The organism is Faunimonas pinastri, assembly GCF_900110915.1.
In the GTDB taxonomy this organism is placed as follows: domain Bacteria; phylum Pseudomonadota; class Alphaproteobacteria; order Rhizobiales; family Afifellaceae; genus Faunimonas; species Faunimonas pinastri.
Window position 1 is genome coordinate 54,968 of the sequence record NZ_FOFG01000006.1, and the last position, 111,610, is coordinate 166,577.

Genomic DNA, 111,610 nt, shown 5'->3' on the forward strand with positions numbered 1-111,610 from the left:
CCCGGCCGATATTCAGGGGATCGCAGAGGACGCGCGCGATCTCGCAGACGTCGTAGAGCCGTTGCAGCCCGAAATGCTCTTCATGGGCGCAGATCTGCAGCACGGAATCGGCGGAGGTGTAGAGGATCGGCTTGCCGGTGCGGATATGCTCCTCGCCGAGTTCCTCGATGATGCCGGTGCCGGACGCATGATGGTTGCCGAGAACGCCCGGCAGCCCCGCCTCCTCCACCAGCGGGGCGATAATGCTGTCGGGGACGGCAGGCACTGTTTCCGGGAAGTATCCCCAGGCGAATGGCACCGGCAGCCCGGCGAGTTCCCAATGGCCGGACTGCGTGTCCTTGCCTTTGGAGACTTCGCTGGCGTAGCCCCAGACGGCTTCCGGCGCTTCGATCCGGGGCACGCCGGCCGGATGCTGGCCGGTCGAGGCTTCGGCTGCGCGGCCCAGGCCGAGCCGGCTCATGTTGGGGATGCGCAGGGGGCCGGAGCGGCCGCCGGCCACATCGGCTCGACCCGCCGCGCATTCCGCCGCGATGTGGCCCACCGTGTCCGCGCCCACGTCGCCGAAGGCGTCGGCGTCGGCGGCTCCGCCGACGCCGACGGAGTCCATGACGAGGAGAAAGGCACGCGCCATCAGGCGGTCCCTTCCGTGACGCGCTCGTAGACGACGGGGTTGGCCGCGGGAGCGCCCTCGCCGGACCGGTACGCCGCCCGCAACGCCCCGGCGGCCCGTTCCGCGTCGGCTTCGCTCCGCGCATGGACCAGCCCGAGCGGACGATCCGGGCCGACCTGCTCGCCGATGCCCGCGAGATCGGTAAAGCCGACGGAATGGTCGATCGCGTCCTCCGGCCGGGTGCGGCCGCCCCCAAGCGCCACCACGGCGACGCCGACGCCCCGGGTGTCGATCGCGCTGACCGTGCCCGCCACTTCCGGCAGCACGGGCAGGATCACGGCCGCCTGCGGAAGGTGGAGTTCCGGCTCATCGAGCAGATCCGCCGGCCCGCCAAGCGCCACGACCATGCGGGCGAAGCGCTCCGCCGCCGCGCCGCTCGTCAGCGCTTCGGTGGCCTTGGCCCTGCCCTCTTCGGTATCGCCGGCCAAGCCGCCGACCACCAGCATCTCGGCGGCGAGCGCGAGGGTCACCTCCTCCAGCCTGGCGTCGCGATGCGCGCCGGTCAGGAACTCGATCGCGTTCAGCACTTCCACCGCGTTTCCGGCGGCCGAGGCCAGAGGTTCGTTCATGTCCGTCAAAAGGGCGGTCGTCTTCAGCCCAGCCCCGTTGGCCACATCGACGAGACCCTGCGCCAGCGCCCGAGCATCCTCGTGCCGCGCCATGAACGCGCCCGAGCCGGTCTTCACATCGAGCACGAGGCCCTGCAGCCCGGCGGCAAGTTTCTTGGACAGGATCGACGCGGTGATGAGGTCGATGGATTCCACCGTGCCGGTCACGTCGCGGATGCCGTAGAAGCGCTTGTCGGCCGGGGCGAGATCCGCCGTCTGGCCGATGACGGCGCAGCCCGCTTCCTTCACCACCTTGCGGAAGAGGTCGTTGTCTGGCTGGCTGCGATAGCCCGGAATGGCATCGAGCTTGTCCAGCGTGCCGCCGGTATGGCCGAGGCCGCGACCGGAGATCATCGGCACGACGCCGCCGCAGGCCGCCACGATGGGCGCCAGCATCAGGGAGACGTTGTCGCCGACGCCGCCGGTGGAATGCTTGTCGAGCACGGGGCCGTCGGCATCAGGCCAGTCCAGCACAGTGCCGGAATCGCGCATGGCCAGCGTCAGCGCCACGCGCTCGTCGCGCTCCATGCCGCGAAAGAACACGGCCATGGCGAATGCCGCGACCTGCCCCTCGCTGACCGTGCCGCGCGTCAGCCCGTCGACGAAAAAGGCGATCTCCTCGCGCGCGAGCAACCCGCCGTCACGCTTTCGACGGATGATTTCCTGCGGCAGGAACGCCGGTCCGGAACTTCCCACGATCAGCCCACCGCCTGGAATTCGTCGGGATCGAAGGCCAGCGGCAACAGCTCGGCGAGCGTCACCGTCTGCACCACCCCGTTCCCATCGCAGAGATGCACCCTGGTGGATGCCGTGCCGAATTCCTTCAGCCGCTGGCGACAGCCGCCGCAAGGCGTGATGCGGTCCATCTTCTCCGCAGTCACCGCGATCTCGACGATGCGGTTCTCCCCGCCCATGACCATGTGCCCGATGGCGGTGGTCTCGGCGCACCAGCCCTCGGGATAGCTCGCCACTTCCATGTTGGCACCGGCATAGACCGCGCCGGACGCCGTCAGGATAGCCGCGCCCACGGGAAAGTTCGAATAGGGCGCATGCGCCCGCGCCATGGCGGTGCGGGCCGCCTCGAAAAGCGTGGTCTCGGTTTCGGACATCAGCGTTCCTTTACATAAGGCATGCCGCCGGCGCGCGGCGGGATCGCCTTGCCGATAAAGCCGGCGAGCAGGATCATGGTCAGGATATAGGGCAATGCCTGGATCGCCTGCACCGGCACCGCGCCGATGCCCGGTACCACCACGCCCTGCAGCCGGATCGACAGCGCATCGAGGAAACCGAAGAGCAGGCAGGTCCAGAGCACCGGCCAGGGCTTCCACTTCGCGAAGATCAGCGCCGCCAGCGCGATGTAGCCCTGCCCGGCCGTCATGTCGCGGGTGAAGGCCGCCGACTGCGCGATTGAGAGATACGTGCCCGCGACACCGCAGAGAAGGCCGGTCAGCATCAGCGCGCGATAGCGCATCCAGGCCACCGAGATACCCGCCGTATCGACCGCGGCCGGGTTCTCGCCGACAGCGCGGAGCCGAAGCCCGAAGCGCGTGCGCTGGACCACCCACCACGTCGCCGGCACCGCCAGGAAGGCGAAGTAGACGAGGAGGTTATGCCCGGAGATGAAATGCGAATAGACGAGGCCCAGCACCGGCACATCCGCCACGGCCTGCGCGCCGGGAAAGTCGATCTCGCCGAAGCGCGCCGTCATCGGCAGTTGCGGCGTGCGGCCGCCTTCGCCGAACCAGGCCTGCCCGAAGAAGGCGGTGAGGCCGGAGGCCACGAAGTTGATCGCGACGCCGGACACGACCTGGTTGCCCCGCAGTGAAATCGACGCATAACCGTGGATCATCGCCATCACCAGCGAGGCGGCGATGCCCCCGAGAAGGCCGAGCCACGCCGAGCCGGTGAGCGCCGCGATGACGGCGGCGGAAAAGGCGGCGGCCAGCATCTTGCCTTCCAGGCCGATGTCGACGATGCCCGAGCGCTCGGAATAAAGCCCGGCCAGCGCCGCCAGGATCAGCGGCGTGGAAAGCCGCAGCGTCGCGTTGACGACGTCGAGAAAATCGGCGGCGTTCATCGGCTCGCTTCCCCCGCCTCGACCATGCGCCGGCGCTGCGGCGTGGAGATCATGTTGACCGCGCGCGTCAGGCCGGGCCGGAACATGTGCTCCAGCGCGCCGGCGAACAGGATCACCAGGCCCTGGATGACGAGGATCATCTCGCGCGAGACCTGCGGCATGTCGAAGGCCAGTTCCGCGCCGCCCTGATAGAGCATGCCGAAAAGCAGCGCGGCGAGGCAGATGCCGACGGGATGATTGCGGCCCATCAAAGCCACCGCGATGCCGACGAAGCCGGCGCCGTTGACGAAGTTCAGCTGCAGGCGCTGCTGGTCGCCGATCACGGGGTTGAGCGCCAGAAGCCCGGCCAGGGCGCCGGAGATCAGCATGGTTATGATGATGATCCGCGACGTGGAAATGCCGGCATAGACGGCGGCGGTCGGGTTCAGGCCGACGGTGCGCATCTCATAGCCGAGCTTGGTCCGCCAGATCAGGACGTAGACGAAGACGGCCGCGATGAGCGCAAGGAAGATGCAGAGATTGAGCGGCGCCGCCCCGAGATCCGCGCCGAAGAGCGAGAACAGCCCGCCGAGCTTCGGAATCGACGCACCCTCGGTAAAGGGGCGGCTCGCCGGGTCCATCGTTCCGGGCTGGATGAAATAGTTCACCAGGAGCCAGACCATCAGCGCATTGGCGAGGAAGTTGAACATGATCGTCGTAATGACGATGTGGCTGCCGCGCCTGGCCTGCAGCCATGCCGGGATAAAGGCCCATGCCGCGCCGAAGACGCAGGCCGCGACGAGCGCGATCGGAACCGTCGCGTACCACGGCAGAAAGTGATCGAGCGCCAGCGCCACGAAGGTCGCGCCGAGGCCGCCGACATAGGCCTGCCCCTCCGCGCCGATGTTGAAGAGCCCGGAATGATAGGCGACCGCGACCGCGAGGCCGGCGAAGATGAAATTGGTGGTGTAGAACAGCGTGAAGCCCACGCCCTCGCCGTATCCGAGCGCGCCGAAGACCATGATCTTCACGGCTTCCAGCGGATTGGCCCCGACCATCAGCACCGCGAGGCCGGACACCACGAAGGCGGCGACCACGTTGATCAGCGGCAGCAGCGCGTAGTCGGCCCAGGCCGGCAGCTTGTCGGGCGCCGGGCGCGCGAGAGCCTTGGGCTTCTCGGCCGTCGCAGCCGAAATGCCGTCGCCGCTCGCCTTCCGATCGGGCCCGGCGGGAATGGGTGAACTCATACGCGCTTCCTCATGAGCCGCGACCGGACGCGCCAGCCTGTCAGGCCGCAGCCTTGCTGTCCATTCCGGCCATCAGCAGGCCGATTTCCTGTTCGTCGGCGTCCGGCATCCGCTCGCCGACGATGCGGCCATCGAACATCACGAGGATCCGGTCGGACAGCGCCCGGACCTCGTCGAGCTCGACGGAGACCACGAGGATCGCCTTGCCCGCGTCACGCATGGCGATCAGCTGGCGGTGGATGAACTCGATCGCGCCGATATCGACGCCGCGCGTCGGCTGCCCCACCAGCAGCACCTGCGGATCGCGCTCCATCTCGCGGGCGAGTACGATCTTCTGCTGGTTGCCGCCGGAAAAGTTGGCGGTCTTCAGCCGGCAGTTCGGCGGGCGGATATCGTATTGCTCGATACGCTTGCGGGCATCGTCGCGCACAGCGTTCCGGCTGAGGAACGGGCCCCCGCCATAGGCGGGATCGCGGTGATAGCCGAGGATCGCGTTCTCGTTTTCCTCGAAGGCCGTGACGAGGCCCATGCGATGGCGGTCTTCCGGCACATGGGCGAGCCCGCAGCCGCGCAACTCGGCGGGCAGCAGGGCGCGGCCGGTCCCGGCCGTCTCCTGCCCGGCCACCGCGATGCGACCCGAACTCGGCGCGCGGATGCCGGCGATCACCTCCAGCAGCTCCGACTGGCCGTTGCCGGCCACGCCCGCAATGCCGACGATCTCGCCGGCGCGAATACCGAAGGACACGTCGGAAAGCCGGGTCACGCCCTGGCTGTCCCGGAAGGTCAGGTTCTCCACGCTCAGCAGTTCGCGACCGGGATGCGCCGGAGCCTTGTTGACGCGCAGCAACACGCGGCGGCCGACCATCGCCTCGGCCAGTTGCTCGGGCGTCGTCTCGCGCGTCGCCACGGTGGAAACGATCTCGCCCCGGCGCATGACGGAAACGGCGTCGGTGATGGCCATGATCTCGCGCAGCTTGTGGGTGATCAGGATCACCGTTTTGCCCTGGGCCTTGAGCTGCGCGAGGATGCGGAAAAGGTGGTCGGCTTCCGCCGGGGTCAGCACGCCAGTGGGCTCGTCGAGGATCAGCGTTTCCGCGCCGCGATAGAGCGCCTTCAGGATCTCCACGCGCTGCTGCAGGCCGACGGGAAGCTCGCCGACCACCGCGTCGGGATCGACCTCCAGCGCATATTCCCGCTCCAGCCGCTTCAGCTCGCCGCGCACCTTCGCGATGCCGCGCGTCAGGAGCGCCCCGCCCTCAACGCCCAGCATGACGTTTTCCAGCACCGTGAAAGGCTCCACCAGCATGAAGTGCTGGTGGACCATGCCGATGCCGGCGTCGATCGCGTCATCGGAGGAGCGGATATTCACCTCGCGGCCGGCGACCCGGATCATTCCGGAATCCGCCTGATAGAAACCGTAGAGGATCGACATCAGCGTCGACTTGCCCGCGCCGTTCTCGCCGACGATGCCGTGGATCGTGCCCTTTTCCACGCGAAGATTGATGTCGCGGTTGGCGTGGACCGGACCGAACCGCTTGTCGATGCCGACGAGCTCGATCGCCGGCGGGGAGGTTTCACCCTGGCCCTGACCTTGACCCGCAACCGCGCTCAAGAGCCCGCCCCGATGACGGTGACGCGGCGCTGGTCGGGTGCCGCCAGGATCAATGACCAGTAATAATGATAACGCGACCGGCTGACCTCGGCCGCGCCGATGCCGATCTCGGTCACGCCGGGATCGAGCAGGTTCTTGCGGTGACCGGGCGAATTCTTCCAGCCCAGCATCGCGGCCGCCATGGTGGGATAGCCCTCGCCGATATTCTCGTCGGCGACCTGCCAGCCGTAACCCGCTTTGGCCAGACGCTTCGGCAGCGTCTGGCCGCCGAGATTGTGGCTCATCGTGTCATGCGCGGCCATGTCCATGGCCTGGCTTCGCGCGGCGGCCGAGAGCGAGGCGCTCAGCTTCACCGGCTTCATGCCTTGGCTCGCGCGGAAAGCGTTCACCGCCGCCAGAGTGGTGCTCTCGTCCACCTGCATGGGGGAAGCGGTCTGCAGCGTGGCCGGGGCGGAGCCGCCGATGCAGCCGGCGAGCGGCAGGGCTGCTCCGAGGCCGATGACGAGGCCGATAGAGGCGAATGCGGCGCGGAACCTCCGGGAGGCGGTGCCGGCGACGGGGGACGGGGAGCGAACAGGAAACAGGGCGGGTCTCATCCGGCTCGAAGGCTTGCACGCGTGCAATTGCGCAAGAAAGACAATCTGGCAAGCCTCCCCCGCAGGCGCGGAGGAGGCATTTCGTCCGATTACATCGGGCAGGAATTGTCGGCCGTGTAGTCGTGGACCTTGATCTCGCCGGAGATGATCTTGGCCTTGGCTTCGTCGGCCTTGGACTTCATGTCGGCGGTCAGGACGTCCTTGTTGTACTGGTCGGACGTGTAGCCGACGCCGTTTTCCTTGAGGCCGAGGACCTTGGCGCCGCCCGTCCACTTGCCGTCCTTCATGTCCATGTTGGCGCTGTAGATCGCCGTATCGACATGCTTGACCATGGAGGTGAGCACGGAGCCCGGATGCAGGTCGTCCTGGTTGGAATCGACGCCGATGGAGTACTTCTTGGCGTCCGCCGCTGCCTGCATCGCGCCGAGTCCGGAGGCGCCGGCGGCGGTGTAGATCACGTCGGCACCACGGCTCAGCTGGCTCTTGGCGAGTTCGCCGCCCTTCACCGGATCGTTCCAGGCGTCGCCGGTCGTGCCGACCATGTTCTGGAAGATCTCGATCTTCGGGTTCACCGCCTTCGCGCCCTGGACGTAGCCGCAGGCGAACTTGCGGATCAGCGGAATATCCATGCCGCCGACGAAGCCGATCTTGCCGGTCTCGCTCTTCAGCGCGGCCAGCATGCCGACGAGGTAGGAGCCTTCCTCCTCGCGGAACACCAGCGAGCGGACATTCGGCGCATCGACGGTCGCGTCGACGATGCCGAACTGGATCTTGGGGAATTCCTTGGAAACCTTCTCCAGCGCCTGCGCCTGGGAGAAGCCGATGGCGATGATCGGCTGATAGCCGCGGCGGGCGAAGTTGCGCAGCGCCTGGTCGTACTGGGACGGGTTCTGGATCTCGAACTCGTGGTAGCCGATTCCGGTGTCCTTCTTGAACTGTTCCTCGCCGGCGAAGGCGGATTCGTTGAAGGACTTATCGTGCTTGCCGCCGATGTCGTAGATCACGGCCGGCGACACCTCGGCCGCATAGGCATTTCCCGCAAACAGGACCGCAGCCGCCGCGGCCAGCCATTTCACTCGCATCATCGTTCCCCATTCGTGGCCGCCGGTCTTACCCGCCCGGCAATATGAGCCCAAGACTGTCACGGTCTTTAGCCCGGCGCATCATCTTTATGCGCGAATAATTTATCACCCTTTGACGCAGCCTCGAGGTCCAATGTATCTGCAACCAACCGACCCCAGCCGCGACCGCCTCATGACCGTTGCTTCTTCTGCCGACGCCGTCTCCTTCCCCGTGCTGATCGGCGACATCGGCGGCACGAACGTGCGGTTTGCCCTGCTGGAAAGCCCCGAGGCGGCGCCGCTGGTGATGGATCATGTCCCGACGGCCGAATATCCGGATATCCAGACCGCGATCGAGACCTGCGTGGTCGGACCGACCGGCATCGTGCCGCGATCCGCCGTGATCGCGCTGGCCGGCCCCGTGCACGGCGAGGGCGTCGATCTCACCAACGCGTCCTGGAAGGTACGCCCGCGCGACATCATCGCCGCGACCGCCATCGACGACGTGATCCTGCTGAACGATTTCGAGGCGCAGGCTCTGGCCATCACCTCGCTGGATCCGGAAGACCTCGTCCAGATCGGCGGCGGCTCGCCCTTGGCGAACGGCGCCAAGGCGGTTCTCGGCCCCGGCACCGGGCTCGGCGTCGCGGGCCTGATCCATGCCGCCGACCGCTGGATTCCGATCCCCGGCGAAGGCGGCCATGTGTCCTTCGGTCCGGTGGAGCCCGACGAATTCCCGCTCTGGGAGGTGATGGAGCCCGAACATGGCCGGATTTCCGCCGAGGCCCTGCTCTGCGGGCGCGGGCTGGTCCGCCTTTATCGCGCGGTGGCGCGGGTGGACGGCGCAGCGATCACGCACGAAACACCTGCCTCCATCACCGAAGAGGCCATGGCCGGCGATCCCGTCTGCGTCCGCACCGTGCGGCTCTACTGCCGCTTTCTCGGCCGGCTGGCCGGCGACCTCGCGCTGATCTTCATGGCGCGCGGCGGCGTCTATGTCGCCGGCGGCATTCCGCCCCGCATCCTGTCATTCCTGCAGGAACCGGATTTCCGCCGGGCTTTCGAGGCCAAGGCCCCGCATGAGGCGGTCGTCGCAGAACTCCCGACCTGGGTCGTCACCGGTGCCGATCCGGCGCTGAAGGGCCTCGCCGCCTTCGCGCGAAATCCCGAGCGCTTCGGCGTCTCGCTGGACGGCCGCCGCTGGCGCTGAGCCGGACGCGCTAGCCTGCGATCGGCAGCCAGGCGTCCCGATACCAGCGCACGAAGCGCGGCACGCCCTCTTCCAGCGAGGTCTTCGGCTGAAAGCCGTGATCGCGCTGGATCCGGCCTATATCGGCGAAGGTGCGGTCCACGTCGCCCGGCTGCTTCGGCAGGTCCTGCACGATCGCCCGCTTTCCCGTCGCCTGCTCGATAAGCGCCAGAAAATGGCGAACCTCCGCCGGGCGGTTGTTGCCGATATTGTAGATGCGATGCGGCGCGCCGCCTTCGACCGCTACGGCGGGACCGTCCACGGTGGCGATGACGCCCTGCACGATATCGTCGATATAGGTGAAGTCGCGCTGCAGCGTGCCGCCGGCAAAGACCGGCACCGGCTCGCCGCGCAGGATCTTGTCGGTGAAGATCCACATCGCCATGTCCGGCCGGCCCCACGGACCGTAGACGGTGAAGAAGCGCAGGCCCGTCAGCGGGATCCGGTAGAGATGGGCGTAGGAATAGCTCATCATCTCGTTCGACCGCTTGGTCGCCGCATAGAAGGAGACGGGCTGGTCCGCCGGATCGTCCTCGCGGAAGGGAATGCGCGTCGAGCCGCCATAGACGGAGCTCGACGAGGCGTAGGTCATCGCTTCCAGCCCGTCGATGCCGCGCGCCAGTTCCAGCATGTTGAGATGGCCGACCAGATTGGCCTGCGCGTAGGCGTGCGGATTCTGCAGGGAATAGCGGACGCCCGCCTGTGCCGCGAGGTGGACGATGCGGCGGATGCCGGCACCGGTCGTGGCCTCAGTGAGCGCGGCCCGGTCGGCGATATCGACCTGTGCGAAGCGGAAGTTCCCGGCTCCCCTTCCGGCGCCGGCTTTCTCCAGCTCGGCCAGTCGAGCCCGCTTCAGGGCGACGGTGTAATAGGAATTCAGATCGTCGATGCCCAGCACGCTTTCGCCGCGCGCCAGGAGCTGCATGGCCGTGTGAAAGCCGATGAACCCGGCCGCTCCCGTCACCAAAATCGTCATCCAGCGATCCTTTCCCCTGCCCGCAACGGCAATGGCACGCCGCGCCGGGTCTGGCTAGCGTCTCTTTGCTCCGGCAAGCGCCGGCGCGTTTGCCGGGTCCTCCGGCCAGGAATGCTTGGGATAGCGCCCGCGCATGTCGGCGCGCACATCGCGCCAGCTGCCGCGCCAGAAGGCCGGCAGGTCGCGCGTCACCTGCATCGGGCGGCCGGCCGGCGACAGGAGTTCGAAGACGATAGGGACCGCGCCGGCCAGTACCGCCGGATGAACGGCAAGGCTGAAGAGGTTCTGCACCGCCATGGCAACGGTCGGCTCCCCGCCAGAGTAATCGATAGCTCCGACCCGGCCGGAAGGCGCGGTGAAACTCTCCGGCGCGAGGCGATCCAGCTCGGCCATGCGGTCCCACGGCATCAAGCCGGCCAGCGCATTGCGGAGATCGTTGGGCCCGAGCTCGGACAACCGCCGCTTGCCCGTCAGCGCCGGAACGAGCCAGTCCGCAGGACGGGCTGCCAGCGCTTCGTCGGAAAGATCCGGCCACGCCTCCCCCTGCCGGGCACGCAAAAAGGCGATGCGGCCGCGAGAGCGGCCGATCGCTTCGCCCCATGGCAGGGTGGCAATGCCGCGGGACAGCGCGACCTCCGCCAGCTTCTCCGCCACATGAGCCGGATCGGCCTTGTCGCTCGGCGTCTCCGACAGCACCAGCGCGTCCAGCCGCTCCACGCGGGTCGCCCGCACGAGATCGGCGGAGGCATCGTAGGCAAGCCGCTCCTCCCGCACGATCCTGCCCCCGAAGAGGCGGTCGATGGCGGCGCGCTCGAGCGGCGCGGCCAGGGTGATGCGACCGTCCGCGCCGCCGCCCTGCACGTCGCCCACCGCGAGGAACGGCGCGTTCGCAAGCGCGTCGCTTTCCTCCAGCCGGGCGCCGCGTCCATTGGCGAGCCGGAAGCGGCCGAGGCCGCCGCGCCGCTGTGCCACGCGCTCGGGGAAGGCCATTGCCAGCAGGGAGGCCGTATCCGCCTCGTCTGCTGCCTCGTCCCTGCGGGCGCCGGCCAGCGCGGCCCAGCGTGAAGCTGCCTGCCGGGCGTCGCGCCCGCGCGGGCTTCGATCACGCCGGAGATTGTCGAGACGGTGGCGCAGATCCGTGTCACGGCCGCCAAGGCCGGGATCGCTGACGATGGCCGCGATATCTGCCGCCGCCCTGCCCTGCCCTTCGGCCGCGCCCGCCAGCACGAGATGGGCGAGACGCGGGGCCAGCGGCAGGTCGGCCAAACGCCGTCCGTGCGCGGAAAGGCCGCCGGAGGGCGCGCGGGCGCCGAGCCGGTCCAGCGTATCCAGCGCCTCCGCGAAGGCGGCAGAGGGCGGCGGATCGAGCCAGCGCAGATCGCCCGGGTCTTCCACGCCCCAGGCGAGCAACGAGATCGCCAAAGCGGAGAGATCCGTTTCCAGGATTTCCGGGCGGTCGAAAGCCGGAAGGGCCGCCGTCTGCGGTTCGTCCCAGAGCCGGTAGCACACACCGGGCTCGGTCCTGCCGGCGCGGCCGCGCCGCTGATCGGCTGCCGCCTGCGAGACGCGCACGGTTTCAAGCCGCGACAGGCCGGAGCCCGGATCGTAGCGCGGCCGGCGGGCGAGGCCGCTGTCGACCACCAGCCGCACGCCTTCGATGGTCAACGACGTTTCCGCGATCGCCGTCGCCAGCACGACCTTGCGCCGCCCGGCCGACGCGGGGCGGATCACCGCATCCTGCGCCCGCGCATCCATTGCCCCATAAAGCGGCGCCAGCGTCACGTTGGCCGGCAGCTTCCCTTCCAGGCGTTCCACGGTGCGCAGGATCTCGCCCTGCCCGGGGAGGAAGGCCAGCACGCTGCCCGTCTCCTCGGCCAGCCCCTTGCGCACGGCGCGGGCGACGCGATCCTCGATGCGAAGCAGGGGGTCGGAGCCGAGATAATGCGTCTCGATGGGAAAGAGCCGGCCCCGGCTTTCCACCACCGGCGCGCCGCCGAGCAGAGCGGCGAAGCGCGCGCCGTCCATCGTCGCCGACATGGCGAGAAGCCGGAGATCGTCGCGGAGCCCAGCCTGCGCGTCGATGGCCAGTGCAAGCCCCAGATCCATATCGACGCCGCGCTCGTGCACCTCGTCGAAGAGCACGGCCGCGATACCCTCCAGCGCGGGATCGTCGAGGATCATGCGGACGAAGACGCCCGCCGTCACGAGTTCGATGCGGGTACGGCCGGACACAGCCGTCTCGTTGCGGACGCGGAAGCCGACCGTCTGGCCCGCCTCCTCGCCGCGCTCCTCGGCGATCCGGCGCGCCGCCGCCTTGGCCGCGATCCGCCGGGGTTCCACCACGATGATGCGGTCGTCGCCGCGCCAGCCGGCATTCAGCAGAGCCGGCGGCACACGCGTCGTCTTGCCCGCGCCGGGCGGTGCCACCAGCACGGCGGACGGCGCGTGATCGAGCACGGCCAGGAGTTCGGAAAGCGCGTCTTCGACGGAAAGCATGGGCGGCTTATACGGTCGCGGGCGTCAGGCTTCCAGATGCCGAATGGCACCGAAGCCGCGACCGCCGCCCGTCATTCGCCGATGGCGACGCCCTCGCGCCGGGGATCGGCCGCGCCGGTCAGCCCGTCCGGCCCGATGGCGATGGCGTGAAGGCCGGAATTCATGTCCTCCACCTTCACGTCGTAGCCGAGCCTTTTCAGGGCATCGCCGAGCTTCGCCGCCTGCGTGCCGGCTTCCAGCTCGAACGCGCCGGAGCGGTTCATGGCATGCGGCAGGCTCACCGCCTTCTGCAGGTCCATGCCCCAATCGAGATTTGCGACCAGCGCCTCCGCCACGAAGGGCACGATCATCGCGCCACCGGGCGAACCCAGGGCCAGCACCGGCTTGCCGTCCTTCAGCACCACGGTGGGAGCCATGGTGGAGCGCGGCCGCTTGCCGGGCTCCACGCGATTGGCCACCGGGCGGTCGCCGTCACGCGTCTTGAAGGAGAAATCCGTCAGCTCGTTGTTGAGCAGGAAACCGTCCACCATCAGCCGCGAGCCGAACTCGTTCTCGATCGTGGTCGTCATGGAAACGATGTTGCCCCACTGGTCGACGACGACGAAATGGCTGGTGGAAGGCAGTTCCAGCGCGTTCCCGTCGCCGGTGTTCATCGCGTGGTCCCATTCCGGGCTGCCTGCTTCCGCCTTGTCCAGCCGCGTGCCCGCCTTCAGAAGCGCCGCGCGTTTGGCGAGGTAGACGGGATCGAGCAGGCCCTGCGTGGGAACCGGCAGGAAATCGCTGTCGGCGACGAAGCGCTCGCGGTCGGCATAAGCGAGCCGGGTCGCGTCGCCCATGAGCTGCCAGCTCTGCGGATCGTCCGGCCCGAGCTTCGCCAGGTCGAAATGCGAGAGCAGGCCGAGGATCTGGCCGATCGCGATGCCGCCGGAGGACGGCGGACCCATGCCGCAGACGCGGTAGCCGCGATAGGGTTCGCAGACCGGCTCGCGCTCCTTGACCTGATAGGTTGCGAGATCCTGCACGGAGAGAACGCCCGGATTGCCGGGTGCATGCTGCACCGTGCGAGCGATGTCGTCGGCAATCGCGCCCTTGTAGAAGGCCTCCGCCCCGCCATCCCGGATCTTCTTCAGCGTGGCGGCATAAGCAGGGTTTGTCAGCGTCGTGCCGGCGTCGATGCCGGTGCCGTCCTTCTTCAGGAAGTAGTTGCGCGTACCGTCGAAGCGGGCGAGCCGCTGCTCGTCGCCCTTGATCTCGCCGGCCAGCCGCGGCGAGACGACGAAGCCTTTTTCGGCGAGATCGATGGCCTTGCCGAAGAGGTCCGGCCACGCCAGTCGCCCGTATCGGTTATGCAGCAGTTCGAGAAGACGCGGGGTTCCGGGTGCGCCGACCGAGCGGCCGCCGACCACGGCGTCATAGAACTGCAGGGGCGCGCCGTGCTCGTCGAGGAAGAGCTGCGGCGTGGCGGCCGCCGGCGCGGTTTCGCGCGCATCGAATGTGGTGAGGCGGCGCCGGGCGGCGTCCCAGTAAAGCAGGAAGCCGCCACCGCCGAGGCCGGAGGATTGTGGCTCGACCAGCCCCAGCACGGTCTGGATCGCCACGGTCGCGTCGGCGGCGTTGCCGCCCTTGCGCAGCACCTCCGCGCCGGCTTCGGCCGCGATCGGATTGGCGACGGCCACCATCCAGTGCGCCGCATGGACCGGCTGGCGCGCCTGCACCGCATCGACCGGCACGCTCACAGTGGAGCGCTCCGGGGAAACGAGATCGCTCGCCTGCTCGGCAAAGGCCGGGGAAGCGAGACCTAGCGAGAGAGCGAGAACGAGGAGTGCGCGCAAGAACGGAACTTTCGGCAGGCTTGAACGAGGATGCATGAAAAGGGTCAGGGACTTCCGCTCAGTCGATGGCAACGGCCGAGCCCAGGTTCTCCATCGCCCGCCGGGCCATGACGCCGACGAGGTTGGCGCGGTAGGCGGCTGTGCCGTGAATGTCGGAAAGCATGGCGGCCGGCGAGACCGTGATGCCCTTCAGCGCGCCGGCGGAGAAGTCCCGGGCCAGCGCCGCTTCCATCTCGGGCACGCGGAAGACGCCGTCATTGCCGGCTCCGGTTACCGCGACCCGGACCTCGCCGCCACGATGACGCGCGATGAAAACGCCAGCCATGGGATATCGCGACGCGGGATTGCGGAACTTGGCGTAGCCTGCCGCCTCCGGCAGGCGGAAGGAGAGGCGGGTGACGATCTCGCCCTCCTCCAGCGCCGTTTCGTAGAGCCCGCGAAAAAACGCGTCGGCCGGGATCGTGCGGCGGTCCGTGATGATCGTGCCCGAGAGCGCCAGCACCGCGGCGGGATAATCGGCGGCGGGATCGTTGTTGGCCACCGAGCCGCCGATCGTGCCGAGAGTGCGGACGGCCGCGTCGCCGATCGTCCCGGCCATGGCGGCAAGCGTCGGGATCGCCTGCCGGATCGCGCCGGACTGGCTCACCGCGTGATGCGTGGTCCCCGCGCCGATCGAGACATTCTCGGAAGTGACCTCGATGCCGCGCAATTCCGGCACGTGGCGTAGGTCGATCAGGTTTTCCGGGGCCGCGAGCCGCGTCTTCATCGCCGGAAGCAGCGTATGGCCGCCGGAGATATAGGCCGCGTCGCCGGCCTCCGCGAAAAGACGTGACGCCTCCGCGAGGCTGCTCGGGCGATGATAGGTCGTCGGATACATGGGCCGCCCCTACTCCGCCGCCTGCAGGCCGGAAAGCGAAAGCCCCGGCCGCATCTCGTCTGCGGCGGCCAGCACCGACTTGACGATGTTCTGGTAGCCCGTGCAGCGGCAGATATTACCTTCCAGCTCGTGGCGGACCGTTTTCTCGTCAAGCCGGCCCGCGTGACGATTGATCATGTCGACCGCCGTCATGATCATGCCCGGGGTGCAGAAGCCGCATTGCAGGCCGTGATGCTCGCGAAAGGCCGCCTGCACCGGATGCAGGCGGTCGCCGTCCGCCAGTCCCTCGATGGTGGTGACTGAAGCCCCGGCCGCCTGGACGGCCAGGATGGTGCAGGACTTCGCGGCATGGCCGTCCAGATGCACCACGCAGGCGCCGCACTGCGACGTGTCGCAGCCGACATGGGTGCCGGTCAGGCCAAGATGGTCGCGCAGGAACTGCACCAGCAGCGTCCGGTCCTCCACCTCGCGGGAGACCTCGCTCCCGTTCACCGTCAGCTTCACGCGTGCCATGCCTGCTCCACCGGCCGGATCTCAGAACATAACGAACCAGATCACGCCGAGAACGACAAGCACGATGAGACCCCAGACGTAGGGACCGCCCAGGAAGCCGATGGCTGCCTTGCCCTCGATCTCGTTTTCGATCTCGTTCGCGGCCTCGTCGACCCGCTCGCCACTGGCCGAGGGCTCCAGATCCTCAGGAAGGGGTTCCTCCGCCGCATCCAGCGCATCGCCGCGAAATTCGCCGTCGGGAATGGAGCGGCCCGCGAAACCGGCGACGGTGGCCGGCGGCGCGTCGCGAGCCACGGAGCGCGCCGACTGCCGGTCTTCCAGCGTTACGTCAGGGATCTCGGCCGGAATATTGGCGGGAACAGCTTCCGGGATGATGGGAACGCCCGTGCCGGCCGGCGGGATCGTCGCCCCCGGCAGGAGCTCCACGGGAATGCTTCCCGGCGTCAGCGTTCCCGCCGGGGCGGTTCCGAACGCGCCGCTGGTGCCGACGCCTCCAACAGGCTCGCCGCTCACACCCTCGGCGCCAGGCGTCGCTTCGGCCGTGAACGCGTCGTCGGCTCCCGTGACGTCGATCGAGACGCCGGCCCTGGCGGCAAGACAGCTGAAGAACTGGTCGGCCAGCTTCTTGGCGGTGGCGTCGATCAGCCGCGAGCCCAGCTGCGCCAGCTTGCCGCCCACCTGCGCGTTGGCGACATAGGTGAGCACCGTGCCGCCATCCTCTTCGGCCAGATTCACGTCGGCGTTGCCGCTGGCGAACCCGGCCACGCCGCCCTTGCCCTCGCCGGAGATGGTGTAGCTGGTGGGCGGATTGAGGCCGGACAGCGTCACCGTGCCGTTGAAGGTCGCCTTCACCGGGCCGATCTTCGTAGTGACTTTCGCGGCGAAACCGCCATCGCCGGTGCGCTCGAGGCTTTCGCAGCCCGGCAGGCAATCGCGCAGCACTTCGGGATCGTTGAGGAGGGCCCAGACGTCCTCGCGGGGTAGCGGGATCCGGTATTCGCCTCTGAGTTCCATGCCTTGCTCCTTGCCCACCTGCCGGACGGCCTTGGCCGCCAACCGGCTTATCAACTCGAATGTCTGGAAGAACAACAACGATTGGCCGGCAAAAGGTTCCTTTCGAAAGCTTCGAATGCCTCGTCTTCGCCGTTGGCGCAGGCGTCTTCAGCGGCTAAAAGGCCGCATGGCTCCGATCTCCTCCCAGAATACCGAACCGTTCGACAGCGACCTCAACACTCTTGTCCAGGCAGCGCTTGCCGGCGGCCGGGCGGCGATGGCGATCTACCAGACCGACTTCGTGGTAGAGCGAAAGGCCGACGCCTCGCCGGTGTCCATCGCCGATCGCGCGGCGGAAGAGGCCATCCTCGCCGCCCTTGCCGAAGCGTTTCCGGACATACCGGTCGTGGCGGAGGAATCCTACGCTGAGGGCCATGTGCCGGAAGTGGCGGGCCGCTTCTTTTTGGTCGACCCGCTAGACGGCACCAAGGAATTCATCGCCCGCAACGGCGAGTTCACCGTCAACATCGCCCTGATCGAGGACCGGGTGCCCGTGCTGGGCGTGGTGCTCGCCCCGGCGATCGGCCGCGCCTATGCCGGCGGTGGGACGAAGGCATTCGCCGGAAGCGTCGATGCGGGCTGCGGCGAGATCGCGGACTGGCGGCCGATCCGCGTGCGCGACTGGCCGGATGCTCCCGTCGTGGTGGCGAGCCGCTCGCATTCCAACCCGGAGACGGAAGAGATGATCGGCCGTACCGCCGCGCAAACGCGCCGCTCCATCGGCTCCTCGCTGAAATTCTGTCTGGTCGCGGAGGGCGAGGCCGACTTTTACCCCCGCATCGGCTCGGTGATGGAATGGGACACGGCGGCCGGCGACGCCGTGCTGCGCGCGGCAGGCGGCATGGTCGTGACGCGCGACGGCAAGCCGCTGCTCTACGGCAAGACCGACCGCCCCGGCGTCGAAAACTTCCGCAACCCCGATTATTTCGCGCTGGGAGACCTTTCGGTGCTCACGCGCCTGTCGCTGGCAGAGGCGGCCTGACCGATGCCGTCCGACCTCACGCCCTCCATCCTCGTCGCCGAACCGTTCGGCGGCTACCGCTTGCTCGACAGCGGCCACGGCCGCAAGCTGGAGCGCTTCGGCCCGCTGGTGCTGAACCGGCCGGAAGAGCAGGCGATCTGGTCCCCTCGCCTGTCCGACGCGGAATGGGCACGCGCCGACGCCATCTTCACCGGCGACGTGGACGAGGAGGGCGCCGGGCGCTGGAAGCGGCGCGAGGGGCTGGCGGAGGACTGGGTGAGCGCGGAGGGCGACCTGAAGTTTTCCTGCCGCTTCACCTCTTTCCGCCATGTCGGCATCTTCCCCGAGCAGGAGCCGCACTGGCGCTTCATGCGCGAGCGGATCGAGGCGGCGAGCGGCCAGCCGTCCATCCTCAACCTCTTCGGCTATACCGGCATCGCCTCGCTGGTCGCGGCCAGGGCCGGCGCGCAGGTGACCCATATCGACGCGTCCAAGAAGGCGATCGCCTGGGCGCGCGACAACCAGACGCTGGCCGGCCTCGACGACAAGCCGATCCGCTGGATCTGCGAGGATGCGATGAAATACGCCCAGCGCGAGGTCAGGCGCGGCAGCCGTTATGACGGCATCCTGCTCGATCCGCCGAAATATGGGCGCGGCCCCAAGGGCGAGATCTGGGACATCTTCCAGAGCCTGCCGGAAATCCTGACGCTTTGCCGCGATCTGGTGAAGCCCGGAGGCTTCATCATCCTGACTGCCTATGCGATCCGCGCCTCGTTTCTGGCGCTGCACCGCCTCTCGGAGGAAGTATTCGGCCCCGGCGTCGAGGCCGGCGAACTGGCGCTTCGCGACGAGAACGGCGGATTGCTGCCCACCTCCCTCTTCTGCCGCTGGACCGCGCCATGACCGACGACCGCCACGACGGCCTGCCTGACGGCCACCGACACCACCCCGACCGGCCCCGGCAGGGCAGCTTCAAGCGCGTGACCAGCCTCACCAATCCGCTGGTGAAGGACATCCGCAACCTGCAGCAGAAGAAGTTCCGCGACGAAAAGAGCCTCTTCATCGCGGAAGGGCAGAAGCTCGTCCGCGACGCCATGGACGGCGACTGGCCCATCGAGACGCTGGTCTATGGCGATGAACTCGCCGGCGACGAGGCGATCGGCCAGCTTGCCGCCCGCGCCAAGACGGCCGGCGCGACGGTGATGGAGGTTTCCGCTCTCGTGCTGGAAAAGATCGCCCGGCGCGACAATCCGCAAACGGTGATCGGCATCTTCCGTCAGCATTTCGCCCCGGCTTCCTCGGTCGGCGAGGGCGGGCTCTGGGTGGCGCTCGACCGCGTTCGCGATCCCGGCAATCTCGGCACGATCCTGCGCACGGCCGACGCGGCTGGTGTCGCCGGTGTCGCGCTGGTCGGCCATTGCTGCGATCCCTTCGCCTCCGAGACGGTGCGCGCCACGATGGGATCCATCTTCCACGTGCCCATGGCGAAGATCTCGGAAGAGGCGTTTCTGTCGCATGTGCGCCGGCGCAAGCTGCACCTCGTCGGCACGCATCTCTCCGCCAAGACCATGGATTACCGGGCGGCGCGCTACGATGCGCCCACCCTCCTCCTCATGGGCAACGAGCAGCAGGGCCTCACCGTCGATCTGGCGGACGCCTGCGACGAACTGGTGAAGATCCCGATGCGCGGGCGGGCGGATTCGCTCAATCTCGCCGTTTCCACCGGGTTAATGATCTATGAAGCCTTGCGTACGACATTGAGGTGACGCAAGCCTTCCGCCGCCCTATACACCCCGCAGCCGCCGCTATACATCAGCGCGGATCGCATCCTCCCGAGGGAAGTCATGACCGCTCCGTCCTCATTCATGTCAGACACGACCGATCCGTTGGTCACGGTTTTCGGTGGCTCGGGCTTTCTCGGCCGCTATGTCGTGCGCTCGCTCGCCAGGCGCGGCTATCGCATCCGCGTCGCCGTTCGCCGTCCCGATCTCGCCGGTTTCCTGCAGCCGCTGGGCACCGTGGGGCAGATCAGGGGCGTGCAGGCGAACCTGCGCTATCGTGAATCGGTGGAGCGGGCGGTTTCCGGCGCCGTCGCCGTCGTCAATTGCGTGGGCATCCTGTCGCCCTCCGGCCGGCAGTCCTTCGAGGCTCTGCATGCCGCCGGCGCGGGCGCCATCGCCGAGGCGAGCCGCGATGCCGGCGTGCAGAAGATGGTCCACGTTTCCGCCATCGGAGCGGACGCGCAGGGCGCCTCGGGCTACCAGCGGTCCAAGGCGGCCGGCGAGCAGAACGTCTTCTCCGCCCTGCCAGACGCGGTCGTGATGCGGCCTTCGCTGGTTTTCGGGCCGGAAGACGAGTTCTTCAATCGCTTCGCCTCCATGGCGCGGATCGCGCCGTTCCTGCCGCTGATCGGCGGCGGCGCGACGCGCTTCCAGCCGGTCTATGCGGCCGATGTCGGCGAGGCGATCGCCCGCGCGGTCGACGGTCAGGCTCGCCCCGGTGCGATCTACGAGCTGGGAGGCCCGGAAGTCCTGACGTTCCGCGAATGCATGGAGTTGATGCTGGAAGTGACGCAGCGCAAGCGGCACTTCATGAACGTCCCCTTCAGCCTGGCGGGCACGATGGCGAAGCTCGGCGGCGCACTGGGCATGGGCCCGCTGACGCCGGATCAGGTCCGCATGCTGCGCCATGACAACATCGTCTCGGCGCAAGCGGTGGCGGAAGAGCTGACGCTGCGCGGCCTCGGCGTCGAGCCCACCGCGCTGGAAGTGATCCTGCCCACCTATCTCCAGCGCTTCCGTCAGGCCGGCCAGTTCACCAAGATCGCAGCCTGACCTCGCTCAGGCCCCGATCCACACGGCTGCAAGCCCGAGAAGGCCGATCACGATGCGCCACCAGGCGAACGGAGCAAAGCCATGGCGCGACACGAAGGCGAGCAGCTTGCGCACGACGAAGAGCGCCGAGATGAACGCCGTCACGAAGCCTATGGCGATCAGTCCGACATCGTTGCCGGAAAGGTCGCCGCGATGCTTGTAGCTGTCGAGGACGAAGGCGCCGACCATCACGGGGATCGCCAGGAAGAACGAGTATTCGGCCGCCGACCGCTTGTCGCAGCCCATCAGGAGCGCGCCCGCGATCGTCGCGCCGGAGCGGGATACGCCGGGAACCAGCGCCAGGCACTGGAACACGCCGATGATGAAGGCGAGGCCCAGCGGATAGTGCATCGCGCTCTGGTAGACCTTTTCAATATTGAGACGATCGAGCAGCAGCAGCGCGACACCGCCGATGATCAGCGCCAGGCAGATCACCGTGGTTGCGTTGAACAGCACCGTCTCGATGAAATTGTGCGTCAGCATGCCGAGGATGGCCGCCGGCAGGAAGCCGATCAGGATCGACAGCACGAAACGCCGGGCCGCCGGGTTGGTCGGCAGTTGCACGACGACACGCCAGAGCCGCTCGAAGTAGACAAGCAGGATCGCCAGGATCGCCCCCAGCTGGATCAGCACGTCAAAAGCCGGTCCTCCACCCTGGAAGCCCAAGAATTGCCGCACAAGCAGGAGATGAGCTGTAGAGGAGACCGGGATGAATTCCGTCAGGCCTTCCACGAGGCCGAGGATGATTGCCTGGATGATGTCCTGTGCGTGCATGCGCGCCTCTCGCCACCCGAATCGGGCAATCTCCGCGCGCATCTACCATCTTCTATCGGCTCCGCCCTAGCGGCTTATCGGCACTCCTCCTTTCAAACCAGCATCGTCGAATGATCACGCTCGTTCACTATCCCCTGTCCGTCGCCTCCCGCTTCACCCGGTTGATCCTTGGCGAGTGCGAGATCGTTCCGGAACTCGTCGAGGAGAAGTTCTGGGAGCGGCGGGAAGAGTTCCTGATGCTGAACCCGGCGGGCACCCTTCCCGTGCTCTTCGAGAACGAGGGCGCGCCGATCTGCGGCGCCTGGGCCGTTTCGGAATATCTGGACGAAACCCACGGCTTCGCCCTCGCCGAGCGCCGGCTGCTGCCCCCCAATGCCGAGCAGCGCGGCGAGATCCGCCGGCTGACGGAATGGTTCCTGGTGAAGTTCGAGGAGGACGTCACCGGCTATATCGTGGAAGAAAAGGTCGTGAAGCGGCAGCGCGCGCGCAGCAACAACGGCAGCAGCGCGCCGGATTCGCGACTTCTCCGCGCGGCAAGACTGAACATCCGCACGCATCTGGCCTATATTGACCATATTCTGGAGCAGCGGAACTGGCTGGCCGGCGACCGGATCAGCTACGCCGATCTCGCAGCAGCCGCCGCGCTCTCCGTTGCCGATTACCTGAACGAGGTTCCATGGGAGGAAGCCGGCGAAGCGAAGGTCTGGTACATGCGCCTGAAGTCGCGTCCGACGTTCCGGCCGCTTCTGGCGGACCAGCTCTTCGGGATGCGTCCGCCGGAGCATTACGCCGACCTGGACTTCTGAGCGGGGCCGCGCCGCAAAGCGGGGCCGCTCGGCAAAAGTTGCGCCGTCTCATCGCGGACCTTGCCGCCGAGGAAGGCTTCGATGCCCTCGGCATCGCCCGCCCCGACGCAATTCCCCTCGCCCCCGACCGCCTGCGCGCGGCGCTGGCCGACGGGCACCACGGCTCGATGGGCTGGATGGACGAGACCGCCGACAGGCGCGGCTCGCCCTCGGTGCTGTGGCCAGAAGTGCGTTCGGTAATCATGCTCGGCATGAATTACGGGCCGGAGCACGATCCGCGCGAGAACCTTCTGCGGCCCGATGTCGGCAACATCTCCGTCTATGCCCGCAACCGCGACTATCACGACCTCATCAAGGGCGCGCTGAAGCGGATCGCCACGCGCTTCGCCGCCCGCGCGGGGGCGGACGTGAAGGTCTTCGTGGATACCGCCCCCGTCATGGAGAAGCCGCTCGCCGAGGCGGCCGGGCTCGGCTGGCAGGGCAAGCACACCAACCTCGTTTCGCGCGAGCTCGGCTCCTGGCTGTTCCTGGGTTCGATCTTCACGACGGCGGACCTGCCGCCCGACGACGCGGGCGACACGCGCTGCGGCTCCTGCAGCGCCTGCCTTTCGGCCTGCCCGACCGACGCTTTCCCCGCCCCCTACCGGCTCGATGCCCGGCGCTGCATCTCCTATCTCACCATCGAGCATGCCGGACCGATCGACCCGGCGCTGCGGCCGCTGATCGGCAATCGTATCTACGGCTGCGACGATTGCCTCGCCGCCTGCCCGTGGAACAAGTTCGCCGAGGCTTCACGCCAGATAAAGCTGATGGCGCGCGAGGATCTGCTTGCGCCGTCGCTGCGGGAGCTTTCCCGGCTGGACGATGCGACATTCCGCACCTTCTTCTCCGGCTCGCCGGTGAAGCGGATCGGCCGCGACCGGTTCGTCCGCAATGTGCTGATCGCGATCGGCAATTCCGGCGAGACGGGGCTCGCCGATGAGGCCGTCCGGTTGCTGGAGGATGCCGCCCCGGCCGTTCGCGCGATGGCCGTCTGGGCACTCCGACGGCTCGATCCCGCTCGTGCCGCATTTCTGCGCGAACGTCACCTCACCGATGAAGCCGAGCCCGAGGTGAGGGCGGAATGGCTGCGCGGCGACGATGAGGCTGAACAAGAGGCTGCCTAGTGGAAGACAGAGACGGAACGCGCCTTTTCCTCTTTGGCGCGGGATACTCGGCCCGCGCGGTGGCGAAGCGGATGCGGCCGGAACTCGGGGCGATCACCGGGACGACGCGCGAGACCTCTCACGCCACCGGACTTCGATCGGAAGGCATCCGGCCCCTGGTCTATGACGGAAAAGGCCGGAGCGAAGCCGTCTCGAACGCCTTGGCCGAGGCCGATCTGGTCCTCATCTCGATCGCACCGGGCGAGACGGGCGATCCCGTGCTCAACCATTTCCGCCAGGATCTCGCCGCCGCCCGTCCCCGAGCCGTCGTCTATCTCTCCACCGTCGGCGTCTATGGCGACCACGGGGGCGACTGGGTCGACGAGGCGACTCCCTGCCGTCCCGTCTCGGATCGCTCGCGCCAGCGCGTTTCGGCGGAAGCCGGCTGGGAGCTCTTCGCGCTGGAGACCGGAATTCACGTCGCGATCATCCGCCTGGCAGGCATCTATGGTCCCGGCCGCGGCCCGTTCGAAAAGGTGCGGTCCGGCAAGGCGCGGCGCATCGTCAAGCCCGACCAGCTCTTCAACCGCATCCATGCCGACGATATCGCGGCCATCACCGAGGCGGCCTTCGTCCGTGGGGCCGAGGGAATCTTCAACGCCAGCGACGACGAGCCGGCCCCGCCTCAGGACGTGATCGGACACGCGGCAGCTCTCCTCGGCGTCGAGCCACCGGAGGCCATCGCCTTCGAGGAAGCGGAGATGTCCCCGATGGCTCGCAGTTTCTACGGCGAGAACAAGCGGGTCCGAAACCAGAAGATCAAAGACGTTCTCGGCGTGGATCTCGCCTATCCGACCTATCGCGAGGGTCTCGCCGCCATCCTGCAAGAAGAGCAACCGTCCCGTAACGGGACAGAGACTTCGGACGACGCTCAGGAAATGGAAAGCACGGGCATAAATTCGATGTGATCAAGGCCGAGACGAAGGAACGATGAGGCGGCTCCGATGTTCTTCCCCCACTTGAAAGGGAGACATACGATGAAGATTATGGCTTCGACACTTGCTGCCGCCGTCCTGATGGGCGCGGCTTCTTTCGGCGTCGGCACCGCTTCGGCGCAGCCCGTGAAGGGTCAGGCGACGAGCCATGACGATCCCGGCCCGATGATCCCGCATCGCGGCTACAAGACCATGCATCACCGCAATTGCCACGTGAAGACGGTGAAGTCCTGGCATCACGGCCATCCCGTCTGGAAGAAGATGCGCGTCTGCCGCTAAGGCGTCGCGAATGACAAGGGGCGGTCTTCGGACCGCCCTTTTTTGTCTGCTGTCAGCCGGTCGTCAGCCCGCCGCGCGTCGCCACCAGCTCGGCTATCTCGGCGTAGGCCTCCCCTTCCCCGCGAAGACCATCGAAAACGCCGACGCGATCGCTCTCCGGTCGGTTCTGGCTTACCTTCCACTTGCCTTCGATCCGTTCGATGGGGATCTCCAGCCCCACGATGCCGCCGATCTGCCCCGCGACGAAGGGCTCGGGCGCATCCGACACCGCCCAGGGCTCCGGCCGCATGCCTTCCCGCGATCGCGTGAGATCGTCGACCTGCCGGCGCAGAAACTCCGCGTCCTCAAGGATCCGGGGCCTGCCCCAGGCATGCACGGTGGCGTAGTTCCAGGTCGGCACGACCTTGCCGGTCTCCTGCTTCGTCGCATACCAGGAGGGTGTGACGTATGCCTGCGGCCCCTGGAACACGACCAGACATTCCCCGACCGCCGCCAGTTCATGCCGTTGATCGTTGCCGCGCGACAGATGCGCCCGTAGCGTCCCCCGTTCGGAGCGGTCCGCGTCGACCAGGAACCGGATCGGGTTGGCCATCAGTCCGCCGGGCCCGGCGGTGACCAGCAGACCCAGCGGGTGAGCGCGGATCAGATCATGCATGACGGGCAGGCGCTCTTCGCGGAAATGCGGCGGCTGGTACATGGGTCTCGCTCGACTGACGGGCGAGACTAGCACCGCCCCCCCGAGGAAGCGGACAAAGAAAAACCCGCGGCTCGCGCCGCGGGTTCGTCAGGCAAGGACGGCCGAAGCCGTCCCGATCCCTGTGTTGCTTATTCCTGGTCGTCGCTGCGGTCGCGAAGCGCCGCGGCGAGGATGTCGCCCAGCGAAGCGCCGGAAGACGAGGAACCGTACTGCGCGACGGCTTCCTTTTCGTCGGCGATTTCCATCGCCTTGATCGAAAGCGTGACGCGACGGGTCTTCTTGTCCACGTTGGTGACGCGGGCATCGACCTTCTCGCCGACGGAGAAGCGCTCGGGGCGCTGATCGCCACGGTCGCGGGCCAGTTCGGCGCGGCGGATGAACGCGGTCATGTCGGTGTCGACAATCTTCACGTTGATGCCGCCGTCGTTCACTTCCGTGACCTCACAGCTGGCGACGGAGCCCTTGCGGATGCCGGCCACGGCCTCGGCGAAGGGATCGCCACCGACCTGCTTGATGCCGAGCGAGATACGCTCCTTGTCGACATCGACGTCGAGAACCTGCGCCTGGACGACTTCGCCCTTCTTGTAGTCCTCGATGGCGTCTTCACCCGACCGCTGCCAGTCGAGATCGGAGAGGTGGACCATGCCGTCCACGTCGCCTTCCAGGCCGAGGAACAGGCCGAATTCGGTCTTGTTCTTGACCTCGCCTTCCACGGTGGAGCCGACCGGATGCTTCTCGGCGAACTCTTCCCACGGATTCCGCATGGCCTGCTTGAGGCCAAGCGAGATGCGGCGCTTGGAAGCGTCGACCTCGAGCACGACGACCTCGACCTCCTGGGAGGTGGAGACGATCTTGCCGGGATGGACGTTCTTCTTGGTCCAGCTCATCTCGGAAACGTGGATCAGGCCCTCGATGCCCGGCTCCAGTTCCACGAACGCGCCGTAGTCGGTGATGTTGGTCACGCGGCCAGCGAACTTCGCACCGATCGGGTACTTCAGTTCGATGTTGTCCCACGGATCGGACTCGAGCTGCTTCATGCCGAGCGAGATGCGGTAGGTCTCCGGGTTGATCCGGATGATCTGAACGCGGACGGTCTCGCCGATGTTCAGGATCTCGCTGGGATGGTTGACGCGACGCCATGCCATGTCGGTGACATGCAGCAGGCCGTCGATGCCGCCGAGGTCGACGAACGCACCGTATTCGGTGATGTTCTTGACCACGCCCTCGACCACCTGGCCTTCATGCAAGCGCTGGACGAGTTCCGAACGCTGCTCGGCGAGCGTGTCTTCCAGGACGGACCGGCGGGACACGACGATGTTGCCGCGACGCTTGTCCATCTTGAGGATGCGGAAGGGCTGCGGCGTCGACATCAGCGGGCCGACGTCGCGCACGGGGCGCACATCGACCTGGCTGCGCGGCAGGAAGGCCACGGCGCCGTCCAGGTCGACCGTGAAGCCGCCCTTGACCTGGTTGAAGATCATGCCGGTGACGGTATCGTTCTTCTCGAAGCTCTCCTCGAGACGAACCCAGCTCTCCTCGCGGCGAGCCTTCTCGCGCGACAGGACGGCTTCACCGAGCGCGTTCTCGACGCGCTCCAGGTAAACCTCGACCTCGTCGCCGGGCTTCAGTTCACCATCCTTGCTGCGAACGCCGAATTCCTTCAGCGGGACGCGGCCCTCGACCTTGAGGCCGACATCGATGACCGCGAGGTCCTTCTCGATGGCGACGACCCGCCCCTTGACGACGGTGCCCTCGGCGACGTCCGTCGCGAGAAGGGACTCGTGCAGGAGGGCGGCGAAATCCTCCCGGCTCGGTTGCAGTGCGTTCATTCAAACTCCCGATTGCCCGGCCCCGAAGAACCGGACGCGCGCCGTTGCTGGTGTTGCCTTCGTTGCCGCAGCCTCCCCGTCTCGCGACAGGTCGGCGCATGAAGCCGCAAACAACGATTGTTCCGAGGGTCGAACGCCGGAAGGCCGACGCGCAGGCGCGTTCAGCGCCCGTCTATCGGCCGGTCATGGCGCGGTCGATATAGTCCTGAGCCGCACGGAACGCCGCCTCTATACTCAACTCGCTGGTATCCAGCAAGTAGGCGTCGGGCGCGGGCTTCAATGGACTGTCGGCGCGGGCCATGTCGCGCTCGTCCCGTTTCAGTATATCGGCAAGGATCGCGGCTTGTTCAACTGGCACGCCCCGGGCGCGGACCTCTTGCGTGCGGCGCCTCGCCCGCACTTCCGGGCTGGCGATGACATAGAGCTTGGCGACCGCATCCGGGCACACGACCGTGCCGATGTCCCGTCCGTCCAGCACCGCGCCGGGCTCGTCCTCGGCGAAGGCGCGCTGGCGGGAAACAAGCACCTTGCGCAGTTCCGGCATGACGGCGATGCGCGAGGCCGCTTCCCCGATCTCCGGCAGCGCCAGGTGGTCGCGATCGAAGGTGGCGAAGTCCAGGTCATGGGCGGCGCGGATCGCCGCCGCCTCGTCGCCGAGTTCGTCGCCCAGCTCCAGGAGCGCATTGGCGACGGCGCGATAGGTCAGCCCCGTGTCCAGATGGCGCAGTCCGTAATGGGTCGCCAGCAGCCGGGCGAGCGTACCCTTGCCGCTCGCCGCCGGGCCGTCGATGGCGATGACGAGAGCACCTGCCATCACGCGGCGACCGCCGAGGCTCCGAACCGGGCGCCCAGCCCGGACAGAAGGTCGACAAAACCGGGGAAGCTGGTGGCGATCATCGCGACGTCGTCCACCGTGACCGGCTTCTCCGCGGCGAGCCCCATCACCAGGAAGCTCATCGCGATGCGGTGATCCAGATGCGTGGTGACGTGTCCGCCGCCCCGCACCTTGCCCCCGGTAACCGTGAGGCTCGCCGGACCTTCGCGGCACACGACGCCGTTCGCTTCCAGCCCGCGGGCAACGGCCGCCAGCCGATCCGATTCCTTGACGCGCAGTTCCTCCAGCCCGTCCATCACCGTCTCGCCCTCGGCAAACGCGGCGGCGACGGCCAGCACGGGATATTCGTCGATCATCGAAGGCGCGCGGTTCGGCGGCACGGTGACACCCTTGAGGCGCGAGCCGCGAACACGGACGTCGCCGATGGCCTCGCCGCCGGTCAACCGCTCGTTCTCGATCGTGATATCCGCGCCCATCTCCCGCAGCGTGGTCAGCAGGCCCGTGCGGGCCGGATTGAGGAGCACGTCCGCCACGGTCACGTCCGAGCCCTCGACCAGCAGGCCGGCCACGATCAGGAACGCCGCCGAGCTCGGATCGCCGGGCACGATGATATCCTGAGCCTTGAGGTTCGGCCGTCCCTGCAGGCGGATGATTGTCTCGCCGCCCCCGCCCGCTTCGGTTTCCAGTTCGGCGCCGAAGCCGCGCAGCATGCGCTCGGTATGGTCGCGCGTGGCGACCGGCTCGATCACCGTCGTGACGCCGGGCAGGTTGATGCCGGCCAGCAGCACGGCCGACTTCACCTGCGCGGACGCCATCGGCACGCGGTAGCTGATCGGCTGCATCGACGCGGTGCCGCGCAGCGTCAGCGGCAGACGGTCGCCGCCCCGCGCGATCACCTCGGTGCCCATCTGTCGCAGCGGATCGAGCACGCGGCCCATCGGCCGGCGCGAAAGCGAGGCGTCCCCGACGAAGGTGGAGGCGAAGGCGCAGGTGCCGGCCAGCCCCATGGTCAGGCGAACGCCCGTCCCGGCATTGCCGAAATCGATCGCGCGTTCCGGCTCGGCGAAGCCGCGGGAGCCTACGCCCTGCACGGTCCAGGAGCCCCTGCCGTCGCTGTCGATCGCCGCGCCATAGGCCCGCATCGCACCGGCGGTTGCCAGGATATCGTCCGATTCCAGCAGCCCGGAGATGCGGGTGGTGCCCTCGGCCAGCGCCCCGAACATCAGCGAGCGATGCGAGATCGACTTGTCGCCAGGAATCGAGACGCGGCCCGTGAGAGGGCCGGACGGAAGCCCGGAAAGGGGCTGGGGCGAAGCGTGGGCCATGGGCAGGCGCGGGACCTTGCTGAACGATCCAAAAGGACCATTTGGTGAAACGGGGGCGGTCGTAGCATAAGCGACGGGACAGGTCACGACCGGCGGGCGGTTGAAAACCTGTTTGACACATTGCCGTGCACTGCGTACGGAAACGCCCCAAATTTTCCCTGACATTCGAGGCTGAACGTGGCGAAACCGGAACTCGGAACGAAGCGGGCCTGTCCGGCCTGCGGAACCAGGTATTACGACCTGAATCATAACCCGATCACCTGCCCGCGCTGCGGCACGATCTACGAGATCACCGCTCGCGAAAAGGCGGCGCCGGTGAAGGCCCGCAAGATCGAGCAGGACGACGAAGAGAACGAACGCGAGATTGAGACCGAAGTCGTCGAAAGGGACGACGAGGAAGAGGCCGAGGTCATCTCCCTCGACGAAGCCGAGGACGAGGGCGGCGTCACCGAGGACGAGGACGGCAACAACGACGACGAGGCCGTCACGCTGCCGGACGAGGAAGACCTGCCGGTTGACGAGGATATCGACGACGAAGCGAATTTCCTCGAGGACGAAGAGGAGGAAGGCGACGATGTCTCCGATCTTCTCGACGTCGAGAAGGATGATGAGGAAAGCTAAGAAAGCTTCATCAAAGGGGTTGCATTAATCGGGATGGCCGAATAAACAGCCGCCATCCCGCCGGGCAACACCCGATACGGCGAGGGGCCATAGCTCAGTTGGGAGAGCGCGTGAATGGCATTCACGAGGTCGGCGGTTCGATCCCGCCTGGCTCCACCACCCCTCTAAAGTCTCAGATCCTCCTGAACCCGGTTGCCGGGTTTCCCCGGAAACCGGTGGCTTCGGCCATTCGTCTCGCGGCGAATCGGAAGGTGGATGAGGCCCCATCGGGGGGAGCAGGAGATCCCGGCTTGCTAAAGCGGGCTCCAGACACTACGTTGAGCTTTATCGACTTTGGCCGGACGACTGGGCCGCTTCGCTGCACTGCGAGCGCACGTTCAGACTATCTCTCCAAACTTCGACTTCATCGAGCGGTCGGTTGAGATCAGCCGTTCAAACGTGCATATCCAAGTGTAGGACTATTCCCATGAATACGGGCACCGTGAAGTGGTACAACGAGCAAAAGGGTTACGGTTTCATCCAGCCCGATAACGGTGGCAAGGACGTGTTCGTCCACGCGACCGCTCTCGAGCGCGCTGGCCTGCGTGGCCTGGTGGAAGGCCAGAAGGTTTCCTTCGAGCTGGAAACCGATCGCCGCACCGGCAAGCAGGCAGCTGGCAACATCCAGGCCGCCTGATACCGCTCAAGACGAGAGGCGAGCCTCTTGTACCGGCCGCCGCCCGTCAGGACGGCGGCTTTGTTTTGGTCTGACGAAGGATGGTGGAATGGCAAAAGAAGAACTTCTGCAGTTTGAAGGCACCGTGGCCGAGATCCTCCCCGATGCGCGCTTTCGGGTCGAGCTCGAGAACGGCCATTCGGTGATCGCCTATACGGCAGGCAAGATGCGCAAGAACCGAATCAAGACGCTGACTGGCGACCGTGTGACCGTCGAGATGTCGCCCTACGACCTCGAAAAGGCCCGGCTGGTCTACCGCCACAAGGACGAACGCGGCCCGATGGGCGGCCCCCCGCGCCCCGGTGGCTCCCGCCCCACCTTCCGTCGCCACTGACGCATCGGCCGCACGTTTCGTGCGGCATCATCTCCGGCGCCGCGCCGCAATGATCAGCCGCCGAACCGCCATAGGTTCGCGCGGCCGCTTTTGTTTTCGGCCCTTCCACGCGGGTGGCGTCCCCCGGCTTCCCCTGCCCTCTCGGCCGATTCAGCGGCGCGAGGAAACAGGATCGCCCCTCGTTCGTTCATCCCGCTAATGAAGGAGAACGAGCGCATGGAAAAGGTCGAGACGCACAAGGGCACGGGCAAGCTGCTGACCCGCGACGGCAATTATCGGCCGGGTACCTACGAGATCCGCACCCGCGACGACGATCAGCAGGGCCATCGCGGCGCCAACGGCTTCTTCGACATCGACGCCAGCGCGCCCCATGCGATGACGGGGACGGACGAGGAATTCCGCGGCCCGGCCACGCTGGTCCTGTCCGGCGGAGAGGAAGTGGATATCCTGCTGCGCGGCCTGGACGGCACGCGCGTCGAGATCGTCGGCGTCGCGCCTCTGCCTGAAGGCAGCTGATCCACCTCGGCGGCCTGCTCACCTAGAACGGGGCGGCGCTTCCGCCCTCCCAGGAAGGGAAACCGGACATGTTTACCACCAGACTCGGCAGCACCGGCCCGCTCGTGTCGCGAATAGGGCTCGGCTGCATGGGCATGTCCGGTATGTACGGACCTGCCGATCGCGCCGAAAGCATCGCCACGATCCACGCCGCGCTGGATGGCGGGATCAACCTGCTCGACACCGGCGATTTCTACGGCATGGGCCATAACGAACTCCTGATCGGCCAGGCGTTGCGGGGACGGCCGCGCGAGGACGCCGTGATCAGCGTCAAGTTCGGCGCCCAGCGCGGCCCTGACGGCGCCTGGCTCGGCTACGACGCGCGTCCGCAGGCGGTGAAGACCGCGCTTGCCTATACGCTGAACCGCCTCGGCACCGACTACATCGACATCTACCGGCCGGCCCGGCTGGACCCGAACGTGCCGGTCGAGGAAACCGTCGGCGCCATCGCCGACATGGTGCAGGCGGGCTATGTCCGCCATATCGGTCTTTCGGAAGTCGGCGCATCGACCATCCGACGCGCGGCCGCGACGCACCCCATCGTCGACCTGCAGATCGAATATTCGCTTCTGTCGCGCGGGATCGAAGCGGAAATCCTGCCCACCTGCCGCGAACTCGACATCGACGTCACGGCCTACGGCGTTCTCTCGCGCGGGCTTCTCAGCGGGCAGTGGAGCCGCGAACGGAGCGAAAAGGCCGAACCGGGCGATTTCCGTTCCCGCAGCCCGCGCTTCAGCGGCGAGAACCTGGAGCACAATCTCACTCTGGTCGAGGCGCTTCGAACGCTTGCGGATGAGCGCGGGGCCTCGGTCGCGCAGATCGCGATCGCATGGGCGCTGTCGCGTGGCGAGGATATCGTCCCCCTCATCGGCGCGCGCCGTCGCGACCGGCTGGACGAAGCGCTGAAGGCGCTGGAGATCAGGCTCGGCGCGGAGGATCTCGCCGCGATCGAAGCGGCCATTCCCCCGGGATCGGCAGCAGGCGACCGATACGACGCGCATGCCATGGCAGCACTCGACAGCGAGCGACGCGACGCGTCGGCCTGAGGTCAGCGCGAAAAGGTCATGAGATCTGGAGAAGGTGGAGCGGGCAGCGGGAATCGAACCCGCACGATCAGCTTGGGAAGCTGACAGGCTACCACTACATCATGCCCGCGCGGCCGGGACCATCGGCTGGCCGGGCCGCTCTGTCAAGAGAGCGCGGACAGGGATTTCCACGACAAGGAAACGGCGCACCACGCGAGCCGGCATCGAGACCGGCTGGGCTCGGCCCGCCGGATCAGGGCGCCTGGAAATGCTTGGAGAGTTTCAGTCCCTGCGCCTGATAATTGGAGCCGAGCGCGGTGCCGTAGAGCCGCGACGGCGCTCCGGCCGTGGGTTCGTAGACAAGCCGTCCGATCGTCTGGCCATGCTCCAGGATGAACGGCACCTCGTGGCTGCGCACTTCCAGCACGGCACGGCTCCCCGTGCCGCCGGCCGCGTCGTGACCGAAGCCCGGATCGAAAAAGCCGGCATAATGGACGCGGAACTCGCCGACCAGCGGATCGAACGGCACCATCTCCGCCGCATGGTCCGGCGGTACGTGCACCGCTTCGGCCGAAACGAGGATGTAGAACTGGTCGGGATCCAGAACGAGTTCCGGCCGGGACCCGCGCCGGATCGGCTCCCAGAAATCGGCGACGCGATACGATCCCGGACGATCCACATCGACAAGGCCCGTGAAGCGCTTGGCGCGGTAGCCAACGAGACCCGTCTCGCCGTCACCGCCATCGAGATCGATTGAGAGCATCAGCCCGCCGGAAAAGCGCGGTTCGGCGCCCTTCACCAGCCCGACGCGGTCATGCAGGGCGATGAGCGCCGCATCGTCGAGAACGTCGTTGCCACGGCGGAAGCGGATCTGCGACAGGCGCGAACCGCGGCGCACCACGATCGGGAAAGTGCGCGGCGAGATTTCTAGGTAGAGCGGCCCGGTATAACCCGGCGGCATCTGATCGAAGGATCGGGCATTGTCGGTGATGACGCGGGTGAAGATGTCGAGCCGCCCGGTCGAACTCTTCGGGTTGGCGCTGGCCGCGATATCCGCCGGCAACGCCAGCGATTCCTGCAGCGGCACGATATAGACGCAGCCGGTTTCCAGCACCGCGCCATCGTCGAGCGGGATCTCGTGCAGCCCGAGTTGGCGGAGCTTGGTCTCGACCGAAAAGTTCGGTCCCGGCAGGAAACTGGCGCGCACGCGGTGGGCGACGGAACCCAGCCTGAGATCGAGACTGGCCGGCTGGATCTGGTTGGGCGCGGCGGGATCGGCGAGGCGGATCGCCCCCGCCTCGATCAGGCGGCCGATCTCACCATCTGGAAGAATACCCTGTCGTTCGGTCGTCATCTCTGCCCCGCGATTGCGGGCTTCGTACACGCCGAGCGGGCCTCGCGTAAACAGGCGGGCGTGGTCCAAAGGCGTTGACGGCAAAGATTCGCGGGCGTAAGCCGATTTTTATTCTCGTGGTCATTTGATGCCGGCCGGCTTGCAACCACGTTTCATCCCAATGCTAAAAGGCCGGAGGTGAGAGCCCCCGGTCTTCGCGCGTCAACCCCGCCGGCCTGTTGGAGACTCCGCCCATGGCTTCCGACCCGTCCAAGGATCGTCGCTTCCGCCCCGCCACCGAACTCGTTCACGGCGGCATTCTTCGCTCGCAGTTTTCGGAGATGTCCGAAGCGATGTTCCTGACGCAGGGCTTCGCCTATCCGAGCGCCGAGGCCGCCGAAGCCCGCTTCAACGGCGAAGACCCCGGCTTCGTCTACTCCCGCTACGCCAATCCGACCGTTTCCATGTTCGAGGAGCGGATGTGCCTCCTGGAAGGCGCGGAAGCCAGTCGCGCGGTCGCGAGCGGCATGGCCGCAGTCGCCGCGGCGCTGATATCCGACCTGAAGGCCGGCGACCACATCCTCGCCTCCCGCGCCCTGTTCGGCTCCTGCCTCTACATCATCACCGACATTCTCGGCCGCTATGGCGTTTCCTACACGCTGGTGGACGGCAAGGATCTCGACGCGTGGGCGAAGGGCGTGACGCCGGAAACCAAGGTGCTCTTCCTGGAGACGCCCTCAAACCCGACGCTCGAACTCGTGGACATCGCCGGCGTTGCCGAGATCGCCCGCAAGGCCGGTGCGCGCCTCGTCGTCGACAACGTCTTCGCCACGCCGCTCTACCAGCGGCCGCTGGAACTCGGCGCGCATACCGTCGTCTATTCCGCGACCAAGCATATCGACGGCCAGGGCCGCGTGCTGGGCGGCATCGTGCTCTCCGACGAGGAATGGGTGGAGGCGAAGCTCGCCCCCTATCTCAAGCATACCGGCCCGTCCATGAGCGCCTTCAACGCCTGGGCGCTGGTCAAGGCGCTGGAGACCATGGAGGTGCGCGTCGCGCGCCAGACCGACAACGCCGAGAAGCTGGCGGCGCTGCTCGTCGACCATCCGGCCGTCACCCGGCTTTATTATCCCGGGCACGAGAGCCATCCTCAATACGAACTGGCCAAGCGCCAGATGAAGCGCGGCAGCACGATGATCGCCTTCGAGGTGAAGAACGGCAAGGCCGGTGCCTTCGCCGTCTGCAATGCGCTGGAAGTGGCGAAGATCTCCAACAATCTCGGCGATTCCAAGAGCATCATGACGCATCCGGCGACGACGACGCATCAGCGCCTGAAGCCGGAGGAGCGCGCCATGCTCGGCATCAGCGACGGCGTGCTGCGTCTCTCCGTCGGCCTGGAAGACGTGGCCGATCTCGCCGACGATCTCCTGAACGCGCTCGATCGGGTCGCGGCGCGGCGTCAGGCGGCCGAGTAGGCGCGAAGCCGAACCGGCGACCGCGAGCTTCATGTTCGCGGTCGCTGACGGAACGACATCGAAACGGCCGCCCGACTTTCCGGCGGCTGGTCCGTCCGCCGGAAGCTCGCGCCTTCGCGCTTTCGCTCTTTGCTTCCCGCAGCCAGGGACCCGCCGCTAAGGGAAATGAAAGGTGAATGCGACAGCATGCGGCCGATGCGGATTTTCTCATGAGCCTTTCCCGTCTTCTCCGGCTGGCGTGCCTGCTCGTCCTGTGCACCGGCGCCGCCTATGGGCAGGACGCCCGTTCCCCTGCGACGACCCCTGCACCTCCGCCGCCCCTGACGACGGTCCCGGCGACGCCTTCCCCCATGGCCGCTGCCGCACAGGGCGCGGAACCCGTCATCCCCAACTTCTGGGATCCGCATGCCCGGCTGGAGCGTCCCTCCGCGCATGATCTCCACACGATCCGCTTCCTGCTGACGGACGATTTTCCGCCCTTCTCCTTTCGCGACCGGCGCGGCGTGCTGATCGGCTTCGACGTCGACCTTGTCCGCGCGGTCTGCGACGTGCTGGCCGTGCCTTGCGCGATCCAGGTCCGCCCGTTCGACACACTCGTGCAGGGGCTCGCGGACAAGCAGGGCGACGCGATCGTCGCCGGGCTCGATCCGACGGGGGGCAACGCGCAGCTGATCTCGACTTCGCCCTACCTCAAGATCCCCGCCCGCTTCGTGACGCGACGCGACCGGCCTTTCGATCCCGCCAACAAGGTCTTGCGGCGCACCGTCGCGGCGGTCTGCGGCAGCGCGCACGAGGCGTATCTGAAGGCGCTGTTCCCGAACCTGCAGCTTGCCTGCAAGCCGGACCTTGCCACGGCCCTCGCCGAATTGCGGGCAGGCCATGCCGCCGCGGTCTTCGGTAATGCCGTCAATCTCGCTTTCTGGCTGAATGGCGCGCAATCGGCCGATTGCTGCGCCTTCGCCGGCGGCCCCTATCTGGACGAGCGCTATTTCGGCGCGGGGCTCGCGATAGACCTCCGCCCGGACGACCGACGGCTGAAGGCGGCGCTCGATTACGCGCTCCGCGAAGTGCAGCGAAACGGCAGCTACGAGGAACTCTACCTCCGTTATTTCCCGATCGGGCTGTTTTGACCCGAGCGGCTGACCGCGTTGACGCGCCGGGACCACGCCACTAGTGTCCGCGCCTCCCGTCGAGCCCAGAACACGGTCCTATTCATGAACGAGACGACAGACTTCCCCGCCGAATGGGTCGAGGCCGCACGCGTGTCCAAGGCCTGGCCGTTCGAGGAGGCGCGAAAGCTCGTCACGCGCATGGAAAAGAGCGCGAAAAAGGAAGTGCTGTTCGAGACGGGCTACGGCCCTTCCGGCCTGCCGCATATCGGCACCTTCGGCGAAGTCGCTCGCACGAGCATGGTGCGCCATGCCTTCCGCGTGCTGACCGAGGAGCGCGTGCCGACGCGCCTGCTCTGCTTCTCCGACGACATGGACGGCCTGCGCAAGGTGCCGGACAACGTGCCGAACCGGGAGGAGATGGCGCGCTATATCGGCCAGCCGCTGAGCCGCGTGCCCGACCCCTTCGGCAGCCCCGAGGGTTCCTTCGGCGCGGCCAACAATGCGCGCCTCCGCGCCTTTCTCGATCGCTTTGGCTTCGATTACGAGTTCGCCAGTTCCACCGAATTCTACACGGCCGGCCGGTTCGACGCGACGCTGCTGAAGATGCTCGCCGCCTATGACGATGTCATGGCGATCATCCTGCCGACACTGGGGCCGGAGCGGCGCGAAACCTATTCCCCCTTCCTGCCGATCTGCCCGCGCACCGGCGCCGTGCTGCAGGTGCCGATGGTGGATCGCGACGTGGCGGCCGGCACGGTCACCTATGTCGATCCCGAAACCGGCGAGTCTGTTACGACCCCTGTTACCGGCGGGCACGTGAAGTGCCAGTGGAAGGCCGACTGGGCGCTGCGCTGGACGGCGCTCACCGTCGATTACGAGATGGCCGGCAAGGACCTGATCGATTCCGTCACCCTCTCGTCCAAGATCTGCCGGGCGCTCGGCGGCTCGCCGCCGGAGGGGTTCAACTACGAGCTCTTCCTCGATGAGAAGGGCCAGAAGATCTCAAAGTCCAAGGGCAACGGCCTGACGATCGAGGACTGGCTGTCCTATGCCTCGCCGGAGAGCCTGTCGCTCTTCATGTTCCAGAAGCCCCGCGCGGCCAAGAAGCTGCATTTCGACGTGATCCCGCGCGCGGTCGACGATTATCTCTCCTTTGTCGACGCCTACGGGCGGCAGGACGCGCCAAGCCGCCTGTCCAATCCGGTCTGGCACATGCATGAGGGCAAGCCGCCGAAGGTGGAACTTCCGCTCACCTTCGCCATGCTCCTGAACCTCGCCAGCGCATCGAACACGGAGAACGCGGAAACGCTGTGGGGCTTCATCCAGCGTCACTTCCCGCAAGTGGATCGCGCGAACGCGCCGGTTCTCGACCAGCTGGTCGGCTATGCCGTCCGTTACTATCGGGACTTCGTCAGCCCCTCCAAGCACTTCCGGGCGCCCGACGAGACCGAGCGCGCGGCGCTGAAAACGCTGGACGAGGCTCTGGCGGCCCTGCCCGCCAGGGCGGATGCCGATACGATCCAGAACGCCATCTACGATGTCGGCCGCGCCTTCGAACGCTTCCAGGCAAAGGACAAGCCGAGCGCCGACGGCCGCCCCGGCGTGGCGCTGACCTGGTTTTCGACGCTCTACGAACTCCTGCTCGGGCAGGAAAAGGGCCCTCGCTTCGGGTCCTTCGTCGCGATCTACGGCATCCCCGAAACGCGCACCCTGATCGCGCGCTGCCTGACCGGCGAACTTTCCGCAAACGCCGCCTGAACGCGGGCGGCGCTCATCGGTCTGCGCGCAGCAAAAAGCCCGGGACGCTTCCGCGTCCCGGGCTTTCACATATCAGACCGGTCGGTTTACTGAGCGGACACCACCTTGGGATCCAGCACCTTTACCCGGCCACCATCGCTGTAGCTGGTGAAGCCCTTCGGCGTGACGTCCCGGATCTCGCGGTTCTGCTTTCCGACGCTCACGGTATCGGAGGCCAGCACCCGCAGGCCCGAGGCGCCGCGGGAGGCGTCGTCCGTCTGGGAAGGCGTGGCACCCGCGGCGGACGCGATCGAGCCCTGGTCGAGCAAAGTATATCCGCCGCCGATAGCTGCGGATAATGCGAGGACGAAGGACAAAGTGCGAAGCATGACTTCCATTCCGAATTCTGTACCGAGCTAACGCAGTTAGACGGAACAGGTTCCCGGATCGGCACGGAATGGTTACTGACTTGCCCAGACGATGCGCGCCATCCACGCGATGTCCTTGAGATCGAGCACCCGATCCGGGTGTTCGACATTGTTGGATTGCAGTTCGATGATCCGGTCGGTGCGGCGCTTCAGGATCTTGGCCATCACCTCTCCCTCCACCGTCTTCACCACGACACGGTCGCCACGCCGGACCTGCTGGCTCGGCGAGATCAGGATCGTGTCACCGTCCCGGTAAAGCGGCAGCATGGAATCGCCGGTGATCTCCAACGCATAGGTGCCGTCCTCCGGGGCGGGCAGCGAAACCTGATCCCAGCCTTCTCCGACGGGAAAGCCGCCATCGTCGAAGAAGCCGCCCACGCCGGCCTGAGCGAGGCCGAGCAGGGGAAAGGAGCGCTTGGGAAAGGCCGCCGGATGCAGGTCCAATCCCTCCGCCGCACCGAACGGCACCGCGCCATTCCCGATCTCGTCCCGGTCGATCAGGGACAGGAACTCGCGCAGGTTGACACCCGTGGCCGACAGCACCTTGCTGATGGATTCAGTCGATGGCCAGCGCGGCCTGCCGTCCGCGCCGTGCCGTTTGGAGGGATTGAAGGCTGTCGGGTCCAGCCCCGCCTTCCGGGCAAGTCCGGACGCCGTGAGCTTTTGCACCTCGGCCAGCGCGTCAAGCGCCGCCCAGACAGACTTGTGGGTCCACACCACGGAAGCACCTGTACCCAGAGTTTTCGTCAGCGATCCTTCTTCCTTATAATTCTCGCGGATTACAACCTCGACGTGCATCAAGACGGACGACAAGGACGAATTCTCCTTGTCGACCGCTCCCGTCGGGTTCCGGAACGGTTCGCGGCTCCGCCGCATCTGGAGATCGAAGAGTTCCAGGCAGCGTTACCGAAGCCGTCAATGTATCCCGGAAGAGGATCGATGCAGCTGGAATTGGGGGATATTGCTGATCAAATACTAAGGAGGCGCGAGAAGCTGGATCTAGCAAGAGGAGGTCGCGCCCGTTGAAGATGTGGACGCCGGGAGCGGGCTTCAGTCCCGGAGTTCTTCCTCCGCATTGATGATGTCGGCTTCTTCCTTGTCGCGCAGCATGCCCTCGATCAGGCGGGTGGTGCGCGTCAGTTCCTCGATCGCCTGTTCCACTTCAAGCTTCTGCTGCTCCAGGACGGCGATCTGCCCGCTGAAGCGCTCCAGAGCGAGCTGCAATTGGGGGGTTTGCCCGTCCTTGAGATCGTAGAGTTCCAGCATGTTCTTGATCTCGTCCAGCGAAAAGCCGACCCGCTTGCCCATCAGCACGAGCTTCAGCCGCGAACGGTCGCGGCGGCTGTAGATGCGGATATTGCCTTGGCGGCGCGGGTTGAGAAGCTGCTTGTCCTCGTAGAAACGCAACGTCCTCAGCGTGACGCCGAACTCGCGCGAAAGATCTCCGATCGTGTAGTGCACAATTCATCCTGCAAGCTGGCGTGGAAACCGAGCTATCCGCAGCTTACGGGAACGTCAACTGTGACCTTTCCACCACATTAACCGGAAAGTTCAATTTGTACGGTTAACGTTGAATTAACCACAACTGGCGACTCTTCACAGGAATCCGCGAGTCTGTCACTCGCGATGAGTGCGCCGTTTTTTAATGCGCAGACCCTTCCGAAGGAAAAGTCATGCACGCCCGCACATCGTGGAAGGTCAGATCGGAGCAGGCCAGCTCTCCCGAGAACCGGGATAGCGAAGGCCGTGATCTCCGTTTCGACGACCTTCTGACGACGCGCTTCGATGCGGCGGGCCATCTGAGCGGCCCCCGCGGAGATCGCGACCGGGTTGAGCAGCGGCTCCCCGGCGGCAGCGGGGACATGAGCCCGGAAGAACTGGAACGCGCGGTTGAAAGCCTGGCCCGCAGCGTCGAGCGCGCGAGCCGCGGTCGCCAACCTGCCGGACACGACGTACCCGATGCGCGCCCGGGCGACCGCGAGCGCGCCTTTCTCGGTAATCTTGAACGGCTGGAGGCGCAGCTTCAGGCGTTGGACGAACGTGTCGCCGGCCGCAACACCGCCGACGGCGACACGCCCAATCGCCGCCTGGTGGAGAAATCCTTCGGCGAGGGTCGTTCGACCCGGGCCGAGCGCGTCGCCGCCCGCGCCATGGCGGAGGAACTCGACCCCGAACGCGCGAAACCCACCGCTCGTCCCGAAGGCCGGGCAGCCGAGCGCACCGCCCTTGCCGCTCCCCGCCCGGAGCGGGGCGGCGAAGCGCGCGACATGCTGCAGGCGCTGGCCCGCCAGGTCGAGGAGCTTTCCCGCAACAACCGCTCGTTGTCCGGCGATATCGGCCAGATCCGCAGCAGCCTGGAGCGCAACCGCGACACGACGGGCACGCGGCTCGCCACGCTGCAGGAGCGGCTGACGGAGCTCACCGACCGGCTTGCCGCGCCGCAATGGCAGGCGCCCGCGATCAGCGCCTTCGAGACGGCGCGCGACGAGATCCTGCAGCGCATCGCGCGGATCGAGGCGCAGACCGCCAAACCCGCCGCCATGCAGGAAGTGGCCGCGCGGATCGAGGAGATCCGTGGCGATCTCGCCGCCCTGCCCTCCGAGGAGGGCCTGCGCCGGATCGAGGAACACCTTTTCCATCTCGCCGACCGGATCGACGCCCTGCCGGAGCCGGAGCGGAACGACGACCAGTTCGAGCGCCTGCAGGTTCAGCTCGACACAATCGCCAACGATGTCGCGGGTCTGCGCCGGGCCCGTTCCTCGCTCGGACCCGATCTCCAGCGGGGCCTTTTCGAACTGGCGAGCCGGCTTGAGGCTGCCATACAGGCCCGCGCGCAGGTCGATCTCGCCCCTGTCGAGGCGCGGCTGCGAGTGCTGGCCGAGCGCCTCCCGGAAACCCCGCCCGCCGACATGCTGGCGCGGATCGAGAACCGCATCGCCGCGCTGGACGACGGCATCGGTCGGCAGGAAAGCCGGGTGGCCGAGCAGGTCGTACGCGCGCTGGAAGAAAAGCTCGACGCCGTCGCGCTGATGATCGCGGAGGCGGGCAGCAAGGCTTCGCGCGCCGCGCTCACCGCGATCGAGCGGAAGCTCGAAGGGCTGCGCCAGATCATTCTGGAGCAGGCCGAGCGCCCGGCCGCCCCGGCCGCCGATTTCGCCGCGCTGGAAGACCGGCTCGACCAGATCCAGCATTTCCTGAGCGAAGCCGCCCATCGCGAGCAGGGCTTCAACCAGCACCTCGCGCCGATCTCCGAGAAGCTTTCCGATCTTTCCGACCGGGTGGCCGAGCTTTCGCCGCAGGAGCACCTGCAGCCGCTCACGCACCGGCTCGGCGCGATCGAGCAGCAGCTCCACGGCATCAGTTCCGGCCATCTCAGCGACCAGTCCACGCTGGCCTCCCATCTGGAAAACCTCGTCGACCGGCTGGACCTCATGGCCGGCCGTGACGCGTTCCTGCCCGCGCGGCTCACCGCCGTTCTGGAGCGGCTGGAGACGGTGCTGGAAGGCAATGCCGGCGACGAGCGCTACGGCCGCATCGAGCACAAGCTCGACACGCTGCACCACGACCTGCAGGGCTCCGCCTCGGTGCCAGACCTGGAGCTTGGGGAACTCCGGCAGGAAATCCTGGCACTTCGGCACGAATTCCTGTCGACCCCGGCCCAGCAGCCGACGAGCGGGATCTCCGACCTCCTCCATGATCTTCTCGACCGGCTCGAGCCCGTGCCCAGCCTCCAGTCCCATCTGGAGGATCTGGAGCAACAGGTCGGCCGCATCATGCAGGCCGTCGACGCGCCGGCCGCCGACCGCAACCTGATGGAATCCATGGAGGCAAGCCTCCGTGCCATCGAGGCGCGCCTGGAACAGGGCGGCAGCGCATCCGTCTCCGAGGCGCTGCGTGAACTTCGCGGCCTCCATCCCGCCGACGACTTCTCCGGCGAACTTGCCCGCACCCTGAACGAAGATCTCGGAGCGCTCCGGCAGGCGGCCGAAATCAGCGACAGCCATACTCGAGACTCGCTGGGCGCCGTGCACGACACGCTGGAAGCGGTGGTGAAGCGCATGGCCTTCCTGGAGCGCGAGCTCCAGAACCTGCCCGAAGGGGACCGAGGCGCTGCCGAAGAAAACTTCTCGCGCGGCGCGGCGCAGGATACCGGCTGGCTCGGGGGCGACAGCCTGCGCGGCGGCTACGAGGCCGAGCGCTATCCGGAAGTGACGCTGGAGCCTGCCGACCGGGCGCTCCGCAGCAGCACCGCGCCGGAAGCGCTCACCTCCAGCCTCGACACCTCCGACGATATGCGGGGCGGGCTCTTCGGTCGGCTTTCCTCCTCGCAGCTCCTGAAGCGCGCCACGGGCGGGCGAACGGAATCCTTCTCCGCCGGCATGGAGGACGCCGATCTCGGCGACACGCCGCTGGAGCCCGGCACCGACGCGCCGATGACCTCGTCGCTGACGGATGCCCCGAGCTCCGACACGGCGGTGATGTCCGGCAAGAAGAAGGGGCATCGGAGGCTCTTCTCCGGTGGCAAGGGAGCCGCCGCGGAAGAGACGCCGACCGCCGCCGCATTCCTGCGCACCCCCGAGGACGATGCGGGAGACACCGATTTTCTCGCCGCCGCCCGTCGTGCGGCCAGGGCGGCATCCGCCGAGGCCGGCAGCGCGGAAACGGCGACCCGGCAGGCGCGTGGGACAACTGGCGCGGCCCGCATCGCCGGTCTGCTCCGCGCCCGCCGCAGCCTGTTCCTTGCCGGCGCGCTCGCGGTCGCGGTCGCTTTTGCCGCCCTCCAATATGCCCGGATGCGCTCCCATTCGCCGGAAGCCATGTCGCAGGTGACGAGCAGCGCCCCGGCTTCTCCGTCCGCAACGCCGAATGCGCTTGCCGATGCCGACCGGACGCCGCAGGCAGCAACCGCCACGGCAGACGCTACGCCGGCTCCTGCCGCGCCCGATGCCCCGACTGCGGGATCACAAGCTTCCGGATCAGAGGCTTCCGGATCCCAAGCCTTGGGATCCCAGGCAACTGGCGCACAAGGCGACGCACAGACGGCGCCCACCTCGCGCCAAGCTTCGACTGCCGCCGACACCTCGCCGGCCAAGGCTCCGGACGTCGCGACGTCGGCTTCAACGCCCCTTCCCTCCGGCGCCGTCGATGGGCCGAAAGCGGAAACCGACGCACCCGCACCTACGGCCGCGCGATCGGCCCAGGGCAAGGTCTCCGCCGCCGGCCCGAGTTCGACGCCTTCCGGTTCGACGCCTCCCGCTTCGTCGCCTTCGTCCGTGGTCGATGCCGCGCCCGATGCGCCGCTCACCACCGGCTCACTCCCCGCCGCCGGCGTGAAGGACGTGGACCTGCACGGTCTCCCCGTGACGATCGGGGCGGACAGGCTGCGCATCGCCGCTCTGGGTGGCGATCCCAAGGCCGAGTTCGAGGTCGCTGCCCGCTATGCGGAAGGCCGCGGCGTGCAGCAGGATCTGCTCGCGGCCGCGAAATGGTACCAGAGCGCCGCCGTCGCCGGACTCGCGCCCGCGCAGTACCGGCTGGGCTCGATCTATGAAAAGGGCATCGGCGTCGACAAGAACCCGCAGACGGCGCAGGTCTGGTACCAGCGCGCGGCCGACGCGGGCAATGTGAAGGCGATGCACAACCTCGCCGTTCTCTATGCCGAGGGCGTCAGCGGCCAGCCGGACCTGAAGCGGGCCGCGACCCTTTTCCATCGCGCCGCCGACCAGGGCGTCCATGACAGCCAGTTCAACATCGCGATCCTTTACGCGCGGGGCCTCGGCGTTCCCGTCGATATGATCGAGGCCTACAAGTGGTTCGCCGTCGCGGCGACATCCGGCGACAAGGAAGCCGCCAAGCGGCGGGACATGGTCGCGCAGTCGCTGAGCCCGTCGGATCTCGCAAAGGCAAAGGCTGCGGCCGAGGGCTTCCGTCCGCTGGATGCCGACACCGCCGCCAACGACGTACAGCCGCCGCAGGGCGGCTGGGGCGAGCCGCAGGCGACCGCTGCGAGCGCTACCAGCCTGCCCGGCACGGCGGATCTCGTGCAGCAGGTGCAGCAGATGCTTTCCGCCAAGGGTCTCTATTCCGGCGCGGTCGACGGCCAGACCGGCCCGCAAACGCGCAAGGCGATCAGCGATTTCCAGAAGAAGGCCGGCCTGCCGACGACCGGCGAGATCGATACCGGCCTCGTCACTGCGCTGCAGTCCAGCAAGATCTGACGCGAGCCATCAGGCCAGAGACAAGAAAAGCGGCCGGACGGCCGCTTTTTTCATATGAGAGAAAGCGGGCTGAGCGGCCCATCCGCTTTCCCGGCGATCAGGCGGTGATCCTGAGGAGCCGGCCCTTGGCGCATTCCAGCGCGCCGATCATGCCGTAGGAACCGACAAGGCCGGCATAGGCATAGGACGCCACTTTGTCCTTGTTCAGCGTCGCCGCGACGAGCCCGGTGATCTCTCCCGATTTCGCCGCTTCCAGCAAACGCTCAAGCTCGCTCACCAGCCGCTGGTCGATCTCGCTTTCCTGAGCCTGGAACTCTCCGTGCAGTGCAACGACATTGTCAGCCATGTCGGTCCTCCTGTCATGCCCAACGAGAAGAGAAGCAAGCGCCGTGCCAGAGTGGGGATCTAGTCTCGGCTCAGAGCGGCCGCGGCGATCTGGAATACGCGGCTGTCGCCGATCATGAAGGCATGCAGCGGCCGGGCCGGGAAGAGTTCGGCAAAGGCCCGGTCCAGAACGTTGAGACCGCCCGTCAGCACGCCGAAGGCGGGCAGCACCAGCCGCATGCCATCGGTCGCGAAAGCCCGCCGACGGATGGAGCGGCCATGCCGGCAAAGCCGCGCGGACGGGTGCAGGTGCCCGGCCACCTCGCCGTGGACCGGCGCGAGGGTCGGTTCGTGACGGAAAGTCAGGCTCTGGATCTCGATCTCGCGACCGACTTCGCCACCGATATCGGCGGGCAGATGCGGATCGTGGTTGCCGGTGATCCAGAGCCAGTCACGCCCGCGCTGCAGGGCGGAAAGGCGCGCACGCTCGGGCAGGCCCAGCCGCGACGTACCCTCGCCGTCATGAAAGGAATCGCCGAGGCAGACGACCCGCTTCGGCGCCCGGCGTTCCACCAGGGTCGCCAGCGCGGCCAGCGTCGCGGCGCTGTCATAGGGCGGCAGGAACACGCGGCGGCGAGCGAAGGACGAGCCCTTTTCCAGATGCAGGTCGGCGACCACCAGCGTGCGGCTCGCCTCCAGCCAAAGCGCGCCGGCGCGGTCGAGACAAGCGGAAACCCCGGCAAGCCGGACATGCGCGTCAGCCATGTCGCCGGAGGTCCTCTCCGCGATCGGCTGCGTCGTCGACAAGATCGAGGCTTGCTCCAGAAGCCGGCTCCGCTGCTCTGCCCGTCGCCTCGCGGATCAGTTCCGCTTCCACGTCGGCGAGGATTCCGTCATGCACCTGCCCCACCACGGACTCCCCGCCGATCTCCAGCATGATCGGGACGGAGAGCGGCGAGACGCGCTCCAGTCTCTGATGAATGATTCGCCCTCGGATACGCGAGAGCATTTCGCCGAGCCGCTTGATATCGAGGAGCCCGGTCGCCGCATCGGCGCGCGTCGCCTGCAAGAGGATGTGGTCCGGCTCATGTGCGCGGAGCACGTCGTAGATCAGGTCCGTGGAGACGGTCACCTGCCGTCCGGTCTTTTCCTGCCCCGGATGGCGGCGCTCGATCAGCCCGGAAATGACGGCGCAGTTCCGGAAGGTGCGCTTCAGGAGGTAGGATTCCGCCAGCCAGTGTTCCAGATCGTCGCCGAGCATGTCCTCGTCCATGAGGTCTTCCAGCGAAAGATCGCCGTCGGCGAAGGCTTCGCCCATGTCGCGCAGGCCCCAGACGGCCAACGAATAATCCGTCGCGACGAAGCCCAGCGGGCGGGCGCCCGCTCGCTCCAACCGCCGGGTGAGCAGCATGCCGAGCGTCTGGTGCGCGAGCCGTCCCTCGAAGGGGAAGAGCGTCATGTAGAAGCGGCCGTGAAAGGGGAACGTCTCCACCAGAAGGGAGTCGCGTGACGGCAGCAGCGACATTTCCTGTTGCAGGCCCAGCCATTCGCGCACCTGTTCCGGCAGCTCCGGCCAGCGTGTGGGGTCAGCGAGCATGGCCCGTACGCCTTCCGCCAGATAGGTCGTCAGCGGGAACTTGCCGCCGGCATAGGCCGGGATCTTCGGATCCTCGTCGGCGGCGGGGCTGCAATAGGCGATGTTCTCGCGAATGCCCTCGAACTTCACCACGCGCCCGGCGAAGCGGAACGTGTCGCCCTGCACCAGCTGCTCAAGGAAATATTCCTCGATCTGGCCCAGTGGCCGCCCTCCTCGCATGATGGAATTGCCTTCCGCACTCTTGCGCGGTCGCCCGAGCACCACGTTCAGCATGGGCGCTTCGACGATGGTGCCGACATTCATGCGGTATTGCTGGGCGATGGAAGGGTGGCTGATGCCCCAGCGCCCCTTCTCCGGCCCGCTCGTGCGGCGGCGTATCTTGGCGTAGCGTTCGTAGCTCTTCAGCGCGTAGCCGCCGCTCGCGACGAAATCCACGACGCGTTCGAACGTCTCCCAGGCCAAGTGCCGATAGGGCTCGGCGGAGGTGATCTCGTCGAAGAGCGCCACCGCGTCGAACGGCTCGGCCACCGCCATGCCGAGCACATGCTGGCAGAGCACGTCGAGCGCGCCCGGCCGCAGCGGCGGCGTATCCTGATGGCCGAGATAATTGCCGTCGAGCGCCGCCTGGCATTCCAGCACCTCGAAGCGATTGGCCGGCACGAGGATGCCCAGCGAGGGCTCGTCCATGCGGTGATTGGCCCGGCCGATGCGCTGCGCCAGACGGCTCGCCCCCTTGGGCGCGCCCACGTGGATCACGAGGTCCACGTCGCCCCAGTCGATGCCGAGATCCAGCGTCGAGGTCGCGACCACGGCCCGGAGCGCGCCGGCCGCCATCGCCGCCTCCACCTTGCGACGCTGCGTCCGGTCCAGCGAACCGTGATGCAGCGCGATCGGCAGATTGTCCTCGTTGATGGTCCAGAGCTCCTGAAAAAGAAGCTCCGCCTGCCAGCGCGTGTTGACGAAAAGCAGCGTGGTCCGATGCTGCTTCACCGCCTCATAGACCTCCGGCAGCGCATAGCGGGCGGTATGACCCTTCCACGGCAGCCGTTCGCCGGAGCGCAGGATCGAGAGTTCCGGCCGCGCGCCCCCGTCCACGACGATGCGGTCGGCCAGCCGGCGCGGCTCGCCAGCTTTCTGTCCCACCAGCCACGAGCAGAGATCGTCGGGTTCGGCGACCGTCGCGGAGAGGCCGATGGTCACAAGGTCCGGCGAAAGCTCTCGCAGCCGGGCGAGGCCCAGCGCCAGAAGATCGCCGCGCTTGGAAACGATCAGCGAGTGCAGTTCGTCGAAGACCACATAGCGAAGCCGGCCGAAGAAGCGTCGGGCGTCGCGCGACGCGATGAGCAGCGCCAGTTGCTCGGGCGTCGTCAGCAGCACGTCCGGCGGCTCCTGCTTCTGCCGCTGGCGCTTGTGGGCGGAGGTGTCGCCGGTGCGCGTTTCCAGCGTAATCGGCAGATCCATGCCGGCGACGGGCCGCTCGAGATTGCGCTGGATGTCGACCGCCAGCGCCTTCAGCGGCGAGATATAAAGAGTATGCGGCCCGAAGACGGGTTGTCCGGGCTTCGCCCGCTCGACGATCCCGCGTTCCTCCAGATCGACGAGGCTCGGCAGGAAACCGGCAAGCGTTTTGCCGGCGCCCGTCGGCGCGATCAGCAGGGCGGACCGTCCGGCCCGGACCTTAGCCAGGAGCTCCAGCTGGTGCGGACGCGGCGCCCAGCCCTGCGCCGCGAACCACTCTCCGAAGCGGGCGGGCAGAAGGCTCCTCGCCTCTTCGGGAATGAGTGGATTGACCGTCATTCCCGATAGGTAGGAAGCGACAGGAACGAAGTCGAGGCAGGCGCGGGCAGATCCGCCTTCCACCAGGATCTGGGAGCTTGCTATTTCAGTCGCATAAGTAATGATCGTGACTATAGCAACGCAGCATGCGGGTGAGGCATGTCCAAGAAGAAGAACGGTCGCAAGGGCGACGGGGTCGCGTCGGTGGTGGAGATCGACATCGACGTCTACAAGGCGATTGAAGGCGCGCGGCAGGATTTTACCGAGAGCCGCAACGACATCCTGCGTCGAATGCTTCGGCTGGACGGGGATGCAGAGGCTCCAACGGCAGCGACCGCCCCCGGTCGGCGGGCGAAGAGCGGCGGCGCGATCGACGGCGGCTGGGCGAAGATCGACCGGCACGGGCGGCAGATCCTGCTTCCGGAAGGCACCGAGATCCGCGCCACCTATGGCGGCCAGACCGTGACCGGCCGGATCGGCGGCGGCGCCTGGGAGGTTGGCGGCCAGCGCTACAATTCTCCCTCCCGCGCGCTGATCGAAAATGTCCGCGGCCGCAATGGCGAGACGGTGAACCTCAATGGCTGGCGGCACTGGGAAGCGAAGCTGCCGGGCGAGGAGATCTGGAAGCGGCTGATGGAGGTCTGAACGGCATGCCGTCGAAGGTCGGGCCGCAAACCTCACCCTTCCGCTGCCGCATCCGCCTCCTATGTAGGGAGGAATGCGTCCCGCCGAGCTTCTCTGCCCCACCCCTTCCGGTCTCTACTGTCCGCCCGGCGACTTCTATATCGACCCGGTGCGACCGGTGGCTCGGGCGCTGATCACGCACGGACACGCCGACCATGCCCGGTCCGGCCACGACGCGGTGATGGCGACGCCGGAAACGCTGCGCATCATGGCGACGCGCTACGGCGAGGATTTCACCCGCCGCCGACAGGAAGCGATGCTGGGCGAATGGAGCGAGATCAACGGCGTGACCGTCTCCTTCCATCCCGCCGGCCATGTGCTGGGCTCCGCACAGATCGCGGTGGAGAAGGACGGCTTCCGGATCGTCGTTTCCGGCGACTACAAGCGCCGGGAGGACCCGACCTGCGAGCCGTTCCAGCCGGTGCCCTGCGATGTGTTCGTCACCGAGGCGACCTTCGCGCTGCCAGTCTTCCGCCACCCCGACGACCGCGCCGAGATCGCCAAGCTCATCAGGTCGACCGAGCAGTTTCCCGAGCGCACGCATCTCGTCGGCGCCTATGCGCTGGGCAAGGCGCAACGCGTCATCGCGCTGCTGCGCGAGCAGGGCTACGACCGCACCATTTTCATCCACGGGGCGCTGCAGCGGCTCTGCGACCTCTACAAGGCGGAAGGGATCGACCTCGGCGACCTGCAGCCCGCGACGCTGGAGCGTGGCGGCAAGGCCGATTTCGCCGGCACCATCGTTGTCGGCCCGCCATCGGCCTTTGCAGATCGCTGGGCGCGCCGCTTCGCCGATCCCGTCTCCTGTTTCGCCTCTGGATGGATGCAAATCCGCCAGCGCGCTCGACAAAGAGGTGTGGAACTGCCGCTGATCATCTCAGACCATTGCGACTGGGACGAACTCACGGCAACCATCGAGGAAATCGGACCCGGCGAGGTCTGGGTCACGCATGGTCGTGAGGAAGCACTGGTGCGCTGGTGCGAACTCCAGAACATCCGCGCCCGCCCGCTGCATCTGGTGGGCTATGAAGAGGAGCCGGAATAGTGCCCCGAAACAATGAGAGTGAAATCCGCGCCATTTTCGCCGAATACGGCGCCGGCTTCGACGACGCGGATGCGGAAGCGGTGACGACCCTGTTCGCCTATCCAGCCACCATCTGGCAGTTTTCCGAAGGCCACGTCTTCGATGACGACGAGGACCTGGGGGAAAACGTCGAGGCGCTGATCGACGTCTTCGACGATGCCGGCATCGTCACGACCGTGCCGGAAGTCGGCGCCATCCACGTCGCCGGGATCACGGCCTTCGCCAGCGTCGAGTGGCGGCAGGAGGACGAGGACGGCGAGGTACTGAACCAGTTCACCTGCCGCTACACGCTGCTCGACACGGACACCGGCTGGAAGATCGCCACGGTGATCAACGAGATCGAGGAAGAGGAAGCTCCCGCCCACTGAACGCGGGCGGCAGCTTCCGAACGGACCGGCGCGGCCCCTCACAATCCGCGCCGGCCACCCTATATCCCTTGAACCATGAAGGCTTTCGCCTCCCTTCTCGACCGGCTCACCCTCACGCCGCAGCGCAACGGCAAGATCCGCCTGATGGTGGACTATGTCGCCTCCGTGCCCGACCCGGAGCGCGGCTACGGCATCGCCGCCATCACGCGGGACCTTTCCATCGCCAGCGTCAAGCCGGCCATGCTGCGCGCCCTCATGGCGGAGCGGATGGACGAGGTGCTGCTCGGCTATTCCTATGACTATGTCGGCGATCTTGCCGAAACGATCTCGCTTGTCTGGCCCGAACGCGGCGACGGAGAGCACCAGCCCACGCTCACCGAGGTCGTGGAAACGCTGCAGCGCGCCACCCGGCTCGACGGCCCGCGCCTGGTCGAAGGCTGGCTCGACCATCTCGATGCCTCCGGCCGCTATGCGCTACTGAAGCTCGTCACCGGCGAACTTCGCATCGGCGTCACCGCCCGGCTGGCCAAGCAGGCGCTGGCGCAGTTCGGCGGCAAGGACGTTACCGAGATCGAGGAAATCTGGCACGGGCTGGCGCCGCCCTACACGGAGCTTTTCGCGTGGCTGGAAGGCCGGACGGACAAGCCGGTCAGCGCGGCGCGGGGCCCCTTCCGTCCCGTGATGCTGTCGCAGGCGCTGGACGAAGAAGCCGACCTGCCGAAGATCCAGCCGGCGGACTATGCGGCGGAATGGAAGTGGGACGGCATCCGCGTGCAGGCGACGTCCGATCAAGGCGTGCGGCGGCTTTATTCGCGCACTGGCGACGACATTTCCGGCGCGTTCCCCGACATACTGGAGCTTCTGGACTACGAAGGCTCCATCGACGGCGAGCTGCTGGTGGCGCGCGAGGACCAGGGGTCCATCGCCATCGCGCCTTTCGGCGACCTGCAGCAGCGGCTGAACCGAAAGGTGATTTCGCCCAAGCTGATCAAAAGCCATCCGGCTTTCATCCGGGCCTACGACCTGCTGCAGGATGGCGAGGAGGATCTCCGCGCCCTGCCCTTCGCGGACCGGCGCAAGCGGCTGGAAGCCTTCGTCGCGCGCCTTGCCTCGCCGCGCATCGACATTTCGCCGCTGGTGCCCTTTGACGATCCCGACCACCTCGCGGCGCTGCGCGCCAATCCGCCAACCGACGCGCGCATCCACGAGGTGGCGGAAGGACTGATGCTGAAGCGCTGGGATTCCGCCTATGTGCCGGGCCGCCCGAAGGGGCCGTGGTTCAAGTGGAAGCGCGATCCATTCGTCGTGGACGCCGTGCTGATGTACGCGCAGCGCGGGCACGGGCGGCGTTCGTCCTTCTATTCCGACTATACGTTTGGCGTCTGGACCGGCCCGGAGGCTGCGCCGGAACTGGTGCCGGTCGGCAAGGCCTATTTCGGCTTCACCGACGAGGAACTGCGCGAACTCGACCGCTACATCAGGAACAACACCGTGGATCGTTTCGGCCCGGTGCGATCCGTGAGGGCCGAGCCGGATCATGGCCTCGTGCTGGAGATCGCGTTCGAGGGGCTGAACCGCTCCGTCCGCCACCGCTCCGGCATCGCCATGCGCTTTCCCCGCGTCAGCCGGCTGCGCTGGGACAAGCCCCCCTCCGAAGCGGACCGGCTGGAGAACCTGGAGCGGATGCTGCCGCGCGACGCCTCGCCGAAGAAGGTGCGCAAGGCGTCAGCCTGACGGCGAGCCTTGTGGCGCAGCGTCCGGCTCGCTACCTATGCGGCGACGAGCCCCGAGGCGGGCACCGAGGAGAGGATCACCATGTCGGGACGCACCGCGCATTTTCTGGGCGACAATCCGATCCGCGTTCTTCTCCGTCTGATCGTGCTGTCCTTCGTCGTCGGCCTGGTCCTGTCGGTGCTTCATATCCACCCGGTCGACATCTATTACTGGGCCGAGGATATGGTCTATCGGATCTGGAACATGGGCTTCGGCTTTATCCAGGGTGGGCTCGGCTATCTCGTCGTCGGCGCCGTGATCGTGGTGCCCCTTTTCCTGCTGTCGCGGCTCCTCAAGGTCGGCAGCGGCCGGGCCGACTAGTTTAGGGCGCCGAGCGACCGTCTCTCGACGGGTCCGGCCTGCTAAGGCTAGAGCTTAGCCCCGGCCGGGCGACAGGGGCGATTCGATGGCGATCGACGAAACAGGAGGGATACGTCCCTTCGCGGTGACGCACCGGCTCGTGCTCCGGCTCGCCCTGCCGATGATGCTGGCCTATCTCTCCACACCGCTCGTGGGCATCGTCAACACGGCCGTCGTCGGGCAACTCGGCAGTGCCGCGCTGATCGGCGGGATCGCCGTTGCCGCCGTGATCTTCGACGTCATTTTCAGCGTCTTCAACTTCCTGCGCGGCGCGACGACCGGGCTGACGGCGCAGGCCTTCGGCGCGGGTGACGCGACGGAGGAGCAGGCGATCCTCTTCCGCGCGCTGGTGCTGGCCGTGATCTGCGGGCTCGTGCCCGTCATCCTGCAATGGCCGCTGGGCCGGCTTGCTTTCGGCCTGATGGACGTGCATGGCGACGTCCTTTCGGCCGCGCGAACCTACTTCACGATCCGTATCTGGGGTTCGCCGCTGACGCTCTGCAACTATGCCGTACTCGGCTGGATCCTCGGCCGCGGCCAGTCCGGCCGCGGGCTCGTGCTGCAAACGCTGCTGAACGGGATCAACATCGTCCTCAGCCTCGCGCTGGTGATCGGGCTCGGCTGGGGAGTTGCGGGTGCGGCCTGGGCCAGCCTCGCCGCCGAAGCCGCGACGCTCCTGGCAGGGCTGCTGCTGGCGTTCCGCCAGCTCGATCTCGCGCATCGTCCGGCTCTGCCGCGCGTGCTGGACGGCGAACGCCTCCGCCGGATGATGGCGGTGAACGGCGACATGATGATCCGCTCGCTCTCGCTCCTCATCGTCTATGCGTTCTTCACGCGCGCCGGCGGGCATTTCGGCCAGACGGTGCTCGCCGCCAATGCCGTGCTGATGAACCTGTACATGCTCGGCAGCTACTATCTCGACGGTTTCGCCAACGCCGCCGAGCAGCTTTCCGGCCGCGCCGTCGGCGCGCATTACCGCCCGGCTTTCGAGCGGGTCGTGAAGCTCACCTGCCTTTGGGGCTTCGGCCTCGTGGTGCCGGTGGCAGTGCTTCTCTATGCGGCCGGGCCAGTGCTGATCGACTGGATCGCGACCGCGCCGGAGGTGCGCGAGACGGCGCGGCACTACCTTGTGTGGGCGGCTCTTGCGCCGGTGGCGGCCGTGCTGGCGTTCCTGATGGACGGGATCTTCATCGGCGCCACCTGGTCGCGCGACATGCGCAACATGATGATCCTGTCGCTCGCCGTTTTTCTGATCGCGGACGGTATCCTGACGCCGCGCTTCGGCAATCACGGCCTCTGGATCGCCTTCCTGATCTTTCTCGGCGCGCGCAGCCTCGTCTTCAACTGGCGGATGCGCGTGCTGCTGCCGCGCACCTTCGGCTGAACGAAGCCCTCAGGCCACCGTCGATATACGCGACCAGACCTCGGCCCAGTGCCCGGTGCGGCTGTCGCGGATCGCGCGAACCGAACCGGCCCTGAGGCGGTCGAGTTCGGCCACGAGCCCGTCCTTGATGCGCCCGACCAGCGACGGCCCCTGGAAGACGAGACCGGTATAAAGCTGCACGAGATCCGCGCCGGCCGCGATCTTGTCGAGCGCCGTCTGCGCGCTGTCGATGCCGCCGGCCCCGATCAGCGCCAGATCCGGCCCGGCAAGCTGGCGGACGCGCGCGAGCATGGCCGTGGAGCGCTGAAACAGCGGCCGCCCGGAAAGCCCGCCCGTCTCCTTCGCGATCGCGTCATCCGCAAGCTTCGGGCGCGCCACCGTGGTGTTGGAGACGATCAGCCCATCCACTCCGAGGCGACGGACGATCTCCACGATCTCCATCACCTGCGCATCGTGCATGTCGGGCGCGATCTTCAGGAAGACCGGAACCTTGCCGCCCTTGCGCGGGGGAGCGGCATCCCGCGCCTGAAGAACGGGGGTCAGGAGCGTATCGAGGCTGTCGGCGCTCTGCAGATCGCGCAGGCCGGGCGTGTTGGGCGACGAGATGTTGACGGTGAGATAGTCCGCGACCCCGGCAAACCGGCGGATGCCCGCGACGTAATCCGCCACGCGGTCAGCGCTCGTCTTGTTGGCGCCGATATTGACGCCGAGAACGGGGCCGCCCTGCCACTCGCGCAGGTTCGCCGCCATGGCATCGTGGCCGGCGCTGTTGAAGCCGTAGCGATTGATCACGGCTCCGTCGGCCGGCAGGCGGAAGACGCGCGGGCGCGGATTGCCGGGCTGCGGCAGCGGCGTCACCGTGCCGACCTCCACCGCGCCGAAACCGAGGCGACCCAAGGCTGCCGGCACTTCGCCGTTCTTGTCGAAGCCGGCCGCGAGGCCGACCGGATTGGCAAAGGAAAGACCACAGAGCGAGACGGCAAGGCGCGGATCGTCGGCCTTGGCCGAGGTGAACTGCGGCAGCTTCAGGCCGGCGATCGTCAGCCGGTGCGCCGTCTCCGGGTCCAGCGCGTGCAGCGAACGGGCGATGAAATCGGCGGGCGTCTTCATGCCATGCGGTCGGGAAAGCGATGCATGCCATCGGGCCCGAGCGTCAGCGGCTCGGCCCAGAGCACCTTGTCCATCGCCAGCGGCTCATAGAGATGCGGGAAAAGCTGCCCGCCCCGCGACGGCTCCCAGCGGAGCGGCAACGCGTCGCCGTCGATGGCGGCGAGCACCAGATCGTCCTGCCCGGCGAAGTGCTTCGCGGCCGTCTCGCGCGCCTGCTCGGCGGTGGAGAAGTGGATATAGCCGTCGGCGATGTCGACGGGGGCGCCGGTGAAGGCGCCGGCCTGTTCCGCTTCCGCCCAGAGGAACGCGGTGGAAATCTTGTAGATCGTTGTCATGGCAAGAGGCATCTATCGGCTCAGGAGGGGCCGGCGTCCAGCGTTACCGGCCGCCTTCGCACCGATTTCGGTGTTCTGGATCGGGTCACGTGCCAGTGGAGCCGAAACCGCCCGCACCGCGCTCCGTTTCGGCGGAAAACTCCTCCACCAGTGCGAAGGACGGGCGGATCACCGGCACGAACATCATCTGCGCGATCCGCTCGCCCGGCTGGATGACGACCGGCGGCGTGCCCGGCGCGCTCCGGTTCCAGGCGCTGATCATCAGCGGACCGAGATAGTCGGCGTCGATCAGCCCCTGTCCGTTGCCGAGCACCAGCCCCTTTTTATGCCCCAGCCCCGAGCGCGGCAGGATGATGGCGGCGATGTGGGGGTCGCCGATATGGATCGAAAAACCCGCCGGAATCAGCGTCGCGGGCGCGCCCGGCTCCAGCGCCAGCTCCGCATCGAGACAGGCGTGGAGATCGACCGCCGCAGCCATTTCGCTCTGGTAGCGCGGCAGCCCCCACTCTTTCAGCCTCTCGTCGAGGAGCTTGAGTTCCACGGCGGGTCGGAGCTGGAGAGCGGAAGACGAAGACGGCATCGGGACCTCGGTTCTGACGAGCCGACGTGATGACCGCCCATGCCCCCGCTGGCAAGGACGAATTGCCCTGTCAGCTAACCTTGCGCTTTCGTCGGACAGGCTTAGTTCTCCGCAGCTTAACGGATCAAGAACCACAGCCGGGGGAAACATGCATCTTCGTCAATTCGGGCGTACGCCCTGGACCGTTTCGGAAATCGGCTTTGGCGCCTGGGCCATCGGCGGCAGCTGGGGCGACGTGGAACAGGACCAGGCGGAACGCGCCCTGCATGCCGCGCTCGACGCGGGCATGACCTTTATCGACACCGCCGACGTCTATGGCGACGGGCGCTCGGAGACGATCATCGCCAAGGTGCTGAAGGAACGGCGTGGCGACCGCCCGGTGGTCGCCACCAAGGCGGGGCGCCGTCTCGATCCGCATGTGGCTGAAGGCTACAACGCGGAGAACCTCACCGCCTTTGTCGAGCGCAGCCTGCGCAACCTGCAGGTGGACGCGCTGGATCTCGTGCAGCTTCATTGCCCGCCGACGGAAGTCTACTACCGCCCGGAGGTGTTCGAGGCGCTGGACCGGATGGTGGAAGCCGGCAAGCTGCGCTTCTACGGCGTCAGCGTGGAAAAGGCCGAGGAAGCGCTGAAGGCCATCGAATATCCCAATGTCGCCAGCGTGCAGATCATCTACAATATCTTCCGCCAGCGTCCGGCCGAGCTGTTCTTCCGCGAAGCCAAGGCGCGCGACATCGCGGTGATCGTCCGCGTGCCGCTGGCCAGCGGCCTGCTCACGGGCAAGATGAAGCGCGACACGCAGTTCGCCGCCGACGATCATCGCAACTTCAACCGGCAGGGCGAAGCCTTCGATGTCGGCGAGACCTTTGCGGGCGTTCCCTACGAACAGGGGCTGGGCACCGTGGATGCGCTCCGCGCGCTGGTGCCGGAAGGCATGACCATGGCGCAGTTCGCGCTCAAATGGATCCTGGCCAACGATGCGGTCACCGTCGCCATTCCCGGCGCGAAATCCCCGGAGCAGGCCGAAGCCAACGCCGCCGCCTCCGACATGCCGCCGCTCGACGGCACGACGCTTCGCGCCATCGGCGACCTCTACGAACAAGACATCAAGCGTTTCGTCCATCACCGCTGGTAGGCGGCGACCGGCAGCCGATTATTCGATTGCTTGTTCCCGTTCCGTTCTTTAGTCTTCGACTATGGGGGGCGGAATGGCGGATGCAGTCGATAAAGGACCGGGGCGCGGGAGAGGAACGGGGATCGCCGTGGTCACGGTGGCGACCGTGCTCTGGAGCACGGCGGGGCTTTTCGTCCGCGCGCTCGATCTCGATGTCTGGACGACACTCGGCTGGCGCTCGGTCTTCGCCGCCATCGCGTTGTTCATCACCGATCTCGTGCGGCGGCGGAAGCGCGTGGAGGGCGCCACGCGGAAACCCGCCTGGCTGATGCCGCTCGCCATGGCGCTCTCCGGCCTGTCGATGTTCGGCTACGTCGCCTCGCTGAAGCTGACGACGGTCGCGAACGTGCTGACGATCTATGCGACGATCCCGTTCGTCGCGGCAGGCGTGGCGTTTCTCTGGACGGGCGAGCGCGCAGAACGGCGGATCGTGATCGCCAGCGGCGTCGCTTTGGCTGGCGTCGCCGTCATGGCCTGGGCCGCCGCCAGTCCGCGCGATCTCGCCGGCAATGCGCTGGCGTTCCTGATGACCGTCACCTTCGCCATGCTTCTGGTGATGGCGCGGCGGTATCCCGACCTCCGGCTGGCCGCGATCAATGCCGGCGGCGCGGCGCTTTGCGCGGCGGTCTGCTTTCCGCTGATGCCACAGACCCTGCCGAGCCCGCTCGAACTTGCGATCCTCGCGGCCTTCGGCCTCACCACCACCGCCCTCGCCTACGTCCTCTTCCTGCTGGGCGCGCGCTACATCCCGGCGCCCGAGGCTGGCCTGATCGGGCTTCTCGACGTGGTGCTGGGGCCGCTCTGGGTGTGGCTCGCCTTTTCCGAAAACCCCGGCCGGCCCGCACTGGTCGGCGGTGTCATCGTGATCGCCGCCGTACTCTGGTATCTCTCGGCCGGGCTTCGTCAGATGCGAAACCGCAGGGCTCCAGGCCAGCCGGCGCTTTGATCAGCCGGCGAAACCGCCCTCGTCGAGAAAGCGTTGCTCCTCGGGCGTCGTGAAGCGGCCGAGCAGGCGGTTGCGATGAGGAAAGCGGCCGAAGATTTCGATCAGCCGCGCATGCTCGCGGGCGTAGTCCCAGATCCGTTGATCGCCCACTTCCTCGAAGAGCGCGCCGAAGAGGCGAAGCGAGCGGAGCTGGTCGCGCGCGTCTTCCGAATGCTCGAAGGGAAGATAGACGAAGACCCGGAGCGCGGCGGGAACCTCCCGGTCAAGGCCGAGATCGACCATGCCCCGGGCCAACGTGCGGGCTAGCGGATCGGTCGCGAAGGCATGCGCCGTGCCGCGATAGATGTTGCGCGGCACCTGGTCGAGCAGCAGCAGGAGCGCCAGCCCTTCTTCCGCTGGGCCCTGCCATTCGGTGAGGTCAGCCGCGGCGGCCATCCGATGCGACGCTTCGAAGCGCTCCCGGAGCGTTGCGTCGAAAAGATCGTCTTTGGCAAACCAGCGCTCCGCGCCCGCCTCGTTCCAGAAGGCGACGATCTCCGACAGGGAGGCTGTCATTGCGCGCCGCTATCCTCGGCCGTTCCGCCCCCAAGGCTCCCCGAAAAGCTCCCGGCGATCCGCTGCACCAGCCGCGCCGCCACCTCGTCCTTGCTCATTTCCGGCCAGTCCTCGACGCCGGCGGCGCTGACCAGATGCACGCGGTTGCGATCGCCGCCCATGATGCCGGTGCCGGGCGAGACGTCGTTGGCGACGATCCAGTCGCAGCCCTTTCGGGCGAGCTTCGCGGCGGCGTTGGAGAGGAGATTCTGCGTTTCAGCGGCAAAGCCGACGACCAGCGACGGTCGCTTCGGATGGCGCGAGACGGTGGCGAGAATGTCGGGATTTTCGACCAGATGCAGCGGCGCGGGCTCGCTGCCCGGCGCCTTCTTGATCTTCTCCGCCCCTTCCGCCGCGACGCGCCAGTCGGCGACCGCAGCGGCCATGACGGCGAGGTCGGCCGGCAGCGCGGCTTCCACGGCCGCGAGCATCTCGCGCGCCGTCTCCACCGGCACGACGGTGACACCCGCTGGCGGGGCGATCGTGACGGGGCCGCTCACCAGCGTGACCTCCGCGCCGGCTCGGGCGAGCGCCGCCGCGATGGCGTGCCCCTGCTTGCCGGAGGAGCGGTTGGCGATGTAGCGCACGGGGTCGATCGGCTCATGCGTCGGCCCCGACGTGACGATTGCGCGCCTGCCTGCCAACGGTCCCGTGAGCGGACCGCTCGGCCCGAGAAGCGCCTCGATCCCGGCGAGGATCGACATCGGCTCGGCGAGGCGCCCGACGCCCGCTTCGTTCCGCTCCGCCATCTCTCCGGCTTCCGGACCGATGAAATGGACGCCGTCGGCACGAAGCCGCTCGACATTGCGTGCAGTCGCCGGGTTCGCCCACATGAAGGGGTTCATGGCCGGCGCGACGAGAACCGGTTTGTCCGTGGCGAGCAGCACGGCGGAAGCGAGGTCGTCGGCCAGACCGTTCGCCATCTTCGCCAGGAGATTGGCCGTCGCCGGTGCGACGACCACAAGATCCGCCTCGCGGGACAGCCGGATGTGGCCGATTTCGTTTTCCCGGTCGAGGTCGAAGAGGTCGGAGTGCACGCTCTCATTGGAGAGGGCGGAGACGGCGAGCGGCGTGACGAACTCCTTCGCCGCCGCCGTCATCACCGGCCGCACGGAGGCCCCGCGCTCGCGGAGGCGGCGGATCAGATCCAGCACCTTGTAGGCGGCGATACCCCCGCCGATCACCAGCAGGAGGCGCTTGCCGGCAAGCGTTTGAAGCGGTGCGGGCTTCACCATCAGCAGCTCACGGCGCAAGGGGCGTGCGAGAAGCGGGGCGCGTGCGAGAAGCGGGGCGCGTGCGAAAATCTGGCGCTTGAAGCGGCAATGGCGTATCGGATCGACACGGAAACCCTCTTTGTGTCACATTCGCACCGCAAAGAGCGGCTTATCGATCAAACCGAGGTCGAGCCTCGCTTTCGGAAGGTTCTTTCTATGCCGACTGATCAGTTGCCGATCAACATCGACGCCGTCCGCCAAGCGCCGATCATGTCCGATCCCTACACCTATGTCACGGGCTACGGGATCCTCAACGAGGGCGCTGCGGACGAACTGCGCCGCGATTTCCCCAACATCACCAAGCCGGGCTTCCTCACGGTCGACGAAGTCGAGCTCAAGGGTTCGTTCAAGAAGCTGATCGACCAGCTGGAAAGCAAGGAATTCGCCGACGCGCTTTCCGAGAAGCTCGGGCTGAACCTCGACGCGCATCCGCGCCTCACGACGATCCGCAAGATCTCGCAGGGCAAGGACGGCCGCATCCACACCGACAGCGAAGCCAAGCTGGCGACCTTCCTCGTCTATCTGAACGACGCCTGGGAGGACAGCTCCGAAGGTCGCCTTCGCGTGCTTCGCGGCTCGGAAGACTTCGACGACATGGTCGCCGAGATCCCGCCGACGGTCGGGCACTTCTTCGGTTTCCGCCGCGCGGACAATTCCTGGCACGGCCACAAGCCCTTCGCCGGCGAGCGCAAGGTGGTGCAGATCACCTGGGTGCAGGACGAAAGCGAGCTAGAGCGAAAGAAGAACCGCAATTCCATGGCGCAGAAGCTCAAGGGCATCTTCGGCCGCTAAGCGCGCCGCCTTTGCCTGGCCGCCACCGATCGACGGATCGAATGCCCCGGCAGCCGCCGGGGCATTTTCATTTGAAGAAGCCGAAGAGCCCCGCGACGCCGGCCCCGGCCGCAACGGCCGCCATGACCCAGAGCGCCACCAGCGCCCAGCGAATGTGCCGCGCCACCTCGCGGCCGATTTCCGACACCGTGCCCTGGTCGAGCCGCACGCCGCGCTGCGCCACCCGCTCAAGTTCTTCCGTATAGGTATCGAGCCGCTCCAGCACATAGGGCAGCTCGATCGCGAACTGCGTCAGCGCCTTCATGCCGTCCATGAAGCGTTCGACATGGCCCTGAACACCGAGATTTCGCTCGATCCATTCGCGCACCACCGGATCGGCCGTCGTCCACATGTCGAAATCGGGATCGAGCCGGCGCGCGACGCCCTCCACGACCACCATGGTCTTCTGCAGGAGGATCAGTTCCGGCCGGGTCTGCATGTCGAAGATCTCGGTGACCTCGAACAGCAGGCCCAGGAGCTTCGCCATGGAAATGTCGGCGGCGCGCTGGCCGTGGATCGGCTCCCCAATGGCGCGGAGCGCCTGCGCGAAATCCTCCGCCGAGTGGATCGACGGCACGTAGCCCGCCTCAATATGCACCTCGGCGATGCGCATGTAGTCGCGCCGGATGAAGCCGTAGAGGATCTCCGCCAGGAAGCGGCGCTCCTTCTTGCCGATGCGTCCGACGATGCCGAGATCGACCGCGACGAGCCGGCCTTCCGTGTCGACGAAAAGGTTCCCCTCATGCATGTCGCCGTGGAAGAAGCCGTCGCGCAGCGCATGGCGCAGGAAAGACTGCACGACGATGCGGGCCAGCCGCTTTGGGTCGTGCCCGGCCGCGACGATCGCCTCGCGGTTCCGCATCTTCGTGCCCTGCACCCAGTCGGTGACGAGCACGTCGCGTCCCGTCATCGACCAGTCGACCGGCGGCACCGCGAAATCCGTCTCGCCGGAAACGTTCTCCGCCATTTCCGAATTGGCGGCGGCTTCCAGCCGGAGGTCCATCTCCAGGACGACGGAGCGTTCCAGCGTCTCCACCACGGCGATGGGCTTCAGGCGCCGGGCCTGCGGGGCATTTTTCTCGATGAAGCGGGCGGCGGAATAAAAGGTTTCCAGGTCGCGCGAAAGGCGCTGCCGCACATCGGGACGGAGCACCTTGACCGCCACCGTGTCCACCTGCCCGTCGCGCATCACAGTCGCCTGATGCACCTGCGCGATCGAGGCGGCGGCGAGCGGCTCGGAGAAGGTGAGGAACAGCTCCTCGACGGTGCGGCCGAGATTGGCGGCGATGATCGTCTTCGCCGTCTCCGTCGGGAACGGCGGCATCTCGTCCTTGAGGCCGGACAGCGTCTCCGCCATTTCCGCGCCGACGATGTCCGGCCGGGTCGCCAGGAACTGGCCGAGCTTCACATAGGAGGGGCCGAGCCGGTTCAGCGCCGTCGACATGCGCCGGCCGCGCTCGGAATCGTCCAGGCCGCGCGGCTCGAAGGCGCGCGCGATCCGCACGGCGGTGGCCGCCCGGGGCGGCACGCCGTCGAGATCGATGAAACTGAACCCGCCGGCGCGGGCGACGGCCCAGCCGGCGCGGGCCAGGCGATAGGCGTTGACGATGCCCAAGGCTTCTAGAGCTTCCAGCCGGAGTGAACGGCGGCGACGCCGCCGGTCATGTTGCGGTAGGTAACGCGCGAGAAGCCCGCCTCGCGGATCATCCCGGCGAAATTTTCCTGGTTGGGGAAGGTGCGGATGGATTCCACGAGATAGCGGTAGGATTCCGCGTCGCCCGTCACCCGGCGGCCGATTTCCGGGATCGCGCGAAAGGAATAGGCCTCGTAGACGCGGTCCAGCATGGGCACGTCGACCTGCGAGAATTCCAGGCAGAGGAAACGACCGCCGCGCTTCAGCACGCGAAACGCTTCCGACAGCGCCTTGTCGATGCGCGGCACGTTGCGGATGCCGAAGGCGATCGTGTAGGCGTCGAAGCTGCCGTCCGCGAAGGGCAGTTCCTCCGCGTTCGCCTCGCGGAACTGGATGGCGCCGAAACCGCGCTTTTCCGCGCGCTCGCGACCCACTTCCAGCATGGAGGCGTTGATGTCGGCGACCGTGATCGCCGCCTTGCCGCGCGAACGCTCCGCCACGCGGAAAGCGATGTCGCCGGTGCCGCCGGCCACATCGACCAGCGACCAGGTCTCGCTGTTCTTCGGGGGCGCCAGCATGGAGACGAAGGCGCTCTTCCAGACCCGGTGCATGCCGCCGGACATCAGGTCGTTCATGAGGTCGTAGCGCTTGGCAACGCTGTGGAAGACGTCGTCCACCATGCCCTGCTTTTCTTCAACCGCCACCTTGCGAAAGCCAAATGCTGCCGTCTCGCTCATGAACCCGTTCTGCATTGCTGTTAGGAACCGGGCAGACCATATCGGAAGCGATCCCCCGGCGCCACGCCGGAGCCCATCAAAAGGACCGGAGCAGGAATGCCGGAATTGCCGGAAGTGGAAACCGTCCGCCGCGGCCTCGCCCCTGCCATGGAGGGGGCGACCCTCATCAAGGTGGAGCAGAATCGCCCCGACCTCCGCTTCCCCTTCCCCGAGCGATTTGCCGAGCGGCTGGAAGGACGCCGGGTCCTGGCGCTTCGCCGTCGCGCCAAGTACCTGCTCGCCGACCTCGACGACGGGACGATCCTCGTCATGCATCTCGGCATGTCCGGCTCCTTCCGCATCGAGACGGAAAGCGACGGCTCGGCGCCCGGGGCGTTCCACCACCTGCGCGGCAAGAACGCCGCGCACGACCACGTCGTGCTGCACCTCTCCGGCACCGCGCTTCCGGGGGGAGAAAATTCCGGGCGCGCGCGCGTGCTTTATAACGATCCCCGCCGCTTCGGCTTCATGACGCTGACCAGCCTGGCCGATTTCGAGACGCATCCCCTCTTCGCGCATCTGGGCGTCGAGCCGGTCGGCAACAGCCTGCAGCCGGAAGGAGTGGCGGCGATGCTTGCCGGCAAGCAGGCGCCCCTGAAGGCGGCGTTGCTGGACCAGACGATCATCGCCGGGCTCGGCAACATCTATGTGTGCGAGGCGCTGTGGCGGGCGCGGCTTTCCCCCCGACGCCGGGCGGGATCGCTGGTGCGCGCCGACGGGCGGCCGACGGACCGACTCGTCCGGCTCGTCGAGGCGATCAGAACCGTCATCGCGGAGGCGATCGAGGCCGGCGGCTCCACCTTGCGCGACCACATCAAGGCCGACGGCTCGCTCGGCTATTTCCAGCACCGTTTCGCCGTCTACGATCAGGAAGGAAAGCCCTGCCGCCACGAAGGCTGCGGCGGCACGATCACCCGCATCGTGCAATCCGGGCGCTCCACCTTCTTCTGCCCCGGCTGCCAGCGCTAGCTTCCGGCCGTCTGCCAGCGCGGGATTTCAGCCCGTGCCCGAGTGCCGCCGCGACGGAAAGGTGAGGCCGCGAGATTCATGGGTGAGACCGCCCGAAGTTCTTGACGGCTGGATGACCTGTCCCTATAGACAACTTCAAGAACCCTGCGGTCGGATGGCCGCGGTTGCTGTTTGCGTGTCCCGCCCCCGAGCTTCGGAGAACGGACCGGTAAATGGCGGAACCCTGATACGGCAGAAACGGATCGACCATGGCCAATACCCCCTCGGCCAAGAAGGCTGTGCGTAAGATCGCGCGCCGGACGGCATTGAACAAGATTCCGCGCACCCGCATGCGCTCCTTTATCCGCAAGGTCGAGGAAGCCATCGCTTCCGGCGACAAGACGGCCGCTCAGGACGCCCTGCGCGCCGCGCAGCCGCAGATCATGAAGGCTGCCGCCAAGGGCATCGTTCATTCCAACACGGCGTCCCGCAAGGTTTCGCGCCTGGCGCACCGGGTGAAGACCCTCGGCTGATACCAGCCGCACCGCTGATCAAGAGCCCGGCCTTCGCGCCGGGCTTTTTGTTGTTCGGCCCGGCTTCCAAGAAGCCCGGTTCCGTCTCTTGCCGTGATCGCCGTCAGCCGCACCCGCGCCGGCCCGACATCCCTCGCCCCACGCCTGATGCAAGCGCGCCACGCTGACGGAATCAGCACGTCGGAAGGGATGAATCGCCACGTTCAAGACATTGACACAATGTTATCCACACATGCCCACATGAGTCTTTTTCGGCGCTTAACCCGATCTTAACCATGCGGGATCGCGTGAGTCTGACCCCCTTCAAGCGCGCGGAATTTTGCTTCCGAATCAGAGGGTTACGAATGTGGAGCAAAGGGGTATCCGGAGTTCCTGAGCCCCCGACCGAGTCAAGTGGTAAGACGCGAAATATTTCTGTCATGCCTCTTCCTTCCACAGGGAAGCGACATGGAGAGAGCCAATTGCTTGAGTCACAACGGGTTGAGGCCTGATCACGGATTGAGCGCGCCCCTGAACCGCCCCGAGAGGTAGGCCTCGGAGGCCGGCACCCCCGGAGAGGCAGTTGCCGGGACCGTCGGCTTTGCTATGTTGTGGCCAGACCGGATGGCCCGAGCCAAGCAAAACGGCCGGATCGCAAGCAGGCCTCCCAAGCCTCGCGCTGCATCGGAGAGTTAGTGTCCCGTACCGGCGCTGGCTCAGGTAGTTCGGTTTCTGTCTCGTATGGGGCGTCTCGGCAGAGTTCCGTCTATTCTGATGGATTGTCGAAAATCAACTGATCGGAACGAAGCAGATCGGCCAGATCACTTTGGCCGGACGTGGAGTTGTTTGGAATGTCGCAAGGTTCTTATTTCGCCGATATCTCTCCGGAAGATGCGTGGACGGGTCTCGCCAACGAGCCCAGGGCTGTCCTCGTGGATGTCCGGACCGTGGCGGAATGGAGCTACGTGGGGCTGCCCGACCTTTCCGGTCTGGAGCGTCGGCCGCTTCTTGTGGAGTGGCAGAGCTTTCCCGACATGACGGTTAACCAGGAATTCGTCGGTACGGTGGAAAAGGCTCTCGCGGCCGCCGACCTCGGCACCGACGCGCCGATCTATTTTCTCTGCCGTTCGGGCGCACGCAGCAAGTCGGCAGCCGCAGCCATGACGGCCGCAGGCTTCACGCATTGCTGCAACGTGCTCGGCGGCTTTGAAGGTCAGCGCGACGTTGACGGGCATCGGGGCGGGATCGACGGCTGGAAGGCCGTGGGCCTGCCGTGGTCGCAATCCTGAGACCGGCCCCGGACAGGGCCGAGATCAGGCCAGAGACTAGGCCACAGGCCAGGCCGCATATCAGGCCCGATGTCAGGCTTCGGCCTGGCCCGGGTGGCCAGCCGGCTCGCGCCGGCATTCCTGACCCTGACGAGATGAAGAGCGAAGTGACGAAGACGATGGCACAGGCGGCGGCGAACAAGATCATGATGGAGGCAGCGAGCATGTCGGCAGCGGGGGCCGGGAACGAGGCGCATGATTCATCGACGGATTTTGGCGCGCGGAGCGGCCAGGGCCTGGAAGCGTCCTGGGTGCGGGTGCGCAGCCGGCTCCGTGCGGAGCTTGGCGAGGATGTCTTCAATTCCTGGTTCGCGCGGGTCGATTTCGAGGGCCTGAGCGCCGGAGTCGTGCGCCTTTCCGTGCCCACGGTCTTCCTGAAGGGCTGGATCAAGTCGCATTACGACGAGAGGCTGGTACAGCTCTGGCAGGCCGAGGACGCCAGCGTGCGCCGGATCGACGTGTCCCGCCGCACCGCGCTGCGCGCCGTGGCGCCTGCGGAGGCTGCGGCTCCTGCTCCTGTCGCGCAGCGTCCGCTGACGCTGGTAACGCCGGAAACGCCGAACGAGCGCTTCGCCGGCTCGCCCGTCGATGCCAAGCTCACCTTCGAGACCTTCTGCGAGGGCCGCTCCAACGATCTCGCCTATCGCGCCGCTCATGCGGTGGCGACGGCGCCGGAAGGCAGCTCCCCCGCTTATAACCCGCTCTACATCCATGCGGGTGTCGGCCTCGGCAAGACGCATCTCCTGCAGTCCATTGCCAACGAATGCCAGCGCATGGACCCGAACCGGCGCGTGCTCTACCTCACGGTCGAGCGCTTCACCGTGCAGTTCGTTTCCGCGCTTCGCGACCGCTCGGCGCTGGACTTCAAGGAAAAGCTGCGCGGCATCGACATCCTCCTGATCGACGACATGCAGTTCCTGACGGGCAAGAGCGTGCAGCAGGAGTTCTGCCACATGCTGAATGCCCTTCTGGACAGCTCCAAGCAGGTCGTGGTCGTGGCCGACCGCGCTCCGGGCGACCTGGAAGGCGTGGACGAGCGCGTCCGCTCCCGCCTGAAGGGTGGCGTAGTCGTCGGCATGGCGGCGCCGGATTCTTCCATGCGCCGACAGATCCTGGAAAAACGCTTTTCCGCCGCGCGTGACCGCAACCCCTCGCTCGCCATTCCCGATCCCGTGCTGGATTACGTGGCACAGGCCGTCGCCACCAATGGCCGCGATCTCGACGGCGCCCTGAACCGGCTGATCTGCCGGGCGGAATTTTCCGACCAGCCGATCACCATGGACATCGCCGAACTCGCGATCTCCGATCTGGTCGGCGTGCGCGAAGCCCGCCGCATCAAGATCGAGGACATCCAGAAGGTCGTGGCCGGGCACTACAACGTGTCCAAGAACGACCTCCTCTCAGCCCGGCGCACCCGCACCATCGTGCGTCCGCGGCAGATCGCGATGTATCTCGCCAAGACCATGACGCCCCGCTCCTTCCCGGAGATCGGCAAGCGCTTCGGCGGCCGCGACCACACCACCGTGCTGCACGCCGTGCGCAAGGTTGAGGAACTGGCGGCGGCCGACGAAATCCTGGCGCAGGAGATCGAACTCCTGAAGCGGCTGATCCAGGAATAGCGCTCCCGGGCGTCGCCTTGCCGCGACGCCTCCTTCTTTCTCCCGATGCGGGCGAGGGCTTTCGCGGCCGCACGACCCCGGACCCGAGCTAAAGGCTTGTCATCCGGGGGTATTCGCGGCAAGTTCCGCAGCCCGCGCGGCTCAGCGCGTCCGGCCTGCAAAGCCGTTTTCTCCAGGATTTTGCGTCATGAAAGTCACGATCGAACGGGCAAACCTCCTGAAGGCGCTCAACCACGTCCATCGGGTCGTGGAGCGGCGCAACACCATTCCGATCCTTGCCAACGTGCTGCTGCGCGCCGAAGGCGGCGACCTTTTTCTCAAGGCGACCGATCTCGACATGGAGATCGTTGACCGGGTGCCGGCCATGGTGGAGGCGGCGGGCGCCACCACCGTTCCCGCCCACATGCTCTACGATATCGTCCGCAAGCTGCCGGACGGCTCCGAGATCAGCCTGGAAACAGGCGAAGGCGGCACCATGACGCTGCGCGCCGGCCGCGCGCGATTCTCCCTGCAGATGCTGCCGGATGCCGACTTCCCGGATCTCAACGCCGGCGATCTGCCGACCTCCTTCACCCTCCCCTCCCCCGTTCTCCGCCGCCTGATCGAGCGCACGCAGTTCGCGATCTCGACGGAGGAGACGCGCTATTACCTGAACGGCATCTATTTCCACGTGCTGGGCGGCGAGCGGCTTCGCGCGGTGGCGACCGACGGTCATCGCCTCGCCAAGGCGGAGGTGGAAGCGCCGGAAGGCAGCGCCGGCATGCCGGGCGTCATCGTTCCCCGCAAGACGGTGGGCGAAATCCAGAAGCTGCTGGAAGATCCCGAAGGCTCCGTGGAAGTCGCGCTTTCCGATTCCAAAATCCGCATCACCGTCGGCGCGGTGGTGCTGACCTCCAAGCTGATCGACGGTACCTTCCCGGATTACGAGCGCGTCATCCCCAAGGCCAACGACAAGATCCTGACGCTGACCAAGGCGGATTTCGAGCGCGCCGTGGATCGCGTGTCCACCGTCTCCTCCGATCGCGGCCGCGCGGTGAAGCTCAGCCTGTCGGAGGGCCGGATGGTGCTGGTCGTCAACAACCCCGATTCCGGCAGCGCGACCGACGAGCTCGCCGTCGATTACGAGGCGGAGCCGATCGAGATCGGCTTCAACTCCCGCTACCTCCTCGACATCGCGGGGCAACTGACCAGCGAGGACGCGGTCTTCAAGCTGGCAGATGCGGGCTCCCCGACCCTGATCCAGGACCAGACGGCAGAGGGCACGGAGGCCGATGCGCTCTATGTCCTGATGCCGATGCGGGTCTAAGGCGGGGCGCAGATGAAGGCGGGCCGGATGCCCGATCCGGTCGCGCTGACAAGCCTGTCGCTGACCGATGTGCGGAACTATTCCGGGCTGTCGCTCGGATTTTCCGCGCGGCTCGTCGCGCTGATCGGGCCGAACGGCGCGGGCAAGACCAATCTCCTGGAAGCGATCTCGCTGCTGACGCCGGGCCGCGGGCTGCGCCGCGCCGCCTTCGAGGCGATCACCCGGCTCGACACCACGGGCGGCTGGGCGGTTTCCGCGATGATCGAGCGGGACGGCGAGGAAACGCGGATCGGCACGGGGTTGGCCGGCATCGACCCCGGTTCGGGCGCCGCGCGCCGTGTCCGCATCAACGGCGCCTCCGCGCCCTCCGCCGAAGCGCTGCTGGAACATCTCCGCCTGCTCTGGCTGACGCCGGCGATGGATGCCCTCTTCACCGGTCCCGCCGGGGATCGCCGCCGCTTTCTGGATCGCCTCGTGCTGACGGTCGACCCCGGTCATGGCCGCCGCGTCAACGACATGGATCGGCTGCTGACGAGCCGCAACCGCCTGCTGGACGAGGGCGCGTCGCCCGCTTATCTCGACGCGGTGGAAGCCCAGCTGGCGGAAAAGGCCGTGGCCGTCGCCTTCGCGCGTGCCGAAACCGTGGCGCTCCTGCAGGCGCGCATCGAGGCGCAGGGGGCGGAAGGCAGCGCATTTCCCAGCGCCGGGCTTTCGATCACCGGCGAGTTCGACGACGCGGTGACCGCCAGCCCGTCCGCGATGCTGGAGGTGAGCTACCGCGATGAGCTTCGCGAAACCCGCTTCAGGGACCGCGCGGCCGGGCGGACGCTTTCCGGCCCGCATCGCAGCGACCTGTCCGTCACCTTCGCCGCCAAGGCGATGCCCGCCGCGCTTTCCTCCACCGGCGAGCAGAAGGCGCTGCTGATCGGCATCATCCTCGCCCACGCCGATCTGGTCGCCCGCACCTCCGGCATGACGCCGATCCTGCTGCTCGACGAGATTGCCGCCCATCTCGATCCCGGCCGCCGCGCCGCCCTTTTCGCCCGGCTGGAAACCCTCGGGGTACAGGCGTTCATGACGGGAACCGACGCCGACCTCTTTCGCGACCTGCCGGCCTCATCGGAGCGTTTCGAGGTGGTGGACGGCCATGTCGTCAGGCTAGGATAGGCCATGCATACGCAAGCCCTCCTCGTTTTCATGGCGACGCTCTTCGTCGCCGCCGTTGCGCCCGGTCCCGGTGTCGCCGCGATCGTTGCGCGGGTTCTGTCACGCGGTCCCGGCGGCGCGGTCGCCTTCGTGGCCGGTATCGCTTCCGCCGACCTCGTCTGGCTGACTTTGGGGGTTCTCGGGCTGGCGGTGGTGGCGAAGACCTTCACGGTGCTCTTCCTCGTCATCCGCTTCGTCGGTGCGGCCTACCTGCTCTATCTCGCCTGGCGCATGTGGAATGCCCCGGCCGAACTGCAGGCTGCACCCGCCCTGCCCGGCGGGACCGACCGGCTCCGGCTCTATGCGACAGGGTTTTCCGTCAACATGGGCAATCCGAAGGTCATCGTCTTCTATCTGGCGCTGTTGCCGAACCTGGTGGACCTTTCGGCGGTGACGACGCTCGCCTATCTCGAACTGATCGTCGCGACGGCCACGGTGCTGGCTCTGGTCTTCGGCTCCTATGTGCTGCTGGCCACCCGCGCCCGGCGGCTCTTCGAAACGCCGCGCGCCGTGCGACTGCTGAACCGCTCTTCCGGCGTCGTCATGGCGGGCGCGGCCGTCGCGATCGCCACACGATGAGGCGGACCGCGAACCCGCCTCGGGTCCGCCGCTGTTAACCTCTATAAGACGAGGCGATGTCGCTGACTGATTCGCCCGCCCCGGAGACCGAGACGCTTTCCCGCCTGTTCAGCTCCAAGGAGTCCCGCGACGCCCGCAAGGCGCTTCGCCGCCTCTTCGGCTATGACGATTTCCGTCCGGGCCAGGGCGAGGTCATCGAAGCGATCCTCGCCGGCGAGGATGTCTTTGCCGTCATGCCGACGGGTAGCGGCAAGTCCATGTGCTACCAGCTGCCGGCGGCGCTCGATGGCGGGCTGACCGTCGTCGTCTCGCCGCTGATCGCGCTGATGCGCGACCAGGTGCGCCAGATGCAGGCGATCGGCATCGCCGCGGCGAGCCTCAACTCGGCCAACGACGAGGCGGAAGGCCGCGAAGCGTGGCGGCAGCTCGTTTCCGGCGAACTCTCGCTGCTCTTCGTCTCGCCCGAGCGTCTGGCCGGCGAAGGGCTGCTGCAGCGGCTGCGCGAACTCGGCGTGCGACGCCTCGCCATCGACGAGGCGCATTGCGTCTCCCAGTGGGGACACGACTTCCGCCCGGAATACCGCCAGCTGACCCGCGTTCGCGAAGTGCTGGGCGATGTGCAGGTCGTGGCGCTGACGGCGACGGCCGACCGCGCCACGCGGGACGACATCGCGGCGCAGCTTTTTCCCAAGCCGCCGAGGAGCTTCGTCCATTCCTTCGACCGGCCGAATCTCAGTCTTCGCTTTGCGGTGAAGGACCGGCCGCGCTCGCAGATCGCCGACTTTCTCGCCGGCCACAAGGGCGGCAGCGGCATCGTCTATGCCGCCTCGCGCGACCGGACGGAGAGCCTCGCCGCGCATCTGGAAACCAAGGGACACCGCGCCCTGCCCTACCATGCCGGGCTGGAGCAGTCCGTCCGCTCCCGTCATCAGGATATCTTCCTGCAGGAAGACGGTGTGGTGATGGTCGCGACCATCGCCTTCGGCATGGGCATCAACAAGCCCGACGTGCGCTTCGTCGTCCATGCCGACATGCCGGGCGGGGTGGAGGCCTATTACCAGGAAATCGGCCGCGCCGGCCGCGACGGGCTGCCCGCCGACACGCTGACCCTCTACAGCCTTGAGGACATGGCCTTTCGCCGCCGCCAGATCGACGAGAAGGATGTCGATCCCGAGCGCCACCGGGTCGAGCACCAGCGCCTGACGGCGATGACCGACCTCTGCGAACTCGCCACCTGCCGCCGGCAGGCGCTGCTGGCCTATTTCGGCGAGGAAAGCGGCCCCTGCGGCTCCTGCGACCTCTGCCTCGAAGGCGCCCGGCTCTACGACGCGCAGACCGATGCGCAGAAGGTGCTCTCCGCCGTGGCGCGCACGGGGCAGCGCTTCGGCGCAGGCCATCTCGCCGACGTGCTGCTCGGCCAGGAGACGGACGCGGTGAAGCGCCACGGCCATCAGGAGCTCAAGACCTTCGGCGCCGGCAAGGAGCGGAGCCGCCGCTCATGGTCCGCCATCGTGCGCCAGCTCTTCGCCGCCGGCGCGCTCTCGGAAGCCGGCGAGCACGGCGGCTTCGCCATGACGCAGAAGGGCGTCGACGTGCTGTTCGGCCGCGAGCCGATCCGGCTGCGCGTACAGGACGAAAGCACCGCCCGCCGCGACCGCGGGGGCGACCGCAACAACCGCGCCGACGGGCTGGACGGGGAGACGGCGGCGCTCTTCGAGCATCTCCGCAAACGGCGCCTGCAGCTTGCCCGCGAGGAGAAGGTGGCGGCCTACGTGATCTTCCCCGACCGCACCCTGATCGACATGGCGGAGCGCAAACCGTTGACGCTGGACGAGATGCGACGGGTGCAGGGCGTGGGCGAGGCGAAGCTTTCGCGCTACGGCGACGCCTTTCTTGAGGCGATCTCGCATTTTTCCCCGGCCTGAGGCCATTTCGGCCCATTCCGGAGGGCTGAAAGCGTGCAATTTCCCCGGTAAATCACTACATTGGCGTAACGAGTCAGGCGGCGTTCGCGCTGTCCTCCGCCAGTCAAGGAACGAGCATGTCAGAACCCGCCGTCGAACAGAACGCGGCTGCCGAATATGGCGCCGGCTCCATCAAGGTCCTCAAGGGCCTCGATGCCGTTCGGAAGCGGCCGGGCATGTATATCGGCGACACGGATGACGGTTCCGGTCTGCACCACATGGTCTACGAAGTCGTCGACAACGCCATCGACGAGGCGCTGGCCGGCTATGCGAGCCTCGTGGAGGTCACGCTGAACCCGGACGGTTCGGTGACGGTGCGCGACAACGGTCGCGGCATCCCCACCGACATGCACGAGGAAGGCGTATCGGCGGCCGAGGTCATCATGACCCAGCTGCATGCCGGCGGTAAGTTCGACCAGAATTCCTACAAGGTCTCGGGCGGCCTGCACGGCGTGGGCGTTTCCGTCGTCAACGCGCTTTCCACATGGCTGAAGCTCCGGGTCTGGCGGGCCGGCAAGCTGCATGAGATCAATTTTTCCGACGGCGTCGCCGATGCGCCGCTGGAGGTCATCGGCGAGTCAGAGGGCAAGACCGGCACCGAGGTGACGTTCCTGGCCTCCCCCAACACCTTCACCCATATCGAGTACGACTACCCGACTCTGGAGCATCGCCTGCGCGAGCTGGCGTTCCTGAATTCCGGCGTCCACATCGTTCTGACCGACCGCCGCAGCGCCGACGAAAAGCGCGAGGACATGGTCTATGACGGTGGGCTGGAAGCCTTCGTCCGCTTCATCGACCGCGCCAAGAAGCCGCTGATTCCGGCCCCGATCTATGTCCGCGCCGAACGCGACGGGGTGACGGTGGAAGCCGCCATGTGGTGGAACGACAGCTACCACGAGAACGTGCTCTGCTTCACCAACAACATCCCGCAGCGCGACGGCGGCACGCATCTCGCCGGCTTCCGTGGCGCGCTGACGCGCCAGGTGTCGTCCTATGCGGAAAGCTCCGGCATCGCGAAGCGCGAGAAGGTGTCGATCACCGGCGAGGATTCCCGCGAGGGGCTGACCTGCGTGCTCTCCGTGAAGGTCCCCGATCCCAAGTTCTCCTCGCAGACCAAGGACAAGCTGGTGTCCTCCGAGGTCCGCCCGGTGGTGGAAAGCCTGATCAACGACACGCTCGGCTCCTGGATGGAAGAGCATCCGGCCGAATCCAAGGTGCTGATCGGCAAGGTCGTCGAAGCGGCGGCCGCGCGCGAAGCGGCCCGCAAGGCGCGCGAGCTGACCCGCCGGAAGGGCGCGCTCGACATCGCCTCCCTGCCCGGCAAGCTGGCCGACTGCCAGGAGCGCGACCCCGCCCATTCCGAAGTCTTCCTGGTCGAGGGCGATTCCGCCGGCGGCTCCGCCAAGCAGGGCCGCAACCGCGCGTTTCAGGCCATCCTGCCGCTGCGCGGCAAGATCCTGAACGTGGAGCGCGCCCGCTTCGACAAGATGCTCTCCTCCGACCAGATCGGCACGCTGATCACGGCGCTCGGCACCGGGATCGGCAAGGACGAGTTCAACATCGAGAAGCTGCGCTACCACAAGATCATCATCATGACGGACGCCGATGTCGACGGCGCCCATATCCGCACGCTGCTGCTCACCTTCTTCTACCGGCAGATGCCGGAGCTCTTCGAGCGCGGCTATGTCTACATCGCGCAGCCGCCGCTCTATAAGGTGACGCGCGGCAAGTCCGAGCAATACCTCAAGGACGAGCGGGCGCTGGAGGATTACCTGATCGAGGCCGGCCTTGACGAGGCGGTGTTGTCCATCGCCAACGGCGAGGAACGCGCGGGCCCCGATCTCCGGGCCATCGTCAACGAGGCGCGGCAGGTGAAGCAGGTCATGGAAGGGCTGCACACCCGCTACAACCGCACGCTGATCGAGCAGGCGACGATCGCCGGCGCGATGGACGCGGCCCTGCTTGGCAATCCCGAGCGCGCCACGGCTGCCGCCGAGGTTATCGCCCGTCGCCTCGACATGCTGTCGGAGGAAACCGAGCGCGGCTGGGCCGGCAGCGTCAGCGAGGAGCGCGGGCTGGTCTTCACCCGCACGGTGCGCGGCGTGACCGAGGTCGCGATGCTCGACCCGGCCCTGCTTTCCTCCGCAGATGCACGGCGGCTGCACGCCTTCTCCGAGTCGCTGCATACGCTCTACAGCGAAGCGGCGACGCTCCGGCGCAAGAGTTCGGAGACGACGATCCACGGCGCGCGCGATCTTCTCGAAGCCGTGTTTGCCGTCGGCCGCAAGGGCATCACGATGCAGCGTTACAAGGGCCTCGGCGAGATGAACGCCGAGCAGCTCTGGGAAACGACGCTCGACCCGAACGTCCGCACGCTGCTGCAGGTGCGGGCGCGAGAGCTGGACGAGGCCGACGATATCTTCACCAAGCTGATGGGCGACGAGGTGGAGCCCCGCCGCGACTTCATCCAGGCAAACGCCCTGAACGTCGCTAATCTCGACGTCTGACTACTGTATGGCGCCACTCACTTCATCGAAGCAAATCCTCGAATGGGTCGTGACGGAATGAACGGTCGCCGCGAGCCTGGGCGTTGGCGACCCATGTCACTCACGGCGACGGCCCATCATCAATGCGATGGATTTAGTGCCTCTCGAGCCACCGCTTTGCCGCTTCGAGACTCTTTTCGGGTCCTTCGTTGAACGCGAGCGGCGTGCCGGGAGCGGACCGCCGCACGGCATCTACGATGTTCTCGAAAACAGGCACGCTGTTGTAGGCCAGGCGGACGCCCCCTCCGATCACGATGCAGTCGTACTTCGCGTCCGACAGGGCGCGCTCGACGACCCCGGCGGCAGTATCGTCCGGCCGGACCATACATTGCACTCCGGTCCAGCCATAATCCTCGATGCGCTTCAGGCTCGCTTTCGCGCCAGCCCAGATTTTGTCGATATCAAGCCCGGGCGGCGAACCCGGATCGCTGAAGTCGACGCTGTCGGGATCGTAGCCGATGATAAGGATGCGGGGCATTTTCCATTTCCATGGTTATAGTGGTTGAAAACCGCGTCAGGCGGCTCGGGGCATCTGTTCAATCTCCGCTCGCGCAGCCGTCAGTGCCGCTTCCCGGTGGTTGGATGCTCTCCTCAAATCCGCGACTGATCGAGGTCGTGGACGAGGCGTGAACCGGTTGGCTGCCACTGCATCCTGTTTCGTGTCAGCGCCGAGGAAGCCGGCATGTCCTGCGCGACGAACATTCCCAGCGGTCCGAAATGCGCCTTCGCCTCATCGGCGCGGAGCGATCGCATCGGTACATTCGCCAGCCTGCCGACCGCCTCGGCGATGACGCGCATCTCCACGCCTTCCTCGGCGACCGCATGGAACTTCGCCCCGCGCTCGGGCCGCTCCAGCGCCAGCCGGACCAGGTGTGCGGCATCGGACACGTGGACTGCGGGCCATCGGTTTGCGCCGTCGTCCACATAAGCGGACATGCCGGAATGCCGGGCGATCGGGATCAGGCCGGAGACCAGACCCTGCATCACGTTGCTGTGCACCTGCGCGAGCCGGACTACCATGGCGTTGACCCCGTCTCCTGCCAGCTTGAGCGCGGTCTGTTCCGATCGGCGCGGAAAGGCATAGTCGGCGGGGATGTCGTCATCTTCGGTGACGATGCGCCCTGGAGCGAGGCCGGCCAGCCCGTTTGGAACGACAAAGGGCTTGGCGGTGTGGGCAAGAGCCTTGCCAATTGCATCAATCGCGCGCTCGTCGATCGCACAGGTCTCTTCGAACTTCGTGTAGTCGTTGTTGAAGGCCAGATGCACGACCGCGTCGCACCGGCCCACGCCGGTCCGCAAGGCCTCGTGGTTTTCCATATCTCCGTGCAGCACCAGCGTTCCCAGAGCGGCCAATCGCTGAGTAGCCGCCTCCGAGCGTGCCAACGCAAGCACCTGATGCCCGCCCTGCAAAAGCTCGCCGATCACCGCCGAACCGAGGAAGCCGCTACCCCCCGTTACAAACACTCGCATGGAAATGCCTAATTGTCAGTCCCTGCCAGTACGTAATGCGATTGGCAGGCGCTGACAATGGGGTTATGAAGACACCATGGTTCAAAGGATCGAGAATGCGCGCGAGCGCTTCGGCAAGGCGGCAATCGAGCTGTTCCGTACGCGCGGCTACGCATCGACGACGGTTCCGCAGATCGCTGCCGCGGCCGGCCTCACCGAGCGGACGTTCTTCCGCTACTTCATCGACAAGCCCGAAGTCCTGTTTTGGCGTGCGAACGAGTTCGAGGCAGAGATGGTCCGCGCCATCAACCAAGCCGCCGACGCCCAGCCGCTGGATATTGTCATCAGGGCACTGGAGGCAGTTGGCTGTTTCTTCGACGACAATCGTGCGGACGTGCTTGCCCGGCAGGCCGTCGTCGCCGCGCATGTCGATTTCCAGGAACGCGAGTTGATGAAGATGCGCTCGCTCGGGATGGCGATTTGTGCAGCCCTGACGGACCGCAGCATCGAGGGAAAAGCCGCGCGGATGGCGGCGGAAACCGGAATCGTGATCTGGCGGGTCGCCATCGAACGGTGGAGCGAGGATCCGGCGAGCGGCTTTGTGCATCATGTCCGAGCCTGCACGGAAGACTTGGCGACCGTCGTAACTCGCTGAGGCCAAGTGACCTCGCCAAGAGTTCTGCGGAGAAGACCGTGTTCAACAGGTTGCGGAGCCGGTCGGAGCGAGTATCCGGCCGGACTGCGATATCTTCGGCGCGGTGGCCCGATCAGGTTTTTGGCTGCGCCTGCAAGGCCGGGGTCAATTCGGGAGAGACGGGGCGCCCCGAGTATTGCGACCAAGAGCGCGTCTCGCAGAACTCTTTGCATTCAACACAAAGACAAGTGCGTGCCCGGCCGTGCCGGCGATGGAGGCGAAGCGAGACTGTCGGCGATCGGCTCGTAGATCAACAGCCCAATCGTAAGATGGGCCGCGAGCCATGAGCGGGCAAATTGACTGCCCCGCGCTTGAAGCGGAGTCATTCCAAGCCCACTCTTGAGCCGCTAGAATGCCAGTCCTATCTGCCAGCAGAGGCGGCCGGTTGCGGAGACTTCGGCAGCGACATCTCCCACGCTGGGACCGAAGTCGGCAACAGCAGGAAATCTGCCGATATGACCCGTCATAGGGTTGGGATGCGTGGCCACACGCCGCTTCCTCCTATTAGCCTGATATATCGCCGTACGCGCCCGTACCGCGGAGGCTTCGTCCTGGCGTGGACCCTAAGGCGAGTACGGAACGTCGAGGTACCACGCAGTTCCTCCTTACGCCCGGAATGATCGACCAGCACTTCATTGTTCGGCGATGTCGCCCGGTTGCATCCCGCCGTAGATCGCATTCCAGTCGACGCCGCCCCGTTTGGTGTCATCAAGCAGCCACCGATGGTCGCGCCATTGTCTCGCGCAGATGGCGGGTGAGCTCTTCGATCGCTGCACCTCGCGCAGCATGTGCCACATGCAGCGTGATAGCGAAGGACGGCAATTCCGGCAGGCCTGCTTCTGGCGGCAAGATAGCCAAATCGGCCGGCACGGTCGTGGCGAGCCACGCCGAAACCGCGAGGTCCATGCGCACCGTGGTTCGCGTCGCATCAAGCCCGCCGTTCTCGAACACCGCACGGCTCGCGCGTTTCTGCCGCGTCAGCGCCTGAAGCACTGGCGGACGGAAAAGGCAGGTCTCGGCTACGAGCGAGAGTGGCAACGGAGTTCGTCCGTGCGCCTGCCCGCCCCTCGCACCGACCCAGACAAGACGATCGATAGCCAGCGTCTCGCCGCTCTCGGCCCCAAGCGCCTCCTCGACAACAGCCACGTCAAGTTGCCCATCTCGAATACCGGCCAGGAGGTCCGGTGAAGGCAGGCAAACAAGATCTAGGTCGACCAGCGGGAAGGCTTCGCAATAGCTCTTGAGCGCGGGCCCGAAATGGCTGGCAATAAGGTCGTACGGCAGCCCGAGCCGCACCGGCCCGGCGACGCCGCCGCCCGCGATCTCGGACCAGATCTCGTCGTTGAGCGCGAGCAGCGTGCGGGCGCGACCGAGTAGGCGCTCCCCCGCCGGAGTCAGGCGCAGGCCTCGCGGCTCACGCCGGAGCAGCTGGTCACCGACTAATTCCTCAAGCCGGGCAATCTGTTGACTGACCGCCCCCTGCGTCAGGTGCAGCACTTGGCTCGCCCCCGTCATGCTATGCTGATCGGCAACGGCAGCGAAAGTGCGAAGCAAGGCGATATCGAGGTTTCGTCTCATGACGTATTACAACTTCTAATTCCCGTGTTTAGCAACATTAGCTTCTGGAGGGCAGATCCGATGGTTAAGGCCAAGCAGGTTTGATCGAGTGCCCGTCATGGATGCCCTTCCTCCGCTGCTCCTCTTTGTTCTTGTCGCTACAATCAGTCCCGGCGGAGCCACGACGCTCGCCACAGTCTCCGGCGCGAACTTCGGCTTTCGACGTTCGCTTCCGCTAATCGCTGGCATCTCACTGGGCCTTGCCTCCATGGCGGCCTTCGCGGCGCTTGGTCTTTCCAGCGTTCTCCTGGCGGCGCCATCGCTCACCCTCGCGATGAAGGCGGTAGGCTCAGCCTACCTGCTCTGGCTGGCCTGGCAAATGGCGGGTCGAGGGCCGCCGCATCTTGCGAGCAACGCGCGGCCGATCGGCCTGTTCACGGGCATGTGGGCGGTCTGGCACAACCCGAAGGGCTGGGCGATGACGCTTGGGGCCGCTGCTTCTTTCTCGGCGCTTGCCAGCGGCCCGGTACGCCTCAGTATGCTGTTGGGCGCAGCGTTCGGAGGGTTCGCCATTCTGTCGCTTACCACTTGGTGCGCGGCCGGTCTCGTTCTGGCCCGGGCAATGCGCCGCGATGCGCAGTGGCGCATGTTGAACGGCGGCCTTGGAGTGTTGCTCGCGCTTTCGATCTTGCCTATCTGGTTCGAGACAGTCTCTCAAAGCATGATCCGCCAAGTCTTTGATCTTGCTGACCGTCAGCTAACCGACGTTCTCGTCTAAAGCGGACGGCCCGCTTACCAGCCTTCTCGGTCATGTCGGCCTACCATGACTTAGCCAAAGCAGAAGGTCTGTTTGAAGCGAGTGGCGGGTGAAGCAGACATTCAGCCTCACAATCCTTTCCGGCCGTTCACGTCCACTATCGCGGCACTTCGAAGCCGACCTTTGCGGCAGATCATTTCGGCGATCTTCGACCGGATCACGTTTCTTAGTGAAGCCATCTGCACAAAGCCTGTCTTGGTCGCTAAAAGAGCCCGCTTTCCTTGTTAAAAGAATTATCAATATTGCGGACTCGCGCGGTTGCGTCGCTTTCGCGTGAGTCCAACTTTAGCGGCGCCGTACAGCCATCGTGAACTGAGGCGGCATCGATCGATGCCGCCGCCCTGGCGCTGCGGCGTCATCTTGCCAGCCGCTGTAGCTCGCCGCTTGTGCGGGCGCTTCGCGTGTCGTCGGGGAGCCCCTTCTCGCGGAGAGAGGCCTCTTCAGCGGGAGAGGCCGGCATCATAGGACCCTTCCGCGCTCTGGATTTGCGCCGCCAGCGGATCGGGCTGCTCGTCGTAGGCGAGCGGCCGGGAGACGCCGGGCGGAGCGAGGCTGGCAGGGGGGAGGTCGGCAGGGGGAAAGCTCGCGGGTCGAGCGCACAACGTTGCCGGATCCGCCCCCCCCAGCGCCGCGGCGGGGGTGAAGACGTAGCGCTGGTTGCAGACGCCGACCTGCGGCGGCAGCCCGGTCTTCGCGAATTCGTCGGTACCGTTCTTCAGCATGGTCCAGAAATCCACGTTCGGATCGCCCGCGTGCTGGCGGAGGTTGGCCCAGGTCATCCGGAACGGCAACGCCTGTACCTGGAAGCTCCGCTGGCCACCCTTGAATGCCTCGAAGGCGAGCGCGTAGATCTCCCGCATCTGCTCGTCGGTCATGGCATAACAGCCGACCGAGCGGCAGCCGCCATGCACCATCAATGCGCTGCCGGTCCGCCCGAACGACGCATCGAAGGCGTTGGGATAGCCTATATTGAAGGAAAGATACTCGCGCGAGCGCGGGTTCATCTGGGCCGGGCCGACCTGGTAGAAGCCTTCAGGCGCCTGATGGTCGCCTTCCGCCTGCTTCGGCCCGAGCGCGCCGGAAAACCGGCAGATCGGGTAGGCCTTCAGAAGCTGGAAGTGTCCCGAATGATCCTGCTTCCAGACCTCGAGCGTGCTTTCTTCCTTGTAGATGCGCACGAGAATCGGCGCGTAGCGATCCATGTCCGCCGCTTGCATCAGGCGCAGCGTCGCCGGGTAGACCCTGCCCGCCCGGATGCCCCCAAGCTGGCCGGCGCATCCGGTGAGGGAGGCCACGACGACAAGCCCGCCGAGAACCGAGGCGAGCTGGCGGACGTGGGCACGCCGGCATGCCTGGACCACCACCTGCCCGATATCCCGCATCTGGCGCATGGCGTTCCGAAGACCCGCCGGAAGAAATTCGATCATCCAGAGCAACTCCAAACTCGATGGCCGCGCGAACGATGCGACACCGCCGGTGAGGGCGGCTGAGGCACGGCTCCCTTATCGCTCCCGATTGCGGCCGGAGTGCCGGCCGATATCCGGCCCTACCCCCCCGTCGTCGCGGCCTGTTCGGCAGGAGCAAGTGTCGGCTCCCACGCAATCGCCGCCACAATCGCGGAAAGCGGTAAGCTTCGGGTTAATCCGGTGCCCAACCAGGAAGTGTCCCGATCAGGGCGTACGCCGATCGGGCAGAGCGTCCCGAGACGCCGGCGCCTGGAGCGACAGCATCTCCGGCAAGGCGCCGATGATGAAATCCGGCTTCATCGCGAGGCAGGCCGCCCCGTCGCCGTAGCCGTAGCGCGCCCAGCAACTGGCGATACCTGCCGCCTGCGCGAAGCCGATATCGGCCGAGGTGTCGCCGACCATCACGAAGGCCTGGGACGGCAGATCGCGAAAGAGCGGACTAACCCGGCGGGCAAAGACGGCGGGATCGGGCTTCACCGGGGCGCCCGGATCGGCGGCGAGCACGGCATCGACCGTGTCCTGAAGGCCGAAACGCTCCAGAGCCGCCTCGATCGCCACCCGTCCCTTGTTGCTGAGCACCACGATCCTGCCGCCCGCCGCGCGAAGGGCGGCAAGCGTCTCGGCGGCCCCGTCGAAAAGCCCGCTCCGCTCGCGGTCCACCTCCGGATAGTGCTCGCGGTAGCGTCGGACGCATTCATCGGCGTCGGTCCGTGCCTCCTCCGGCAGAAGAGCGGCGAAGGCACCCTCCAGCGGCACACCGCTGGCGACCACCGCCGCGATCTCGGCGGGAGAGGCGACGAAGCCGCGCTCCCCCAAGGTGCGCGACAGACATTCGACCACGGCGTTTCGAGTGGCGGCAAGCGTGCCGTCATAATCGAAGAGAAAGACATCGAAGTGAGACATGCCGCTGTCTAGGCCGGGGGCGCGAAGCTTTCCAGTCTTCCGCCGATCAGAAGCTCCGGGTCGGACGGTCGAGGATACGGCGGCCCATCAGACTTGCGGCCAGATCCACCATCAGCAGCGCCGTGCGTCCGCGCTCGTCGAGGAACGGATTGAGCTCCACCAGATCGAGCGAGCGAACGGCGCCGCAATCGTGCAGCATCTCCATGACGAGATGCGCCTCGCGGAAGGTCGCGCCGCCCGGCACGGTCGTGCCGACGCCGGGCGCGATCGCCGGTTCGAGAAAATCGACGTCGAGGCTGACATGCAGCACGCCGTCCGCGGCGTCCACCCGCTCCAGGAAACGGCGGATCAGCGGCGCGATGCCCTGCTCGTCCACCGCGCGCATGTCATGGACGAGAACGCCCGCTTCGCGGAGCGCGTTGCGCTCGGCAGGGTCGACACTGCGCAGCCCGATCATGCAGACATTTTCCGGCTTCACCGGCGCTTCCAGAGGCGGCATGAAGGAGCCGAAGCCGTGCTGCCCCGTGACATAGGCCATGGGCGTGCCGTGGAGATTGCCTGACGTCGTCGTTTCCAGCGTGTGGAAGTCGGGATGGGCATCGAGCCAGAGCACGAAGAACTCGCGGCTTTCCGCCTTTGCACGGCGGGACAGGCCAGCGATCGTACCGGCGGACAGGGAATGATCGCCGCCGAGGAAGATCGGCACGCCCTCGCCGCTCGCCTGAAAAGCCGCCTCCGCGAGGCTGCGGGTCCAGGCGTGGAACTCAGGAAGATGATGCACGGCGACATTGGGATGGACGATGTCGCACGCGGGGCCAGGCGCGACATTGCCCCGGTCTTCCACGACGAAGCCAAGATCCGTCAGTGCTTCGCGAAGGCCGGCGGCGCGGTAGGCGCTCGGCCCCATCTCGCAACCCAGACGCCCCGCCCCGTCCTGCACGGGCGCGCCAATCAGAATGCATTTATCCGTCATCGTCTCGCCGCAGCTTCCCCGAAAGGTGCAACCTAGCCGCACTTCGCGGCAGAATGATCAGAGCAGATTGGCAAATCGACAGGCTTGATCTACCAGAACGGCAAGTTATTCGACCGAACTGGAACTCGATGGACGATCTCGACAGACGTCTCGTGACGATCCTCCGGCATGACGCCCGACGCAGCATTTCCGATATCGCGGCCGAACTCGGCATCTCGCGCGCCACTGCCCGGTCCCGCATCGAGCGGCTGGAAGCGCGCGGCGATATCATCGGATATACGGTGATCCTGCGTTCCGACGTGGACTCGATGCCGGTGCGCGGGCTCACCCTGATCGAGGTGGAAGGGCGGGCGGCAGATCGCGTGGTCGACGCGCTGGCGGGCTTTCCCGAAATCGTCGCGATCCACACGACAAACGGTCAATGGGATCTCGTGGCCGAGATCTCCGCGCAGAGCCTCACCGATCTCGATGCGGTCCTCAGACGGTTGCGGCTCGTCTCCGGCATCACGGCGTCTGAGACGAACCTGCTGCTCGCCACTCCGCGCAGCACGCGGGCCCGGCTTTAGCGCGGGGCTTCGAAGCGAACGAGGCCACCCGCCGCGCGGAGCTTTCGGGGTTCCGGCGCGAGGACGGTCGCCCTATTCCGCGAGCCGGCCGTCGCGGATCGCTTCCATGTCGAAGGGGAACAGGACACTGGGATCCGGCCTCTCGATGCCGTTGGCGATCTCGGGCGGGGCGGCCTGCTGCAGGATGTGCTGGATGATGGCGAGGCGCGCGGGCTTCTTCTCGTCGGCGCGCACGCAGTACCATGGCGCCAGCGGCGTATGGGTGCGCGTCAGCATGGCGTTGCGGGCATCGGAATAGGCGTCCCACTTTTCCTGCGCGACCGCATCCATGTCGGAGACCTTCAGCGCCTTCAAAGGATCGCGCCGACGATCGTCCAGCCGCTTGCCCTGCTCCTTGCGGGAGATGTCGAGCCAGATCTTGATGAGCTTGATGCCGCTTTCCACCAGCATGCGCTCGAATTCCGGGGTATCGCGAAGGAATTCCGCCTGCTCCGAGGCGGTGGAGAAGCCCATCACGACTTCCACCCCGGCCCGGTTGTACCAGGAACGGTTGAAGATCACGAATTCGCCAGCCGAGGGCAGATGCGCGACGTAACGCTGGAAGTACCATTGCGTGCGCTCGCGATCCGACGGCTTCGGCAGAGCCAGGACCCGGGTGGAGCGGACGGAAAGATGTTCGGTGATCCGCTTGATCGAGCCGTCCTTGCCCGCCCCGTCGCGACCTTCCAGAACCAGCACAATCCGGTCGCCGCTCCCCATCGCGGCGTGCTGCATCTCGACCAGAGCAAGCTGCAGTCGGGCCAGTTCCTTGTCATAGTCGCTCATGCGGGTCTCCGGCGGAAGCGTTGCGGATCGATCATGTCACCGGCATTCAACGTTCGTACCCCGGTCTCGATCCAAAGGCTCGATCCCCCTCCCGCCGGGTGACTTTCCGGGGCGAGCTAGCGGCCGTAGATCCGGTCCAGCACGCGGGCCACATCCACCAGCCGCTCCGCTTCCGCGTCGAAGCGCGCTCCGGCAGCCAGCCTGGTCGCCCAGTCGGCGGCGGCGCGGCCGCCCCACTCGTCCGGCGGGGTGGACAGCGTCTCGCGCGCGGTGCCGCGATAGCGCTCGGCGCTGAAGTCGTAGAACGAGCCATCGACGTTCTTCAGCGCCGCGCCGCCTTCCGTGCCGTAGAAGGAGGCCGAGATCATGGCATCGCAACCCGCCTGCAGCCTCCACGAGCAGGCCAGCTGGAGCGCCGTGCCGGAGGCGAGCTCCACCGTGGCGACCGCATAGTCCTCCACCTTGTCGGCGCGACGGCCGAGCGGCGCCCCCTCGGCGAAGAGCTTGCCCGTGACGTCGCCGATCTCCGGGAAATCCAGCGCCCAGAGCGCGAGATCGACAAGGTGGACGCCGAGATCCATGACGCAGCCACCGCCCGAAAGCGCGGGATCGTAGAACCACGCCTTGTCCGGCCCGTAGGCATTGTGGAAGACGAGATCCACCGCATAGATCCTGCCGAGTTCGCCGCCACGGACGATCTCGCGGATGCGGCGCATGCCTTCGGTAAAACGATAGGAAAGATCGACGCCGAGCAGCCGGTCGGCCTTGCGCGCGGCGGCGATCACGGCCTCGACTTCGCCGGCGGTGCGCCCCAGCGGCTTCTGGCAGAACACAGCCACGCCGCGCTCCAGCGCGCGGATCGACTGTTCCGCGTGCATGGCGCTCGGCGTCGCGATCACGACGCCGTCGATGCCTGTATCGAGCAATTCGTCGAGCGTGCCGACCGCCACGGCACCCGGCTCCAGGGCGACCGCCTCGGCGGCCATCTCCGGCGAGGGATCGGCAACCGCCGCCACATCCACGGCGCCGGTTTCCACGATCGCCTTCATGCGGTGGCGACCGATCCAGCCGACGCCGAGGAAGCCCAGACGCGGGCGCTTCATGTCCGAACCGGCAGCCATCAATAGGTCACCAGCGCCTTGAGGAAGCCGTCCGGCCGGTCGCGGGTGGCGTTCAGTGCCTCGTCCAGCTTCTCCAGCGGATAGGTGTGCGTATAGAGCGAGCTCGGATCCAGCCGGCCGCTGGCGACCGCCTGCACCGCGTCGCGAATGCCCTGGATATAGATCTTCGGATCGCGCTCATGGGCGTTGATCACGTCGAGCCCGCGCCAGTTCCAGAGCTGCATGTTGACCTGCCGCGGTCCGTCCTGATGGTAGCCGGCGACGATCAGCTTGCCGCGCTCCCTCGTGAGTTCGCCCGCCAGATCCAGCGGCCATTGCTTGCCCACGGCCTCGATCACGCGGTCGCAGAAGACGCCGTCGGTCAGTTCCCGCACGCGCTCGATGATCGCCCAGTGATCCTCCATCGGGATCGTCTCGGCCGCACCCATCCGGCGCGCGACATCCAGCGAGAACGGGCGGCGGGAGATGGCGATGACGCGCGCGCCGGCCTGCGATGCGAGCCGCGTCAGGATCGCGCCGAGAAAGCCGATACCGAGGATGGCGACGGTCTGGCCGGCCTGGATGTCGCTGCGCTTGAAGATGTTCATGGCACAGCCGAGCGGCTCGCCGGGGAAGGGCTTGCCCGCGAGCGCATCCGGCAGCGCCACGACGGCATCCGCGTCAGCGACATCATAGCCGGCATAGGCATGATAGGAGAGCGCCACGACGCGCTGGCCTTCGGAGAGACCCTGTACGCCCTCGCCCACGGCGTCGACCGCACCCCAGGCCTCGTGGCCGAGGCCACCGGGCTCGGTCGGAAACTTCATCCATTCAGGCCCGGCCCACGGCGTCAGGTTGGAGGCGCAGACGCCGCAACCTTCCAGCCGGATGCGCACCTGCCCGGGACCGGGCACCGGGAGGGAAACCTCATCGACCCGAAGCTCACCCGGCCCGGTGACGACGGCGGCCTTCATGGCTTTCGGCGTCTTGACCGGCGGGGCGGGCGACCGGATCGTCGTCTCGTTTTCAGGCATGGCCATTGGGGCAGCTCGATCGCTAGAATAAGGATTGGCCCGAGGTTTACGACCGAAGCCGCCGCCGGTTCAAGCGCCCCGGCGGTCGCAGCGCGCGTGCGCGCCCATGGCCTCGCAAATCCCGAGACGGAGGTGCGGTCCGCTCTTCGAGCGAGGAGCCTTGCTCCCGTTCATCGAACGTAAGCCAGTATAACGATTGCCTCTTCTCAACCGTTGCGAGAGCACTACAATTCCGCAAAGAGCCTGAGGCACCGTGGCAAGCATGCATTTGGACGTTCCAACGCTGGGTGTGGCCGGAAGCCTGGTTACCGTGGCGAGCGGCATCGTCCTGCTTCTGGTCTGGACTACGGACCGGGCGGAACGGACACCTCTGATCTGGGGGTTGGCCAACGTATTCCTTGGTGTGGCGCTCGCCATCCTGCTCGTTGCCGCCTCCAACGGGGCCGCCTCCAACGGGGCCGCCTCCACCGAGGCCGCTGCCGAAGGGAAAGACTGGCTGCTCATGCTGGTCGGCATGTTCTTCAACACAGGCGACGTGCTGGTCTGGGCCGCTGTCAGGCAGTTTTCCCATCGGCCCGTCCGCTCGCGCACCCTTCTCTCCTTGATAGGGCTGGGCCTGCTCCTGTCGATGCTGTCCGTCTCGTTCAATTGGGGGGTGGCTCAGGCCGTCATCAGTGACGGCCTGGGGTTTGTCCTTTTCTGTGCGGCGGCGGCGGTGCTCTTTCGGGCCAGGGCGGAGAAACTGTGGGGACGGCCTCTGCTGATCGGCATCCTGCTGCTGCATGCCTGCGCCCTGCTCCTGTTTTTGTTGAACCCCTTTCTCGGCCCGCTGCCGAGTGCGTATCTGCCGCCCCTCAGCATCTTCAGCGCAATCCAGTTCGAAATGCTGATCTATGCTGCCGGAAGTTCCGCGCTGCTGATCGACATACTGCGGGCGCGGCGGGAGGTCAGGGAGCGGGAGTTCGCGCGCATCGACGTGATGACCGGCGTCTCCAACCGGCGCGGGCTGACGGAACAGGCGGACGTGGTGCTGAGCCGCGCGCGCGAGAGCGGGGCTCCGGTCGTGGTGCTGCTGTTCGATCTCGATCATTTCAAATCGATCAACGACCGATTCGGCCACCGCGCGGGCGACGACGTGATCCGCGCCTTTTGCGAGACGGCGATCGGCGGCCTCAGGCCGCACGACATCTTCGGACGGCTGGGCGGCGAGGAATTCGCGGCCGTGCTGCCCCGCTGCAGCCTGGAAGCGGGATTGGGCATCGCCGAGCGCATCCGCGCCTCTTTCGCCGGCGTGAAGCCCCGTATCAAGAACACCACCATCGCCGCCACGGTCAGCATCGGCGTCGCGGCGGCGGAAGCTGAGGATACCGACCTCGTGCTGATCCTGGAGAAGGCCGACCAGGCGCTTTATGCCGCCAAGGAGGGCGGTCGGAACCGCGTCAGCCGCTTTCCGCCCCCGGATCGCGACGAGCCCCCGCCAGCCTTCATCAGGATCGCCTGAGGCCGTCCCGATCAGCCGTAGACGGCGATCTCCACCAGATTGGTGTCGGGATCACGAACATAGACCGACTGCATCGGCCCGAGTGCACCCTCGCGATCCACCGGGCCCAATTCGACGGCGACGCCGCGATCCTGGAGATGCGCGACAACATCGGCCAGCGGAGTCGTGGCGATCAGGCAGAAATCGCCGGAGCCGGGCGTCGGACGGAGCGCCCTGGGCTCGAATTCGTGGCCGCGCTGATGCAGGTTGATCTTCTGCCGTCCAAACTTCAGCGCCGTGCGGCCGTTACGCGTCTCCGCCTCCATTCCGAGCGCGTCGCTATAAAAGGCGACCGTCCGATCGATGTCGGCGACGGTGAGGACAAGGTGGTCGAAGCGGTCGGGCGCGATCATCTCAGGATTTCCCGGCCGGAGCATCGAGCGCCGCCTGGATGAGATGCGCGGCATCCGGGCTGTCCCATTCGGCAGGGCCGTTGATGTGGCCCAGCAGGCAGCCCGTGCGGTCGAGGAGCACGGTGACGGGCAGGCCGAGCGCGAGGCTCTGCTTCTTCATGTCCTCGAAGATCTTCATGCTCGGATCGACATAGAGCGGCAGGTTCTGCGTGTGGACCGTATGGAGGAAGCCACGCGGCTTGTCGGGCCCGCCGGTATCGATGGAAACGGGCACCACGGCGAAATCCTGGCCTGCACGCGCGCCCGCCAGACGGTCCAGCGCCGGCATTTCCTCCCGGCAGGGCATGCACCAGGAGGCCCAGAGGTTGACCAGCGCGACCTTGCCGGCAAAATCCGACACCTTCTTCGTCTTGCCGTCGTCGCCGGTGAAGGTGAGATGGCCAAGGTCGATGGCGCGGGTGGCGGGCTGGAAGGCGGCGAGTTCTCCCGTCGAGAGCGGCGCCAGCGTCTTTGCGCGTTCCACGGCCGGCCTGCACAGGGCATCGCCGTTGCCTTTGCCGCCGATGATCCCGTATACGCCAACAGCAGCGATCACCACGATCGCCGCGATACCCAAGGTCCAGTTCCGTTTCATTGTTCTGCGATCACCATCCCTGAAACAAAGTCGAAGCCCGAGCGATGTCGAACAGCATGTGGGGCGGCCGGTTCAGCGAAAAGCCGGACGCCATTATGGAAGAGATCAACGCCTCGATCGACTTTGACAAGGCGTTGGCGACACAGGACGTCGCGGGTTCGCGCGCCCATGCCGCGATGCTCGCCGAACAAGGCATCATCACGGCGGAGGATGCGGCGCGGATCATCGAGGGTCTAGACCAGATCGCGACGGAGATCGCGGAAGGCCGCTTCACCTTCTCGCGAGCGCTCGAAGACATTCACATGAATATCGAGGCGCGGCTGAAGGACATCATCGGCGAGCCCGCCGGTCGGCTCCACACCGCCCGCTCGCGCAACGATCAGGTGGCGACCGACTTTCGCCTCTGGGTGCGCGACGCCGTGGACGAGATCGACAAGCAGCTCGCGGGCCTTCAATCGGCGCTGGTCGCCAGGGCGGAAGCCTTCGCCGACGCGGTGATGCCGGGCTTCACCCACCTGCAGAGCGCGCAGCCCATCACTTTCGGCCACCATTTGCTGGCCTATGTCGAAATGATCGCGCGCGATCGCGGCCGCTTCGCCGATGCGCGCCGCCGGATGAACGAAAATCCGCTCGGGTCCGCCGCGCTCGCGGGGACGGCGTTCCCGATCGACCGCCGCCAGACGGCCGCGGCGCTGGGCTTCGACCGGCCCATGGCGAACTCGCTCGACGGTGTCTCCGACCGCGATTTCGCACTGGAAGCGCTCGCAGCGGCGTCAATCACGGCGATCCACCTGTCGCGCTTTGCCGAAGAAATCGTGCTTTGGTGCACGGCGCAGTTCGGCTTCGTGCGCCTGTCGGATCGCTTCACCACCGGCTCCTCCATCATGCCGCAGAAGCGCAACCCGGACGCGGCGGAGCTCGTGCGCGCCAAGGCCGGACGCGTGATCGGTTCGCTGACGGCGCTGCTCATCGTCATGAAGGGTCTGCCGCTCGCCTATTCCAAGGATATGCAGGAAGACAAGGAACAGGTCTTCGACGCGCTGCCGAACCTGTCCCTGTCGATCGCGGCGATCACCGGCATGGTGTCCGACATGGAGCCGAACCTGGAAGCCATGAAAAAGGCCGCCGGCTCCGGCTATTCCACCGCGACGGATCTGGCGGACTGGCTCGTGCGCGAGGCGAACCTGCCCTTCCGCGAGGCCCATCACGTTACCGGCCGCATCGTGGCGGAGGCGTCCGGCCGTGGCGTGCTGCTTGAAGACGTACCGCTCGACGTGATGCAGGCAGTGCATCCCGCGATCACGTCCGCCATCTTCGACGTGCTTTCCGTCGACGCCTCGGTGACCAGCCGCGTCAGCGAGGGCGGCACCGCGCCGGAGAACGTCCTGAGGCAGGCGCGCCTCTGGGCGGAACGGCTGCAGGCCGAGAAACCGGGTGCATGAAGCCGACCCTTCGCTATAGTCGCCCACAACGCTTCCGGGGTTCGTCGATGCCGCCGTTTCGTCTTGCCGTGCCATCTCTTCGCCTTGGGGTGATTGCCTGCTGTCTTGGTCTCGCGCTTGCCGGCTGTGGCCGGCGCGGCGGGCTGGAAGACCCCGGCACGCGCGCGACGGGACCGACCAGCGCGGGCCAGTCGGCCGCCGCGGGCCAGACGCCCGCCGGCTATTCCGGCCACACCACGCCCGGACAGGAATCCACCAGCGCCACGACATCCACCGGTGCTCCCGACGCCGACGGCACGCCCGCCAAGAAAAGCAAGGCGCCGGCCAGGCAGCGACACTTCTTCCTCGACCCCCTGATCTAGCTAGGTCTCACCTTGCATCACTTCGCCCACCGAAACGGCGTCCTCCATGCGGAGGACGTGCCGGTGCCGGAGATCGCGCGGGCCGTCGGCACGCCGTTCTACTGCTATTCCACCGCCACGCTGGCGCGGCACTTCCGCGTCTTCAACGAGGCGTTCGCGGACCTGCCGCACCTCGTCTGCTATGCCATGAAGGCGAATTCCAACCAGGCCGTACTCGCGACGCTGGCGCGGCTCGGCGCCGGGGCCGACGTGGTCTCGGAAGGCGAACTCCGCCGCGCGCTGGCCGCCGGCATCCCGGCCGACAGGATCATGTTCTCCGGCGTCGGCAAGACGGCGCGGGAACTGTCCTTCGCGCTGGAAGCCGGCATCCACTGCTTCAACGTGGAATCCGAACCGGAGCTGGAGCACCTGTCCGCCCTCGCCGCCGGGAAGGGCGTGATCGCGCCGGTAAGCTTGCGCATCAACCCCGACGTGGACGCGCGCACGCACGAGAAGATTTCCACGGGCCGCAAGGAAAACAAGTTCGGCATTCCCTTCGCCCGCGCCCGCGAGGTCTATGCCCGCGCCGCCGCCCTGCCCGGCATCCGCATCACCGGCATCGACATGCATATCGGCAGCCAGATCACCGATCTGCAGCCCTTCGACGATGCCTTCTCGCTGCTGGCGGACCTCGTGATCGCTCTGCGCGCCGACGGCCACGGCATCGATCATGTCGATCTCGGCGGCGGGCTCGGCATTCCCTATCGCGATGACGAGGCGGCCCCGCCGCTGCCCTCGGCCTATGCCGACATCGTGCGCAAGCACATGAACGCCATCGGCTGCACCGTCGTGTTCGAGCCCGGCCGGCTGATCGTCGGTAATGCCGGCATCCTCGTCACCGAGGTGCTCTACGTGAAGGAAGGCGAAGGCCGCACCTTCGTCATCGTGGACGCCGCGATGAACGACCTGATCCGGCCGACGCTCTACGAGGCCTATCATCGCATCGGCCCCGTGGAAGAATCCGAGGCATCAGAAACCGGTGCGGTGGAGATCGTCTGCGACGTGGTCGGTCCCGTCTGCGAGACCGGCGATTACCTCGCCCGCGCGCGGCCGATGAAGAAGCCCGCCGCCGGCGACCTGCTCGCCGTCTATTCCGCCGGGGCTTATGGCGCGGTGCAGGCCGGCACCTACAACAGCCGGCTGCTGGTGCCGGAAGTGCTGGTGAACGGATCCGACTTCGCCGTGATCCGACCGCGCGGGACCTACGAGGACCTGATCGGGCTCGACCGCGTGCCGGACTGGCTGACGGGCACGGAGGCCTGAGATCCCGGGCCAGAACGGAGCGAAGGCGCGCCTCTCGCGCCTTGCTGTCGCCAAGCTTTCCGGTTGTGCTAGTCTGACGGTCGGCTTGCGAGGACCCCGTTGATGAAGCCTCCGGCGGAAACTGCCATGGAAGCGCATGTCGCCCGCCTCAAGGGCGCGGTGCGGCGCGCCCACGCCGCGCTTCTGTGGGAGCGGATCTGGCCGCTTCTGGTGCCCGTTCTCTGGCTGGCGGGGCTCTTCGTCGCGCTTTCCTGGCTCGGCCTCTGGCGCGCCACCGGTCCGCTTGTCCGGCTTTCCGTCCTCGCCGTCTTTGCGATCCTGATCCTTGCCTCACTGGCGCGCTTTCTCCGACTGAGGCAACCGACGCGCGACGAAGCGCTTCGCCGGGTGGAGGTTCGTTCCGGGCTCGAACATCGCCCGGCGAGCGGGCTGGAAGACCGCCTCTCGCCCGTTGCCGCCGATACCTTCGCGCAGGCGCTGTGGGCGGCGCATCGCCAGCGGCTGCTGGCCGCCATGCCCCGGCTTTCCGCCGGCCGACCCGAGCCTCGGCTGGCCGAGCGCGATCCGCTGGCGGTGCGCTTTGCCGTGCCGCTGCTGCTGGCGCTCGGCCTTTTCGTCGGCTGGGGCGAATGGGGAACCCGGCTTCGCGAGGGCTTCGATCCCGTCAGCCTCGGCCTGCTGCCACCGCCTGCCCGCGTCGATGCCTGGATCGATCCGCCGCCTTACACGCACCAGCCGCCGGTCTTTCTCACCCGCGCGGGCGAGACCGCCACGGACCGGCCGGTCGTCGTGCCGCAAGGCAGCAAGCTTACCGTGCGCGTCGTATCGAGCCGCACGCCCGACGTGACGCTGGAGACCGGAGGCAAGCCGGTGATCCTGCCTGCAGCCGGGAACGACGCCGACGCGCAACCCACGTCCGACAATCGGTCAACCGCCGACAATCCGATCCGGACCTATTCGTCGGCACTCGACAAGAATTCCACGATCCACATCGCCGCGCGCGGCACGGATGTCCGCTATCCTCTTTCGGTCCTGCCCGACCATCCGCCCACCATCGCCTGGGATCCGGCCCATCCGGTGAAGCCGGACAGCACCGAACTGAACTTCCGGGTCGCCGACGATTACGGCGTCACCGGTGGCAGCGTCTCCATCCATCCCGTCGATGCCGCGCCCGGCGCGCATCCGCTCGTGGATCCACCGCGCATCGACCTCCGGCTGGAGCGCCCCGATCTTCGCGATGGCACGGCCCGCGCCTCGCTCCGCATCGGCGACCATCCTTTCGGCGGCATGCGGGTTTCGCTCGATCCTGTCGTCAGGGACGGGGCCGGGCAGGAAGGCCGCCCGTCGGAAAAGCGGGAGATCACCCTGCCCGCCCGCTCCTTCCAGAACCCGCTCGCCCGCGCACTGGTGGAGCAGCGCCAGATCCTCGCCGCCGATGCGAACGCGCGGGACCGGGTCACCCAGGCTCTCGACGCGCTGATGATCGCACCGGAGCGCTTCACCCCGGACGCCGGCACCTATATCGGCCTTTCCGCGCTCTACCGGCAGGTCATGGACGCCCGCTCCGACGACGACCTGCGCGAGGGGCTGGATGCCATGTGGGCGCTGGCCCTTTCGGTGGAGAACGGCGAGGCGGCCGATGCGGCGCAAAAGCTGAAGCAGGCGCAGGACGGGCTGCAGAAGGCGCTGGAAAACGGCGCCTCGCAGGAGGAGATCGCCAAGCTGACCCAGCAGCTCAAGCAGGCGATGAACGAATATCTGCAGGCCTTCGCACAGGAGCAGGCCAAGCGCGGGATCAAGCCGCAGCAGGCCAGTCCCGATACCCGGATGATGTCGCAGGACGACCTCAACAAGATGCTGGACCAGATGCAGCAGCTTGCGCAGCAGGGAAACCGCGACGCCGCCCAGCAGATGCTGAGCGAACTCCAGCAGATGCTGGACAATCTGCAGATGGCGCAGGGTCAGCAGGGCCAGGGGCAGCAGGGCCAGGGGCAGCAGAGCCAGGCCATGGAGCAGATGAACCAGCTCGGCCGCATCATGCGCGACCAGCAGAAGCTGATGGACCAGACCTACAAGCTCGATCAGCAGCAGCAGAACGCCGATAACGGCCAGGACTTCGGCGACAATGCCCAACAAGGGCAGCAGGGGCAGCAGGGCGATGCCCAGGCCGGGCAGCAGATGCAGCAGCTCCAGAACCAGCAGGCGCAGCTGCAGCAGGAACTCCAGAAGCTGCTCGGCCAGATGGGCCAGCAGGGCAAGTCCCCAGATCAACAAGGCGAAGGCCAGCAGGATCAGGGGCAACAGGGCGAAGGCCAGCAGCAGGCGCAACAAGGTCAGGGCCAGCAGGGCGATGGCGGCCGCGCGGCCTTGGGGCGTGCGGGCCGCGCCATGGGCGACGCGACGCAATCCTTGCAGGGGCAGCAGCCGGGCGATGCGACCGGGCATCAGGGCGATGCGCTCCAGGCGATGCGGCAGGGCCTGCAGGGCATGATGCAGCAGATGCAGGCACAGCAGGGCCAGTCGGGTCAGCGCGGGCAGGCCCAAGGCCGGCAGCCGGGCCAGGGCACAGCCACGGGCAGCCCGGGCCAGCGCGCCGCAGACGGCCAGACCGACCCGCTCGGGCGGTCGCGCAACCAGGGGCAGGATTTCGGCTCCAGCGTGAAGGTGCCGCAGGAGATCGACGCGGAACGCGTGCGCCAGATTCTGAACGCCATCCGAGAGCGGCTCGGCGACCGGACACGCTCGCAGCTTGAGCTGGATTATCTCGAACGCCTGCTCAGGCCGGAATAACCGCGCCGGAGGCGCCGAAGCCGAGGCCACATCGACCGATCCGGGTGCCGGAACTCAGGGCACGAGCGCGGCGCGTGTCGGCGCATTTCAGCGGACGCGCACGGCAGCGATCAGGCTCGACAATCTCGACGCGGTTCCAGCGCCTGTTGCGAGGCACATGGTCGAGGCAATCGGCCGAGCCGGCACCACCGGCACGCCCGCGCAGATGAGTTCGTCCATGTGGTGGAGGGCGGGATGACCCTGCCTGAAGCGAGGAGGGAGTGCTGCCGCGAGCCGGCGACTGGGCCGCTTTCGCGAAAGGGAGCGGCGAGGCCAATGCCCGATTCAACAGGGGCGGCGAAACGGCGACCTGTCCCCGGATCGGCTCACGGGTGCGGGAGGGTCTGCACCCCTGCCTGCGTTCTGGTTCTGGTTCTGGTCCGGGTCCTGGCCAGACCGGGCCTGATAAGCGCCAATGTCGACGCGCGCTTGGCGGCGCGTCGTACGCCGGGACCGGGCCCGGCACGATCGAAGGGTTATGCGGTGTCGGCGCGGCGCGTTCAGGCCGCGAGGTTTTCCTCGGCCGCCTCATGAACGGCGGCGCGGATCTGCTGCAGCGTGAAAGGCTTGGTGAGCACGTCGCGGATTACCTGGCTCAGATCCTCGGCCCGCTCGCGCTGGTCGGCATAGCCGGTCATCAGCAGGATCGGCAGGCCCGGCCAGCGGCCGGCGGCGGAATGCGCCAGCGCGATCCCGTCCATCTGGGGCATCTTCACGTCGCTGACCAGGAGGTCGTAGCCGCAGTCGGTCTCGTCCAGTCGCTCCAGCGCTTCCAGGCCATCGCAGGCCGTTTCGACCTTGTGACCGTCGAGCTCGAGCGCGCGGCTCACGAAAGCCCGCACCGATTCGTCATCTTCCGTCAGCAGAATACGCATGCCGTGTCCTTCATCGGTCGCCTGCCCCGGAATATAGTTCCGCGCGTGCCACCGCATAAGCTCGCCGGACTGTTTCGCCACAGCTGTCCCGAAGAATAGGCCACGCTGGTAAACCCATTGTAATCGCCGAGCCTGATCTGCAGATTTTTTTCCGAGGCGGTTCGCAGCCGTTCCGGCAGGGCACGAAAACTTGCCGGATCAGGGTTCCGCGCCTCCCTTCAGGCCGAGTTGACCGACCCCGCCGGCCCCTTCCGCGAACCGGACCAGCACGCTGGAAGCCTTGTCCGGCGCGCCGGCGAGACGGAAGACGACGGGCATGGACTGGCCGGGCCCAAGCTTCTCCACCGGCGGCTTCGCCAGCGTCCGTCCGAGTATCTTGCCCGCGCCGTCGCGAACCGCGATCTCCATGATCGGCACGTCGCGCGACTGCCGCGTCGGGTTGACGATGCTGGCCTTCAGGCTGAGCCCGCCGGAATCCGTGCCGGAACCGGGCGAGCGCTCGCTCGTCACGTCGCGAAGATCCAGACCATCCAGGTTCACCGGCATCCCCGCCGCCGCATAAAGGCCCGCAAGGCTGGGAACCGCCCGCACCACATGACCGCGAAAGCCGACAAAGGCCGCGATGAAGGCCAGCGCCAGGCACCCGGCCAGGGGCGCAACAACGGAGGCACCCCGCCGAGGCGGCTCGGGGTCGCGATCGGCGGCAACCTTCCGCTCCCAGGGGTCGGGGCCCCGGTCGGAATAGGTGACGAGCGATTGCATCGTCGGCAATCGGTCGAGACTTCTCCCCGCTTTCGGCTCAGGAATCCTTTCAGGAAGGACGCCGCGTAGCGCCCGCAACTCCGTCACCGGCCAAGCCTCGCCACAATTCCGGCAGACGAGCGTGCCAGCGTCCGGCAATGAGTTCTCATCGGCCACAAGCCCGCAGGCGGGACAGGCCAGAGCCTTTTCCGCTTCGTGTGTTCCCGGTGCTAGTTCAGGCGCAATCGTCACGGCACCATCCGGCATGCCCATGTCCGGAGTTAGAAACACTTAACTTTAACGGCGCGTTAACGCCCCGCGCGCTTTGGTGCTGGCATGGCTCCTGAGACCGGAACCGCGATTCGCTTCGAGAACGTAGGGCTGCGTTACGGCCTCGGACCCGAGGTGCTGCGCGATGTCAGCTTCGAAATCGAGAACGGCTCGTTTCAATACGTGACCGGGCCCTCCGGCGCGGGCAAGACCTCGCTCCTGCGCCTGCTCTTCCTGTCGCTGCGGCCGACGCGCGGCATCGTCCGCATCTTCGATCACGACGCGGCGACGATCGGGCGTGACGTGGTCCCGGCGCTGCGCCGCCGGATCGGCATCGTGTTCCAGGATTTCCGCCTGCTCGATCATCTCACGACCTACGAGAACGTCGCCTTGCCGCTCCGGGTGCTCGGGGTGGACGAGGAGAACTACCGCCGCGACGTGACGGAGCTCCTCGACTGGGTCGGGCTGGGCGACCGCAAATGGGTGCATCCGCAGGTGCTTTCCGGCGGCGAGAAGCAGCGCGCCGCGATCGCGCGGGCGCTGATCACCCGCCCCGAGATCCTGCTTGCGGACGAGCCCACGGGCAATGTCGACCCGCCGCTCGCCAAGCGGCTGCTCCGTCTTTTCGTCGAGCTCAACCGCCTCGGGACATCCGTCATCATCGCCACGCACGATCTTTCGCTGATGGAGCAGCACGACGCTCGCCGTTTCGTTCTGAATGCCGGGCATATCGATGTCTATGACTGAGCGCGCCGGTCCTTCCGAGCGGATCCGCACGCTCCGGCGGCGGCGCTACGCCCGCCTCGGCCGCGTTGCCCGCACGCCCGGCGACGACACCGTGCAATGGGAAGACGTGTCGTCCGTCACGCCGGAACTCGACGGGCAGAAGCGCGCCGCCAATCCCATCGTCCCGCCGCGCAGCGTCGCACGCCGCGCGTTGCTGATGCTCGTCGCCATCATGAGCTTTCTCGCCTGCCTCTGCATCGCCGGCGTGACGATCATCAACGATCGCGCGCATGGCTGGGAGCGGCAGATCGCGGAAGAAGTGACCATCCAGGTCAAGCCCGTGGACGGCACCGATACCGACCAGGCGGTGACGCGCGCCGCCGAGATTGCCATGCAGACGCCCGGCGTGCAGTCCGCCAATCCGCTTTCCAAGGCGGCCGGCTCCGCCCTGCTGGAGCCATGGCTCGGCCGCGGCTTCGATGCCAGCGACCTGCCGATCCCGAGGCTGATCGCCGTCAAGGTGAGCAATTCTGTCGACCTCTCGGCGCTCGCGGGCCGGCTGCGCGACACCGTGCCGAGCGCCAGCCTCGACGATCACGGCCAGTGGCTGCAACGGCTTTCCTCCATGGCGCGCGTGATGATCACGGCGGGTGGGTTCATCATGGGCCTCGTGCTGGCGGCCACCGCGCTTTCGGTGATCTTCGCCACGCGCGGGGCGATGGCCGGCAACAAGCAGGTGATCGAGGTGCTGCATCTCGTGGGCGCGGAGGACGGCTACATAGCCGGCCAGTTCCAGCACCATTTCCTGATGCTTGGCCTGAAAGGGGCGGCGCTGGGCGGCCTCGCGGCCGTGCTGCTCTTCGCCATCCTCGGCTATTTCACGGGGTCGGAGGGCATCACCCCGGAAGACGCGCAGCTGCGCAGCGTCTTCGGCGGCCTTCACGTGGGCTTTACCGGCTATGTCGGCACGATCCTCACGATCCTGGTGATCGCCTGCATCATCGCGGTGACCGCCCGCGCCACGGTGCGGCGGACGCTCAGGGAATTGAACTGAACCCCGTTTCGATACTTCTCCCGCTACCGGGACGAAACCAGATGAAATCGGATAGAATGGCTGTGATGAACAGCGAGAACGTTGCCCGGCAGCCCGCTCCGGCGAAAGCCCGCAAGACCCGCCGCGTCCTGCGGTGGGCAAGCCGCCTTGTGGCACTCGCGGCCTTCGCCTGCTTCTGCTTCCTGATCGGCGGCTTCTTCGTCTTCGCCGACGGCGTCGTGCATTCCCGTCCGCCCGCCAATCCGCATGCCGACGGTATCGTGGCGCTGACCGGCGGCACGCAGCGCATCGAGGGCGCGGTCTCGCTCCTGGGCAACGGCTCGGCGCGCCGCCTGCTGATCTCTGGCGTCCATACCCGCATCGGCCCCCAGGACCTGGCGGCACGGCATCCCGATCTCGCCGACTTCTACCGCTGCTGCATCGACATCGGCTACGAGGCCCGCAACACGCGCGGGAACGCGCTGGAGACGCGGGACTGGGCGCGCGAGCGCGGCTACAATTCGCTGATCGTGGTGACCAGCGACTACCACATGCCGCGCAGCCTGACCGAGATCGCCCGCGTGCTGCCCGACGTGAAGCTCGTGCCCTACCCCGTGCGCCCCGACGATCTCACGCTCGACGATTGGGCCGCCGACCCCCGGGCCTTCAAGGTGCTCGCGCTGGAATATATGAAATACGTCTGGATCCGCATGGGCGGCTCGGGCACCAGCTTCGACGCGTGACACTATATCTTGTGTCATGCTGCCATCACGACACATAATGACGGACTGAAGAGTGATTCGAACGTAAGTTCCGGTAATCGGAGTTGACGCGCGCTCCTCGCATGTTCTACATTTGTTCCGAGATGGCGCAGCAGGGAGTGTCGTCGTGACCCGGGTTTCGTTCGTACCGACAAGCGCCATCGCGACAGGCATGGCCTCGCGCTATCGCTACTGGTCCGGGCGCTCGGGCCGGCGCTACCTGTTTACCTGCGTGGATGCGGACTGGCTGAAGGATTGCCACGAGGCGATCGCGCTGGAATGCGAGGGCGACCGCATCGTCTGGATCGGCGAGGCGGAAGCCTTTCCTCCGGGCAAGGCGATCGCTGGCGAGGGCGGACGCGGCCTGATCTTCGTTCACCTGTTGGCGAGCGATTCGGTGGAGCGACGGAACGTCATCGACGATCTGGCCGACCTTCTGGATCACGGCGGCGACGGCGGCAACGTGCTGCGCTTCGCGGCCTGACCCGGACGATGCGCGCCGGCTATGCCAGGCGCGCCTCCCTCAGTCTTTTGGCCAGCCTGTCCAGCTTGCGATCCGGCATGCCGAGGCTCGCCAGGTGCTCCGCCGTGTTGACGACGTAGTCGGCGTTCGGGCCGGACTGTCCATGCGCGGAGGAAACGATCGCGAACGCCTCGTCCTCGCCGAGCGCGCCCGCATATTGCTCATGGCTGCGGTCGGCGATGTAGGTGACGGCGCGCACCGCCTCGCCGTTTTCCAGCCGGACATCGCGCATCCGTTCCAGATAGACGCTGGTGACCTGTTCGCGCTCGCGCAGATAGGCGATGACCTTTTCCGCCTCGGCGGCCGCTACGCGGAAAGCAAGACCCCGGCAGGTGCCGCCCCGGTCGAGCCCCAGCACGAGGCCGGGACTTTCCGGCGAGCCGCGATGCACCCATGAGCGGATGCAGAGCGCCCGGTGAAGCCCGATAAGGCGGCCCTGCTGCGCTTCCAGGAAGGAAAATCCCGGGCGCCAGATCAGTGAACCGTAGCCGAAGACCCAGAGATCCGACATCGCTCTTCCTTGACGTGTGCTCGCCTAGCAGCGCAAAGCTCTGCCCGCAAGATCATGACGAGAGCCATGCGCAGAGTTCCCATCATCATTCTCATTGTCGTCCTGGTGCTGGCTGCCGGCTGGTACGTCGCATGGCGCGTGCTCGCCCGGCAGGTGGACGTCGCCGTCTCCGACGCGCTGCATGTGGCGAGCGAGCACGGCTCGCCCATCACCTGCACCGACCGCCGGACCAGCGGCTTTCCGCTGAAGGTGCGGATTTCCTGTTCCGAGACCACCGTATCCGACCAGAAGAGCGGCGTGCAGGCCCGGCTTGCGGGCGTCACCGCGGAAACGGCGATCTACACGCCCAATCGTGTCACCACCGCACTCGCCTCCCCCGCCACCATCACCGTGCCGAACCTTTCCGAGCCGATCCGGGGAGAATGGCAGACCGGCACGCTGACGCTCGACCGCAGGGACGCCGAGATCAGTTCCAGCCGCCTCGACCTCGACACCGCTAAGGTGACCATTTCCGGCTCGGAGATCGTGGCTAAGACGCTGAGCGCACTGGTCGCCCCGGCCCGCGACGAGCAGCGCACCTCGGTCGGCTTCTCCTTTGCCGATGCCTCGCTGCATTCCGGCGACCTGTCCACCCCGGCCATGAACGGCACGGGCTCAGCCATTCTTTCGGTCCCGCCGCAGCGCGTGTTCACCGGCCTTGGCGATCTCCGCTCCACGGGGCTTCAGGTGTCCGCGATCCAGATCGCGGCATCCTCCGGCGACCTCAAGGCCAATATCAGCGGCGACGTGCAGGCCGATCCGGACGGCCAGCTCAATGGGTCGCTGAACGTCGATCTTCTCAGCATCGACGCCCTGCCCGGCTTCATGAAGACGCTGCCGCCGGCCGCCCGGCAGCTCGGCAACACGATGGCCGGCGCGATCCTGATGTTCGCACAGCCGGTGGAGGTGAACGGCGCGCAGGCGCGGCGGCTGCACTTCGACATCCACCGCGGCAAGGTGGCGCTCGGCCCGATCAAGCTCGGACGCGTCGCCCCGCTCTGGTGAGGGCATCCGCTCTGGTGGGGAAGCGCCGGGCGGGAACGCCGCCCGGCACCGTCAAACGGTCTTGGCGGCTGCCGCGCGACCGAAGTCCGGCTCGGCGGTTTCCTGCCCGGCGGCGATGATCCCGCGGCGGATCGCGCGCGTCCGGTTGAAGAGCTCGAACAGCGCGTCGCCGTCGCCCCAGCGGATCGCTCTCTGCAGCGCCGAGAGATCCTCGTTGAAGCGGCCCAGCATCTCCAGCACGGCTTCCTTGTTGTTCAGGAACACATCGCGCCACATGGTGGGATCGGAAGCCGCGATACGGGTGAAATCGCGAAAGCCGCCGGCGGCGAACTTCATCACTTCCGATTCCGTCACCGCTTCCAGGTCAGCGGCGGTTCCGACGATGTTGTAAGCGATCAGATGCGGGACGTGGCTGGTGATCGCCAGCACCATGTCGTGATGCTCGGGCGTCATGGTCTCGACGTTGGAGCCGAGCCCTTCCCAGAAGGCACGCACGCTCGCGAGCGCGGCGGCGTCTGTGCCCTCCGGCGGGGTCAGGATGCACCAACGGCTGCGAAAGAGATCGGCGAAGCCCGCCTCGGGGCCGGAATATTCGGTGCCCGCAACCGGATGGGCGGGCACGAAATGCGCGTGCTCCGGCAGGAAGGGCGTCACCTGGCGGATCACGGCGGCCTTGACCGAGCCGACATCGGAGACGATCGCGCCGGGCTTCAGGACCGGGCCGATCTCCTCCGCCACCGCGCCATAGGCGCCCACCGGCACGGAGGCGATGACGAGGTCCGCGCCCTCCGCCGCTTCCGCCGCGGATAACGTGTAGCGGTCGCCGAGGCCCAGCCGTTCCGCCGCTTCCAGCGTTTCCGGCCGCCGCGTCTGCACGACGATCTCCTCGGCCAGCCCGTATTCGCAGGCGCCGCGCGCGATGGAGGAGCCGATCAGGCCGATGCCGATCAGCGCCAGCCGCTTGATTTTCTCCGGCATCGCGTCAGGCCGCTCCGTTGAGGAAGCTGCGGAGCGCCTCCACGACGCCGCGATTGGCTTCCTCGCTGCCGATGGTCAGGCGAAGCGCATTGGGGAAGCCGTAGCCCCGCATGCCGCGCAGCACATAGCCTTCTCGGCGAAGATGGGCGTCGCCCTCGACCGCGCCCTTGCCCGGCTCGTCGGGGAAGTGGATCAGCAGGAAATTGCCGACGCTAGGCGTCACGCGCATGCCGAGCTTCGTCAGTTCCTCCGTCAGCCACGCGTTCCAGCGATTGTTGTGCTCCACCGAAGCATCCACATGCGCCCGGTCCGCGATCGCGGCCGCGCCCGCCGCGATGGCCGGCGAATTGACGTTGAAGGGGCCGCGCGTGCGGTTCAGCACATCGACGACATGGGCCGGCCCGTAGAGCCAGCCGATGCGCAGGCTCGCCAGACCGAAGATCTTGGAGAAGGTGCGCGTCATCACGACGTTCTCCTGCTCCGCGGCAAGCTCCATGCCGCTCGCATAATCGTTGCGGCGGACATATTCGGCATAGGCGGCGTCGAGGACGAGCAGCACCGTGCGCGGCAAGCCGGCATGCAGGCGCTTCACCTCGTCGAACGGAATGTAGGTGCCGGTCGGATTGTTCGGGTTGGCGAGGAAGACGATGCGCGTGCGATCGGTGACGCGCGCGAGGATCTCGTCCACCATCGCCGTCTCGTCCCGCTCTGGCGCCACCACCGGCTTGCCGCCGACGGAGAGCGTGGAGATGCCGTAGATGGAAAAGGCGTGCTCGGTGTAGATCGCCTCGTCCCCGTCGCCGAGATAGCACTGGGCGAGAAGGTGCAGGAGTTCGTCCGAGCCGTTGCCGCAGACGATGCGGTCCGCGTGGATGCCGTGCACCCTGGCGATGGCCTCGCGGAGGGCTTCCGACGAACCCTCGGGATAATAGTGCAGACGATCGGCGGCAGACTTGTAGGCCTCGATGGCGCGCGGGCTCGGGCCCAGCGGCGTCTCGTTCGCCGAAAGCTTGAACACGCGCTTGGCGGGAGAGCGCTCGTCGCCGGCGACGTAGGCGCTGACGTCGAGAACGCCGGGGCGGGGCTGCGGTCTGCTGAGATCGGTCATGGCTGTCTCACGAGGAAGCGGAAGCCACGCTGTCCGGCGTGGCGGAAGAAAGCTCGGGCGTCCGGTCGACGACGACCCGGATGGGCTGGGCGAACTGGCCGATGGCGAGGACGTCACCCAAGGGGGCGCCAAGCTCGCGGGCAAGGTCGTCGAGCGTCGCGGAAACCTGCAGTTCGAACAGGGTCTCGCCCTCGGCCTCGCCGATCACCCGGCCGCCCAGCGAGGAAATCGCGGCATGCAGACCGTCGCGCGCGGCGGTGGCGAGAAGCTGGACATCGGCAGGGGCCGCATCCTTCAGCGGCGGTCCCACGACATAGGCGGGTAGCGAGGCGGGACGGCCTTCTTCCTCGATAAAGGGCAGGCGCGCGAAGACGCCGGGGCCATCGGGAGCCGTCAGCGAGCGCCACCATCGGCCCTCCGTCTCCAGCGGCACCAGCGCGAGATCCCGCCCCTCGCCTTCCACCAGCGCGATCGCATCGGCGGCGCTGTCGCAGGCGTGGACGGAAACGAAGAAGCCGAAATAGAAGCGGACGAGATCGCGCATGGCGAGCGGATCGGCTGCCGGCGCGGTCGCCACGCCATAGGGCGCCTGCATCGCGGTGAAGGTGCTGATGATCTCGCGCCAGATATGCTCGACGGTGACCAGCGGCAGGTCGCTCTCGTGCCGCAGCACCAGCCGGCGCATCATGTCGGCCTCGCGATCGGGCCGGAAGGCGGCGCCCGGCGCGCTGGTGCCCTTGACGCGGATCAGTTCGGCGATGATCCCGGCCCGCTCGATCAGCGAGCGGTGCACGGTCTCGTCCAGCGCGTCGATGCGCTGACGGATGATCCGAAGCTGATCTGGGGGCGCCCCGTTCATGCGAGCCTTCGCCTTTCGAAATGGAGACCTTAAACCGCGTTCATTAGCCAGCCCCCGGCCGGAAGGCTAGGGAAAGACGAAGAAAATATTGACACGGGGAAAGCCTCGTCCCTAAGCCCCTGAGGGAAGCGAGATCACGAAATGCCCGGAGCCAAGTTGGGATTGATCGAGGAGCAGGCGCGAACGGAAGCGCAGGCACCCACGAGCGCGCTCGCCATGTTCGGGCCGGAGACGCCGCTCAGGCTGGATTCCGGCGTCTCCCTCGCCCCCTTCCAGATCGCGTACCAGACCTACGGCACGCTGAACGCCGACAAGACGAACGCCATCCTGGTCTGCCACGCGCTGACCGGCGACCAGCATGCCGCCAGCGCCAATCCCGTGACGGGCAAGCCCGGCTGGTGGTCGATGATGGTGGGGCCCGGCCGGCCCATCGACACCGACCGCTTCTTCGTCATCTGCTCCAACGTGCTCGGCGGCTGCATGGGCACGACCGGACCGGCGACGACCGACCCGAACACCGGCGAGGTCTACGGGCTGGAACTGCCGGTGATCACCATCGGCGACATGGTGCGCGCGCAGGCCATGCTGGTGGATCACCTCGGCGTCGACGTGCTGCTGGCCGTCGTCGGCGGCTCCATGGGCGGCATGCAGGTGCTGCAATGGGCGGCGAGCTATCCGGAACGCGTGCTGTCGGCCGTGCCGATCGCCACCGGTCCCCGCCATTCCGCGCAGAACATCGCTTTCCACGAGGTCGGGCGGCAGGCGATCATGGCCGATCCCGACTGGTGCGGCGGCAAGTACATCGCCCAGGGGACCAGCCCCCGCAAGGGGTTGGCCGTCGCGCGCATGGCCGCGCACATCACCTACCTGTCCGAGGAAGCGCTGCACAACAAGTTCGGCCGCGAACTGCAGGACCGCTCGGCGCTGACCTTCGGCTTCGACGCCGATTTCCAGATCGAGTCCTATCTGCGCTACCAGGGCATGACCTTCGTCGATCGCTTCGACGCGAATTCGTATCTCTACATGACGCGGGCGATGGACTATTTCGACCTCGCCGCCCAGCATGGCGGCACGCTGGCGAACGCCTTCCGCAACACGAAGACCCGTTTCTGCGTGGTGTCCTTCACCTCCGACTGGCTGTTCCCGACTTCGGAGAACCGCACCATCGTCCATGCGCTGAACGCGGCGGCGGCCAACGTTTCCTTCGTGGAGATCGAGACCGACCGCGGCCACGACGCCTTCCTGCTGGACATGCCGGAGATGTTCGCCACCGTGCGCGGCTTCCTCAACGCGTCCGCGCGACGCCGGGGTCTCTGATGAGCGAGATGCAAAGCGTGGTGAACACGGTCGACCAGGCGCGCGTCGATCTGCAGGTCATTTCCGATTTCGTGACGCCGGGCGCGCGGGTGCTCGATGTCGGCTGCGGCAACGGCGACCTGCTGGCGCGGCTGGAAGCGGAGAAGAACGTCGACGGGCGCGGCGTGGAGCTTTCGCAGAAGGGCGTGAACGAAGCGGTGGCGCGGGGTCTCTCGGTGATCCAGGGCGACGCGGACCACGATCTCGCGACCTATCCCGACGATGCCTTCGACTTCGTGATCCTGAGCCAGACGTTGCAGGCGACCTATGCGCCCAAGGTCGTGCTGGAAGCCCTGCTGCGGATCGGTAAGAAGACCATCGTCTCCTTCCCCAATTTCGGGCACTGGAAGGTGCGCGGCCAGTTCATGCTGTACGGCCGCATGCCGATCACCCACGACCTGCCGTACCATTGGTACGACACGCCCAACATCCACTTCTGCACGGTGCTCGATTTCCGCGCTCTGGTGAGGGAAGTGGGCGCGGAAATCGAGCAGACCGTGGCGCTCTATGGCGACGGGCGACGGCTCGGCGGCTCCTCGTCCTGGGGCTACTGGAACGCCTTTTCCAAGCAGGCGGTGTTTCTGCTGTCGAAGCCCTAGAGCCCGGCTCCCCGCGTCCGGTCCTGGATCCGGGACTGCATCTGGGTTTCGACGGCCGCCTTGTCGATCACGGACCAGACCCGCACGATTTGCCGGTCCCGGAATTCGTAGAACACGTTCTCGGAAAAGCGTATCCGCGTTCCATCGACGGGCACGCCCAGGAACGTCCCGACGGGCGTGCAATCGAAAGCCAGGCGGCTGGCGATGACCGGCGGCTCGGACACCAGCAACTCGATGTGGAACTGGAGGTCCGGGATTTCGCGGAAGTCCCGTTCCAGCATCCTGCGGTATCCCGAGAGCCCGATCCGCTCGCCGTTGTAGCAGACATCGTCGTGGACGGAGTTGCCGAGGTTGTCCCAGTCCTGCCGGTTCAGGCAGGCGATGTACTCCCGGTAGAGATCGGCCAGCCCGGCGCTCGTCACGATGTCTGCTCCTTGTCCGGGTCGATGAGAAGCGGGGCGGCATGCGCCTTCGTGCGGTGCAGCCCGGCAAGCCCGGAGGGCTGGAGCACCGGGCGGAGCGCCGGCGAGAGCACGCGGCGGGAACGCACCCGCACGCCCTGGATGTTGCGCTTGGTGGCGCGGGCGCAGATCACGCCGGAAAAGGCTGGCCAGGTCCGCTGCCCGGCCCGGTCCAGCGTGCCGGAAATCGCCAGCATGGAGCGATGACTGAAGGGAGGCATATGGAGCGCGGTCGCCCAGGCTTCCGCCTCGAACCCGGCTTCGGCGAAAAGCGAGCGAAGCTGGCCGCGCGAATAAGGCTGGCCGAAGCCGAAGGGCGAGATGTCGAAGCGCGACCAGGCGCCCTGCCGGTTCGGCACCACAACGATGAGCTTGCCGCCAATGGTCAGCACGCGACGCGCCTCCGCCATCAGCGCCAGCGGCTTCGGCGACATTTCCAGCGCATGCACGATCAGCACGCAGTCCATGCTCTGGTCCGGCAGCGGCAGCGCGTCCTCTTCCACCAGCGCGGTCACCGAGGGGCCTTCCGGCGGCCAGTCGAGCACGCCCTGCCCCGCCGGCATGAAGGCCAGCACGCGTTCGCAATTGCCCCTGAGCCGGCCGAGATAGGGCGTGGCGAAGCCGAAGCCGAGCACCCGCGCTTTCGGGTCCGGCGGCATCAGCGCGGAAACCGCCGCCTCCACGCTGCGCGCCACGACACGGCCGAGCAGGCTGGAATAGAAATCCCGGATGTCGATGATGTCGAGATACATGCGTCGAATGCGGCTCCGGTCCGGTGAAGGACTGCAACGGGAGGTCTACAACGGCCCGTTGCCGCCCTATAAAGAACGGAGCTTACCGATCCCGCAACATCCTCCCCGCAGGAGTCCGCCTCATGACGCAGTTCCAGATCGTCCAGTTCATGGCCCGCAAGGACAATTTCGCGGTCCTGCTGCACGACGAGGACACCTCGGCCACCATCGCCATCGATGCGCCCGAGGCTGCCGCCATCCAGGAGCAGCTCCGGGCGCGCGGCTGGGAACTCACCCACATCCTCGTCACCCACAAGCATGCCGACCACGTAGAGGGTATCCCGGCGCTCCGCGACGCCTATCCCGGCCTGCAGGTGATCGGACCGGAAAAGAGCTCCGACCTCGGGCTCTACGACGAGGTGGTGGAGGACGACCAGCGCTTCGAGCTGGCCGGCGCGGAGTTCCAGGTGATCGCCACGCCGGGCCATACGCTGGACCACGTCTGCTACTACCTGCCGGGCCAGCAGCTCGCCTTCACCGCCGATACGCTGTTCGCGCTGGGCTGCGGCCGCATATTCGAGGGCACGCCCGCGATGATGTGGGACTCGCTGCAGAAGCTGCGCGCGCTGCCGGACGACACCGCCGTCTATTGCGGCCACGAATACACGCTGGCCAACGCCTTGTTCGCCCGCACGGTCGATCCCGACAACGACGCGCTGCGCGACCGGCTGGACGAGGTACAGCGCCTTTGCGAGGCGGGCGAGGCGACGCTGCCGACCACCATCGGCGAGGAAAAGCGGTTGAACCCCTATCTCCGGCCGGACGACCCGGATATCCGCCGCACGCTCGGGCTGGAAGATGCCACCGACGAGGAAGTCTTCGCCGAGATCCGCGCCCGCAAGGACCGGTTCTGATGGACGGGCTGCCGGAGCGGCCGCTTTCCGCCAGGGAGGTGATCCGCCTCCTGGATCTGGAGCCGCATCCGGAGGGCGGCGCCTATCGCCAGACCTTCCAGGATGAAAACGGCCCGGACGGACGTCCGCGCTCCACCGCGATCCATTACCTGCTGGCGGAAGGTCAGGTTTCCGCCTGGCACCGGATCGACGCGGTCGAGATCTGGCATTTCCATGCGGGGGCACCGCTCGCTCTTTCGCTCGCGGGCGGCGACGATGCGCATGCCGAGCGGCATATGCTCGGCCCGGACCTGCGACTGGGCGAGCGGCCGCAGGTCATCGTGCCGCGACGACACTGGCAGTCTGCCGTCAGCACCGGCGAATGGACGCTGGTCAGTTGCACGGTCGCGCCGGGTTTCCGGTTCGAGGGCTTTGAACTGGCGCCGGACGGCTGGGAGCCCGGCATGGGCGATCCCGGCCGGTTTGCTCCGGCGGAAGCCTAGCGTCGTGAACCACAAGCGCGTTCAGCGAACCGTCTCGGGACCATCTGGTAGAGATCTCAGGTAATCCGCAATCGCGCTGGACGTCGCCGCTGCGCCTTCGGCGTCCACGCTCGGCAGGCCCATGTGCGCGGATGCTACGTCGGTGAGGCAGGCGGCCGCCGCGCTCTTCGAGTGACCGTGGGAGATCATACTGACGACGTGGAGCAGGTAACAACTCGTCCGCGCATCCCTCGTCGGGCAAGCCTTCGTCATCCGCCAGTCCGATCGGGTCCCGGAGATTCCAGCCAATGTCACGCAGGTGAGAGCTGTACCGGGTAGCGGGTCATGCTCAAGGCATAGCTCTGTACGCAGCTTCCAACCATCTGCGCTTTTCATCTGCGTTGCTTATTGATGCAGGCTTTCAATAACCGACACGACCCGGCCGACTTGATACGTGATCGAGCCGCTGCAACCCAACAAGCTCGAAGCTGAAGCCCTCCGCCGCGTGGCCACTGCTAGAAAGAGCCCGCGGCCAGCCTCCTCACTAAATCCAGCTCGCCGCGATGCGGCTGTGGCTCTGAGCTCAAGAATCTTCGATCTAGGCGGTCGTTGCAGCCGGCTCGGCGGCGCGCTTCCGGATCAGCATGTCGCGCGAGGCCAGCACGGCTCCGGCGCTGATGAGCAGCGCCGCGACCGCCAGCGCCGCGGTGACCTGCCCGAAGCCGGCAAGGATCAGGATCAATGTGGAAAGCAGCGGCGCGACATAGCTTGCCGCGCCCAGCACCTGAATGTTGCCGCGCTTGACGCCGAAATCCCAGACATAGAACGCCGCGCCCACCGGCAGCGCACCGAGGCCCAGGATCGCCAGCCATTGCCCCCCGCCCTGCGGCCAGACGGTGATCTCGAAAAGCATATGGCAGAGCGCGCTGAGTAGCGCAGTGGCGAGGCAGAAGGCGGCGACCACGGCGGTCGGCACGGCGGCGAAGCGGCGGGAGAGGACGGAATAGGCCGCCCAGGTGAAGGCCGCCGCCAGCGCCGATCCGTAACCCAGCAGGTTACCGCCGCCGAAGCCTGTCGCGGACGCCCGGCCGCCGATGATCAGCACCGTTCCGGCGAGGCCGAGCAGCGCCCCGGCGATGTGGTACCAGCGCAGCCTCTCGCCCGGCAGCAGCGAGGAAAAGAGCACGATCAGCAGCGGCCAGAGATAGCAGATCAGCCCCGCCTCGACCGGGCGTGCGTTGCGCAATGCGGTGAAGTAGAGCGCGTGGTAGCCGAAGAGCCCGGCGATGCCGGTGAGCCACACCGGCAGCGGCTGGCGAAGCTCGCGCCAGCGTCCGCCCGCCGCGATCCAGACCACGCCGAGCGCGCCGCCGATGGCGAACGTCATCGCCGCCAGCTGGAACGGCGGCACGGTCCCGCTCGCGGCCGTGAAGACGGCCAGCAGTGACCACATGAGGATTGCGGAAAAGCCGATCAGGGTTGCCGAAGCGCGCGTCATGAGCCCGAGCCGATTGAACGGTTCAGGCATAAGGGCAAAGCCCGCGTGGCGGAAGACGCGGTTTTGAGGCAGGCCAGTCAGGAGCGACCGTCGGTGCAGAGATCCTGTTTCTTGCCGAAATGCAGGGCGATCGCCCGGTTTATCTCCGCGCCCCAGAGCGAGATCACCGCCAGGATATAGAGGAAGAACAGGAGGGCGATCGTGCCGGCCAGACCCGCATAGGTGGCGGAGAAATTGGAGATGCGGCTCAGATAGATGCCGAAGGCCTGACCCGCGAGCCACCAGAGCGCCAGCGTCATGACAACGCCCGGCGCGATCTGCTTGAGATGCCGCTCCCGCGCCGTCAGGAACAGGTGCATGCTGGCGATCATCACGCCGAGGATGACCAGGAGCAGCAGGTGGCGGCCCACCGTGATCAGCCCGCTATAGATCGAGATGTGCGGGAAGTAAGGCTCCACCATGGCCAGCCACACCGGCAAGGCGATGGCGAGCACGCTGATCGCGATCAGGAAGAAGATGCCGCCGAAAACGAAAAGCAGGCTTGAAAGCCGCTTGCGGAAGATGTTCCGCCGATCCTGGCAGCCATAGGCGCGGTTCAGCCCGTCGCGGATCGACTCGATACCGCTGGTGATGGACAGCAGCGTCCCGAGCAGGCCGAAGGTCAGGAAGCTGCCCTGCTGGTGCGTGGCCAGCACCGCCTTGAGCTGCGGCTCGATCGACTGGGCCATGTAGCTCGGCATGGCGGAAAAGGCTTCCCGGGTCAGGAAGTCGGCGAGATCGGCGCCG

At 66.9% G+C, this 111,610-nt stretch carries 106 protein-coding genes, 2 tRNA genes, 1 pseudogene and 1 riboswitch (2 of these 110 cut by a window edge); of the genes and pseudogenes, 54 read left to right on the top strand and 55 right to left on the bottom strand.

All coding sequences use genetic code 11. The features are described 5' to 3' along the window. The 8 genes from BMY25_RS09605 to BMY25_RS09640 all read right to left on the bottom strand — a co-directional run. Positions 1 to 631, bottom strand: partial view of a phosphopentomutase gene (locus BMY25_RS09605; RefSeq protein ID WP_092496429.1) — the 5' portion only. 590 nt of this gene lie to the left of the window's left edge; only the first 631 of its 1,221 coding nucleotides appear in the window; the start codon lies at positions 629 to 631; its stop codon lies beyond the left edge, outside the window. Then, positions 631 to 1,974 carry a thymidine phosphorylase gene (deoA, locus tag BMY25_RS09610; protein ID WP_092496430.1) on the bottom strand — a complete coding sequence of 448 codons (1,344 nt, stop codon included), beginning with the start codon at positions 1,972 to 1,974 and terminating at the stop codon, positions 631 to 633. The genes BMY25_RS09605 and deoA overlap by 1 nt, the downstream gene beginning before the upstream one ends. A gap of 2 nt (positions 1,975 to 1,976) precedes the next feature. After that, positions 1,977 to 2,387 carry a cytidine deaminase gene (gene cdd, locus BMY25_RS09615; RefSeq protein ID WP_092496431.1) on the bottom strand — a complete coding sequence of 137 codons (411 nt, stop codon included), beginning with the start codon at positions 2,385 to 2,387 and terminating at the stop codon, positions 1,977 to 1,979. Further along, positions 2,387 to 3,355, bottom strand: a complete 969-nt coding sequence (locus tag BMY25_RS09620; protein ID WP_092496432.1) for an ABC transporter permease — start codon at positions 3,353 to 3,355, stop codon at positions 2,387 to 2,389. Before BMY25_RS09620 ends, cdd begins: the two co-directional genes overlap by 1 nt. Next, complete coding sequence (locus BMY25_RS09625; protein WP_092496433.1) at positions 3,352 to 4,581, bottom strand: ABC transporter permease; 1,230 nt, start codon at positions 4,579 to 4,581, stop codon at positions 3,352 to 3,354. Before BMY25_RS09625 ends, BMY25_RS09620 begins: the two co-directional genes overlap by 4 nt. A 40-nt stretch (positions 4,582 to 4,621) precedes the next feature. Further along, the gene (locus BMY25_RS09630; protein ID WP_092496434.1) at positions 4,622 to 6,193 is read right to left on the bottom strand and encodes an ABC transporter ATP-binding protein; all 1,572 of its coding nucleotides are present in this window, start codon (positions 6,191 to 6,193) and stop codon (positions 4,622 to 4,624) included. Next, complete coding sequence (locus tag BMY25_RS09635) at positions 6,190 to 6,789, bottom strand: CAP domain-containing protein (protein WP_092496435.1); 600 nt, start codon at positions 6,787 to 6,789, stop codon at positions 6,190 to 6,192. Before BMY25_RS09635 ends, BMY25_RS09630 begins: the two co-directional genes overlap by 4 nt. Positions 6,790 to 6,878: 89 nt before the next feature. After that, on the bottom strand, positions 6,879 to 7,871 hold the full coding sequence (locus tag BMY25_RS09640; protein WP_238858263.1) for a BMP family lipoprotein: 993 nt from the start codon (positions 7,869 to 7,871) through the stop codon (positions 6,879 to 6,881). Between the two features lie 133 nt (positions 7,872 to 8,004). Between BMY25_RS09640 and glk the strand changes: the two genes are divergently transcribed. Continuing rightward, complete coding sequence (gene glk / locus BMY25_RS09645; RefSeq protein WP_428976954.1) at positions 8,005 to 9,060, top strand: glucokinase; 1,056 nt, start codon at positions 8,005 to 8,007, stop codon at positions 9,058 to 9,060. Between the two features lie 10 nt (positions 9,061 to 9,070). Here the strand turns inward: glk and BMY25_RS09650 are convergent, their stop codons facing one another. The 6 genes from BMY25_RS09650 to BMY25_RS21440 form a co-directional block, all read right to left on the bottom strand. Further along, entirely contained in the window at positions 9,071 to 10,075 is a 1,005-nt protein-coding gene (locus tag BMY25_RS09650) for a GDP-mannose 4,6-dehydratase (protein WP_092496437.1), read from the bottom strand. A 54-nt stretch (positions 10,076 to 10,129) separates the two neighbouring features. After that, positions 10,130 to 12,571 carry an ATP-dependent helicase HrpB gene (hrpB, locus tag BMY25_RS09655; protein WP_092496438.1) on the bottom strand — a complete coding sequence of 814 codons (2,442 nt, stop codon included), beginning with the start codon at positions 12,569 to 12,571 and terminating at the stop codon, positions 10,130 to 10,132. A 71-nt stretch (positions 12,572 to 12,642) separates the two neighbouring features. Beyond that, complete coding sequence (gene ggt, locus BMY25_RS09660) at positions 12,643 to 14,439, bottom strand: gamma-glutamyltransferase (RefSeq protein WP_092496439.1); 1,797 nt, start codon at positions 14,437 to 14,439, stop codon at positions 12,643 to 12,645. 22 nt (positions 14,440 to 14,461) lie between these two features. Next, the gene (locus BMY25_RS09665; RefSeq protein WP_092496440.1) at positions 14,462 to 15,280 is read right to left on the bottom strand and encodes an FAD binding domain-containing protein; all 819 of its coding nucleotides are present in this window, start codon (positions 15,278 to 15,280) and stop codon (positions 14,462 to 14,464) included. 9 nt (positions 15,281 to 15,289) lie between these two features. Then, on the bottom strand, positions 15,290 to 15,793 hold the full coding sequence (locus BMY25_RS09670; RefSeq protein WP_092496441.1) for a (2Fe-2S)-binding protein: 504 nt from the start codon (positions 15,791 to 15,793) through the stop codon (positions 15,290 to 15,292). 21 nt (positions 15,794 to 15,814) lie between these two features. After that, on the bottom strand, positions 15,815 to 16,807 hold the full coding sequence (locus BMY25_RS21440) for an SRPBCC family protein (protein WP_092496560.1): 993 nt from the start codon (positions 16,805 to 16,807) through the stop codon (positions 15,815 to 15,817). Positions 16,808 to 16,973: 166 nt separating this feature from the next. On the opposite strand from BMY25_RS21440, the gene cysQ reads away from it, so the two are divergent. From cysQ to BMY25_RS09695, 4 genes are all read left to right on the top strand, one after another. Further along, positions 16,974 to 17,828: a 3'(2'),5'-bisphosphate nucleotidase CysQ gene (cysQ, locus tag BMY25_RS09680; RefSeq protein ID WP_092496442.1), complete on the top strand. Its 855-nt coding sequence runs from the start codon at positions 16,974 to 16,976 to the stop codon at positions 17,826 to 17,828. A gap of 3 nt (positions 17,829 to 17,831) precedes the next feature. Next, the gene (locus tag BMY25_RS09685; RefSeq protein WP_092496443.1) at positions 17,832 to 18,710 is read left to right on the top strand and encodes a class I SAM-dependent methyltransferase; all 879 of its coding nucleotides are present in this window, start codon (positions 17,832 to 17,834) and stop codon (positions 18,708 to 18,710) included. Continuing rightward, on the top strand, positions 18,707 to 19,573 hold the full coding sequence (locus tag BMY25_RS09690) for a TrmH family RNA methyltransferase (protein ID WP_092496444.1): 867 nt from the start codon (positions 18,707 to 18,709) through the stop codon (positions 19,571 to 19,573). The genes BMY25_RS09685 and BMY25_RS09690 overlap by 4 nt, the downstream gene beginning before the upstream one ends. Positions 19,574 to 19,672: 99 nt before the next feature. Then, positions 19,673 to 20,641, top strand: a complete 969-nt coding sequence (locus tag BMY25_RS09695; RefSeq protein WP_092496561.1) for a complex I NDUFA9 subunit family protein — start codon at positions 19,673 to 19,675, stop codon at positions 20,639 to 20,641. A gap of 6 nt (positions 20,642 to 20,647) precedes the next feature. Here BMY25_RS09695 and BMY25_RS09700 read toward each other — a convergent pair whose 3' ends face one another. Then, entirely contained in the window at positions 20,648 to 21,454 is an 807-nt protein-coding gene (locus BMY25_RS09700) for an undecaprenyl-diphosphate phosphatase (protein ID WP_092496445.1), read from the bottom strand. A gap of 110 nt (positions 21,455 to 21,564) precedes the next feature. Here BMY25_RS09700 and BMY25_RS09705 point away from each other — a divergent pair, with 110 nt between their 5' ends. From BMY25_RS09705 to BMY25_RS09720, 4 genes are all read left to right on the top strand, one after another. After that, positions 21,565 to 22,260 (top strand): glutathione S-transferase family protein, encoded by a 696-nt coding sequence (locus BMY25_RS09705; RefSeq protein ID WP_092496446.1) that lies wholly within the window; start codon positions 21,565 to 21,567, stop codon positions 22,258 to 22,260. Further along, on the top strand, positions 22,257 to 23,426 hold the full coding sequence (gene queG / locus BMY25_RS09710; protein ID WP_092496562.1) for a tRNA epoxyqueuosine(34) reductase QueG: 1,170 nt from the start codon (positions 22,257 to 22,259) through the stop codon (positions 23,424 to 23,426). Before BMY25_RS09705 ends, queG begins: the two co-directional genes overlap by 4 nt. After that, complete coding sequence (locus BMY25_RS09715) at positions 23,426 to 24,373, top strand: SDR family oxidoreductase (protein WP_238858255.1); 948 nt, start codon at positions 23,426 to 23,428, stop codon at positions 24,371 to 24,373. Before queG ends, BMY25_RS09715 begins: the two co-directional genes overlap by 1 nt. 69 nt (positions 24,374 to 24,442) lie before the next feature. After that, positions 24,443 to 24,679, top strand: a complete 237-nt coding sequence (locus BMY25_RS09720) for a hypothetical protein (RefSeq protein ID WP_092496447.1) — start codon at positions 24,443 to 24,445, stop codon at positions 24,677 to 24,679. 52 nt (positions 24,680 to 24,731) lie between these two features. Here BMY25_RS09720 and BMY25_RS09725 read toward each other — a convergent pair whose 3' ends face one another. The 4 genes from BMY25_RS09725 to aroA all read right to left on the bottom strand — a co-directional run bounded on the left by BMY25_RS09725 (position 24,732) and on the right by aroA (position 29,365). Next, positions 24,732 to 25,376, bottom strand: a complete 645-nt coding sequence (locus BMY25_RS09725; protein WP_092496448.1) for an FMN-binding negative transcriptional regulator — start codon at positions 25,374 to 25,376, stop codon at positions 24,732 to 24,734. Positions 25,377 to 25,504: 128 nt separating this feature from the next. Further along, positions 25,505 to 27,205 carry a 30S ribosomal protein S1 gene (gene rpsA, locus BMY25_RS09730; protein ID WP_092496449.1) on the bottom strand — a complete coding sequence of 567 codons (1,701 nt, stop codon included), beginning with the start codon at positions 27,203 to 27,205 and terminating at the stop codon, positions 25,505 to 25,507. A 172-nt stretch (positions 27,206 to 27,377) separates the two neighbouring features. Then, the gene (gene cmk, locus BMY25_RS09735) at positions 27,378 to 28,019 is read right to left on the bottom strand and encodes a (d)CMP kinase (protein WP_092496450.1); all 642 of its coding nucleotides are present in this window, start codon (positions 28,017 to 28,019) and stop codon (positions 27,378 to 27,380) included. Further along, positions 28,019 to 29,365 (bottom strand): 3-phosphoshikimate 1-carboxyvinyltransferase, encoded by a 1,347-nt coding sequence (gene aroA / locus BMY25_RS09740; RefSeq protein WP_092496451.1) that lies wholly within the window; start codon positions 29,363 to 29,365, stop codon positions 28,019 to 28,021. Before aroA ends, cmk begins: the two co-directional genes overlap by 1 nt. A gap of 177 nt (positions 29,366 to 29,542) precedes the next feature. Between aroA and BMY25_RS09745 the strand changes: the two genes are divergently transcribed. The 6 genes from BMY25_RS09745 to BMY25_RS09770 all read left to right on the top strand — a co-directional run bounded on the left by BMY25_RS09745 (position 29,543) and on the right by BMY25_RS09770 (position 32,636). Continuing rightward, complete coding sequence (locus BMY25_RS09745; RefSeq protein ID WP_092496452.1) at positions 29,543 to 29,986, top strand: TIGR02300 family protein; 444 nt, start codon at positions 29,543 to 29,545, stop codon at positions 29,984 to 29,986. An 83-nt stretch (positions 29,987 to 30,069) separates the two neighbouring features. Next, positions 30,070 to 30,145: transfer RNA gene (locus BMY25_RS09750), tRNA-Ala, on the top strand. A 307-nt stretch (positions 30,146 to 30,452) separates the two neighbouring features. Next, positions 30,453 to 30,662 (top strand): cold-shock protein, encoded by a 210-nt coding sequence (locus tag BMY25_RS09755; protein ID WP_092496453.1) that lies wholly within the window; start codon positions 30,453 to 30,455, stop codon positions 30,660 to 30,662. Positions 30,663 to 30,750: 88 nt separating this feature from the next. Beyond that, positions 30,751 to 31,035 carry a translation initiation factor IF-1 gene (gene infA, locus BMY25_RS09760; protein ID WP_092496454.1) on the top strand — a complete coding sequence of 95 codons (285 nt, stop codon included), beginning with the start codon at positions 30,751 to 30,753 and terminating at the stop codon, positions 31,033 to 31,035. A 216-nt stretch (positions 31,036 to 31,251) separates the two neighbouring features. Further along, on the top strand, positions 31,252 to 31,551 hold the full coding sequence (locus tag BMY25_RS09765) for a hypothetical protein (protein WP_143061925.1): 300 nt from the start codon (positions 31,252 to 31,254) through the stop codon (positions 31,549 to 31,551). Positions 31,552 to 31,619: 68 nt separating this feature from the next. Then, positions 31,620 to 32,636 (top strand): aldo/keto reductase, encoded by a 1,017-nt coding sequence (locus BMY25_RS09770; RefSeq protein WP_092496456.1) that lies wholly within the window; start codon positions 31,620 to 31,622, stop codon positions 32,634 to 32,636. Positions 32,637 to 32,671: 35 nt separating this feature from the next. Here the strand turns inward: BMY25_RS09770 and BMY25_RS09775 are convergent. Together BMY25_RS09775 and BMY25_RS09780 are read right to left on the bottom strand one after the other, a co-directional pair. Continuing rightward, a tRNA-Gly gene (locus BMY25_RS09775) sits at positions 32,672 to 32,745 on the bottom strand. Between the two features lie 123 nt (positions 32,746 to 32,868). Next, positions 32,869 to 33,969, bottom strand: coding sequence for a 2'-deoxycytidine 5'-triphosphate deaminase (locus tag BMY25_RS09780; protein ID WP_092496563.1), 1,101 nt, complete (start codon positions 33,967 to 33,969; stop codon positions 32,869 to 32,871). 106 nt (positions 33,970 to 34,075) lie between these two features. Then, positions 34,076 to 34,156, top strand: a riboswitch (SAM riboswitch). Between the two features lie 46 nt (positions 34,157 to 34,202). On the opposite strand from BMY25_RS09780, the gene metZ reads away from it, so the two are divergent. The 3 genes from metZ (at position 34,203) to BMY25_RS09795 (ending at position 38,293) form a co-directional block, all read left to right on the top strand. Continuing rightward, complete coding sequence (metZ, locus tag BMY25_RS09785) at positions 34,203 to 35,423, top strand: O-succinylhomoserine sulfhydrylase (RefSeq protein WP_092496457.1); 1,221 nt, start codon at positions 34,203 to 34,205, stop codon at positions 35,421 to 35,423. A gap of 176 nt (positions 35,424 to 35,599) precedes the next feature. After that, positions 35,600 to 36,553 (top strand): transporter substrate-binding domain-containing protein, encoded by a 954-nt coding sequence (locus tag BMY25_RS09790; RefSeq protein WP_092496458.1) that lies wholly within the window; start codon positions 35,600 to 35,602, stop codon positions 36,551 to 36,553. Positions 36,554 to 36,637: 84 nt separating this feature from the next. After that, positions 36,638 to 38,293, top strand: a complete 1,656-nt coding sequence (locus tag BMY25_RS09795) for a lysine--tRNA ligase (RefSeq protein ID WP_092496459.1) — start codon at positions 36,638 to 36,640, stop codon at positions 38,291 to 38,293. Positions 38,294 to 38,379: 86 nt separating this feature from the next. Here BMY25_RS09795 and BMY25_RS09800 read toward each other — a convergent pair whose 3' ends face one another. The 3 genes from BMY25_RS09800 to BMY25_RS09810 form a co-directional block, all read right to left on the bottom strand. Next, positions 38,380 to 38,661 (bottom strand): hypothetical protein, encoded by a 282-nt coding sequence (locus BMY25_RS09800; RefSeq protein ID WP_177176804.1) that lies wholly within the window; start codon positions 38,659 to 38,661, stop codon positions 38,380 to 38,382. Positions 38,662 to 38,733: 72 nt separating this feature from the next. After that, a complete protein-coding gene (locus BMY25_RS09805) occupies positions 38,734 to 39,417 on the bottom strand; it encodes a S24 family peptidase (protein ID WP_092496564.1) in 684 nt (227 codons plus the stop codon). A gap of 333 nt (positions 39,418 to 39,750) precedes the next feature. Beyond that, positions 39,751 to 40,161 (bottom strand): MerR family transcriptional regulator, encoded by a 411-nt coding sequence (locus tag BMY25_RS09810; protein WP_238858256.1) that lies wholly within the window; start codon positions 40,159 to 40,161, stop codon positions 39,751 to 39,753. A 212-nt stretch (positions 40,162 to 40,373) separates the two neighbouring features. Between BMY25_RS09810 and BMY25_RS09815 the strand changes: the two genes are divergently transcribed. Next, positions 40,374 to 44,918, top strand: coding sequence for a peptidoglycan-binding protein (locus BMY25_RS09815; protein ID WP_092496462.1), 4,545 nt, complete (start codon positions 40,374 to 40,376; stop codon positions 44,916 to 44,918). A 97-nt stretch (positions 44,919 to 45,015) separates the two neighbouring features. Here BMY25_RS09815 and BMY25_RS09820 read toward each other — a convergent pair whose 3' ends face one another. From BMY25_RS09820 to BMY25_RS09830, 3 genes and pseudogenes are all read right to left on the bottom strand, one after another. Then, positions 45,016 to 45,264 carry a hypothetical protein gene (locus BMY25_RS09820; protein WP_092496463.1) on the bottom strand — a complete coding sequence of 83 codons (249 nt, stop codon included), beginning with the start codon at positions 45,262 to 45,264 and terminating at the stop codon, positions 45,016 to 45,018. Positions 45,265 to 45,323: 59 nt separating this feature from the next. Continuing rightward, positions 45,324 to 46,007 carry a ligase-associated DNA damage response endonuclease PdeM gene (gene pdeM, locus BMY25_RS09825; RefSeq protein ID WP_092496565.1) on the bottom strand — a complete coding sequence of 228 codons (684 nt, stop codon included), beginning with the start codon at positions 46,005 to 46,007 and terminating at the stop codon, positions 45,324 to 45,326. Between the two features lie 85 nt (positions 46,008 to 46,092). After that, positions 46,093 to 48,636: pseudogene (locus tag BMY25_RS09830) on the bottom strand (ligase-associated DNA damage response DEXH box helicase); the annotation flags it as partial. 138 nt (positions 48,637 to 48,774) lie between these two features. On the opposite strand from BMY25_RS09830, the gene BMY25_RS09835 reads away from it, so the two are divergent. The 6 genes from BMY25_RS09835 (at position 48,775) to BMY25_RS09860 (ending at position 54,268) form a co-directional block, all read left to right on the top strand. Beyond that, positions 48,775 to 49,260 (top strand): hypothetical protein, encoded by a 486-nt coding sequence (locus BMY25_RS09835; RefSeq protein WP_092496465.1) that lies wholly within the window; start codon positions 48,775 to 48,777, stop codon positions 49,258 to 49,260. 73 nt (positions 49,261 to 49,333) lie between these two features. Continuing rightward, the gene (locus BMY25_RS09840; protein WP_092496466.1) at positions 49,334 to 50,344 is read left to right on the top strand and encodes a ligase-associated DNA damage response exonuclease; all 1,011 of its coding nucleotides are present in this window, start codon (positions 49,334 to 49,336) and stop codon (positions 50,342 to 50,344) included. Then, positions 50,344 to 50,751, top strand: coding sequence for a DUF6841 family protein (locus BMY25_RS09845; protein ID WP_092496467.1), 408 nt, complete (start codon positions 50,344 to 50,346; stop codon positions 50,749 to 50,751). Before BMY25_RS09840 ends, BMY25_RS09845 begins: the two co-directional genes overlap by 1 nt. 75 nt (positions 50,752 to 50,826) lie before the next feature. Beyond that, on the top strand, positions 50,827 to 52,485 hold the full coding sequence (locus BMY25_RS09850; protein ID WP_092496468.1) for a cisplatin damage response ATP-dependent DNA ligase: 1,659 nt from the start codon (positions 50,827 to 50,829) through the stop codon (positions 52,483 to 52,485). Between the two features lie 81 nt (positions 52,486 to 52,566). Then, the gene (locus BMY25_RS09855) at positions 52,567 to 52,845 is read left to right on the top strand and encodes a DUF6460 domain-containing protein (RefSeq protein WP_092496469.1); all 279 of its coding nucleotides are present in this window, start codon (positions 52,567 to 52,569) and stop codon (positions 52,843 to 52,845) included. Positions 52,846 to 52,930: 85 nt separating this feature from the next. Then, positions 52,931 to 54,268 carry an MATE family efflux transporter gene (locus tag BMY25_RS09860; protein ID WP_092496470.1) on the top strand — a complete coding sequence of 446 codons (1,338 nt, stop codon included), beginning with the start codon at positions 52,931 to 52,933 and terminating at the stop codon, positions 54,266 to 54,268. Positions 54,269 to 54,277: 9 nt separating this feature from the next. Here BMY25_RS09860 and BMY25_RS09865 read toward each other — a convergent pair whose 3' ends face one another. The 3 genes from BMY25_RS09865 to dut form a co-directional block, all read right to left on the bottom strand. Next, positions 54,278 to 55,378, bottom strand: a complete 1,101-nt coding sequence (locus BMY25_RS09865) for a quinone-dependent dihydroorotate dehydrogenase (RefSeq protein ID WP_092496471.1) — start codon at positions 55,376 to 55,378, stop codon at positions 54,278 to 54,280. Next, positions 55,375 to 55,725 (bottom strand): DUF952 domain-containing protein, encoded by a 351-nt coding sequence (locus BMY25_RS09870; protein ID WP_238858257.1) that lies wholly within the window; start codon positions 55,723 to 55,725, stop codon positions 55,375 to 55,377. Before BMY25_RS09870 ends, BMY25_RS09865 begins: the two co-directional genes overlap by 4 nt. Before the next feature lie 73 nt (positions 55,726 to 55,798). Continuing rightward, positions 55,799 to 56,293: a dUTP diphosphatase gene (gene dut, locus BMY25_RS09875; RefSeq protein ID WP_092496473.1), complete on the bottom strand. Its 495-nt coding sequence runs from the start codon at positions 56,291 to 56,293 to the stop codon at positions 55,799 to 55,801. A gap of 148 nt (positions 56,294 to 56,441) precedes the next feature. Between dut and BMY25_RS09880 the strand changes: the two genes are divergently transcribed. Both BMY25_RS09880 and BMY25_RS09885 read left to right on the top strand, forming a co-directional pair. Continuing rightward, positions 56,442 to 57,428, top strand: a complete 987-nt coding sequence (locus BMY25_RS09880) for an aldo/keto reductase (RefSeq protein ID WP_092496474.1) — start codon at positions 56,442 to 56,444, stop codon at positions 57,426 to 57,428. 73 nt (positions 57,429 to 57,501) lie between these two features. Next, complete coding sequence (locus BMY25_RS09885) at positions 57,502 to 58,413, top strand: DMT family transporter (RefSeq protein WP_092496475.1); 912 nt, start codon at positions 57,502 to 57,504, stop codon at positions 58,411 to 58,413. On the opposite strand, the gene BMY25_RS09890 is transcribed toward BMY25_RS09885, so the two are convergent. Both BMY25_RS09890 and coaBC read right to left on the bottom strand, forming a co-directional pair. Further along, a complete protein-coding gene (locus tag BMY25_RS09890) occupies positions 58,414 to 58,968 on the bottom strand; it encodes a DUF924 family protein (RefSeq protein ID WP_092496476.1) in 555 nt (184 codons plus the stop codon). Further along, entirely contained in the window at positions 58,965 to 60,242 is a 1,278-nt protein-coding gene (coaBC, locus tag BMY25_RS09895) for a bifunctional phosphopantothenoylcysteine decarboxylase/phosphopantothenate--cysteine ligase CoaBC (protein WP_092496566.1), read from the bottom strand. Before coaBC ends, BMY25_RS09890 begins: the two co-directional genes overlap by 4 nt. 195 nt (positions 60,243 to 60,437) lie before the next feature. Between coaBC and BMY25_RS09900 the strand changes: the two genes are divergently transcribed. Further along, positions 60,438 to 61,073: a 2OG-Fe(II) oxygenase gene (locus tag BMY25_RS09900; protein ID WP_092496567.1), complete on the top strand. Its 636-nt coding sequence runs from the start codon at positions 60,438 to 60,440 to the stop codon at positions 61,071 to 61,073. Between the two features lie 67 nt (positions 61,074 to 61,140). On the opposite strand, the gene ubiB is transcribed toward BMY25_RS09900, so the two are convergent. Together ubiB and ubiE are read right to left on the bottom strand one after the other, a co-directional pair. Beyond that, positions 61,141 to 62,727 (bottom strand): 2-polyprenylphenol 6-hydroxylase, encoded by a 1,587-nt coding sequence (gene ubiB, locus BMY25_RS09905; RefSeq protein ID WP_092496477.1) that lies wholly within the window; start codon positions 62,725 to 62,727, stop codon positions 61,141 to 61,143. 5 nt (positions 62,728 to 62,732) lie between these two features. Next, positions 62,733 to 63,482, bottom strand: coding sequence for a bifunctional demethylmenaquinone methyltransferase/2-methoxy-6-polyprenyl-1,4-benzoquinol methylase UbiE (ubiE, locus tag BMY25_RS09910; protein WP_092496568.1), 750 nt, complete (start codon positions 63,480 to 63,482; stop codon positions 62,733 to 62,735). A gap of 96 nt (positions 63,483 to 63,578) precedes the next feature. On the opposite strand from ubiE, the gene mutM reads away from it, so the two are divergent. The 9 genes from mutM to gyrB all read left to right on the top strand — a co-directional run bounded on the left by mutM (position 63,579) and on the right by gyrB (position 75,490). Next, the gene (mutM, locus tag BMY25_RS09915) at positions 63,579 to 64,490 is read left to right on the top strand and encodes a bifunctional DNA-formamidopyrimidine glycosylase/DNA-(apurinic or apyrimidinic site) lyase (RefSeq protein WP_092496478.1); all 912 of its coding nucleotides are present in this window, start codon (positions 63,579 to 63,581) and stop codon (positions 64,488 to 64,490) included. Positions 64,491 to 64,738: 248 nt separating this feature from the next. Beyond that, positions 64,739 to 65,002: a 30S ribosomal protein S20 gene (rpsT, locus tag BMY25_RS09920; protein WP_092496479.1), complete on the top strand. Its 264-nt coding sequence runs from the start codon at positions 64,739 to 64,741 to the stop codon at positions 65,000 to 65,002. An 830-nt stretch (positions 65,003 to 65,832) separates the two neighbouring features. Then, positions 65,833 to 66,270: a rhodanese-like domain-containing protein gene (locus BMY25_RS09925; protein WP_092496480.1), complete on the top strand. Its 438-nt coding sequence runs from the start codon at positions 65,833 to 65,835 to the stop codon at positions 66,268 to 66,270. 203 nt (positions 66,271 to 66,473) lie between these two features. Further along, entirely contained in the window at positions 66,474 to 67,928 is a 1,455-nt protein-coding gene (dnaA, locus tag BMY25_RS09930; RefSeq protein ID WP_092496569.1) for a chromosomal replication initiator protein DnaA, read from the top strand. A 187-nt stretch (positions 67,929 to 68,115) separates the two neighbouring features. Continuing rightward, the gene (gene dnaN, locus BMY25_RS09935) at positions 68,116 to 69,234 is read left to right on the top strand and encodes a DNA polymerase III subunit beta (RefSeq protein ID WP_092496481.1); all 1,119 of its coding nucleotides are present in this window, start codon (positions 68,116 to 68,118) and stop codon (positions 69,232 to 69,234) included. A gap of 27 nt (positions 69,235 to 69,261) precedes the next feature. After that, positions 69,262 to 70,401: a DNA replication/repair protein RecF gene (recF, locus tag BMY25_RS09940; RefSeq protein ID WP_092496570.1), complete on the top strand. Its 1,140-nt coding sequence runs from the start codon at positions 69,262 to 69,264 to the stop codon at positions 70,399 to 70,401. 3 nt (positions 70,402 to 70,404) lie between these two features. Beyond that, positions 70,405 to 71,019: a LysE family translocator gene (locus BMY25_RS09945; protein WP_092496482.1), complete on the top strand. Its 615-nt coding sequence runs from the start codon at positions 70,405 to 70,407 to the stop codon at positions 71,017 to 71,019. Between the two features lie 56 nt (positions 71,020 to 71,075). Continuing rightward, entirely contained in the window at positions 71,076 to 72,944 is a 1,869-nt protein-coding gene (gene recQ / locus BMY25_RS09950) for a DNA helicase RecQ (protein WP_092496483.1), read from the top strand. A gap of 116 nt (positions 72,945 to 73,060) precedes the next feature. Further along, on the top strand, positions 73,061 to 75,490 hold the full coding sequence (gene gyrB / locus BMY25_RS09955; protein WP_092496484.1) for a DNA topoisomerase (ATP-hydrolyzing) subunit B: 2,430 nt from the start codon (positions 73,061 to 73,063) through the stop codon (positions 75,488 to 75,490). 133 nt (positions 75,491 to 75,623) lie between these two features. Here the strand turns inward: gyrB and BMY25_RS09960 are convergent, their stop codons facing one another. Continuing rightward, the gene (locus BMY25_RS09960) at positions 75,624 to 76,007 is read right to left on the bottom strand and encodes a hypothetical protein (RefSeq protein WP_092496485.1); all 384 of its coding nucleotides are present in this window, start codon (positions 76,005 to 76,007) and stop codon (positions 75,624 to 75,626) included. A gap of 113 nt (positions 76,008 to 76,120) precedes the next feature. Beyond that, positions 76,121 to 76,999: an SDR family oxidoreductase gene (locus BMY25_RS09965; protein ID WP_092496486.1), complete on the bottom strand. Its 879-nt coding sequence runs from the start codon at positions 76,997 to 76,999 to the stop codon at positions 76,121 to 76,123. A 76-nt stretch (positions 77,000 to 77,075) separates the two neighbouring features. Here BMY25_RS09965 and BMY25_RS09970 point away from each other — a divergent pair, with 76 nt between their 5' ends. Beyond that, entirely contained in the window at positions 77,076 to 77,633 is a 558-nt protein-coding gene (locus tag BMY25_RS09970) for a TetR family transcriptional regulator (protein ID WP_092496487.1), read from the top strand. 747 nt (positions 77,634 to 78,380) lie between these two features. Here the strand turns inward: BMY25_RS09970 and BMY25_RS09975 are convergent. Then, positions 78,381 to 79,250: a LysR family transcriptional regulator gene (locus BMY25_RS09975; RefSeq protein WP_092496488.1), complete on the bottom strand. Its 870-nt coding sequence runs from the start codon at positions 79,248 to 79,250 to the stop codon at positions 78,381 to 78,383. Between the two features lie 97 nt (positions 79,251 to 79,347). On the opposite strand from BMY25_RS09975, the gene BMY25_RS09980 reads away from it, so the two are divergent. Further along, positions 79,348 to 80,007 (top strand): LysE family translocator, encoded by a 660-nt coding sequence (locus BMY25_RS09980; RefSeq protein WP_092496489.1) that lies wholly within the window; start codon positions 79,348 to 79,350, stop codon positions 80,005 to 80,007. Positions 80,008 to 80,486: 479 nt separating this feature from the next. On the opposite strand, the gene BMY25_RS09985 is transcribed toward BMY25_RS09980, so the two are convergent. The 3 genes from BMY25_RS09985 to rocF form a co-directional block, all read right to left on the bottom strand. Continuing rightward, positions 80,487 to 81,473 (bottom strand): L,D-transpeptidase family protein, encoded by a 987-nt coding sequence (locus BMY25_RS09985; protein ID WP_092496490.1) that lies wholly within the window; start codon positions 81,471 to 81,473, stop codon positions 80,487 to 80,489. 243 nt (positions 81,474 to 81,716) lie between these two features. Continuing rightward, positions 81,717 to 82,415 (bottom strand): HAD family hydrolase, encoded by a 699-nt coding sequence (locus BMY25_RS09990; RefSeq protein WP_092496491.1) that lies wholly within the window; start codon positions 82,413 to 82,415, stop codon positions 81,717 to 81,719. 46 nt (positions 82,416 to 82,461) lie between these two features. Continuing rightward, entirely contained in the window at positions 82,462 to 83,388 is a 927-nt protein-coding gene (gene rocF / locus BMY25_RS09995; RefSeq protein WP_092496492.1) for an arginase, read from the bottom strand. A gap of 128 nt (positions 83,389 to 83,516) precedes the next feature. On the opposite strand from rocF, the gene BMY25_RS10000 reads away from it, so the two are divergent. Continuing rightward, positions 83,517 to 83,954, top strand: coding sequence for an Lrp/AsnC family transcriptional regulator (locus BMY25_RS10000; RefSeq protein ID WP_092496493.1), 438 nt, complete (start codon positions 83,517 to 83,519; stop codon positions 83,952 to 83,954). Positions 83,955 to 84,026: 72 nt separating this feature from the next. Here BMY25_RS10000 and ppk2 read toward each other — a convergent pair whose 3' ends face one another. The 3 genes from ppk2 to BMY25_RS10015 form a co-directional block, all read right to left on the bottom strand. Continuing rightward, positions 84,027 to 84,779: a polyphosphate kinase 2 gene (ppk2, locus tag BMY25_RS10005; protein WP_092496494.1), complete on the bottom strand. Its 753-nt coding sequence runs from the start codon at positions 84,777 to 84,779 to the stop codon at positions 84,027 to 84,029. Positions 84,780 to 84,895: 116 nt separating this feature from the next. Further along, positions 84,896 to 85,900: a Gfo/Idh/MocA family protein gene (locus BMY25_RS10010; protein ID WP_238858260.1), complete on the bottom strand. Its 1,005-nt coding sequence runs from the start codon at positions 85,898 to 85,900 to the stop codon at positions 84,896 to 84,898. Further along, on the bottom strand, positions 85,900 to 86,913 hold the full coding sequence (locus BMY25_RS10015; protein WP_238858264.1) for an MDR/zinc-dependent alcohol dehydrogenase-like family protein: 1,014 nt from the start codon (positions 86,911 to 86,913) through the stop codon (positions 85,900 to 85,902). Before BMY25_RS10015 ends, BMY25_RS10010 begins: the two co-directional genes overlap by 1 nt. 262 nt (positions 86,914 to 87,175) lie before the next feature. Between BMY25_RS10015 and BMY25_RS10020 the strand changes: the two genes are divergently transcribed. Continuing rightward, positions 87,176 to 88,414 carry a GGDEF domain-containing protein gene (locus tag BMY25_RS10020; RefSeq protein ID WP_092496495.1) on the top strand — a complete coding sequence of 413 codons (1,239 nt, stop codon included), beginning with the start codon at positions 87,176 to 87,178 and terminating at the stop codon, positions 88,412 to 88,414. Positions 88,415 to 88,425: 11 nt separating this feature from the next. On the opposite strand, the gene BMY25_RS10025 is transcribed toward BMY25_RS10020, so the two are convergent. Next, on the bottom strand, positions 88,426 to 88,806 hold the full coding sequence (locus tag BMY25_RS10025; RefSeq protein WP_092496496.1) for a VOC family protein: 381 nt from the start codon (positions 88,804 to 88,806) through the stop codon (positions 88,426 to 88,428). 1 nt (position 88,807) lies between these two features. Beyond that, positions 88,808 to 89,422, bottom strand: coding sequence for a thiol:disulfide interchange protein TlpA (gene tlpA / locus BMY25_RS10030; protein WP_177176805.1), 615 nt, complete (start codon positions 89,420 to 89,422; stop codon positions 88,808 to 88,810). Positions 89,423 to 89,484: 62 nt separating this feature from the next. Between tlpA and argH the strand changes: the two genes are divergently transcribed. From argH to BMY25_RS10050, 4 genes are all read left to right on the top strand, one after another. Next, positions 89,485 to 90,882 (top strand): argininosuccinate lyase, encoded by a 1,398-nt coding sequence (gene argH / locus BMY25_RS10035; RefSeq protein WP_092496498.1) that lies wholly within the window; start codon positions 89,485 to 89,487, stop codon positions 90,880 to 90,882. 47 nt (positions 90,883 to 90,929) lie between these two features. After that, entirely contained in the window at positions 90,930 to 91,244 is a 315-nt protein-coding gene (locus BMY25_RS10040; protein WP_143061927.1) for a lipoprotein, read from the top strand. 12 nt (positions 91,245 to 91,256) lie between these two features. Next, positions 91,257 to 92,546, top strand: coding sequence for a diaminopimelate decarboxylase (gene lysA / locus BMY25_RS10045; protein ID WP_092496500.1), 1,290 nt, complete (start codon positions 91,257 to 91,259; stop codon positions 92,544 to 92,546). Positions 92,547 to 92,672: 126 nt separating this feature from the next. After that, complete coding sequence (locus BMY25_RS10050) at positions 92,673 to 95,336, top strand: TIGR02302 family protein (protein WP_177176806.1); 2,664 nt, start codon at positions 92,673 to 92,675, stop codon at positions 95,334 to 95,336. Between the two features lie 539 nt (positions 95,337 to 95,875). On the opposite strand, the gene BMY25_RS10055 is transcribed toward BMY25_RS10050, so the two are convergent. Both BMY25_RS10055 and BMY25_RS10060 read right to left on the bottom strand, forming a co-directional pair. After that, positions 95,876 to 96,250 carry a response regulator gene (locus BMY25_RS10055; protein WP_092496573.1) on the bottom strand — a complete coding sequence of 125 codons (375 nt, stop codon included), beginning with the start codon at positions 96,248 to 96,250 and terminating at the stop codon, positions 95,876 to 95,878. Between the two features lie 198 nt (positions 96,251 to 96,448). After that, a complete protein-coding gene (locus BMY25_RS10060; protein ID WP_092496502.1) occupies positions 96,449 to 97,021 on the bottom strand; it encodes a DUF3426 domain-containing protein in 573 nt (190 codons plus the stop codon). 306 nt (positions 97,022 to 97,327) lie between these two features. Between BMY25_RS10060 and ftsE the strand changes: the two genes are divergently transcribed. From ftsE to BMY25_RS10075, 4 genes are all read left to right on the top strand, one after another. Further along, entirely contained in the window at positions 97,328 to 98,008 is a 681-nt protein-coding gene (gene ftsE, locus BMY25_RS10065; RefSeq protein ID WP_092496503.1) for a cell division ATP-binding protein FtsE, read from the top strand. Then, complete coding sequence (locus BMY25_RS20775) at positions 97,995 to 99,041, top strand: cell division protein FtsX (protein WP_177176807.1); 1,047 nt, start codon at positions 97,995 to 97,997, stop codon at positions 99,039 to 99,041. Before ftsE ends, BMY25_RS20775 begins: the two co-directional genes overlap by 14 nt. A gap of 56 nt (positions 99,042 to 99,097) precedes the next feature. Then, on the top strand, positions 99,098 to 99,763 hold the full coding sequence (locus BMY25_RS20780; protein WP_177176808.1) for a YdcF family protein: 666 nt from the start codon (positions 99,098 to 99,100) through the stop codon (positions 99,761 to 99,763). 145 nt (positions 99,764 to 99,908) lie between these two features. Further along, the gene (locus tag BMY25_RS10075) at positions 99,909 to 100,265 is read left to right on the top strand and encodes a hypothetical protein (protein WP_143061929.1); all 357 of its coding nucleotides are present in this window, start codon (positions 99,909 to 99,911) and stop codon (positions 100,263 to 100,265) included. A gap of 19 nt (positions 100,266 to 100,284) precedes the next feature. Here BMY25_RS10075 and BMY25_RS10080 read toward each other — a convergent pair whose 3' ends face one another. Next, positions 100,285 to 100,815: a gamma-glutamylcyclotransferase gene (locus BMY25_RS10080; protein WP_092496505.1), complete on the bottom strand. Its 531-nt coding sequence runs from the start codon at positions 100,813 to 100,815 to the stop codon at positions 100,285 to 100,287. A gap of 66 nt (positions 100,816 to 100,881) precedes the next feature. On the opposite strand from BMY25_RS10080, the gene BMY25_RS10085 reads away from it, so the two are divergent. After that, positions 100,882 to 101,859 (top strand): DUF2125 domain-containing protein, encoded by a 978-nt coding sequence (locus tag BMY25_RS10085; RefSeq protein WP_177176809.1) that lies wholly within the window; start codon positions 100,882 to 100,884, stop codon positions 101,857 to 101,859. 51 nt (positions 101,860 to 101,910) lie between these two features. Here BMY25_RS10085 and BMY25_RS10090 read toward each other — a convergent pair whose 3' ends face one another. The 3 genes from BMY25_RS10090 to BMY25_RS10100 are packed head-to-tail and all read right to left on the bottom strand — an operon-like array spanning position 101,911 to position 104,804. After that, complete coding sequence (locus BMY25_RS10090) at positions 101,911 to 102,837, bottom strand: prephenate/arogenate dehydrogenase family protein (protein ID WP_092496507.1); 927 nt, start codon at positions 102,835 to 102,837, stop codon at positions 101,911 to 101,913. A 4-nt stretch (positions 102,838 to 102,841) separates the two neighbouring features. Next, on the bottom strand, positions 102,842 to 103,945 hold the full coding sequence (hisC, locus tag BMY25_RS10095) for a histidinol-phosphate transaminase (protein WP_092496508.1): 1,104 nt from the start codon (positions 103,943 to 103,945) through the stop codon (positions 102,842 to 102,844). Between the two features lie 7 nt (positions 103,946 to 103,952). Beyond that, on the bottom strand, positions 103,953 to 104,804 hold the full coding sequence (locus BMY25_RS10100; protein ID WP_092496509.1) for a chorismate mutase: 852 nt from the start codon (positions 104,802 to 104,804) through the stop codon (positions 103,953 to 103,955). Positions 104,805 to 104,945: 141 nt separating this feature from the next. On the opposite strand from BMY25_RS10100, the gene metX reads away from it, so the two are divergent. After that, positions 104,946 to 106,121: a homoserine O-acetyltransferase MetX gene (metX, locus tag BMY25_RS10105; protein WP_092496510.1), complete on the top strand. Its 1,176-nt coding sequence runs from the start codon at positions 104,946 to 104,948 to the stop codon at positions 106,119 to 106,121. After that, entirely contained in the window at positions 106,121 to 106,759 is a 639-nt protein-coding gene (gene metW / locus BMY25_RS10110) for a methionine biosynthesis protein MetW (protein ID WP_092496511.1), read from the top strand. The genes metX and metW overlap by 1 nt, the downstream gene beginning before the upstream one ends. Here the strand turns inward: metW and BMY25_RS10115 are convergent. Together BMY25_RS10115 and BMY25_RS10120 are read right to left on the bottom strand one after the other, a co-directional pair. Next, the gene (locus BMY25_RS10115) at positions 106,756 to 107,181 is read right to left on the bottom strand and encodes an ester cyclase (protein ID WP_092496512.1); all 426 of its coding nucleotides are present in this window, start codon (positions 107,179 to 107,181) and stop codon (positions 106,756 to 106,758) included. The genes metW and BMY25_RS10115 overlap by 4 nt on opposite strands. Next, positions 107,178 to 107,972: a class I SAM-dependent methyltransferase gene (locus BMY25_RS10120; protein ID WP_092496513.1), complete on the bottom strand. Its 795-nt coding sequence runs from the start codon at positions 107,970 to 107,972 to the stop codon at positions 107,178 to 107,180. The genes BMY25_RS10115 and BMY25_RS10120 overlap by 4 nt, the downstream gene beginning before the upstream one ends. Before the next feature lie 122 nt (positions 107,973 to 108,094). Here BMY25_RS10120 and gloB point away from each other — a divergent pair, with 122 nt between their 5' ends. Continuing rightward, positions 108,095 to 108,865 carry a hydroxyacylglutathione hydrolase gene (gene gloB / locus BMY25_RS10125; RefSeq protein ID WP_092496514.1) on the top strand — a complete coding sequence of 257 codons (771 nt, stop codon included), beginning with the start codon at positions 108,095 to 108,097 and terminating at the stop codon, positions 108,863 to 108,865. After that, positions 108,865 to 109,347, top strand: a complete 483-nt coding sequence (locus tag BMY25_RS10130; protein WP_092496515.1) for a cupin domain-containing protein — start codon at positions 108,865 to 108,867, stop codon at positions 109,345 to 109,347. The genes gloB and BMY25_RS10130 overlap by 1 nt, the downstream gene beginning before the upstream one ends. A 577-nt stretch (positions 109,348 to 109,924) precedes the next feature. On the opposite strand, the gene yddG is transcribed toward BMY25_RS10130, so the two are convergent. Then, positions 109,925 to 110,824 carry an aromatic amino acid exporter YddG gene (yddG, locus tag BMY25_RS10140; RefSeq protein WP_092496575.1) on the bottom strand — a complete coding sequence of 300 codons (900 nt, stop codon included), beginning with the start codon at positions 110,822 to 110,824 and terminating at the stop codon, positions 109,925 to 109,927. Between the two features lie 77 nt (positions 110,825 to 110,901). After that, positions 110,902 to 111,610, bottom strand: partial view of a YihY/virulence factor BrkB family protein gene (locus tag BMY25_RS10145; RefSeq protein ID WP_092496517.1) — the 3' portion only. Its footprint extends 221 nt past the window's final position; 709 of the gene's 930 nt are visible here — the last part of the coding sequence; the start codon falls outside the window, past its right edge; it ends in the stop codon at positions 110,902 to 110,904.

Excerpts from the sequence above, each read along its gene's own strand:
- BMY25_RS09990 (WP_092496491.1), bottom strand. The coding sequence starts at position 82,415 with ATGTCTCACTTCGATGTCTTTCTCTTCGATTATGACGGCACGCTTGCC.
- BMY25_RS09840 (WP_092496466.1), top strand. The coding sequence starts at position 49,334 with ATGCGTCCCGCCGAGCTTCTCTGCCCCACCCCTTCCGGTCTCTACTGT.
- BMY25_RS09815 (WP_092496462.1), top strand. The coding sequence starts at position 40,374 with ATGCACGCCCGCACATCGTGGAAGGTCAGATCGGAGCAGGCCAGCTCT.
- BMY25_RS09690 (WP_092496444.1), top strand. The coding sequence starts at position 18,707 with ATGACCGACGACCGCCACGACGGCCTGCCTGACGGCCACCGACACCAC.
- BMY25_RS10130 (WP_092496515.1), top strand. The coding sequence starts at position 108,865 with ATGGACGGGCTGCCGGAGCGGCCGCTTTCCGCCAGGGAGGTGATCCGC.
- recQ (WP_092496483.1), top strand. The coding sequence starts at position 71,076 with ATGTCGCTGACTGATTCGCCCGCCCCGGAGACCGAGACGCTTTCCCGC.
- BMY25_RS09765 (WP_143061925.1), top strand. The coding sequence starts at position 31,252 with ATGGAAAAGGTCGAGACGCACAAGGGCACGGGCAAGCTGCTGACCCGC.
- metX (WP_092496510.1), top strand. The coding sequence starts at position 104,946 with ATGCCCGGAGCCAAGTTGGGATTGATCGAGGAGCAGGCGCGAACGGAA.
- BMY25_RS09820 (WP_092496463.1), bottom strand. The coding sequence starts at position 45,264 with ATGGCTGACAATGTCGTTGCACTGCACGGAGAGTTCCAGGCTCAGGAA.
- aroA (WP_092496451.1), bottom strand. The coding sequence starts at position 29,365 with ATGGCCCACGCTTCGCCCCAGCCCCTTTCCGGGCTTCCGTCCGGCCCT.
- BMY25_RS09880 (WP_092496474.1), top strand. The coding sequence starts at position 56,442 with ATGCATCTTCGTCAATTCGGGCGTACGCCCTGGACCGTTTCGGAAATC.
- BMY25_RS10080 (WP_092496505.1), bottom strand. The coding sequence starts at position 100,815 with ATGTCGGATCTCTGGGTCTTCGGCTACGGTTCACTGATCTGGCGCCCG.
- BMY25_RS09700 (WP_092496445.1), bottom strand. The coding sequence starts at position 21,454 with ATGCACGCACAGGACATCATCCAGGCAATCATCCTCGGCCTCGTGGAA.
- BMY25_RS09790 (WP_092496458.1), top strand. The coding sequence starts at position 35,600 with ATGCGACAGCATGCGGCCGATGCGGATTTTCTCATGAGCCTTTCCCGT.
- ppk2 (WP_092496494.1), bottom strand. The coding sequence starts at position 84,779 with ATGAGCGACTATGACAAGGAACTGGCCCGACTGCAGCTTGCTCTGGTC.
- recF (WP_092496570.1), top strand. The coding sequence starts at position 69,262 with ATGCCCGATCCGGTCGCGCTGACAAGCCTGTCGCTGACCGATGTGCGG.
- hrpB (WP_092496438.1), bottom strand. The coding sequence starts at position 12,571 with ATGCTTTCCGTCGAAGACGCGCTTTCCGAACTCCTGGCCGTGCTCGAT.
- BMY25_RS10010 (WP_238858260.1), bottom strand. The coding sequence starts at position 85,900 with ATGGCTGCCGGTTCGGACATGAAGCGCCCGCGTCTGGGCTTCCTCGGC.
- BMY25_RS09925 (WP_092496480.1), top strand. The coding sequence starts at position 65,833 with ATGTCGCAAGGTTCTTATTTCGCCGATATCTCTCCGGAAGATGCGTGG.
- dut (WP_092496473.1), bottom strand. The coding sequence starts at position 56,293 with ATGCCGTCTTCGTCTTCCGCTCTCCAGCTCCGACCCGCCGTGGAACTC.
- BMY25_RS09665 (WP_092496440.1), bottom strand. The coding sequence starts at position 15,280 with ATGTATCCGACGACCTATCATCGCCCGAGCAGCCTCGCGGAGGCGTCA.
- BMY25_RS09705 (WP_092496446.1), top strand. The coding sequence starts at position 21,565 with ATGATCACGCTCGTTCACTATCCCCTGTCCGTCGCCTCCCGCTTCACC.
- BMY25_RS09635 (WP_092496435.1), bottom strand. The coding sequence starts at position 6,789 with ATGAGACCCGCCCTGTTTCCTGTTCGCTCCCCGTCCCCCGTCGCCGGC.
- infA (WP_092496454.1), top strand. The coding sequence starts at position 30,751 with ATGGCAAAAGAAGAACTTCTGCAGTTTGAAGGCACCGTGGCCGAGATC.
- BMY25_RS09985 (WP_092496490.1), bottom strand. The coding sequence starts at position 81,473 with ATGATCGAATTTCTTCCGGCGGGTCTTCGGAACGCCATGCGCCAGATG.
- BMY25_RS09625 (WP_092496433.1), bottom strand. The coding sequence starts at position 4,581 with ATGAGTTCACCCATTCCCGCCGGGCCCGATCGGAAGGCGAGCGGCGAC.
- argH (WP_092496498.1), top strand. The coding sequence starts at position 89,485 with ATGTCGAACAGCATGTGGGGCGGCCGGTTCAGCGAAAAGCCGGACGCC.
- BMY25_RS10100 (WP_092496509.1), bottom strand. The coding sequence starts at position 104,804 with ATGAACGGGGCGCCCCCAGATCAGCTTCGGATCATCCGTCAGCGCATC.
- rpsT (WP_092496479.1), top strand. The coding sequence starts at position 64,739 with ATGGCCAATACCCCCTCGGCCAAGAAGGCTGTGCGTAAGATCGCGCGC.
- metW (WP_092496511.1), top strand. The coding sequence starts at position 106,121 with ATGAGCGAGATGCAAAGCGTGGTGAACACGGTCGACCAGGCGCGCGTC.
- BMY25_RS09685 (WP_092496443.1), top strand. The coding sequence starts at position 17,832 with ATGCCGTCCGACCTCACGCCCTCCATCCTCGTCGCCGAACCGTTCGGC.
- BMY25_RS10015 (WP_238858264.1), bottom strand. The coding sequence starts at position 86,913 with ATGCCTGAAAACGAGACGACGATCCGGTCGCCCGCCCCGCCGGTCAAG.
- rpsA (WP_092496449.1), bottom strand. The coding sequence starts at position 27,205 with ATGAACGCACTGCAACCGAGCCGGGAGGATTTCGCCGCCCTCCTGCAC.
- BMY25_RS09620 (WP_092496432.1), bottom strand. The coding sequence starts at position 3,355 with ATGAACGCCGCCGATTTTCTCGACGTCGTCAACGCGACGCTGCGGCTT.
- BMY25_RS09835 (WP_092496465.1), top strand. The coding sequence starts at position 48,775 with ATGTCCAAGAAGAAGAACGGTCGCAAGGGCGACGGGGTCGCGTCGGTG.
- BMY25_RS20775 (WP_177176807.1), top strand. The coding sequence starts at position 97,995 with ATGTCTATGACTGAGCGCGCCGGTCCTTCCGAGCGGATCCGCACGCTC.
- mutM (WP_092496478.1), top strand. The coding sequence starts at position 63,579 with ATGCCGGAATTGCCGGAAGTGGAAACCGTCCGCCGCGGCCTCGCCCCT.
- coaBC (WP_092496566.1), bottom strand. The coding sequence starts at position 60,242 with ATGGTGAAGCCCGCACCGCTTCAAACGCTTGCCGGCAAGCGCCTCCTG.
- BMY25_RS09795 (WP_092496459.1), top strand. The coding sequence starts at position 36,638 with ATGAACGAGACGACAGACTTCCCCGCCGAATGGGTCGAGGCCGCACGC.
- BMY25_RS09650 (WP_092496437.1), bottom strand. The coding sequence starts at position 10,075 with ATGACGATTTTGGTGACGGGAGCGGCCGGGTTCATCGGCTTTCACACG.
- BMY25_RS09960 (WP_092496485.1), bottom strand. The coding sequence starts at position 76,007 with ATGCCCCGCATCCTTATCATCGGCTACGATCCCGACAGCGTCGACTTC.
- BMY25_RS10020 (WP_092496495.1), top strand. The coding sequence starts at position 87,176 with ATGCATTTGGACGTTCCAACGCTGGGTGTGGCCGGAAGCCTGGTTACC.
- BMY25_RS10025 (WP_092496496.1), bottom strand. The coding sequence starts at position 88,806 with ATGATCGCGCCCGACCGCTTCGACCACCTTGTCCTCACCGTCGCCGAC.
- cysQ (WP_092496442.1), top strand. The coding sequence starts at position 16,974 with ATGGCTCCGATCTCCTCCCAGAATACCGAACCGTTCGACAGCGACCTC.
- BMY25_RS20780 (WP_177176808.1), top strand. The coding sequence starts at position 99,098 with ATGGCTGTGATGAACAGCGAGAACGTTGCCCGGCAGCCCGCTCCGGCG.
- BMY25_RS09865 (WP_092496471.1), bottom strand. The coding sequence starts at position 55,378 with ATGAAGACGCCCGCCGATTTCATCGCCCGTTCGCTGCACGCGCTGGAC.
- gyrB (WP_092496484.1), top strand. The coding sequence starts at position 73,061 with ATGTCAGAACCCGCCGTCGAACAGAACGCGGCTGCCGAATATGGCGCC.
- cdd (WP_092496431.1), bottom strand. The coding sequence starts at position 2,387 with ATGTCCGAAACCGAGACCACGCTTTTCGAGGCGGCCCGCACCGCCATG.
- dnaA (WP_092496569.1), top strand. The coding sequence starts at position 66,474 with ATGTCGGCAGCGGGGGCCGGGAACGAGGCGCATGATTCATCGACGGAT.
- BMY25_RS09850 (WP_092496468.1), top strand. The coding sequence starts at position 50,827 with ATGAAGGCTTTCGCCTCCCTTCTCGACCGGCTCACCCTCACGCCGCAG.
- yddG (WP_092496575.1), bottom strand. The coding sequence starts at position 110,824 with ATGACGCGCGCTTCGGCAACCCTGATCGGCTTTTCCGCAATCCTCATG.
- BMY25_RS09720 (WP_092496447.1), top strand. The coding sequence starts at position 24,443 with ATGAAGATTATGGCTTCGACACTTGCTGCCGCCGTCCTGATGGGCGCG.
- BMY25_RS09855 (WP_092496469.1), top strand. The coding sequence starts at position 52,567 with ATGTCGGGACGCACCGCGCATTTTCTGGGCGACAATCCGATCCGCGTT.
- BMY25_RS21440 (WP_092496560.1), bottom strand. The coding sequence starts at position 16,807 with ATGGAACTCAGAGGCGAATACCGGATCCCGCTACCCCGCGAGGACGTC.
- BMY25_RS09885 (WP_092496475.1), top strand. The coding sequence starts at position 57,502 with ATGGCGGATGCAGTCGATAAAGGACCGGGGCGCGGGAGAGGAACGGGG.
- BMY25_RS10085 (WP_177176809.1), top strand. The coding sequence starts at position 100,882 with ATGCGCAGAGTTCCCATCATCATTCTCATTGTCGTCCTGGTGCTGGCT.
- BMY25_RS09900 (WP_092496567.1), top strand. The coding sequence starts at position 60,438 with ATGCCGACTGATCAGTTGCCGATCAACATCGACGCCGTCCGCCAAGCG.
- BMY25_RS10040 (WP_143061927.1), top strand. The coding sequence starts at position 90,930 with ATGCCGCCGTTTCGTCTTGCCGTGCCATCTCTTCGCCTTGGGGTGATT.
- metZ (WP_092496457.1), top strand. The coding sequence starts at position 34,203 with ATGGCTTCCGACCCGTCCAAGGATCGTCGCTTCCGCCCCGCCACCGAA.
- BMY25_RS09640 (WP_238858263.1), bottom strand. The coding sequence starts at position 7,871 with ATGCGAGTGAAATGGCTGGCCGCGGCGGCTGCGGTCCTGTTTGCGGGA.
- BMY25_RS09980 (WP_092496489.1), top strand. The coding sequence starts at position 79,348 with ATGGATGCCCTTCCTCCGCTGCTCCTCTTTGTTCTTGTCGCTACAATC.
- ggt (WP_092496439.1), bottom strand. The coding sequence starts at position 14,439 with ATGCATCCTCGTTCAAGCCTGCCGAAAGTTCCGTTCTTGCGCGCACTC.
- BMY25_RS09725 (WP_092496448.1), bottom strand. The coding sequence starts at position 25,376 with ATGTACCAGCCGCCGCATTTCCGCGAAGAGCGCCTGCCCGTCATGCAT.
- BMY25_RS09965 (WP_092496486.1), bottom strand. The coding sequence starts at position 76,999 with ATGCGAGTGTTTGTAACGGGGGGTAGCGGCTTCCTCGGTTCGGCGGTG.
- BMY25_RS09970 (WP_092496487.1), top strand. The coding sequence starts at position 77,076 with ATGGTTCAAAGGATCGAGAATGCGCGCGAGCGCTTCGGCAAGGCGGCA.
- BMY25_RS09780 (WP_092496563.1), bottom strand. The coding sequence starts at position 33,969 with ATGACGACCGAACGACAGGGTATTCTTCCAGATGGTGAGATCGGCCGC.
- BMY25_RS09890 (WP_092496476.1), bottom strand. The coding sequence starts at position 58,968 with ATGACAGCCTCCCTGTCGGAGATCGTCGCCTTCTGGAACGAGGCGGGC.
- BMY25_RS10050 (WP_177176806.1), top strand. The coding sequence starts at position 92,673 with ATGGAAGCGCATGTCGCCCGCCTCAAGGGCGCGGTGCGGCGCGCCCAC.
- ftsE (WP_092496503.1), top strand. The coding sequence starts at position 97,328 with ATGGCTCCTGAGACCGGAACCGCGATTCGCTTCGAGAACGTAGGGCTG.
- BMY25_RS09870 (WP_238858257.1), bottom strand. The coding sequence starts at position 55,725 with ATGCCTCTTGCCATGACAACGATCTACAAGATTTCCACCGCGTTCCTC.
- BMY25_RS09860 (WP_092496470.1), top strand. The coding sequence starts at position 52,931 with ATGGCGATCGACGAAACAGGAGGGATACGTCCCTTCGCGGTGACGCAC.
- BMY25_RS09945 (WP_092496482.1), top strand. The coding sequence starts at position 70,405 with ATGCATACGCAAGCCCTCCTCGTTTTCATGGCGACGCTCTTCGTCGCC.
- BMY25_RS10120 (WP_092496513.1), bottom strand. The coding sequence starts at position 107,972 with ATGTATCTCGACATCATCGACATCCGGGATTTCTATTCCAGCCTGCTC.
- BMY25_RS09755 (WP_092496453.1), top strand. The coding sequence starts at position 30,453 with ATGAATACGGGCACCGTGAAGTGGTACAACGAGCAAAAGGGTTACGGT.
- BMY25_RS09695 (WP_092496561.1), top strand. The coding sequence starts at position 19,673 with ATGTCAGACACGACCGATCCGTTGGTCACGGTTTTCGGTGGCTCGGGC.
- BMY25_RS09975 (WP_092496488.1), bottom strand. The coding sequence starts at position 79,250 with ATGAGACGAAACCTCGATATCGCCTTGCTTCGCACTTTCGCTGCCGTT.
- BMY25_RS09800 (WP_177176804.1), bottom strand. The coding sequence starts at position 38,661 with ATGCTTCGCACTTTGTCCTTCGTCCTCGCATTATCCGCAGCTATCGGC.
- glk (WP_428976954.1), top strand. The coding sequence starts at position 8,005 with ATGTATCTGCAACCAACCGACCCCAGCCGCGACCGCCTCATGACCGTT.
- dnaN (WP_092496481.1), top strand. The coding sequence starts at position 68,116 with ATGAAAGTCACGATCGAACGGGCAAACCTCCTGAAGGCGCTCAACCAC.
- BMY25_RS10090 (WP_092496507.1), bottom strand. The coding sequence starts at position 102,837 with ATGCCGGAGAAAATCAAGCGGCTGGCGCTGATCGGCATCGGCCTGATC.
- BMY25_RS09670 (WP_092496441.1), bottom strand. The coding sequence starts at position 15,793 with ATGGCACGCGTGAAGCTGACGGTGAACGGGAGCGAGGTCTCCCGCGAG.
- BMY25_RS09770 (WP_092496456.1), top strand. The coding sequence starts at position 31,620 with ATGTTTACCACCAGACTCGGCAGCACCGGCCCGCTCGTGTCGCGAATA.
- cmk (WP_092496450.1), bottom strand. The coding sequence starts at position 28,019 with ATGGCAGGTGCTCTCGTCATCGCCATCGACGGCCCGGCGGCGAGCGGC.
- hisC (WP_092496508.1), bottom strand. The coding sequence starts at position 103,945 with ATGACCGATCTCAGCAGACCGCAGCCCCGCCCCGGCGTTCTCGACGTC.
- BMY25_RS10000 (WP_092496493.1), top strand. The coding sequence starts at position 83,517 with ATGGACGATCTCGACAGACGTCTCGTGACGATCCTCCGGCATGACGCC.
- gloB (WP_092496514.1), top strand. The coding sequence starts at position 108,095 with ATGACGCAGTTCCAGATCGTCCAGTTCATGGCCCGCAAGGACAATTTC.
- pdeM (WP_092496565.1), bottom strand. The coding sequence starts at position 46,007 with ATGGCTGACGCGCATGTCCGGCTTGCCGGGGTTTCCGCTTGTCTCGAC.
- ubiE (WP_092496568.1), bottom strand. The coding sequence starts at position 63,482 with ATGAGCGAGACGGCAGCATTTGGCTTTCGCAAGGTGGCGGTTGAAGAA.
- BMY25_RS10055 (WP_092496573.1), bottom strand. The coding sequence starts at position 96,250 with ATGCGTATTCTGCTGACGGAAGATGACGAATCGGTGCGGGCTTTCGTG.
- rocF (WP_092496492.1), bottom strand. The coding sequence starts at position 83,388 with ATGACGGATAAATGCATTCTGATTGGCGCGCCCGTGCAGGACGGGGCG.